The organism is Sulfitobacter sp. 15WGC (assembly GCF_005068605.1).
In the GTDB taxonomy this organism is placed as follows: domain Bacteria; phylum Pseudomonadota; class Alphaproteobacteria; order Rhodobacterales; family Rhodobacteraceae; genus Sulfitobacter; species Sulfitobacter faviae.
Map to the genome: position 1 here is coordinate 148,922 of NZ_SZNL01000003.1, position 100,353 is coordinate 249,274.

The 100,353-nt window shown below is 65.0% G+C and carries 90 protein-coding genes, 5 pseudogenes and 1 riboswitch; of the genes and pseudogenes, 40 read left to right on the top strand and 55 right to left on the bottom strand.

The genetic code is table 11. From position 1 onward, the window contains the following. The 6 genes and pseudogenes from FCK22_RS03710 to FCK22_RS03735 all read left to right on the top strand — a co-directional run. Positions 1-349: pseudogene (locus FCK22_RS03710) on the top strand (GntR family transcriptional regulator); the annotation flags it as partial. Positions 350-445: 96 nt separating this feature from the next. After that, positions 446-2,221, top strand: a complete 1,776-nt coding sequence (xsc, locus tag FCK22_RS03715; protein ID WP_067265651.1) for a sulfoacetaldehyde acetyltransferase — start codon at positions 446-448, stop codon at positions 2,219-2,221. A gap of 3 nt (positions 2,222-2,224) precedes the next feature. After that, the gene (locus FCK22_RS03720) at positions 2,225-3,319 is read left to right on the top strand and encodes an acetate kinase (RefSeq protein ID WP_067265654.1); all 1,095 of its coding nucleotides are present in this window, start codon (positions 2,225-2,227) and stop codon (positions 3,317-3,319) included. Then, a complete protein-coding gene (locus FCK22_RS03725; RefSeq protein ID WP_067265657.1) occupies positions 3,316-6,132 on the top strand; it encodes a molybdopterin oxidoreductase family protein in 2,817 nt (938 codons plus the stop codon). The genes FCK22_RS03720 and FCK22_RS03725 overlap by 4 nt, the downstream gene beginning before the upstream one ends. Before the next feature lie 49 nt (positions 6,133-6,181). Beyond that, entirely contained in the window at positions 6,182-6,940 is a 759-nt protein-coding gene (locus FCK22_RS03730) for a 4Fe-4S dicluster domain-containing protein (protein ID WP_067265660.1), read from the top strand. Continuing rightward, positions 6,940-7,815: a DmsC/YnfH family molybdoenzyme membrane anchor subunit gene (locus FCK22_RS03735; RefSeq protein ID WP_067265663.1), complete on the top strand. Its 876-nt coding sequence runs from the start codon at positions 6,940-6,942 to the stop codon at positions 7,813-7,815. The genes FCK22_RS03730 and FCK22_RS03735 overlap by 1 nt, the downstream gene beginning before the upstream one ends. A gap of 60 nt (positions 7,816-7,875) precedes the next feature. Here FCK22_RS03735 and dapA read toward each other — a convergent pair whose 3' ends face one another. Then, on the bottom strand, positions 7,876-8,751 hold the full coding sequence (dapA, locus tag FCK22_RS03740; RefSeq protein ID WP_067265665.1) for a 4-hydroxy-tetrahydrodipicolinate synthase: 876 nt from the start codon (positions 8,749-8,751) through the stop codon (positions 7,876-7,878). Positions 8,752-8,879: 128 nt separating this feature from the next. On the opposite strand from dapA, the gene FCK22_RS03745 reads away from it, so the two are divergent. Continuing rightward, the gene (locus FCK22_RS03745; RefSeq protein WP_197470924.1) at positions 8,880-10,844 is read left to right on the top strand and encodes a transglycosylase SLT domain-containing protein; all 1,965 of its coding nucleotides are present in this window, start codon (positions 8,880-8,882) and stop codon (positions 10,842-10,844) included. Here FCK22_RS03745 and FCK22_RS03750 read toward each other — a convergent pair. Together FCK22_RS03750 and mnmD are read right to left on the bottom strand one after the other, a co-directional pair. Beyond that, on the bottom strand, positions 10,809-11,687 hold the full coding sequence (locus FCK22_RS03750; protein ID WP_067265666.1) for a DMT family transporter: 879 nt from the start codon (positions 11,685-11,687) through the stop codon (positions 10,809-10,811). The two genes, FCK22_RS03745 and FCK22_RS03750, sit on opposite strands and share 36 nt — an antisense overlap. Then, positions 11,684-12,358, bottom strand: coding sequence for a tRNA (5-methylaminomethyl-2-thiouridine)(34)-methyltransferase MnmD (gene mnmD / locus FCK22_RS03755; protein WP_067265668.1), 675 nt, complete (start codon positions 12,356-12,358; stop codon positions 11,684-11,686). The genes FCK22_RS03750 and mnmD overlap by 4 nt, the downstream gene beginning before the upstream one ends. A gap of 57 nt (positions 12,359-12,415) precedes the next feature. Here mnmD and FCK22_RS03760 point away from each other — a divergent pair, with 57 nt between their 5' ends. Further along, the gene (locus FCK22_RS03760) at positions 12,416-13,453 is read left to right on the top strand and encodes an FAD-binding oxidoreductase (RefSeq protein ID WP_197470925.1); all 1,038 of its coding nucleotides are present in this window, start codon (positions 12,416-12,418) and stop codon (positions 13,451-13,453) included. A 57-nt stretch (positions 13,454-13,510) separates the two neighbouring features. On the opposite strand, the gene FCK22_RS03765 is transcribed toward FCK22_RS03760, so the two are convergent. Together FCK22_RS03765 and FCK22_RS03770 are read right to left on the bottom strand one after the other, a co-directional pair. Next, positions 13,511-14,167: an OmpA family protein gene (locus tag FCK22_RS03765; RefSeq protein WP_067265672.1), complete on the bottom strand. Its 657-nt coding sequence runs from the start codon at positions 14,165-14,167 to the stop codon at positions 13,511-13,513. 98 nt (positions 14,168-14,265) lie between these two features. After that, on the bottom strand, positions 14,266-15,168 hold the full coding sequence (locus FCK22_RS03770) for a bifunctional helix-turn-helix domain-containing protein/methylated-DNA--[protein]-cysteine S-methyltransferase (RefSeq protein ID WP_067265676.1): 903 nt from the start codon (positions 15,166-15,168) through the stop codon (positions 14,266-14,268). A 111-nt stretch (positions 15,169-15,279) separates the two neighbouring features. Here FCK22_RS03770 and nth point away from each other — a divergent pair, with 111 nt between their 5' ends. From nth to FCK22_RS03785, 3 genes are read left to right on the top strand one after another with little or no spacing between them, the layout of a single operon-like run. Next, positions 15,280-15,924 (top strand): endonuclease III, encoded by a 645-nt coding sequence (gene nth / locus FCK22_RS03775; RefSeq protein ID WP_067261161.1) that lies wholly within the window; start codon positions 15,280-15,282, stop codon positions 15,922-15,924. Continuing rightward, a complete protein-coding gene (locus FCK22_RS03780; protein WP_067261159.1) occupies positions 15,921-16,910 on the top strand; it encodes an adenosine kinase in 990 nt (329 codons plus the stop codon). Before nth ends, FCK22_RS03780 begins: the two co-directional genes overlap by 4 nt. Positions 16,911-16,912: 2 nt before the next feature. Further along, entirely contained in the window at positions 16,913-17,506 is a 594-nt protein-coding gene (locus tag FCK22_RS03785) for a GNAT family N-acetyltransferase (protein ID WP_067261154.1), read from the top strand. A 13-nt stretch (positions 17,507-17,519) separates the two neighbouring features. Here the strand turns inward: FCK22_RS03785 and FCK22_RS03790 are convergent, their stop codons facing one another. Together FCK22_RS03790 and FCK22_RS03795 are read right to left on the bottom strand one after the other, a co-directional pair. Beyond that, positions 17,520-18,002 (bottom strand): hypothetical protein, encoded by a 483-nt coding sequence (locus tag FCK22_RS03790; protein ID WP_067261152.1) that lies wholly within the window; start codon positions 18,000-18,002, stop codon positions 17,520-17,522. Continuing rightward, positions 17,999-18,481 carry an RNA pyrophosphohydrolase gene (locus FCK22_RS03795; protein ID WP_067261150.1) on the bottom strand — a complete coding sequence of 161 codons (483 nt, stop codon included), beginning with the start codon at positions 18,479-18,481 and terminating at the stop codon, positions 17,999-18,001. The genes FCK22_RS03790 and FCK22_RS03795 overlap by 4 nt, the downstream gene beginning before the upstream one ends. A gap of 181 nt (positions 18,482-18,662) precedes the next feature. Here FCK22_RS03795 and FCK22_RS03800 point away from each other — a divergent pair, with 181 nt between their 5' ends. The 4 genes from FCK22_RS03800 (at position 18,663) to zapE (ending at position 24,048) form a co-directional block, all read left to right on the top strand. Beyond that, positions 18,663-20,690, top strand: coding sequence for an NADPH-dependent 2,4-dienoyl-CoA reductase (locus FCK22_RS03800; RefSeq protein ID WP_067261149.1), 2,028 nt, complete (start codon positions 18,663-18,665; stop codon positions 20,688-20,690). Positions 20,691-20,766: 76 nt separating this feature from the next. Beyond that, on the top strand, positions 20,767-21,708 hold the full coding sequence (locus tag FCK22_RS03805; protein WP_067261148.1) for a zinc transporter ZntB: 942 nt from the start codon (positions 20,767-20,769) through the stop codon (positions 21,706-21,708). 144 nt (positions 21,709-21,852) lie between these two features. Further along, positions 21,853-22,758, top strand: a complete 906-nt coding sequence (locus FCK22_RS03810; RefSeq protein WP_067261147.1) for a LysR family transcriptional regulator — start codon at positions 21,853-21,855, stop codon at positions 22,756-22,758. A gap of 231 nt (positions 22,759-22,989) precedes the next feature. Further along, on the top strand, positions 22,990-24,048 hold the full coding sequence (gene zapE / locus FCK22_RS03815) for a cell division protein ZapE (RefSeq protein WP_067261145.1): 1,059 nt from the start codon (positions 22,990-22,992) through the stop codon (positions 24,046-24,048). An 18-nt stretch (positions 24,049-24,066) separates the two neighbouring features. Here zapE and FCK22_RS19065 read toward each other — a convergent pair whose 3' ends face one another. The 4 genes from FCK22_RS19065 to FCK22_RS03835 form a co-directional block, all read right to left on the bottom strand. After that, on the bottom strand, positions 24,067-24,252 hold the full coding sequence (locus tag FCK22_RS19065) for a hypothetical protein (RefSeq protein WP_067261144.1): 186 nt from the start codon (positions 24,250-24,252) through the stop codon (positions 24,067-24,069). A gap of 95 nt (positions 24,253-24,347) precedes the next feature. Further along, on the bottom strand, positions 24,348-25,619 hold the full coding sequence (locus FCK22_RS03825; protein ID WP_067261142.1) for a folylpolyglutamate synthase/dihydrofolate synthase family protein: 1,272 nt from the start codon (positions 25,617-25,619) through the stop codon (positions 24,348-24,350). Then, on the bottom strand, positions 25,616-26,575 hold the full coding sequence (accD, locus tag FCK22_RS03830) for an acetyl-CoA carboxylase, carboxyltransferase subunit beta (RefSeq protein WP_136720227.1): 960 nt from the start codon (positions 26,573-26,575) through the stop codon (positions 25,616-25,618). Before accD ends, FCK22_RS03825 begins: the two co-directional genes overlap by 4 nt. A gap of 56 nt (positions 26,576-26,631) precedes the next feature. Then, positions 26,632-27,531, bottom strand: coding sequence for a CPBP family intramembrane glutamic endopeptidase (locus FCK22_RS03835; protein WP_067268047.1), 900 nt, complete (start codon positions 27,529-27,531; stop codon positions 26,632-26,634). Positions 27,532-27,741: 210 nt separating this feature from the next. On the opposite strand from FCK22_RS03835, the gene ilvD reads away from it, so the two are divergent. From ilvD to FCK22_RS03855, 4 genes are all read left to right on the top strand, one after another. After that, complete coding sequence (gene ilvD, locus FCK22_RS03840; protein WP_067268045.1) at positions 27,742-29,508, top strand: dihydroxy-acid dehydratase; 1,767 nt, start codon at positions 27,742-27,744, stop codon at positions 29,506-29,508. Beyond that, positions 29,489-30,088 carry a hypothetical protein gene (locus FCK22_RS03845; RefSeq protein ID WP_067268043.1) on the top strand — a complete coding sequence of 200 codons (600 nt, stop codon included), beginning with the start codon at positions 29,489-29,491 and terminating at the stop codon, positions 30,086-30,088. The genes ilvD and FCK22_RS03845 overlap by 20 nt, the downstream gene beginning before the upstream one ends. Before the next feature lie 118 nt (positions 30,089-30,206). Further along, on the top strand, positions 30,207-30,980 hold the full coding sequence (locus tag FCK22_RS03850) for a DUF6478 family protein (RefSeq protein WP_067268041.1): 774 nt from the start codon (positions 30,207-30,209) through the stop codon (positions 30,978-30,980). 9 nt (positions 30,981-30,989) lie between these two features. Beyond that, on the top strand, positions 30,990-31,364 hold the full coding sequence (locus FCK22_RS03855) for a hypothetical protein (RefSeq protein WP_067268039.1): 375 nt from the start codon (positions 30,990-30,992) through the stop codon (positions 31,362-31,364). A gap of 83 nt (positions 31,365-31,447) precedes the next feature. Here FCK22_RS03855 and FCK22_RS03860 read toward each other — a convergent pair whose 3' ends face one another. The 3 genes from FCK22_RS03860 to gpmI are packed head-to-tail and all read right to left on the bottom strand — an operon-like array spanning position 31,448 to position 35,442. Next, positions 31,448-32,788 (bottom strand): S41 family peptidase, encoded by a 1,341-nt coding sequence (locus FCK22_RS03860; protein WP_067268037.1) that lies wholly within the window; start codon positions 32,786-32,788, stop codon positions 31,448-31,450. Between the two features lie 3 nt (positions 32,789-32,791). Continuing rightward, positions 32,792-33,928 (bottom strand): peptidoglycan DD-metalloendopeptidase family protein, encoded by a 1,137-nt coding sequence (locus FCK22_RS03865; protein ID WP_136720229.1) that lies wholly within the window; start codon positions 33,926-33,928, stop codon positions 32,792-32,794. Continuing rightward, positions 33,925-35,442, bottom strand: a complete 1,518-nt coding sequence (gene gpmI / locus FCK22_RS03870; RefSeq protein WP_067263004.1) for a 2,3-bisphosphoglycerate-independent phosphoglycerate mutase — start codon at positions 35,440-35,442, stop codon at positions 33,925-33,927. Before gpmI ends, FCK22_RS03865 begins: the two co-directional genes overlap by 4 nt. Before the next feature lie 168 nt (positions 35,443-35,610). Here gpmI and FCK22_RS03875 point away from each other — a divergent pair, with 168 nt between their 5' ends. From FCK22_RS03875 to FCK22_RS03890, 4 genes and pseudogenes are all read left to right on the top strand, one after another. Further along, entirely contained in the window at positions 35,611-35,790 is a 180-nt protein-coding gene (locus tag FCK22_RS03875; protein WP_067263007.1) for a zinc-finger domain-containing protein, read from the top strand. Between the two features lie 123 nt (positions 35,791-35,913). Further along, a complete protein-coding gene (gene polA / locus FCK22_RS03880) occupies positions 35,914-38,712 on the top strand; it encodes a DNA polymerase I (protein WP_067263010.1) in 2,799 nt (932 codons plus the stop codon). After that, positions 38,712-38,918: a YdeI/OmpD-associated family protein gene (locus tag FCK22_RS03885; protein ID WP_067263012.1), complete on the top strand. Its 207-nt coding sequence runs from the start codon at positions 38,712-38,714 to the stop codon at positions 38,916-38,918. The genes polA and FCK22_RS03885 overlap by 1 nt, the downstream gene beginning before the upstream one ends. 228 nt (positions 38,919-39,146) lie before the next feature. After that, positions 39,147-39,763 (top strand): annotated as a pseudogene (locus tag FCK22_RS03890) (glutathione S-transferase). Here FCK22_RS03890 and FCK22_RS03895 read toward each other — a convergent pair. Continuing rightward, entirely contained in the window at positions 39,752-40,516 is a 765-nt protein-coding gene (locus FCK22_RS03895) for a TIM barrel protein (RefSeq protein WP_067263014.1), read from the bottom strand. The pseudogene FCK22_RS03890 and the gene FCK22_RS03895 sit on opposite strands and share 12 nt — an antisense overlap. 18 nt (positions 40,517-40,534) lie before the next feature. Further along, positions 40,535-41,110, bottom strand: coding sequence for a DUF1285 domain-containing protein (locus tag FCK22_RS03900; protein WP_067263017.1), 576 nt, complete (start codon positions 41,108-41,110; stop codon positions 40,535-40,537). Between the two features lie 70 nt (positions 41,111-41,180). Between FCK22_RS03900 and FCK22_RS03905 the strand changes: the two genes are divergently transcribed. From FCK22_RS03905 to FCK22_RS03920, 4 genes and pseudogenes are all read left to right on the top strand, one after another. After that, positions 41,181-42,188: a MoxR family ATPase gene (locus FCK22_RS03905; RefSeq protein ID WP_067263018.1), complete on the top strand. Its 1,008-nt coding sequence runs from the start codon at positions 41,181-41,183 to the stop codon at positions 42,186-42,188. Continuing rightward, positions 42,185-43,073, top strand: a pseudogene (locus tag FCK22_RS03910) (DUF58 domain-containing protein). The gene FCK22_RS03905 and the pseudogene FCK22_RS03910 overlap by 4 nt, the downstream one beginning before the upstream one ends. After that, positions 43,070-45,838, top strand: coding sequence for a DUF4159 domain-containing protein (locus FCK22_RS03915; RefSeq protein WP_136720231.1), 2,769 nt, complete (start codon positions 43,070-43,072; stop codon positions 45,836-45,838). The pseudogene FCK22_RS03910 and the gene FCK22_RS03915 overlap by 4 nt, the downstream one beginning before the upstream one ends. Then, positions 45,835-47,876 (top strand): annotated as a pseudogene (locus FCK22_RS03920) (hypothetical protein). The gene FCK22_RS03915 and the pseudogene FCK22_RS03920 overlap by 4 nt, the downstream one beginning before the upstream one ends. Here the strand turns inward: FCK22_RS03920 and FCK22_RS03925 are convergent. The 5 genes from FCK22_RS03925 to FCK22_RS03945 form a co-directional block, all read right to left on the bottom strand. Then, a complete protein-coding gene (locus FCK22_RS03925; RefSeq protein WP_067267822.1) occupies positions 47,873-48,754 on the bottom strand; it encodes a hypothetical protein in 882 nt (293 codons plus the stop codon). The pseudogene FCK22_RS03920 and the gene FCK22_RS03925 sit on opposite strands and share 4 nt — an antisense overlap. Continuing rightward, positions 48,739-49,389, bottom strand: coding sequence for a DUF1007 family protein (locus FCK22_RS03930; protein ID WP_067267823.1), 651 nt, complete (start codon positions 49,387-49,389; stop codon positions 48,739-48,741). The genes FCK22_RS03925 and FCK22_RS03930 overlap by 16 nt, the downstream gene beginning before the upstream one ends. A 91-nt stretch (positions 49,390-49,480) precedes the next feature. Then, a complete protein-coding gene (gene yaaA, locus FCK22_RS03935) occupies positions 49,481-50,260 on the bottom strand; it encodes a peroxide stress protein YaaA (protein ID WP_067267825.1) in 780 nt (259 codons plus the stop codon). Positions 50,261-50,290: 30 nt separating this feature from the next. Further along, positions 50,291-52,336: a DNA helicase RecQ gene (recQ, locus tag FCK22_RS03940; protein WP_067267827.1), complete on the bottom strand. Its 2,046-nt coding sequence runs from the start codon at positions 52,334-52,336 to the stop codon at positions 50,291-50,293. A 109-nt stretch (positions 52,337-52,445) separates the two neighbouring features. Further along, the gene (locus FCK22_RS03945) at positions 52,446-52,733 is read right to left on the bottom strand and encodes a YggT family protein (protein WP_067267829.1); all 288 of its coding nucleotides are present in this window, start codon (positions 52,731-52,733) and stop codon (positions 52,446-52,448) included. A 132-nt stretch (positions 52,734-52,865) separates the two neighbouring features. On the opposite strand from FCK22_RS03945, the gene FCK22_RS03950 reads away from it, so the two are divergent. From FCK22_RS03950 to arfB, 6 genes are all read left to right on the top strand, one after another. Continuing rightward, positions 52,866-53,444 carry an acyl-CoA thioesterase gene (locus tag FCK22_RS03950; RefSeq protein ID WP_067267849.1) on the top strand — a complete coding sequence of 193 codons (579 nt, stop codon included), beginning with the start codon at positions 52,866-52,868 and terminating at the stop codon, positions 53,442-53,444. Between the two features lie 104 nt (positions 53,445-53,548). Further along, positions 53,549-54,922, top strand: coding sequence for an MFS transporter (locus FCK22_RS03955; protein ID WP_067267830.1), 1,374 nt, complete (start codon positions 53,549-53,551; stop codon positions 54,920-54,922). Then, the gene (gene mepA, locus FCK22_RS03960) at positions 54,919-55,863 is read left to right on the top strand and encodes a penicillin-insensitive murein endopeptidase (protein ID WP_067267832.1); all 945 of its coding nucleotides are present in this window, start codon (positions 54,919-54,921) and stop codon (positions 55,861-55,863) included. Before FCK22_RS03955 ends, mepA begins: the two co-directional genes overlap by 4 nt. Then, on the top strand, positions 55,836-56,750 hold the full coding sequence (locus tag FCK22_RS03965; RefSeq protein ID WP_067267834.1) for an esterase-like activity of phytase family protein: 915 nt from the start codon (positions 55,836-55,838) through the stop codon (positions 56,748-56,750). The genes mepA and FCK22_RS03965 overlap by 28 nt, the downstream gene beginning before the upstream one ends. A 63-nt stretch (positions 56,751-56,813) precedes the next feature. Then, a complete protein-coding gene (locus FCK22_RS03970) occupies positions 56,814-57,434 on the top strand; it encodes a queuosine precursor transporter (RefSeq protein WP_067267835.1) in 621 nt (206 codons plus the stop codon). A gap of 331 nt (positions 57,435-57,765) precedes the next feature. Then, positions 57,766-58,188: an alternative ribosome rescue aminoacyl-tRNA hydrolase ArfB gene (gene arfB, locus FCK22_RS03975; protein ID WP_067267837.1), complete on the top strand. Its 423-nt coding sequence runs from the start codon at positions 57,766-57,768 to the stop codon at positions 58,186-58,188. 3 nt (positions 58,189-58,191) lie between these two features. On the opposite strand, the gene cobF is transcribed toward arfB, so the two are convergent. The 7 genes and pseudogenes from cobF to cbiT all read right to left on the bottom strand — a co-directional run bounded on the left by cobF (position 58,192) and on the right by cbiT (position 63,619). Further along, the gene (gene cobF / locus FCK22_RS03980) at positions 58,192-58,941 is read right to left on the bottom strand and encodes a precorrin-6A synthase (deacetylating) (protein ID WP_067267839.1); all 750 of its coding nucleotides are present in this window, start codon (positions 58,939-58,941) and stop codon (positions 58,192-58,194) included. Next, positions 58,938-59,240, bottom strand: a complete 303-nt coding sequence (locus FCK22_RS03985) for a DUF1636 family protein (protein WP_082852156.1) — start codon at positions 59,238-59,240, stop codon at positions 58,938-58,940. Before FCK22_RS03985 ends, cobF begins: the two co-directional genes overlap by 4 nt. Further along, entirely contained in the window at positions 59,237-59,962 is a 726-nt protein-coding gene (cobA, locus tag FCK22_RS03990; RefSeq protein WP_067267842.1) for a uroporphyrinogen-III C-methyltransferase, read from the bottom strand. Before cobA ends, FCK22_RS03985 begins: the two co-directional genes overlap by 4 nt. Next, positions 59,962-61,284 carry a cobyrinate a,c-diamide synthase gene (locus tag FCK22_RS03995; RefSeq protein ID WP_067267844.1) on the bottom strand — a complete coding sequence of 441 codons (1,323 nt, stop codon included), beginning with the start codon at positions 61,282-61,284 and terminating at the stop codon, positions 59,962-59,964. Before FCK22_RS03995 ends, cobA begins: the two co-directional genes overlap by 1 nt. Further along, positions 61,281-62,067 (bottom strand): annotated as a pseudogene (cobM, locus tag FCK22_RS04000) (precorrin-4 C(11)-methyltransferase). Before cobM ends, FCK22_RS03995 begins: the two are co-directional and overlap by 4 nt. A 5-nt stretch (positions 62,068-62,072) precedes the next feature. Beyond that, complete coding sequence (locus FCK22_RS04005; protein WP_067267847.1) at positions 62,073-62,441, bottom strand: cobalamin biosynthesis protein; 369 nt, start codon at positions 62,439-62,441, stop codon at positions 62,073-62,075. Continuing rightward, complete coding sequence (gene cbiT, locus FCK22_RS04010; RefSeq protein WP_067267850.1) at positions 62,438-63,619, bottom strand: precorrin-6Y C5,15-methyltransferase (decarboxylating) subunit CbiT; 1,182 nt, start codon at positions 63,617-63,619, stop codon at positions 62,438-62,440. Before cbiT ends, FCK22_RS04005 begins: the two co-directional genes overlap by 4 nt. Between cbiT and FCK22_RS04015 the strand changes: the two genes are divergently transcribed. Further along, on the top strand, positions 63,618-64,367 hold the full coding sequence (locus FCK22_RS04015; RefSeq protein ID WP_136720244.1) for a cobalt-precorrin-6A reductase: 750 nt from the start codon (positions 63,618-63,620) through the stop codon (positions 64,365-64,367). The genes cbiT and FCK22_RS04015 overlap by 2 nt on opposite strands. On the opposite strand, the gene cobJ is transcribed toward FCK22_RS04015, so the two are convergent. The 10 genes from cobJ to FCK22_RS04065 form a co-directional block, all read right to left on the bottom strand. Beyond that, complete coding sequence (cobJ, locus tag FCK22_RS04020) at positions 64,343-65,077, bottom strand: precorrin-3B C(17)-methyltransferase (protein ID WP_067265684.1); 735 nt, start codon at positions 65,075-65,077, stop codon at positions 64,343-64,345. The two genes, FCK22_RS04015 and cobJ, sit on opposite strands and share 25 nt — an antisense overlap. Then, positions 65,074-65,805 (bottom strand): precorrin-2 C(20)-methyltransferase, encoded by a 732-nt coding sequence (gene cobI / locus FCK22_RS04025; protein ID WP_136720233.1) that lies wholly within the window; start codon positions 65,803-65,805, stop codon positions 65,074-65,076. Before cobI ends, cobJ begins: the two co-directional genes overlap by 4 nt. 2 nt (positions 65,806-65,807) lie before the next feature. Beyond that, the gene (locus FCK22_RS04030; RefSeq protein WP_067265689.1) at positions 65,808-66,437 is read right to left on the bottom strand and encodes a precorrin-8X methylmutase; all 630 of its coding nucleotides are present in this window, start codon (positions 66,435-66,437) and stop codon (positions 65,808-65,810) included. Continuing rightward, complete coding sequence (cobG, locus tag FCK22_RS04035) at positions 66,427-67,575, bottom strand: precorrin-3B synthase (protein ID WP_231886376.1); 1,149 nt, start codon at positions 67,573-67,575, stop codon at positions 66,427-66,429. The genes FCK22_RS04030 and cobG overlap by 11 nt, the downstream gene beginning before the upstream one ends. Continuing rightward, complete coding sequence (cobN, locus tag FCK22_RS04040; RefSeq protein ID WP_067265692.1) at positions 67,572-70,814, bottom strand: cobaltochelatase subunit CobN; 3,243 nt, start codon at positions 70,812-70,814, stop codon at positions 67,572-67,574. The genes cobG and cobN overlap by 4 nt, the downstream gene beginning before the upstream one ends. A gap of 6 nt (positions 70,815-70,820) precedes the next feature. After that, positions 70,821-71,855: a cobalamin biosynthesis protein CobW gene (gene cobW / locus FCK22_RS04045; RefSeq protein ID WP_067265695.1), complete on the bottom strand. Its 1,035-nt coding sequence runs from the start codon at positions 71,853-71,855 to the stop codon at positions 70,821-70,823. After that, positions 71,852-72,226 (bottom strand): DUF1636 domain-containing protein, encoded by a 375-nt coding sequence (locus FCK22_RS04050; RefSeq protein ID WP_067265698.1) that lies wholly within the window; start codon positions 72,224-72,226, stop codon positions 71,852-71,854. Before FCK22_RS04050 ends, cobW begins: the two co-directional genes overlap by 4 nt. Positions 72,227-72,298: 72 nt before the next feature. After that, positions 72,299-72,811 (bottom strand): hypothetical protein, encoded by a 513-nt coding sequence (locus tag FCK22_RS04055; protein ID WP_067265700.1) that lies wholly within the window; start codon positions 72,809-72,811, stop codon positions 72,299-72,301. An 11-nt stretch (positions 72,812-72,822) separates the two neighbouring features. After that, positions 72,823-73,506 carry a CbtA family protein gene (locus FCK22_RS04060; RefSeq protein WP_067265703.1) on the bottom strand — a complete coding sequence of 228 codons (684 nt, stop codon included), beginning with the start codon at positions 73,504-73,506 and terminating at the stop codon, positions 72,823-72,825. Between the two features lie 213 nt (positions 73,507-73,719). Then, positions 73,720-73,890 carry a CbtB-domain containing protein gene (locus FCK22_RS04065; protein ID WP_082849519.1) on the bottom strand — a complete coding sequence of 57 codons (171 nt, stop codon included), beginning with the start codon at positions 73,888-73,890 and terminating at the stop codon, positions 73,720-73,722. Positions 73,891-73,923: 33 nt separating this feature from the next. Beyond that, positions 73,924-74,141, bottom strand: a riboswitch (cobalamin riboswitch). Between the two features lie 165 nt (positions 74,142-74,306). Here FCK22_RS04065 and FCK22_RS04070 point away from each other — a divergent pair. Continuing rightward, complete coding sequence (locus FCK22_RS04070; RefSeq protein ID WP_067265705.1) at positions 74,307-75,317, top strand: PAS domain-containing protein; 1,011 nt, start codon at positions 74,307-74,309, stop codon at positions 75,315-75,317. 3 nt (positions 75,318-75,320) lie between these two features. On the opposite strand, the gene pncB is transcribed toward FCK22_RS04070, so the two are convergent. Beyond that, positions 75,321-76,613, bottom strand: coding sequence for a nicotinate phosphoribosyltransferase (pncB, locus tag FCK22_RS04075; RefSeq protein ID WP_067265706.1), 1,293 nt, complete (start codon positions 76,611-76,613; stop codon positions 75,321-75,323). Between the two features lie 69 nt (positions 76,614-76,682). Continuing rightward, a complete protein-coding gene (gene pncA, locus FCK22_RS04080) occupies positions 76,683-77,279 on the bottom strand; it encodes a bifunctional nicotinamidase/pyrazinamidase (RefSeq protein ID WP_067265708.1) in 597 nt (198 codons plus the stop codon). A 98-nt stretch (positions 77,280-77,377) separates the two neighbouring features. Between pncA and FCK22_RS04085 the strand changes: the two genes are divergently transcribed. Next, positions 77,378-78,277 (top strand): rhodanese-related sulfurtransferase, encoded by a 900-nt coding sequence (locus tag FCK22_RS04085; RefSeq protein ID WP_067265710.1) that lies wholly within the window; start codon positions 77,378-77,380, stop codon positions 78,275-78,277. A gap of 9 nt (positions 78,278-78,286) precedes the next feature. Here FCK22_RS04085 and FCK22_RS04090 read toward each other — a convergent pair whose 3' ends face one another. The 5 genes from FCK22_RS04090 to FCK22_RS04110 all read right to left on the bottom strand — a co-directional run bounded on the left by FCK22_RS04090 (position 78,287) and on the right by FCK22_RS04110 (position 83,620). Next, positions 78,287-79,615 carry an FAD-binding oxidoreductase gene (locus FCK22_RS04090; protein WP_067265714.1) on the bottom strand — a complete coding sequence of 443 codons (1,329 nt, stop codon included), beginning with the start codon at positions 79,613-79,615 and terminating at the stop codon, positions 78,287-78,289. Further along, positions 79,612-80,433 carry an ABC transporter permease subunit gene (locus tag FCK22_RS04095; protein WP_067265716.1) on the bottom strand — a complete coding sequence of 274 codons (822 nt, stop codon included), beginning with the start codon at positions 80,431-80,433 and terminating at the stop codon, positions 79,612-79,614. Before FCK22_RS04095 ends, FCK22_RS04090 begins: the two co-directional genes overlap by 4 nt. Continuing rightward, on the bottom strand, positions 80,430-81,305 hold the full coding sequence (locus FCK22_RS04100; RefSeq protein ID WP_067265718.1) for an ABC transporter permease subunit: 876 nt from the start codon (positions 81,303-81,305) through the stop codon (positions 80,430-80,432). Before FCK22_RS04100 ends, FCK22_RS04095 begins: the two co-directional genes overlap by 4 nt. A gap of 2 nt (positions 81,306-81,307) precedes the next feature. Further along, on the bottom strand, positions 81,308-82,435 hold the full coding sequence (locus tag FCK22_RS04105; protein ID WP_067265722.1) for an ABC transporter ATP-binding protein: 1,128 nt from the start codon (positions 82,433-82,435) through the stop codon (positions 81,308-81,310). Between the two features lie 99 nt (positions 82,436-82,534). Continuing rightward, positions 82,535-83,620: a polyamine ABC transporter substrate-binding protein gene (locus FCK22_RS04110; RefSeq protein ID WP_067265724.1), complete on the bottom strand. Its 1,086-nt coding sequence runs from the start codon at positions 83,618-83,620 to the stop codon at positions 82,535-82,537. A gap of 145 nt (positions 83,621-83,765) precedes the next feature. Here FCK22_RS04110 and FCK22_RS04115 point away from each other — a divergent pair, with 145 nt between their 5' ends. Both FCK22_RS04115 and FCK22_RS04120 read left to right on the top strand, forming a co-directional pair. Continuing rightward, the gene (locus FCK22_RS04115) at positions 83,766-84,467 is read left to right on the top strand and encodes a GntR family transcriptional regulator (RefSeq protein ID WP_082852089.1); all 702 of its coding nucleotides are present in this window, start codon (positions 83,766-83,768) and stop codon (positions 84,465-84,467) included. 75 nt (positions 84,468-84,542) lie between these two features. Further along, positions 84,543-85,937 carry an aspartate aminotransferase family protein gene (locus FCK22_RS04120; RefSeq protein WP_067265727.1) on the top strand — a complete coding sequence of 465 codons (1,395 nt, stop codon included), beginning with the start codon at positions 84,543-84,545 and terminating at the stop codon, positions 85,935-85,937. A 33-nt stretch (positions 85,938-85,970) separates the two neighbouring features. Here the strand turns inward: FCK22_RS04120 and FCK22_RS04125 are convergent, their stop codons facing one another. The 7 genes from FCK22_RS04125 to dapD all read right to left on the bottom strand — a co-directional run bounded on the left by FCK22_RS04125 (position 85,971) and on the right by dapD (position 93,039). Next, the gene (locus FCK22_RS04125) at positions 85,971-87,269 is read right to left on the bottom strand and encodes a lytic murein transglycosylase (RefSeq protein ID WP_136720235.1); all 1,299 of its coding nucleotides are present in this window, start codon (positions 87,267-87,269) and stop codon (positions 85,971-85,973) included. A gap of 101 nt (positions 87,270-87,370) precedes the next feature. Beyond that, on the bottom strand, positions 87,371-89,641 hold the full coding sequence (gene rnr / locus FCK22_RS04130; RefSeq protein ID WP_067261085.1) for a ribonuclease R: 2,271 nt from the start codon (positions 89,639-89,641) through the stop codon (positions 87,371-87,373). Between the two features lie 32 nt (positions 89,642-89,673). Next, complete coding sequence (locus FCK22_RS04135) at positions 89,674-90,243, bottom strand: TIGR04282 family arsenosugar biosynthesis glycosyltransferase (RefSeq protein ID WP_136720237.1); 570 nt, start codon at positions 90,241-90,243, stop codon at positions 89,674-89,676. Continuing rightward, on the bottom strand, positions 90,240-91,385 hold the full coding sequence (gene dapE / locus FCK22_RS04140) for a succinyl-diaminopimelate desuccinylase (RefSeq protein ID WP_067261081.1): 1,146 nt from the start codon (positions 91,383-91,385) through the stop codon (positions 90,240-90,242). Before dapE ends, FCK22_RS04135 begins: the two co-directional genes overlap by 4 nt. A gap of 101 nt (positions 91,386-91,486) precedes the next feature. Continuing rightward, entirely contained in the window at positions 91,487-91,825 is a 339-nt protein-coding gene (locus tag FCK22_RS04145) for a hypothetical protein (RefSeq protein ID WP_067261079.1), read from the bottom strand. 74 nt (positions 91,826-91,899) lie between these two features. Further along, positions 91,900-92,154 carry a GlsB/YeaQ/YmgE family stress response membrane protein gene (locus tag FCK22_RS04150; RefSeq protein WP_067261077.1) on the bottom strand — a complete coding sequence of 85 codons (255 nt, stop codon included), beginning with the start codon at positions 92,152-92,154 and terminating at the stop codon, positions 91,900-91,902. Positions 92,155-92,211: 57 nt separating this feature from the next. Beyond that, positions 92,212-93,039 (bottom strand): 2,3,4,5-tetrahydropyridine-2,6-dicarboxylate N-succinyltransferase, encoded by an 828-nt coding sequence (gene dapD, locus FCK22_RS04155; RefSeq protein WP_067261075.1) that lies wholly within the window; start codon positions 93,037-93,039, stop codon positions 92,212-92,214. 173 nt (positions 93,040-93,212) lie between these two features. On the opposite strand from dapD, the gene FCK22_RS04160 reads away from it, so the two are divergent. After that, positions 93,213-94,076: a TIGR00730 family Rossman fold protein gene (locus FCK22_RS04160; protein WP_067261073.1), complete on the top strand. Its 864-nt coding sequence runs from the start codon at positions 93,213-93,215 to the stop codon at positions 94,074-94,076. A gap of 26 nt (positions 94,077-94,102) precedes the next feature. Here the strand turns inward: FCK22_RS04160 and FCK22_RS04165 are convergent, their stop codons facing one another. The 3 genes from FCK22_RS04165 to FCK22_RS19070 all read right to left on the bottom strand — a co-directional run bounded on the left by FCK22_RS04165 (position 94,103) and on the right by FCK22_RS19070 (position 97,106). Continuing rightward, positions 94,103-95,068: a nitronate monooxygenase gene (locus tag FCK22_RS04165; protein ID WP_067261071.1), complete on the bottom strand. Its 966-nt coding sequence runs from the start codon at positions 95,066-95,068 to the stop codon at positions 94,103-94,105. Between the two features lie 3 nt (positions 95,069-95,071). Then, a complete protein-coding gene (locus tag FCK22_RS04170) occupies positions 95,072-96,673 on the bottom strand; it encodes a GMC family oxidoreductase N-terminal domain-containing protein (RefSeq protein WP_067261069.1) in 1,602 nt (533 codons plus the stop codon). A 223-nt stretch (positions 96,674-96,896) separates the two neighbouring features. After that, a complete protein-coding gene (locus FCK22_RS19070; RefSeq protein ID WP_197470800.1) occupies positions 96,897-97,106 on the bottom strand; it encodes a hypothetical protein in 210 nt (69 codons plus the stop codon). Between FCK22_RS19070 and FCK22_RS04175 the strand changes: the two genes are divergently transcribed. Then, the gene (locus tag FCK22_RS04175; RefSeq protein WP_247738133.1) at positions 97,101-100,154 is read left to right on the top strand and encodes a CHASE domain-containing protein; all 3,054 of its coding nucleotides are present in this window, start codon (positions 97,101-97,103) and stop codon (positions 100,152-100,154) included. The two genes, FCK22_RS19070 and FCK22_RS04175, sit on opposite strands and share 6 nt — an antisense overlap. The last annotated feature ends 199 nt before the right edge of the window (positions 100,155-100,353 follow it).

Here is a 100,353-nt window from a genome sequence, read left to right on the forward strand (position 1 = left end):
TTTTTTGTCGCTTGGCCATTACGACGCCCAGATCCGCCGCATGGGGCTGGCGCTGCACGAACGCCGCCGGGTCATGGACGCGGCGCTAGAGACCCATGGTCTGCGCGTGTCGGGCCGGGGGGCCTATGGCGGATCGTCCTTCTGGATGCGCGCGCCGGAGGGCGTGGACACGGCGGAACTGGCCGAGAACCTGCGCGCGCAGGATGTGCTGCTGGAGCCGGGACATGCCTTTTTCGCCGGGGCCGAGAAGGCCACGAATTACTACCGGCTGGCCTATTCTTCGATCCCCGCCGCGCGGATCGAAGAGGGCGTCGGGCTGATCGCGCAAGAGATTGACCGCCTGCGCTGATCTGGCCTTAGGGCTGGCGCAGTTCTGGCCCTAACCTCGGCCTGCACCTGCCCGTAATTTGCCGATAGCTTTGCCCCATGCCCAAAGGATCGCGCGATGAAAATGACCACCGAAGAAGCCTTCGTCAAAACCCTTCAGATGCATGGGATCGACACGGCCTTTGGCATTATCGGCTCGGCCATGATGCCGATTTCCGACCTCTTCCCCGCCGCCGGGATCACCTTTTATGACGGCGCGCATGAGTGCAATTCGGGCATGATGGCCGATGGCTACACCCGCGCCTCGGGGCGGATGTCGATGATGGTGGCCCAGAACGGGCCGGGCATCACCAATTTCGTGACGCCGGTGAAAACCGCCTACTGGAACCACACGCCGCTTTTGCTGGTGACCCCCCAGGCGGCGAACAAGACCATCGGTCAGGGCGGCTTTCAGGAGGTCGAGCAGATGGCGCTCTTCCGCGACATGGTCGCCTATCAGGAGGAGGTCCGCGACCCCAGCCGCATCGCCGAGACGCTGAACCGCGTGATCCTGCAAGCCAAGCGCCACTCTGCCCCCGCCCAGATCAACATCCCCCGCGATTTCTGGACGCAGGTGATCGACATCGAGTTGCCCGCCATCGTCGAGTTCGAACGCCCCTCGGGCGGGGAGACCGCCATTGCCGAGGCGGCGGAACTGCTTTCGAACGCCAAGTTCCCAGTGATCCTCAACGGCGCGGGCGTGGTGATCGGCGGCGCGATCGACGACGCGCGGCAGTTGGCCGAGCGGCTGGATGCGCCGGTCTGCTGCGGCTACCAGCACAACGACGCCTTCCCCGGTTCGCATCCGCTATCGGTCGGGCCACTGGGCTACAACGGGTCCAAGGCGGCGATGGAATTGATCGCCAAAGCCGATGTGGTGCTGGCGCTTGGCACGCGGCTCAACCCCTTCTCGACCCTGCCGGGCTACGGCATCGACTATTGGCCGCGAGAGGCCAAGATCATTCAGGTCGACATCAACCCCGACCGCATCGGCCTGACCAAACCGGTGAGCGTCGGCATCGTCGGCGACGCGGGCAAGGTGGCGCGCAGCCTCCTCGACCGGCTGAGCGAGAGCGCCGGTGACGCGGGCCGCGAGGAACGCCGCAACCTGATCGCCCAGACCAAGTCGGCATGGGCGCAGGAACTGACCTCGATGGACCACGAAGACGACGACCCCGGCACCACGTGGAACGAGCGCGCCCGCAGCCGCGAGCCGGAAAAGATGTCGCCCCGCATGGCGTGGCGCGCGATCCAGAAGGCGCTGCCGACAGAGGCGATCATCAGTTCCGACATTGGCAACAACTGCGCCATCGGCAACGCCTACCCGACGTTCGAAGCGGGCCGCAAATACCTCGCCCCCGGCCTCTTCGGCCCCTGCGGCTACGGCTTCCCGGCGATCTGCGGCGCCAAGATCGCCTGCCCCGATACGCCCGTCGTGGGTTTTGCCGGGGACGGCGCCTTCGGCATTTCCATGAACGAAATGGTCAGCGTGAACCGCGAGGATTGGCCCGCCGTGACCATGGTGATCTTTCGCAACTACCAATGGGGCGCGGAGAAGCGGAACACCACGCTCTGGTTCGACGACAACTTCGTCGGCACCGAACTGGCGCAGGAGGTAAGTTACGCCGGGATCGCCAATGCCTGCGGGGTCGAGGGGGTGCAGGTCTCGTCGATGGAGGAACTGACCGAGGCCTTGGACCGCGCGATCAAGGCGCAGATGAATGACGGCAAGACCACTTTCATCGAAGTGCTGCTCAACCAGGAACTGGGTGAGCCCTTCCGCCGCGACGCGATGAAGAAACCCGTCTCCGTCGCCGGGATCAGCCGGGATGACATGCGCCCGCAACGGGTCTGAGCCATGGCGCTGGTGCTCGTCGTCAATGCAGGCTCGTCGTCGATCAAGGCGGCGGTCTTTGACGGCGGGCTGTCTGAGACCCTGCGGATTGAAGCGCAGGGCATCAGCCAGTCCGGCGCCCTGCGTGTGGGGAAGGCTCCGGCACGGGCTCTTGCCCTGCCCGATCACCGCACCGCCTTCACCGCCATTCTGGCGGGGCTGCGTGACGCGGGGATCGCGAGCGCCGACCTCAGCGCCGCCGCGCATCGCGTGGTGCACGGCGGCCCGGACTTGGCCGAGACGACGGAAGTCACCCCCGCCGTGCGCGCCGCCATCGCCGCGGCGCAACCGCTGGCCCCGCTGCACAATCCGCATCACCTCAGCGCCATCGACGCCCTTGCCGCACTAATGCCGGAGCTGCCGCAATTCGCCGCTTTCGACACGGGCTTTCACCGCACCAACCCGGACGTGGCGCGCCGCTACGCGCTGCCCGAGAAGTCCGAGACCGCCGCCCTCCGCCGCTACGGCTTCCACGGCATCAGCTACGAGAGCCTCGTGCGGAATTTCACCGCCCAAACCGGCGCCCCCCTGCCCGACCGCCTGCTGGCGCTGCATTTGGGCAATGGCGCGTCGCTCTGCGCGATCCGCGAGGGCCGCTCGGTCGCCACCACCATGGGATTCTCACCCTTGGGCGGGCTGACGATGGGCACCCGCGCGGGAGAGATCGACGCGGGCGCGGTGCTGCATCTGGTGGGCGATCTCGGACTGGAAGCCGCGCAGAGATTGCTGCACCACGAAAGCGGGTTGCTCGGCCTGTCGGGCCAGACCGCCGACATGCGGCAATTGGCGGAAAGCGACAGCGAAAGCGCCCGCTTTGCCCGCAACCACTTTTGCTACTGGATCACCCGTCAGGCCGGGTCGATGATCGCCGCCATGGGCGGGATCGACGGCATCGCCTTCACCGGCGGGATTGGCGAGAACGATTCCGCGGTGAGGGAAAAGGTTCTTGCAAACCTCCGCTGGGCGGGAAATATTCCCTCATGGGTCATCCCCGCCGCCGAAGAGAAACATATCGCGCGCCAAGCGCTTGCCCTGCTGAAAGCCCCCGCCCCCTCATGACGCATTCCCAGCCGCCGCTCGATCTGTCGCCCAAGGTCTCGGACGAGGTCCGCCGCACGACCTGTTACATGTGTGCCTGCCGCTGCGGCATCAACGTGCATATGAAGAAGGGCAAGGTCGCCTATATCGAGGGCAACCGCGACCACCCGGTGAACCGCGGCGTGCTCTGCGCCAAGGGCTCGGCAGGCATCATGCAGCACAATTCCCCGGCGCGGCTGCGCAACCCGATGAAACGCGTGGGCCCCCGCGGCTCGGGCGAATTCGAGGACATCAGCTGGGCCGAGGCGCTTGAGATCGCCACCGGCTGGCTGGAGCCGCTGCGCCGCGAGGCGCCAGAGAAACTCGCCTTCTTCACCGGGCGCGACCAGTCGCAAAGCTTCACCTCCCTCTGGGCGCAGGCCTTCGGCACGCCGAATTACGCCGCCCACGGCGGCTTTTGCTCGGTCAACATGGCGACGGCGGGCATCTACACCATGGGCGGCGCCTTTTGGGAGTTCGGCCAGCCTGATTGGGACCACACCAAGCTCTTCATGCTGTTCGGCGTGGCCGAGGATCACGACAGCAACCCGATCAAGATGGGACTGGGCAAGCTCAAGAAACGCGGCGCGCGGGTGATCGGGGTGAACCCCATCCGCACCGGCTACAACGCCATCGCCGACGATTGGGTCGGCATCACGCCCGGGACCGACGGGCTGTTCATCCTGTCACTGATCCACTGTCTGATGAAGGCCGGGCGCATCGATCTCGACTACCTCGCGCGCTACACCGACGCGCCGGTGCTGCTGAACGGGGACCCGAAGTCGCCCGAGTTTGGCCTGCAACTGCGCGACGCGGACGGCAAAGCGCTCGTGATCGACCGCAAGACCCGCAAGCTCACCCCCTTCGACCAGCCCGGCGTGCGCCCCGACCTATCGGCTACCTACCGCGCGGGCGGGATCACCCACCGCCCGGTGTTCCACCGGATGGCCGAAGAATACCTCGGCGAGGACTACACCCCCGAGGCCGTGGCCGAGCGCTGCGGCATCCCCGCGCCGCGCATCCGCGCCATCGCCGCCGAACTGGCGCGCGTGGCCTTCGACGAGGCCTTCGAGATCGACCAGCCCTGGACCGATTTCCGCGGCGAGCGTCACGAGAAGATGACCGGCCGCCCGGTGTCCTTCCACGCCATGCGCGGCATCTCAGCCCATGCCAACGGCTTCCAGACCTGCCGCGCGCTGCATGTGCTGCAGATCATCCTCGGCACCGTGGAAGTGCCCGGCGGCTTCCGCTTCAAACCGCCCTACCCCAAGCCCGCCACGGCGCATCCCAAACCCCATTGCAAGGCCACGCCCGGCGGGCCGCTCGACGGGCCGCATCTGGGTTTCGTGCAAGGCCCCGACGATCTGGCACTGTGCCCCGATGGCAGCCCCGCGCGGATCGACAAGGCCTTCACATGGGAGAACCCGATGTCGGCCCATGGGCTGATGCATATGGTGATTTCCAACGCCCATGCGGGCGATCCCTACAAGATCGACACGCTGTTTCTTTATATGGCCAATATGTCGTGGAACTCCTCCATGAACCCCGGCGGGGTGATGGAGATGCTGACCGATACGGATGAGAACGGCGACTACGTGATCCCGCGCATCATCTATTCCGACGCTTATTCGTCTGAGATGGTGGCCTATGCCGACCTGATCCTACCCGACACGACTTATCTGGAGCGTCACGATTGCATCTCGCTCCTCGACCGTCCGATCAGCGAGGCCGACGCCGCCGCCGACGCGATCCGCTGGCCTGTGGTGGAACCCAACCGCGACGTGCGTGGCTTCCAATCGGTGCTCTGCGATCTTGGCGCGCGGCTGGACCTGCCCGGTTTCGTGACCGAGGACGGTAGTCAAAAGTACCGCGACTACGCCGATTACATCACCAACCACGAACGCCGCCCCGGCATCGGCCCGCTGGCCGGCTTTCGCGGGGAGGACGGCAACCAGAGCGGCCGCGGCGCCCCGAACCCTGACCAGATCGCGCGCTACATCGAGAACGGCGGCTTCTCGACCCACCACATTCCCGCCGAGGCGCAGTACTACAAGCCGTGGAACGCCGCCTATCAGGACTGGGCCGTGGGCATGGGGATTTACGACGCACCGCAACCCTATCTCTTCTCGCTCTACGTGGAGCCGTTGCGCCGCTTCCAGCTGGCCGCCGAGGGCCACGGCGACCGTCAGCCCCCGGACCACCTGCGCGAGCGCATCAAGCAGTGCATGACGCCGCTACCCCATTGGTACGAAAGCGACCCCGAGGGCACACAGGGCTACGATGTTCACGCCCTCACCCAACGCCCCATGGCGATGTACCATTCATGGGGCAGCCAGAACGCCTGGCTGCGGCAGTTGCACGGGCACAACCCGCTCTACCTGCCCAGCGCGATCATGCGCGCGAAGGGTCTGAAGGACGGCGATTGGGCGCGCGTCACCTCCCCGCATGGGGGGATCACCGTGCCGGTGATGGAGATGGCCGCGCTGAACCCGCATACCGTCTGGACATGGAACGCCATCGGCAAGCGCAAAGGCGCATGGGCGCTGGACCGCGACGCGCCGGAGGCGACGAAGGGCTTCCTGCTGAACCACCTGATCCACGAGCTTCTGCCGCCCAAGGGCGACGGCCTGCGCTGGTCGAACTCCGACCCGATCACCGGACAGGCCGCGTGGTTCGACCTCAAGGTCCATATTGAAAAGACCGCGGCCCCTGCCGAGGCACAACCGGAGATCCCGCCGCAACGCTCGCCTGTTCCGCCCGCGCCGCGCGACATCGCGTGGAAGGTGGGCAAATGACCCCCTTCGCCCCGCGCGCCGTGAGAACGACCCTTCAGGACCGCCAGACATGACCACGCTTCCGCAACAGACCGACCGTAAACTCGGCCTCGTGATCGACCTTGATACCTGCGTCGGCTGTCATGCCTGCGTGATCTCCTGCAAAGGATGGAACACCGAGAACTACGGCGCGCCGCTGTCGGACCAAGACGCCTATGGCGGCGACCCGTCGGGCACCTTCCTCAACCGGGTGCACAGCTACGAGGTCCAGCCCGAGGCGGGCGCGGCGCAACTGGTCCATTTCCCCAAATCCTGCCTGCATTGCGAGGACGCGCCCTGCGTCACCGTTTGCCCCACTGGCGCGAGCTACAAGCGGGTCGAGGACGGCATTGTGCTGGTCAACGAAAGCGATTGCATCGGCTGCGGCCTCTGCGCCTGGGCCTGCCCCTACGGTGCGCGCGAGATGGATCAGGCGGCCGGTGTGATGAAGAAATGCACCCTCTGCGTCGACCGTATCTACAACGAGAACCTGCCGGAAGAAGACCGCCAACCCGCCTGCGTGCGCACCTGCCCCGCGGGCGCACGGCATTTCGGCGATCTGGGCGATCCCGACAGCGCTGTCAGCCAGCTTGTGGCCGAGCGTGGCGGCGTGGACCTGATGCCCGAGCAGGGCACCAAACCGGTCAACAAATACCTGCCGCCGCGCCCGCGCGACACGCTTGGCCCTCCCGAGGGCGAGATCGACGTGCTGGCCCCCTTCCTCGCCCCAGTGGACGAAGGGCCGAAGGGTTTTCTCGGCTGGCTCGACCGCACTTTGGAGAAGCTCTGATGCATCCGGCGCCTTCCGTTATTCTGTTCAGCAGCCTGTCGGGCATGGGATTTGGCCTGCTTGCGTGGCTCGGGATCGGCCTGCCTGCGGTGACCGGCTGGGTGGCTTTCGTCTTCTTCGCGCTGGCCTATCTCTTGGCCGTGGGCGGGCTCATCGCCTCGACCTTCCACCTTGGCCACCCGGAGCGTGCGCTCAAAGCCTTCACCCAATGGCGCAGCTCTTGGCTCAGCCGGGAGGCTTGGGCCTCGGTCGCGGCCTTGCTGACCATGGCCGCCTATGGCGCGGGGCTGGTGTTTTACGACACGCGGCTTTGGCCCTTGGGGGTGATCGGTGCGGCGCTGTCGCTGCTGACGGTGCTGACCACGGCGATGATCTATACCCAGATGAAAACCGTGCCGCGCTGGCATAGCGTGATGACGCCGCTGAATTTCCTGTCGCTCAGCATCGCGGGCGGTGCCCTGCTGGCGGGGCAGGTGACGGCGGCGATGATCCTGCTGGCGCTGGCCGGGGCGGTGCAGATCGCCACATGGTGGCGCGGGGATCGGGCGCTTGCGGCCTCAAACAGCGATATCGCGACGGCGACGCGGCTGGGGCCGCAGGGCAGCGTCCGCGCCTTCGACCCGCCCCATACTGGCAACAACTATCTGCTACGGGAATTCGTCTATCAGATCGGGCGCAAACATGCGCTGAAGCTGCGGGTGATCGCGATTGCGCTGATGGTGCTGCTGCCGCTTCTGCTGTTGCTCTCGCCCGTGTTTCACCACCTTGCCGCCGGTCTTGCGGTGCTCAGCCATGCGGCAGGGGTGCTGACCGCGCGCTGGCTGTTCTTTGCCCAAGCCGAACATGTGGTCGGCTTCTATTACGGCAAACGCTGAACGCAAAAGAGGGGGTGTCTCCACCCCCTCTTCGTATCGACCAACCTGTTTACAGTAGGCTTAGTTCATCAAACCCGCATGGCGCAGGGCCGCATCGACCAGTTCCTTGGTCGGGTCGGTCAGTTCCGTGAGCGGCAGACGCACCTCGTCCGAGCAGAGGTCGAGCCGCGACATGGCGTATTTCACACCCACAAGCCCCGGTTCGGTAAAGATCGCCTTGTGCAGCGGCATCAGACGGTCTTGAAGCTCCAACGCTTTGGCATAATCGCCCTCAAGACAGGCGGCCTGCATCTGCGCCACAAGGCGCGGCGCGACATTGGCGGTGACCGAGATACAGCCAACGCCGCCTTGGGCGTTGAACCCATGCGCCGTGGCGTCTTCGCCGGAGAGTTGGCAGAAATCCGGGCCGCAGGTGATGCGCTGATCGCAGACACGGGCCAGATCGCCGGTGGCGTCCTTGACGCCGACGATGCGCGGCAGTTGGGCCAGTTCGCCCATCGTTTCGGGCATCATATCCACCACCGAACGGCCGGGGATATTGTAGATGATGATCGGCAACTCACAGCAGTCATGCACGGCAGTGAAATGCGCCACCAACCCGCGCTGCGTCGGCTTGTTGTAATAGGGCGTCACCACCAGCAGCGCATCCGCGCCGACCTTTTCGGCGTGACGGGCAAGGCGGATGCTTTCGACCGTGTTGTTCGACCCGGCGCCCGCGATGACCGGAATGCGGCCCGCGACGGCTTTGACCACCTCTTCGACGACGGTCTCATGCTCGGCATGGCTCAGCGTTGGGGATTCGCCGGTGGTGCCGACGGGGACAAGCCCGCTCGACCCTTCGCCGATGTGCCATTCGATAAGTTTCTTGAGCGTATCCAGATCCAGCGCGCCGTTGCGAAACGGCGTGACGAGGGCAGGCAGAGAGCCTTTGAACATGTGCACGCTCCTTAATAAGTGCTGGCCGGTGGAAAACCGGACTGGATGAGGGCTTTTGCGGGCGCTACGGTTTGATAAACGGCGCCCGAGCCATATGTTGCAAGGCTCTAGCCTCGGAGACGTGGGAAATGCAAGCGATGACGCGCCTGATGGCGATCCTCATGAGTGTTTTTATCCTGACCGTGCCTGCGGAGGCGCAGCGGCCACGGCCTTTGGGCTGGGCGATGGATGCGATGCGCAGCGGCAATTGGGACGCCGCCGCGGCGCTGGCTGCCCGTGACGGGCAAGTCGCCGCCGATGTGATCGAATGGCACCGGCTGCGCGCCGGGCGCGGCACCTATGCCGACACGCGCGATTTCCTGAACCGCAGACCCGACTGGCCCGGTGAGGCTTATTTGCGCCGGCAGAGCGAAGCGGCGGTCATCAAACAGGGTGAGAGCGAGATACTGGATTTCTTCTCGGCCATGGCCCCGCAGACCCCGCGCGGCGTGCTGGCCCATGCGGAGGCGCTGATCAACAGCGGCCAGCGCGGTGAGGCCGAGGCGAACCTCGTTCTGGCGTGGCGCACCATGCCGATGAACGCCAGCAGTCAGGCCCTTTTCACCGAGGCGCATGGCAGCCTTCTGGCCCCGCACCACGCGGCCCGGCTGGAAGAGATGCTCTGGCAGCGCGAACATTCCGAAGCGCGGCAGATGTTCGATCTGGTCTCAAGCGCCGATAGGGCGCTGGCGGAAACCCGCATCGCCCTGCAAAAGCTGGAAAGCGACGTGAACGCCAAGATCGACGCGCTCCCCGCCTCCAAATCCGATGCGCCGGGGCTGGCGCATGACCGCTTTGAATGGCGCATCCGCAAGGGGCTGCGCGAAGATGCCAAGGATCTGATGCTGGCGCGCTCGACCTCGGCTGTGGCTCTCGGCCAGCCCCCCAGATGGGCCAACCGTCGCCGGGCCTTGGCGCGGGATGAAATGCGCAATGGCGATGCGCAGAGGGCCTACCGGCTGGCGTCGCAGCATTTTCTGACCGATGGCTCGAATTATGCCGATCTCGAATGGCTCTCGGGCTATATCGCGCTGCGGTTCTTGGACGATCCCACCACCGCTCTGGGCCATTTCCAGAACCACGACAACGCCGTGGAATCCCCCATCAGCCAAGGCCGCGCGGGCTATTGGCAGGGCCGCGCGTTAGAGGCGATGGGCGATGCTGAGGGCGCGGCGAAAGCCTATGCCATGGGGGCGGAATACCAAACCTCCTTCTACGGGCTGCTGGCCGCCGAACGGGGCGGCATCCCCTTTGACGAAAAGCTCGCGGGCCCGGCACCTGATCAGGACTGGCGCACCTCTCCGCTGGCCCGTGCGCCCCTGTTCGAGGCCGGACTGCTGCTGCAAGCCTCGGGCGAGCTGTCCGCCGCCGAGCGGTTCTGGACCCATTTGGCCGAGCAACTCGTCCCCGAAGACATCGCCCTGCTGGGGCAAGCCGCCATCGACGTGGGCCAGCCGCATATCGCGGTGATGATCGGCAAACGCGCCGCGCAGCGGGGGCTGGAGGTGCCCGCCCCCTATTACGCGCTGCACAGTCTGGTGGAGAAAGACCTGCCGATGGCGACCGAGATGACCCTCGCCATCGCGCGGCGTGAAAGCGAGTTTGACCCGAACGTGCAAAGCGGCGTCGGCGCGCGCGGCTTGATGCAGATCATGCCCGCCACGGCGCGGGATGTGGCGCGCGATCTGGGCATCTCAGGCCAGCACACGACGGACCGGCTGACCGCCGACCCCGATTACAACGCGCGGCTTGGCGCGACCTATCTGTCACAAATGGCTGGGCTTTTCGACGGCAATGTCTCCATGATGTCGGCGGCCTATAACGCGGGCCCCAGCCGTCCGCGCCGCTGGATGTCGACCTATGGCGACCCGCGCAAGGGTGAGATCGACATCGTCGATTGGATCGAGATGATCCCCTTTCGAGAAACGCAAAACTACGTCATGCGGGTGACCGAAAGCCTGCCGGTCTATCGCGCCCGTCTGGGCAAAGACCCGCTGCCGATCCCCTTTAGCGCAGAGTTAACCGGGTCGACGTTGAAGGCGTTCGCGCCATAGGGTGAACAGCCCCGCTGCCACGATCATGCCCGCGCCCAGCACCACGCTGGGGCGCAGCACCTCGTTAAAGACCGACAGGCCGATGATCACGGTAAAGATCAACTGCGTATAGGCGAAGGGCTGCACCGCGCTGGCCTCGGCCACCTCGTAGCAGCGGATCAGCAGCCAATGGCCGGTGACCCCGGTGATGCAAAGCGTGCCCATCAACAGCCAGTTGCCCGGCGTCATCGGCTCCCAAAACCAGATGCCGACCGCCGTCATGACCGCCGCGCCGGTGACGCCCGTCCAAAAGAAACTCGTCGCCGTCGTGTCGCGCCGCGCGACATAGCGGGTCAGCAGGCCATAGACCGCGAACATCGCCGCCCCTGCCAGCGGGATCGCGGCGGCAGGATCCACCACCCGAAGACCGGGTTGCAAGATCACCAGCACCCCGACAAAGCCCACACCAATCGCGGCCCACCGCCGCCAGCCGACTTTCTCGCCCAAGATCGGACCAGACAGCGCCGCCACCAAAAGCGGGTAGCAGGTAAAGACCGCATGGCTCTCCACCAAGCCCAAAATGGTGAAGCCCAGCACCATCATGCAAATCTGCGCCGAGAGCAGCACCCCCCGCAGGATTTGCACCGCGGGCTGTGTCGTGGCGGCGGCGCGGCGGATGCCGCCTGCCTTGCGCATTGCCAGCGCGATCACGAAGGCCGCGAAAAACCAATAGCGGATCATCACCACCATTAGCACGTTGTAGTTCTCGGCCAGATGGCGCGACAGCCCGTCTTGGACGGCGAAGACCATCGTCGTGGCGATCATCAGCATGATGCCGAGCGGGATATTGTTGGACTGGCTCATGCGGGCATCCGCGCCCGGGTCATATGGCGTTTGCGACCATAGCCGGGGATGCGGGAAACCTCAAAACCGCCCGCCGCGAGGGCCCGGCGCACGAAGCCCGCGGCGGTATAGGTGGCGGCACTGCCGCCCGGTGCGGTATGGCGTGCCACCTCGGCCATCAGATCATCGCCCCAAAGCTGGGGGTTCTTGGCCGGTGAAAACCCATCAAGGAACCAAGCATCGGCCTGACCCTGCCATGCGGGCAGGGTTTCGCGCGCGTCCCCGATGATAATCTCGGCCCGCAGGCCGGGCAGTTCCAACACGCCACCCGCGCCATCCCACGCCGCCGTCAGCGCATCGCGCCGCCCGTCGAGCGCGGGAAAGGCCGCATGGGCCTGCGCCATATCCTCGGGCCGCATCGGGTAGGCTTCGAAACTGGTGAAATGCAGCGGCCCGTCATGGCCCGCCCGCATCCAAGCATCCCATGCCAGCAACAGGTTCAACCCGGTGCCAAAGCCAAGCTCGGCAATGTGAAAGCCGGGGCGGAACCTCTCAGGCAGGTCATTTCCTGCCAGAAAGACATAGGCCGTCTCAGCCGCGCCATCTTCCAAGCTGAAGTAGGGGTCATCGAACTGGGTCGAAACGGGCACTTGGCCCGCGCGCCACGTGATCTGGGCATTCTGGTCTGGCACGGCACGTCCTGCTAGAGGGGGAAGAAGTCGCGCAGACACTGCGCAAGCTGGCAGGGAATGGCAATGGTGGATGTAACCGTAAGAGGGGCCGGGATTTTTGGCCTGTCGGTGGCTTGGGCCTGCGTCCGGCGCGGGGCGGTGGTGCGCGTGGTCGATCCGTCAGGACCGGCGGCGGGGGCGTCGGGCGGGATCGTGGGCGCGCTGGCGCCGCATGTGCCGGAAAATTGGAACGCCAAGAAAGCCTTTCAGCTTGAGAGCCTACTCAGCGCCGAAGCCTTCTGGGCCGAGGTCGAGGCTGCGGGCGGTCGCGCGCCCGGCTATATCCGCAGCGGGCGCTTGCAGCCGGTGGCGGATGACGCGGCCCTCGCGCTGGCACGGCAACGGCAGGACACGGCAGCCGCGCTTTGGCAAGGCCGCGCCCGGTGGGAGTTGATCCGCGCCGAGAGCGACGATTGGGCCCCGCAGAGCCCCACGGGCTGGCTGATCCGGGACACGCTAAGCGCCCTCGTCCACCCGCGTCACGCCTGCGCGGCACTGGTCGCGGCACTGGCGGCCAAAGGCGCTGAGATCGTGGCCGAGGCCCCCGATATAGGTCTGACCCTCTGGGCCACTGGGGTCGCGGGGCTGGAGGCGCTGAATGCGGGCCATCCGCGTTTGGTTGGCGCGGGCATCAAAGGGCAGGCCGCGCTCTTGCGGCTGGATCGGGGCGGTGCGGCGCAGCTTTTTGCCGATGGGGTCCATGTGATCCCGCATCTGGATGGCACGATAGCCGTGGGCGGCACGACTGAGCGAGAGTACGACAGCCCCGACAACACCGATGCACAACTCGACGCGGTGATCGCCAAGGCCCGCGCGGCGGTGCCCGCGTTGCAAGACGCGCCGGTCGTCGAACGCTGGGCCGGGCTGCGCCCGCGCAGCCGCAGCCGCGCGCCGATGCTGGGGCCGTGGCCCGGCAAGCCGGGGCATTACATCGCCAATGGCGGCTTCAAAATCGGCTTCGGCATGGCCCCGAAAGTGGCAGAGGTCATGGCCGATCTTCTGCTCGAAGGGCGCGATGCCATCCCCAAGGGTTTCAGGGTCGAGGACAACCTCTAGGCCAACAAAAAACCCCGGCCACTGGCCGGGGTTCACTGTCACTGTCTAAGGTGCGGTTTAGCGCGCGTTGGGCAGGATCACGATCTCGACCCGGCGGTTTTGCGCTTTGCCAGCGGCGCTCAGGTTGCTTGCCACAGGCTGGCTTTCGCCACGGCCGAATGTCTGCAAACGCTGCTGCGGCACGCCGTTGGACAGCAGGATGTTACCCACGGCCTGCGCGCGACGCTCGGAAAGCTGCTGGTTATAGGCCGCTTCGCCATCGCTGTCGGTGTGGCCCACGACTTGCAGGGTGGAGTTCTGATAGATGTTCACGTTCTGCGCCAGCGCGGCCAGATCGTCACGCAGGGCGGGCGATACGCTGGTGCTGTCGGTCGCAAAGAGGATGTCTTGCGGCAGTGTCACGATCAGACGGTCGCCGGTGTTGGTGATCACCACGCGGCTGTCCATCGCGGCGCGCAACTCGGCCTCTTGCTTATCGAGCGAATAGCCGACGCCCGCGCCGATCGTGCCGCCGATCAAAGCGCCTTTCAGCGCGCCTTTGCCGTCACCTTCGGAAATCGCACCGGCAAGGGCCCCGACGCCCGCACCGATCAAAGCGCCATTCTTGGTCCGCTGGTTGGGATCGCCATTGCCCGGCTGCATCGGCTGCGTACAGGCACCCAGTGTCATCGCGCCAGCCAGAGCGGCGGCCAAAGTCATCTTCGAAGAAATCATGTCTACTGCCTTCATGTTTGCGGCCCCGTTCGGGCGGGGCATCTTGACGTGAACGCAATATAGGCACGCAAAGTTCCCAAAAACATTACATATAACCGCTATTCGGCAGAAACCCGCCCAGAGGGAGCTGTTTGCGCCTCTGCCCGTGCCGCCTCGAAGGCGAGCATTGCGCGTTTCACCGGCAGCCCCCAGTGGTAGCCGCCCAAGCCCCCGCTTTTGCGCAGCGCCCGGTGACAGGGGATCAGCCAACTCACCGGATTGCGCCCTACTGCCGTGCCCACGGCACGCACGGCGCGGGGGCTGCCGATGCTCTGCGCGATTTCGGAATAGGTGGTCACCTGCCCTGAGGGGATGCTCAGCAGCGCCTCCCAAACCTTGATTTGAAAGGGCGCACCGATGAGGTAGAGCGGCGCCTTCGCCTCGGGGTCTTTCCGCCGCCCAAAGGCCGCGTCGACCCATGCCTGCAACCGCGCGGGGGCCTCCACGAAATCGGCGAGCGGCCAGCGGCTGCAAAGATCCACCATCGCCGCATCCTCCCCCACTTCCGACGACAGCGCGAGCCCGCAGATGCCCTTGTCGGTGCCCATCACCAGTGTCGGGCCAAAGGGGCTGTCGAACCAACCCCAGTAGATCGTCAGCCCCGCGCCCTTGCGGGCAAACTCACCGGGGCTCATCGCCTCCCAGCGCAGGAAAAGGTCATGCAACCGTCCGCTGCCCGACAGCCCCAATTCATGCGCCGCCGCCAGCGTGGTGAAACGGTCGCGCAGCATGACCTTGGCCTGATCCAGCATCAGATACTGCTGGTATCGCTTCGGCGAGACCCCCACCCAGCGCGAGAAAAGCCGCTGGAAATGCGCGGCGGACATGCCCATCTCGCCCGCGATCCAATCGAGTTGCTTTGGGTCTTCGGCCTCGTCGATCAGGGCGATGGCGCGGCGCATCACCTGATAGTGGTACCCCTGATCTTCGGGCGCGGGAGAGAGCTGTGCGATCTGTGTCATGCCACCAGATTAGCCGCGCCCCTGCCCCCGTGCGACCCGTTTCTTGCGCCATCGCCCCCCAAGCCCCGCCCCCGCTTGCCCTGCCGCGCCATTCATCGCATACCCTGAGCCATGGCCCGCCAACTTGATTATCATACCATCCGCGAGATCTTCGCCCGCTTCCAACAGGCAGAGCCTGAGCCCGAGGGCGAGTTGGAGCATGTGAATGTCTATACGCTCGTCGTGGCCGTGGCGCTGAGCGCGCAATCGACCGATGCGGGCGTCAATAAGGCGACGCGCGACCTGTTCAAGATCGCCGACACGCCGCAAAAGATGCTCGATCTGGGGCTTGAAGGGCTGATCGACCATATCAAGACCATCGGCCTCTACCGTCAGAAGGCCAAGAACGTCATCAAGCTAAGCCAAATCCTGGTCGACGATTACGACGGCGAGGTGCCCAATTCCCGCGCCGCGCTGCAATCGCTGCCGGGCGTCGGGCGCAAGACCGCGAATGTGGTGCTCAATATGTGGTGGGGCCAGCCCGCGCAGGCGGTGGACACGCATATCTTCCGCGTCGGCAACCGCACCGGGATCGCACCGGGCAAGACGGTCGACGCGGTCGAGCGCGCCATCGAAGACAACATTCCCGCCGATTTCCAGCGCCATGCCCATCACTGGCTGATCCTGCATGGCCGCTATCACTGTAAAGCCCGCAAACCCCTGTGCCGCACCTGCATCATCCGTGACCTGTGCCAATACGAGGACAAGACAGAATGACCCAATACGAAGTGGTTGGCATCGGCAACGCCGTCGTCGACGTGATCTCCCATGCCGATGACAATTTCCTTGCCGACAACGGTATCGAGAAAGGCATCATGCAGTTGATCGAGCGTGACCGCGCCGAAGACCTCTATGCCGCGATGCAAGACCGGGTGCAGACGCCGGGCGGCTCGGTCGCCAATACCGTCGCAGGCGCGGGCGCGCTGGGCCTCAAGACCGCCTTTATCGGGCGGGTGCGCGATGATGAGTTGGGCCAGTTCTATGCCAAGGCGATGACCGATATCGGGATCGACTTCGTCAACGCCCCCGTGGCGGAGGGCGAGAACCCGACCTCGCGTTGCATGATCTTCGTCACCCCCGATGGGGAGCGGTCGCTGAACACCTACCTCGGCATCTCGACCGGGCTGACCTCGGCCGATGTGCCGCAGGCGGTGACTGAGAAGGCCAAGCTGATGTTCCTCGAAGGCTACCTCTTTGACCATGAGGCCGGCAAAACCGCCTTTCGCGAGGCCGCGCGGGCCGCGACGGCGGGCGGCGGCATGGCGGGCATCGCCATCTCCGACCCCTTCTGCGTGGAGCGTCACCGCGACGACTTCCTCGCGCTGATCGAAAACGATCTGGGCTATGTCATCGGCAATGAGGCCGAGATTCGCGCCCTTTGGGAAACCGACGACACCGAAGCCGCACTGGCCAAAACCGCCGAGATTTGCCCGCTGGTGGTCTGCACCCGCTCGGGCGACGGGGTCACACTGGTCCGGGGCGCAGAACGGGTCGACGTGCCGGTCGAAAAGGTCGTGCCGGTGGATGCCACGGGCGCGGGCGATCAATTCGCGGCGGGCTTCCTCTATGGCCTTGCCACGGGCCGCGATCTTGAGACCTGTGGCCGCATGGGCAACATCTGCGCGGGCGAAGTGATCCGCCACATCGGCCCCCGCCCCCAGACTGACATCATGGCCCTGTTCAAGGCCGAAGGGCTGGTCTGACTATGATCGAGAACGGTTTTCACGATGTCCCGCCCGGCAAACTGGCCGTGGTGGTGACCCATCTTGAGATGGACGCCAAACCCAGCCTGCGGGAGGTGCCCCTGCCCGAGGGTGTCACCTTTCGGAAGGTCACACCGACGCCCGACTGGTTTCGGGACATTTTCCGGCGTGTCGGGATGGATTGGCTCTGGTACGGGCGGCTCAAACTGGATGACGCGGCCCTCTCTGCGCTGCTGCAAGACCCGGCGCGGGACTTTTATACGCTGACCCGCGATGGCAAGGACGAGGCGCTGCTTGAGTTGAACTTCCCCGAAGATGGCAGCTGCGAATTGGCCTATTTCGGGCTGACCTCTGCACTGATCGGCAGCGGCTCGGGGCGGTATCTGATGAACCAAGCGATCACGCTGGCATGGGAAAAGCCGATCACCCGGCTGCACCTGCATACCTGCACCAACGACAGCCCGCAGGCGCTTGGCTTTTATGTGCGGTCAGGCTTCATCCCGGTGCGCCGTCAGGTTGAGATCGATGATGATCCGCGTCTCACAGGGCTGCTGCCCCGCGATGCGGCACCGCAAGTGCCGCTTATCGAGGCATAAGACTGCCGCCGGATCACCGAACCGGCGTGCACTCCGCCCCTTGGAAACAGGCGATCACCTTATCCACCATGGCAGGCTTCGGAGAGCCGAAAAGGTCGCCCCCGCAGGGATTGCTTTCCAACGCATAGGCCCCATCCGGCTTGCGTTCGAGGAAGGCCAGAACATCCCCCTCTTCGGCAGAGCCGCACCAAGGGCCAAAACACTGAACGTTGAGCGTCAAGGGCTGGTCAAAGGGCACGTCAAAGCCCCCTTCGGATAGCGCCTTGCCGCTGATCTGCGCCCGGATCGGCGTCTCTTCGGGCGGATTGATCCCGATGGTGCCGCCCTTTGGCAGGGCGCTGGCGTCAAAGGTCAGACGCCCCTGCACCACGACATAACTTTCCTCGGCCTTGGCCGCGCGTTGATAGGTCGCCTCGACCGAATGGGGCAGACAACTGAGCGCAAGAGCGGGCAGCGGGGCCAAAGTGGCGAGGGCGCAGGCGATGATCCGTGTCATAACTTCTCCTCAAACTCTTCAAGAACCGCCGCATAGACCGCACGTTTGAACGGCACGATATGCGCGACCAGTTGATCTGCGGGCATCCAGCGCCATTCGGAGAATTCAGGCTCAGCCGTCTGGATATTGACCTGATCGTCCTGCCCCAGAAAACGCATGAGGAACCATTTCTGTTCCTGCCCCCGGTAGCGGCCCTTCCAAATGTTGGGCACCAGTTCATGGGGCAGATCATAGGGCAGCCAGCTTGTCGTCTCGGCTTCGACCCGCACCAGATTGCTGGGGATGCCGGTCTCTTCCTCCAACTCACGCAGGGCCGCATCGCGCGCGGCCTCGCCCTTGTCGACCCCGCCTTGGGGCATCTGCCAAGCGTCCTGATCCCGGTCGCGCCGCTGGCCGACAAAGACCTCCCCCTCGGCATTCACCAGCATCACGCCGACGCAAGGGCGGTAGGGCAGTTTGGCAATCTCTTCGGGGGTCATGGGGGCAGGTCTCCTGAATGGCGTTCATTTGGGAGTTAGCACGACCAAGGCGCGGCTCAAAGCGATCACATCGCGGCTATGACGTTTCGCCAGCGACATCGTTGACGCGGCGTTTCGCGTGACTTGCCCTGCCGTTTCCGATGGTGTCACAGTGACCCAGCCCACCCAGAAAGGTAAAGCCATGTCCGACTATCCCCACCTGCTTGCCCCGCTCGACCTTGGTTTCACCACGCTGAAGAACCGGCTGTTGATGGGCTCGATGCACACCGGGTTGGAGGAGACGGGCGATTGGAACCGCGTGGCGGAGTTCTATGCGGCACGGGCGCGGGGCGACGTGGGGCTGATGGTCACGGGCGGCATCGGGCCGAACCGCGAAGGCGCCGTGGCCCATGGCGCGGCGATGATGGTCAGCCAGAAGGACGTGGATAACCACAGCATCATCACCCAGCGGGTGCATGAGGCGGGCGGCAAGATCGCCATGCAGATCCTGCACGCGGGCCGCTATGCCTTCACGCCTGAATGCGTGGCCCCGAGCGCGGTGAAATCCCCGATCTCCATGTTCGCGCCCAAGGCGTTGGACGAGGAAGGCATTGAGAAACAAATCAGCGACATCGCCGCCTGCGCCCTGCGCGCCCGCGAGGCGGGCTACGACGGGGTCGAGATCATGGGCTCCGAGGGCTATTTCCTGAATCAGTTCCTCGTCACCCACACCAACAAGCGCGAAGACCGCTGGGGCGGGTCTTACGAGAACCGGATGCGCCTGCCGCTGGAAGTCGTGCGCCGCGTGCGCGAGACGGTGGGCGAGGATTTCATCCTGATCTACCGGCTGTCGATGATCGACCTCGTGCCCAACGGCTCGACCTTCGAAGAAGTCGTGCAACTGGCCCAAGAGGTCGAGAAGGCGGGCGCCAATATCATCAACACCGGCATCGGCTGGCACGAGGCGCGCATCCCCACGATCGCCACCTCGGTGCCGCGCGCGGCCTTTGCATGGGTCACGAAAAAGCTGATGGGCAAGGTGGGCATCCCGCTCATCACATCGAACCGGATCAACACGCCGCAAGTGGCCGAAGAAGTGCTGGCCGAAGGCTGCGCCGACATGGTCAGCCTCGCCCGTCCGATGCTGGCCGATGCCGATTTCCTCGCCAAGGCGAAGGCCGGTCAGGCCGACCAGATCGCCCCCTGTATCGCCTGCAACCAAGCCTGCCTCGACCATACCTTCGGCGGCAAGATCTCCACCTGCCTCGTGAACCCGCGGGCGTGTTACGAGACGGAGTTGCGGATCGAACCCGCCGCAAGCCCGAAATCCATCGCCGTTGTCGGCGCCGGGCCTGCCGGGCTCTCGGCAGCGATCACGGCGGCGGAGCGGGGCCACAAGGTCACCCTCATGGACCGCGCCTCCGAGATCGGCGGGCAACTCAACCTCGCCAAACAAGTCGCGGGGAAGGAGGAGTTCTGGGGCCTCGTCGACTGGTACCGCACCATGCTCGAGGTCCACGGCGTGACCGTGCAGCTTGAGACCGAAGCCACGAGCGAGGCGCTCTCAGGCTTCGACGAGGTCGTCATCGCCACCGGCGTCGTGCCGCGCGACCCGGAGATTCCCGGCCAGAACCGCGGCAACGTGGTCAGCTACATCGACGTGCTGAACGGCACCGCGAAGGTCGGCCAGCGGGTCGCGGTGATCGGTGCGGGCGGGATCGGCTTCGACGTGTCGGAACATCTGGTCCACGACGGCGAGAGCAGCACGATGAACCTGCCTGAATGGATGCGCGAATGGGGCGTTACCGATCCGGGCGCGCACCGCAGCGGCCTCGCCCCCGAAGGGCCGCAACCCCCGGCGCCGGCGCGGCAGATCACCATGCTGCAACGCAAGACCAGCAAGCCCGGCAAGGGTTTGGGCAAGACCACGGGCTGGATTCACCGCGCCTCGCTCACCATGCGCAACGTCAAGATGATCGCCGGCGTGAACTACGAACAGATCGACGACGCGGGCCTGCATATCTCCTTTGGCGAAGCGCGCGAGAACCCCACGGTGATCGAGGCCGACACCATCGTGCTCTGCGCCGGGCAATTGTCCGAGCGCAGTCTCGCTGACGCACTGGAGGCGCGGGGGCAGACCTGCCATGTGATCGGCGGCGCGGATGTGGCGGCGGAACTGGACGCAAAACGCGCCATCAACCAAGGCACACGGCTGGCCGCAGGGCTGTAAGCGAGGGGCGGGCGCTTGGCCCCCTTGCGCCCCGCCCTAGATCGCCGCAGGATTGCCAAAACGATCCAAGGTCTCCATGCCCCTCTGCGTCTTCGACATCTATGAGGACGGCACCGCGCAGGTGCCCTCCGACGACAACCTCACCGGGCCGGGGCGCTACCGCTGGTGGCACTACGACATGGCCGATCCGGCGCTGGCGCCGTGGCTGGCCAAACACCTGCCCGAGATCCCGGCGGGCGCATTGCTACAGCCCGAAACCCGCCCGCGCTGTGATGAATATGACGACGGTCTGATCCTGAACCTGCGCGGCATCAACCTAAACGAAGGGCAACAGGCCGACCAAATGGTCTCCGTCCGGATGTGGGTGACGGATGCGGTGGTGATCACCGTGCGGATGCGCCGGGTCTTTGCCATAGATGAGCTGCGCGCGCTGGCTGCCGAGAACAACGCGCCACCCCGGCCTTCGGCCTTTGTCGAGGCGCTGGTCTCTCGGCTGACCGCCCGGGTGCAGGTCGAAGTGGCGCGGCTGGCGGATCGGACGGCCTTCTATGAGGCCGACCTCGAAGACCACAGCACACCGCCGCCGAAGGAACTGCCGGTGACCCGCCGCAGCGCGATCCGGCTGGAACGCTACCTCGCCCCGCAACGCCACGCGCTGGAGCGGCTGGCCACGCTGGACCTGCCGCTGGTGCCGGACGTCGACGCGATGAAGCTGCGCGAACTGGCCAACCGCACCGCCATCGTGGTCGAGGAATTGGACGCGCTACAGGAACGCATCGTCACGGTGCAGGACGAACACGACAACCAGGTCGCGCAGCGACAGGCGCGGCACAGCTACATGCTCTCCATCGCCGCCGCGGTCTTTTTGCCGCTGGGATTCCTGACGGGGCTCTTCGGCGTCAACGTGGGCGGGATGCCCGGGGTGGACGATCCGCAGGCCTTCGCGATCCTTTGCCTCGCCATGGTCGGCCTCGCCGCCATCATGCTGGCCGTGCTGAAATGGCTGCGCTGGCTGTGACAGGCGGGGAAACGGATTGTTCTGCCGTTTCCATGCCATGAACGATCCCCGCAAAGACCACGGGACTGTCTTGCCTCCGCCCCGATCCTGCCCGAATTGGCGCCCATACCTGACCGCAACAAGATCAATGCGAAGGGACAGGCAATGGACCGCCTTACGGAAATGGAAGCGTTTGCCACTGTGGTGGATCAAGGCGGCTTTACAGATGCTGCCAAGAAGATGGGGATCTCGAAATCCGCCGTTTCAAAGCATGTCTCCTCGCTTGAGGCGCGCTTGGGCGCACGATTGCTGAACCGCACCACCCGCCGCGTCTCGCCCACCGAGATTGGCCTTGCTTACTACGACCGCGCCCGCCGGGTGCTGAACGACGCGGGCGAGGCCGATGCCTTGGTCACTTCGATGCAATCCGCGCCCTCGGGGCTGCTGCGGATTTCGGTCGCGACGGATTTCGGCGTCAATCATTTGTCCCCCGCCCTGTCGGAGTTCTTGCAGGACTTCCCCGATATCACCGTGAACATGGTGCTGAACAACCGCTACGTTGAGTTGATCTCGGAAGGCTTCGACATGGCCGTGCGGATCGGGGAGCTGGAAGACAGCACCCTGCGCGCCCGCAAATTGACCGAGACCACCAAACGCATGATCGCCAGCCCGAAGTATTTCGAGCAATACGGGCGGCCGGAAAAGATCGACGATCTGAACAATCACAAGCTGCTGCATTACTCGAACCAGTCGTCGGGCAACGTGTGGAAACTGACCGCGCCCTCGGGCGAGAAGCGGCAGGTGCGCACCGCCGGTTGGCTGTCGGTCAATGACGGGCAGAGCCTTTTGAACGCCGCGATTTCGGGGCTGGGCATCGCCTACCTGCCGAGCTTCCTCTACGCCGAGGCGATGGAGAAAGGTCTGGTCGAGGACGCGATCCCCGATTTGCCGCTGGAGACGCAGGGCATCTACGCCGTCTATCCGCCGGGCCGTTTCACGCAGCCCAAGGTGCGGGCGTTTATCGACTTTCTGGTGCATGAATTTGCCGAGAAGGGGCCGGCGGACTGGTAACAGCCGCGATTGCCACTTGGCCCGGAATCAAGCCGTAGGCGCCGGGCCATCGCCTGCCCGCCCGGACGGGTAGGCGATTGGGCGAGGCTGGGTACGACCTTGCGAACGCACACAATGGTTGAGCCATAAAGTGGCAACGCCATACCGCCTGATCGCCGACCCGCGGGCAGGCGATGGCCCTCTCACAAGACCACCTTTCCTCTCCCCCACCAGCACGCTATCTCTCTCGCCATGAGCAACATGCGCGAAACCTACGCCCGGCTTGTCGCCGAGGGCAAACTACAGGCCGACCCGGCCCAAGAAACCGTCATGGCCGAGTTCGACCGCATCCGCGATGCGCTGGCCAACCCGCCGAAGAAAAGCTTTTTCCGCAAAGCCCCAGAGCCCCCCAAGGGCCTGTACCTATGGGGCGGCGTCGGGCGCGGCAAATCCATGCTGATGGACATGTTCGTGGCGCATCTGCCAGACGTGCCTGCGCGGCGCGTGCATTTCCACGCCTTCATGCAGGAAATCCACAACGCCATGCATGAGGTCCGCAAGACCGGCGTGGATGACGCTATCGCGCCCGTGGCCCGCGACGTGGCGGAAAGCGTCCGCCTGCTGGCCTTCGACGAAATGCAGATCACCGACATCACCGACGCGATGATCGTGGGCCGCCTGTTCGAGGCGCTCTTCGCCGCGGGCGTCGTGGTGGTCACCACCTCGAACCGCCTGCCCGATGACCTCTACAAAAACGGCATCAACCGCGAGGTTTTCGTGCCCTTCATTGACCTCATCAAAGAGCGGATGGTGGTGCATGAATTGGCCAGCCCGACCGACTACCGCCAAGACCGGCTGGCAGGGTCGCAAGTCTATTTCACACCCGTCAACGCCGAAAGCCGCGCCGCGATGGACGCGGTCTGGGACGATCTTGCAGGGGCCGAGGGCGAACCGCTAACCCTACACGTCAAGGGCCGCGAAGTGACCATACCGCAATATCACAACGGCATGGCCCGCGCCGGTTTTCACGCGCTCTGCGGCCAGCCCTTGGGCGCGGCGGATTACCTCGCGCTGGCGCAGGCGGTGCGGGTACTGCTGCTAGACAACATCCCCACCCTTGGCCGGTCGAATTTTAACGAGGCGAAGCGTTTCGTCACCCTGATCGACGCGCTTTATGAGGCGAAGGTGCGGCTGATCTGCTCCGCCGCCGCCGCGCCGGAAATGCTCTACCTCGAAGGTGAAGGCACCTTTGAATTTGAGCGTACAGCCTCCCGCCTGCGGGAGATGCAGGGGGAAGACTGGGGACGCTGACCGCCCCCGGCCAACCGATCAGGAATCACTGACCGGCTGCATATGCAGGTCATTGCCCTGCAGGAAAGGGTGGTAGGGCCGTTCGACCTCATAAAGCCACCACAGGCCACCCGCGATAATTGCGAGACCTACGGCCATGAAGATAAATTGAAATTTCCGTGCATTATCCTGATCGTGACGCGCGGACCGGCTGAAACTGCGCATGGGGACACCTCGGTCAAATTCGAAAGGGGAGACTTCCGTGACTAAGATATACCAAATCTGCACCTCGCAGCAGCGGCACACCCAAATATGGTTAATTAGACGTTTTCACGCAACACGCTACCGGCAAGGTAGAGCGAGCCGCAGATCAGCACACGCGCATGGGGTTCGCGGGCGATGATCGCCTTGAGCGCCTCGGTGACGGTCTCGGCCTCTGCGGTCTCGAACCCCACATCGCGCGCCACCTTCGCCGTCGTCTCGGCAGGCAGGGTCGCCGCCTCGCCGGGGATCGACACGGCGGTAAGGCTTGCCGCCTCTGCCGCCAGCGGGCGCAGGTATCCGGCAATGTCCTTGGTGTTCAACATGCCGCAAATCAGATGCGTCGGGCGTTTCGGCAGGGCCGCCAGCGTGGCCGCCAATGCCGCCCCCGCAGCCGGGTTATGGCCGCCGTCGAGCCACAACTCGCCCTCGGGCGCCATATCGGCAAGCGGCCCGTCTGACAGCCGTTGCATCCGCGCGGGCCACTGCGCCTGCGTCACGGCAGCCTCACAGGCCTCTGCATCGACGCCAAGTTGGCGCAGCGCGGCCAGCGCGGCCCCGGCGTTCATGATCTGGTGGTCGCCGGGCAGATTGGGGCGCGGCAGATCAAGCAGGCCGCGCTCATCCTGATAGACCATGCGCCCGGCTTCGGGCGCGACATGCCACTGCTGACCATAGGCCAAGAGCGGTGCGCCAAGTTTCGCAGCGCGGTCTTCGATCACTTCAAGCGCGGGGTCTTCCTGCTTGCCGACCACGCAAGGGACAAGCCGCTTGATGATACCCGCCTTTTCCCCTGCGATCTCGGCCAGTGTTTCGCCCAGATATTGCTGATGATCGACCGAGACCGGGCTGATCACGGTCAAGGCGGGATCGACCACATTCGTCGCGTCGAGCCGTCCTCCGAGGCCGACTTCGAGCAGGGTATAATCGGCAGGCACCCGCGAAAAGGCGAGGATCGCGGCGCAGGTCGTGATCTCGAAATAGGTGATCTCTTCGCCGCCATTGGCGGCATGGCATTCGTCCAGCACGGCGGCGAGGTCCGGCTCCGAGATCAATTCCCCCGCGACCCGGATGCGCTCATGAAACCGCGCCAAATGCGGCGAGGTATAGGCGTGCACCGTCTTTCCCGCTGCCTCCAGCCCGGCGCGGATCATCGCTTGGGTCGAGCCTTTGCCATTGGTGCCCGCAATATGGATCACCGCCGGCAGGTCGTTCTGCGGATTGCCCAAGGCATCGAGCAGCCGCCACATCCGGTCGAGCGTCAGGTCGATGATCTTGGGGTGCAGCGCCATCATCCGTTCAAGGATGACGTCGGATGAAGGCGTGCTCATTTCTTCTCTGGCGTGTCGGCGGGCAGATCTGCTGCGGCCTGAACGGCGGCGGCGGCCTCGGCCACCTCAAGCTCTTCGGGGGCGGGCAAGTCGCCGCGCACGGCAGGGGGCAGGCCCATCAGCATGCGGGTGATGGTGATCAACTCATCACGCATCTCGGTCCGCTTGGTCACCCGGTCGAGCATCCCGTGGTCGAGCAGGTATTCCGCGCGCTGGAAGCCCTCGGGCAGTTTTTCGCGGATGGTCTGTTCGATCACGCGCGGCCCGGCAAAACAGATCAGCGCATTCGGCTCGGCGATCTGCACATCGCCCAGCATCGCGTAGGACGCGGTGACGCCCCCGGTGGTGGGATGGGTCAGCACGACGATGTAAGGAAGCCCCGCCTCTTTCAGCATCTGCACGGCGACGGTGGTGCGCGGCATCTGCATCAGGCTCAGGATGCCCTCCTGCATCCGCGCGCCACCGGCGGCGGAGAACAGCACCAGCGGGCGCTTCAGCTTCACGGCTTCCTCGGCGGCGGCAATGATTGCATTGCCGACATACATGCCCATCGACCCACCCATGAAGGAAAAGTCCTGCGCGCAGGCGACGATCGGCGTGCGACCAATATCGCCGGTCACGACCAGCATCGCCTCATGCTCACCGGTCTGCTTTTGCGCGGCCTTCATCCGGTCGGGATAGCGCTTCTGGTCTTTGAAATGCAGCGGGTCGGGTGTGGGCGCCGGGACCTTCACCTCGGTAAAGATGCCACCGTCGAACAGCGCTTTGAAGCGCGCGCGGGGGCTGATGTGCATGTGATGGCCGCAGTTCGTGCAGACGTTCAGATTGTCCGCCAACTCACGGTGAAACAGCATGGTGCCGCATTCGTTGCACTTGGTCCACAGATTGTCCGGCGTCTCGCGGCGCGAGAAGATCGAGTTGATTCGCGGGCGGACGTAGTTCGTGATCCAGTTCATTGGCAGGCCTCTGCTGTGGTTCCGTCCCAGATAATCCCCGCATGGGGAAATTGCAATCAGCGGCGTATCGCCAGCCGCGCCGCCAGCCATGAGACCAGCATCAAGGCGAAGTCCACCGGCAACCATGAGCGCAACGCCGCCGCGTCATCCATCGAAAAGGGCGTGAGATAAAGCGCCAGCCCCGAAAGATCATCCGGCAAAGAGACAATGAGAATGGCCGAGACATTGTTCCACAGATGCACCGCGATGGCGGGCCCAAGCGAGCCGGAGCGCGCGGTGAGGTCCGCCATCAGGATGCCGAAAACCCCGGCCCAAAGCGCCACCATCAGCGCGTTCTCCCCCGCCTCGGCAGGCAGGTAATGGCCCGCTGCGAACAGTACCGACGGCAGCACCATCCAGATCAGCGGCGCGTTGAACCGCGCCGCGAGTTGCTGCTGCACATAGCCGCGAAAGACGATCTCTTCGGCGCTGACCTGCACCAACACGGCCAGCAACGACAGCGGCAAAAGCAGCAACCAGCGGCCCAAGGGCAGGTTCGGCGTCAACTCACCGCCCATGTCCCAAGGCGGCAGGACCGCCAATGCGACGCCCAGCAGCAACATCGCCCCCGAAACCGCGCGAAAACCGGGCCAGAGCCGCCCCGGCAGGCCAAAAAGGCTCCCCGCGCTGCGCCGGTGCACGATCCGCACGGTCACGGCGACGGCCATCGCCATGGTGCCAAAGCTGAACAGCAGCAGATACATCGCCTGCGGCGTGGCCCCTTTCAGAAGATCGCCATGCAGCGACGGGGCCGCCGATCCCGCCAGCCCATAGACCGTCTGAAAGTAAAGCTCGTTCAGCGCGACATAGGCCACCACGGCCACGAACAGCCCCAGAAAAAACCGCCACAGTGCCGAGGTCTTGCGCGCGGGCGCGACAAAGGCCGCGTGGGCGCTGTAATCGGGCCGCCAGTTCATCAGCGGCGCCGTTCAAATCGGGGGTGGTGCTTGCAGAGCATATGCCGGGCCTTCACGCTTGCGGGCGGGCCGAACCGACCGCGCCAGAAGGTCAGAACCTATGCCCTAACACGCTGCAATACAACAGTTCCCCCGCCTCATACGCGCCAAAGCCTTGCAGCATAGCCGCCGCCCGACTATTCCATTCAAGACGTTTCAAGGAGCCCACCGATGTCCACCACGCCCCGCTTCGACAAATCCCGGCTGCCCAGCCGCCATGTGACCGAAGGCCCCGCCCGCGCGCCGCACCGGTCCTACTACTATGCCATGGGCATGACCGAAGAAGAGATTCACCAGCCGCTGGTGGGCGTCGCCACCTGCTGGAACGAAGCCGCCCCCTGCAACATCGCGCTGAACCGTCAGGCGCAGGCGGTGAAGGTTGGCGTGCATTCCGAACAGGGCACCCCGCGCGAGTTCACCACCATCACCGTCACCGACGGCATCGCCATGGGGCACGAGGGCATGCGCTCCTCGCTGGCCTCGCGCGAGGCGATTGCCGACACGGTGGAACTGACCATGCGCGGCCACTGCTATGACGCGATCGTCGGGCTGGCGGGCTGTGACAAGTCGCTGCCTGGGATGATGATGGCGATGCTGCGGCTGAACGTGCCGTCGGTCTTCCTCTACGGCGGGTCGATCCTGCCGGGCAAAGCCCCTGCGGGCGCCGATGTGCCGGAAGATTTCGCCACCCGCGACCTGACCGTGCAGGACATGTTCGAGGCCGTGGGCCGCTTCCAGAACGGCTCCATGTCCCAGGCTGCCCTCGACGTGCTCGAACGCGTCGCCTGCCCCTCTGCCGGGGCCTGCGGTGGCCAGTTCACCGCCAACACCATGGCCTGCGTCTCCGAAGCCATCGGCCTAGCGCTGCCGAACTCCTCCGGCATGCCCGCGCCCTACGAGAGCCGCGACGCCTATGCCGAGGCCTCGGGTGCGGCGGTGATGAACCTGATTGAGAAGAACATCCGCGCGCGCGACATCTGCACCCGCGAAGCCTTTGAGAACGCCGCGCGCATCGTGGCCTGTACCGGCGGGTCCACCAACGCGGGCCTGCACCTGCCGGCCATGGCCCATGAGGCGGGGATCGAATTCTACCTCGAAGACGTCTGCGAGATCTTCCGCGACACGCCTTACTTCGTCGATATGAAGCCGGGCGGTCAGTACGTCGCCAAGGACCTCTACGACGCCGGCGGCGTGCCGGTGGTGATGAAGGAGCTGCGCAAGGCGGGCCTCTTGCACACCGACTGTCTGACCGCCACGGGCCGTTCTATCGGCGAAGAACTGGACCGCATCGACCGCGAGGCCGACGGCAAGGTGATCCACTCGGTCGCCACCCCGATCAGCAAGACCGGCGGCGTCGTGGGCCTGAAAGGCAACCTCGCCCCCGAAGGCGCCATCGTGAAGATCGCGGGCATGGCCGAGGAAGACATCGTCTTCACCGGACCGGCGCTGGTGTTCGAATGCGAGCAGGACGCCTTCGAGGCGGTGCAAAACCGCGCCTACAAGGAAGGCGACGTCTTCGTAATCCGCAACGAAGGCCCTGCAGGCGGCCCCGGGATGCGCGAAATGCTGGCGACCACAGCGGCGCTTTCGGGTCAGGGCATGGGCAAGAAGGTGGCGCTGATCACCGACGGACGCTTCTCTGGCGCGACGCGCGGTTTCTGCGTTGGCCACGTCGGCCCCGAAGCGGCACATGGCGGCCCGATCGCGCTGCTGAAGAACGGCGACATGATCACCCTCGACGCGGTCAAGGGCAGCATCACCGTGGACCTCTCGGACGAGGAACTGGCCGAGCGCCGCAAGGCATGGGCTGGCCCGCGTGCCACCAACTACGAAAGCGGCGCGCTGTGGAAATACGCGAAACTCGTCGGCCCCACCTACCTTGGCGCGGTAACACATCCCGGCGCCAAGGCGGAGACCCATGATTACATGGACCTCTAAAAGCCCGCTTGCGGCGCTTGCGATGCTCACCCTGTCCGCCTGCGAAGGCGGTCAGGGTTTTTCCTTTGGCGGCAGACCCGCCACACCTGAGAAACCGCTGCTGCAAACAGCTTTGGCCGGGGGCGCGGTGCAGGTGGTGCCGCCGCAGGGCTATTGCATCGACCCCAAAAGCCTCAAACGTCGCTTTGCGCTGATGGCGCGTTGCGATGCGCTTGGCCTGCCTGATGCGGTCAGCGCCGCGCCGCGCGGCATTCTCACCCTCGCGCTGATCGAAGCCGAGGCCGACGCGCCCCTGCCGACCCCGCAACAGGTTGCCGAAGCGGCGGGGCTAAGCCAGTTGCAAGAGGCCGGTCGCATCGAAGGGGCATCAATCTTTGTGGCTCAAGGGCCGGTGCCCGCCGAGGGCATGTCCCCCCGCCATTGGCGCGGCACAGCGCGGATCGGCGGCCATGTCGCCAGCGTCACCCTCTATGGCGCGCCGCAAAGCCGCGCCATTTCCGAAGAGGGCCGCGCGCTGGTGGCAGAGCTGATCCAGCAAAGCCGCAGCAAAAGCGCAACGCCCACCGCCCCCGGCAGTTGACCGGCCTTTGTTTCCAAATCGGCAACACTGCCCGGGGCCGGAAACAATCACGGGGGCTATTCGTTTGAACGAAATCCCCGCCTTGCATAGACTGCGAGCAAACGAGAGGCGCAGGTCCATGGTCAACTTCCGCAGCGGTTATCTTGAGGGCAAGCTCTTTGCCCGCGCGCTGCAACGCTGGGCGGTTGCGGCCCGCAAAGCGGCCACGGCTGACCTTGCCACCCTGCGCCGCCAACGCAGCCGCGCCCGGCTGCTGCGCGCCGAACTGAACCGGCTGATCCACCGCGCCGAAGACCGCCTTGCCCTGCCTGCCATCGGGGCCAGCGGCTTCCCGAAACCACATAACGCCGATTGGGCATGGCGGCCCGAGTTGTGGCGCGGCCCGCTTGCCACGCCGGGGCTGTCCTCGGTCGCGACCAAATCCAAACTGGGCGAAGAGGTGACCCTGTTCCACGATTGCGCGCAGTCGGAACTGACCCTGCGCCAACTGCGCAACCTGCGCGAGGCCGATCTGGCCCCCTTTGGCCTGCAACTCGACGTGTTCAAATTCGACGGGTCATTCCTGTCGCTGGTGGTCGATCTGCCGACCGAGGCGATCACCGGATTGAAACGCCGCCACCTGATCCGCATGGATACGATTGTGGAATTGGAGCACCCGCTGGAGATCTTTGCCCGGCTCAACATCCGCCACGGGCCGAACACCGAACAGATCGTCCGCGAACTGCCCGCCGGTCAGGAAAGCATCAGCGTCGAATTCGATCTGGCCTATAGCAAGCTCAACGAGAAGCGGATCGAGGCGGCATGGGTCGACCTGATCTTTGAAGGGCCGGAGATGAACCAAGTCGTGCTGCGCGACCTCACTTTTTCCCGCTCCCCCCGCGCCCAGATCTAGGACCCCGTGATGAGCCGATATGACCTGACCAAAACCGTGCTGCGCCAAGGCGTCTGGCAGGGCCTGCTGACCGCCAAAGAGGGGGCAGACACGCCGCAGATCAGCGTGACCCATGAAGGCAAGGAGGTGACAGATATCACGTTAAAGGCCGAAGGGTCCGATGGGCGCTGGCATCTTTCCTTCCCGGTCCCGGCAGAGGCGATTGCCGATGGGGTCCAGACCCTCGTCATTACCGAAATGGCCAGCGGAGCGCATTTGGGTCATGTGACCCTGATCGCGGATGAAGCGCTCGGCGATGACATACGGGCCGAGATGGACCTGCTGCGCGCCGAACTCGACATGCTGAAACGCGCCTTTCGGCGGCATTGCCGCGAGACGGAATAAGCGAAACGCCCTCCCGCAGGCACCGCACCCAACAAAAAGCCCCGCTGTCTCCAGCGGGGCTTTGTGCATCTATGTGAAAGAGATCACTCGTTCGGACCCAGAGCCGACAGACCTTTGAGGATGTCGATGGCATAGGCCAGCTGGTAATCCTCTTCGCGCAGCTCTGCCGCTTTGCGGGCCTTTTCGCGGTCGTCTTCGATCTGCTTGATCTGATCGTCGGTCAGGCTGTCGTTGTTCAACCGGCCCCGCAGATCGGCTTCGGAGCGGAGGGGGCGTGCCGACAATGCGTCGTCATCTTCCTCAGTCTCTGGCGTGACCGGAGGCTGGGCCACGACGATATCGGGCGATACGCCAAGCGCTTGGATCGACCGGCCCGAGGGCGTGTAGTAGCGCGCCGTGGTCAGGCGCATGGCCCCGTCCCCGCGCAACGGCATCACGGTCTGGACCGAGCCTTTGCCAAAGCTCTTGGTGCCGATGACGATGGCGCGGCGGTGGTCTTGCAAAGCGCCCGCGACAATCTCGGAAGCCGAGGCCGAACCGCCGTTGATCAGCACGACAATCGGCTTGCCCATCGCCAGATCACCCGGCGTGGCGTTCACCCGGTCACCGTCTTCGATATCCCGACCCCGGGTACTGACGATCTCGCCTTCCTCAAGAAAGGCATCCGAGACGGCAATTGCCTGATTAAGCAGGCCACCGGGGTTGTTGCGCATGTCGATGACGATGCCGTTGAGATTCTCAATGCCGCCCGCCTCTTCGATCTGCTGCTCCAACCCTTCCTTCATCTTCGGATAGGTCTGCTCGTTAAAGGTGGTCAGGCGCAGCACGGCGGTATCGCCCACGGTGCGGGCCCGCACGGCGGTCAATTGGATCGTGTCACGCACGATGGAGACGTCAAAAGGCTCAGGCTCCCCTTCCCGCACCACGGTGATCAGGATCTCGGACCCGACCGGCCCGCGCATCATCTCAACCGCATCGTCGAGGCCAAGACCCAGCAGGCTTTCGCCATCGACATGGGTGATGAAATCCCCCGCTTCGATCCCGGCCTCAGCAGCCGGCGTGCCGTCGATGGGGGAGACGACTTTGACAAAACCCTCTTCTTGGGTGACCTCAATGCCAAGGCCGCCAAACTCCCCACGCGTCTGTTCGCGCATCTTCTCGGCGTCTTTCGGCGAGAGGTAGGACGAATGCGGATCAAGCGAGGTGAGCATGCCGTTGATGGCCGCTTCAATCAGGTCGCCGGGATCGACATCTTCGACATATTGGGCGCGGATGCGTTCGAAAATATCACCGAAAAGATCGAGTTGTTCGTAAACATTGGTCGTCTTCTCGGCCTCTTGCGCCAGCAGCGGCCCGGCGATCTGGGTGGTGGCGACCACCCCCGCCACCGTGCCTGCAACGGCTGCCATCACGAATTTCTTCATCTGCTATCCATCCTTGTCGGTGCGGAACCAGTCTGCCGGATCCTGAGGTGTGTTGTCTTGCCTGACTTCTATATAGAGCGTTTCCGTCCGGTCAGTGCCAGTGGCTTCACCATTTGGTGACATCTGAGAAGTTGTGCCGCTTTCCGGCCCGCCCATCAACCCGATGGGGGTGCCACCGGCAATCACCTGCCCGGCTTGGCCGTAAACCACATCCAGCCCCGCCAACACGAAAAGCGTGTCGACCTGCGGCTCAAGGATCACGACATTGCCCAGATCAAGCAGCGGCCCAACATAGCGGATCGTCGCCGCCGAGGGGCTGGTGACGATGGCACGCGGGCGGGTGGCAAGGATCATACCGGGCCGCGTCACGCCCGCCGAATCCGTCTCTCCGGCCTTGCGGATCACCAGCCCCTGTGCGGGCAAGGGCAGATCGCCCACCTGCCCGTCGAGGTTCACCGGCGCAGGCTCAACCGCGCCGGTGGTGATCTCGGACAGGCCGCTGGCAAAGCCGTCCAGCGTCTCGGTCGAGGCGATAAGGATCGCAGTGCGCACCGGATCTTCGGTAAAACGCATCGGCAGATCGGTGCGGGCGGCCATGGCCTGATTGAGCGCGGTGCGCGCGGCCTGAAGCTCGGTCAGCCCGTCTTGCAGGCGCTGCGCTGCGTCGGTTTGGAGCGCACGCAGGGTCTTGATGTCCTCATAGTCCTGCCGCAGCGCATCGGCGCGGGCGTTCAGCGCAGGCGTCAATTCAGCCAGCAACATGCCCGCGCGGGCGGTGCCCATCGGGCCATCGGGGTGCAGCAGCACCACGGGCGACGGGTCACCGCCGATGCTTTGCAAGACGCCCAAGAACTGCGCCACCTCACCCTCGCGCGCCTGTAGCTTGCGGCTGAGCTGCGCCTCGTTGATCGCCGCCTGCCGCAGCCCGGCCCGCATCGCCGCCAGACCTGCCTCAAACGCCTGAATCGTCTCGGTCAGCGCCTTGACCCGGTCGCGCGCGCCATCGGCTTGGTCCAGCCGCGCCGATGCCGCCTCCAAGGCGGTCGCGGCTGCGCGTGCCTCCGCGGCGGCCTCATCGGCCTGTGCCTGTGCCATCAGGGGCAGACAGGCAAAAAGGACAGCCGCGGCAAGATGTTTCATGAAAGCAGGCTTTTCCCGGTCATTTCTTCGGGCTGCGGCAGGCCCATCAAATCAAGCACCGTGGGTGCCAGATCGGCCAACCGCCCATTGCGCAGCGCCGCCCCTTCGGGCGCGCCCACCGCCACCACCGGCACGGGGTTGAGCGTATGGGCCGTATGCGCCCCGCCGGTCTCGGGGTCGATCATCATCTCGCAATTGCCGTGATCCGCGGTGACGATCATCGCGCCGCCTGCGGCCTCCAGCGCCTTGAGCACCCGGCCCAGCCCCGCATCCACCGCTTCACAAGCCGCGATCGCCGCCTCCAGATCGCCGGTATGGCCGACCATATCGGGGTTGGCGTAGTTCACCACGATCAGATCATAGCCCGCCTCGATCGCCTGTACGAATTGATCCGTCACCTCGGCAGAGGACATTTCCGGTTGCATGTCATAGGTCGCCACATTAGGCGATTTGGGCATGTTGCGGTCCTCCCCCGTGGCCGGAGTCTCAACCCCGCCATTGAGGAAAAAGGTCACATGGGGATATTTCTCGGTCTCGGCCAGCCGGAACTGCCGCAGCCCCTGCTGCGCCACCCAATCGCCCAGCGTGTTCTTGATGTCCGGCTTGGGGTACATCGTGGTCATATAGGCGGCGTGGTCTTTGGAGTATTCCGCCATGCCCATCTGCGCCGCCCAATCGGGGCGCGGGCCGGTGTCATAGGCGTCAAAGCCCGGATCGCCCAAAGCCGCCATAATCTCCCGCGCGCGGTCAGCGCGGAAGTTGAGGCAGAAGAACCCGTCGCCAGAAGCCGCCCCCGCGTAGCCCTCGATCACGCTGGCGGTGATGAATTCATCCGTCTCGCCCCGCCCATAGGCCGCCTCAACCGCCGCGCGGGGATCGGGGAACCTCTCCCCTTCGCCATGCAGGATCGCCGCCGAAGCCTTGCCGACCCGGTCCCAACGGTTGTCGCGGTCCATCGCGAAATAGCGCCCCGTCACGGTGACAACCTTCACGGCCTCGGGCAGCGCCGCCTTCAGCGTCTCGAAATAGCCAAGGGCTGAGGACGGCGCCACGTCGCGCCCATCGGTCACCGCATGGATCACCACCGGCAGCCCTGCCGCATCCAGCGCGCAGGCGGCGGCGATCATATGGCTGAGATGCCCATGCACCCCCCCGTCCGAGACGACGCCCATCAAGTGCGCGGTGCCGCCGGTTTCCTTGAGCTTGGCGATGAAATCTTGCAGGCGCTCATTCTTGGCAAAGCTGCCCTCTTCGATGGCCAGATCGATCTGCCCCAGATCCATCGCCACCACCCGGCCCGCGCCGATATTGGTGTGGCCGACCTCGGAATTGCCCATCTGCCCGCGCGGCAGCCCCACATCGGGGCCATGGGTGATCAACTGCGCCTGCGGCCCCGCCTGCATGATCCGGTCGAAATTTGGCGTCTTGGCCAGCAGGGGCGCGTTGCCTTCCCGCACCTCGCTCAAGCCCCAACCGTCAAGGATGCACAATACGACAGGTTTGGGGGCGCTCATCAGACTGTTGCTCCGGATTGGTGGCTGTTCAGCGCCTTTTACCCCTTGTGGGCTGGCACTTGAACCACTTTGTGCACAAGCCCCCCATTCCCGCGCAGAGCCCTTGCCCCGCGCGGCTGCTTTGGTCATAACGAGTGGCAACTTTCGCCTGAGCCGAGGACCAACTCCATGACCCTGCAAGCGCCCGAAACCCGCATCGTGAACACTTGGCGCGTGGCCTGCGACGGCAGCGAAGGCGCGCTTGGCCACCCGCGCGTCTGGCTGCAAATCCCCCAGGATCGCGGCTGGGTCGAATGCGGCTATTGCGACTGCAAATTCGTCCATGCGGATTTCGAAGGCAAAGTCTGAGCCTTCCCGGCCCCCATCTGAACATCTGAACCGACGGCACGAACCTGCCCGCGCGGCGCATTGGCGTCTGGCCGTGGGCCATGCTTCGTGGCAAAAGGGTCGCCAACCCAGCGGAGCATTCCTATGACATTCGGCAAAGGCCACCACCTGCATCTGATCGACGGCTCTGCCTTCATCTTTCGCGCCTATCACGCCCTGCCGCCGCTGACGCGCAAATCCGACGGCTTGCCGATTGGCGCCGTGGCGGGCTTCTGCAACATGCTGCACCGCTATGTAGAGGGTAACACCGGCCCCAACGCGCCCACCCATGTTGCCGTGATCTTTGACAAGGGCAGCCATACTTTCCGCAACGACATGTACGATCAGTACAAGGCCAACCGCGATGCGATGCCCGAAGACCTGCGCCCGCAGATCCCGCTGACCCGCACCGCGACCGAAGCCTTCAACATCGCCTGCAAAGAGCTTGAGGGATATGAGGCCGATGACATCATCGCCACCCTCGCCGTACAGGCCCGCGCCGCCGGGGGGCGTTGCACCATCATCAGCTCCGACAAGGATCTGATGCAGCTTGTAGGCGACGGGGTGGAAATGCTCGACGCGATGAAGAACAAGACCATCGACCGCGATGGGGTGTTCGAGAAGTTCGGCGTCTATCCCGAACGCGTGGTCGACGTGCAAGCGCTGGCGGGCGATTCGGTCGACAACGTCCCCGGCGCGCCCGGCATCGGGATCAAGACGGCGGCGCTTTTGATCAATGAATATGGCGATCTGGATGCGCTGCTTGAGCGCGCGGGCGAGATCAAACAGCCCAAGCGCCGCCAGACCCTGATCGACCACGCCGAGCAAATCCGCCTGAGCCGCAATCTTGTCCTGCTGGATGAGAACACGCCGCTCGACTTCACCATCGACGATCTCGAAGTGCGCGACCCCGATGCGGACCGCCTGCTGGGGTTCTTGTCCGAGATGGAGTTCCGCACCCTGTCGAAACGCGTGGCCGAGGTGCTGGGCCGCGAGGCCCCGGCCATCCCCGAAGCGCCCGCCCCCGCCGTGGCCGATGCGCCGCAGGTGGCCGACGTGGCCTTTGACCACAGCAAGTACGAACAGGTCGGCGACGCCGAAGCGCTGCGCGTCTGGCTCAACCGAATTTACGAGCGGGGCTATGTCGCGGTGGACACCGAGACCACCGGCCTCAATGAGATGACCGCGGAACTGGTCGGCGTTTCGCTGGCCGTGGAGCCCGGGCAGGCCTGCTACATCCCGCTGACCCACAAAGCCAGCCGCGACGATGACCTCTTCGGCGGAGAGGGGCTGGCCCCCGGTCAGATGCCGGTCGAAGAGGCGCTGCAACTGCTGACCCCGATGCTTGAGGATCCCGCGATCCTCAAGATCGGGCAGAACATGAAATACGACAGCAAGATTTTCGCCCAACTGGGCATCGCAGTCGCGCCCATCGACGACACCATGCTGATGTCCTATGCGATGCACGCGGGCCTGCATGGCCACGGCATGGATACGCTGTCTGAGCGCTACCTCGGTCACACACCGATGCCGATCAAACCGCTTTTGGGCAGCGGCAAATCCGCCGTGACCTTCGACAAGGTGCCGCTGGCCGATGCCGTACCCTATGCCGCTGAGGATGCCGATGTCACCCTGCGCCTCTGGCAGCTTTTCAAGCCACAGCTGCACCGCGCCGAGGTGACCAAGGTCTACGAAACGCTGGAGCGCCCGCTGGTGCCGGTCTTGGCGCAGATGGAGCGGTCAGGCATCGAGGTCGACCGCGATACGCTCAGCCGCATGTCCAACGCCTTCGCCCAGAAAATGGCCGGGCTGGAGGCGGATATTCACGCGTTGGCGGGCGAGAGCTTCAACGTCGGCTCCCCCGCCCAGCTTGGCGAAATCCTCTTTGGCAAAATGGGGCTGCCGGGCGGCAAGAAGGGCAAGACCGGGAAATACTCTACCGGCGCGGATGTGCTGGAAGACTTGGCGACCGAACATGACCTCGCCCGCCGGGTGCTGGACTGGCGGCAGCTGTCCAAGCTGAAATCGACCTATACCGACGCGCTGCAAGACCATGTGAACGCCGAGACGGGCCGCGTGCACACCTGCTATTCCATCGCCGGGGCGGCGACGGGACGGCTCGCGTCGACAGACCCCAACCTGCAAAACATCCCGATCCGTTCCGAAGAAGGCCGCCGCATCCGCGAGGCTTTCGTCGCCCCCGAGGGCAAGGTGCTGGTGGCGTTGGACTACAGCCAGATCGAGCTGCGGATTCTGGCGCATATCGCCCAGATCGACGCGCTCAAGGAAGCCTTCCACCGTGGCGATGACATCCACGCCATGACGGCGTCCGAGATGTTCGACGTGCCGATGGATCAGATGACCCCTGAGATCCGCCGCAACGCCAAGGCGATCAACTTCGGCGTGATCTACGGCATCTCGGGCTTCGGCCTTGCGCGCAACCTGCGCATTCCGCGGGCCGAGGCGCAGGGTTTCATCGACCGCTATTTCGAGCGTTTCCCCGGCATCCGGACCTATATGGACGACACCAAAGCCTTTGCGAAAGAGCATGGCTATGTGCAGACGCTCTTTGGCCGCAAGATCAACACGCCCAACATCGGCGCCAAGGGGCCGCAGGCCGGTTTCGCCGCCCGCGCCGCGATCAACGCGCCGATCCAAGGCACCGCCGCCGACGTGATCCGCCGCGCCATGGTGCGGATGCCCGAGGCGATCGCCGATCTGCCTGCGACCATGCTGTTGCAGGTGCACGATGAACTGCTGTTCGAGGTCGAAAAGGGTGCCGAAGATGCGCTGATCGCCGCCGCGCGCGAGGTGATGGAGAATGCCAACGATCCGGTGGTGAAGCTCGACGTGAAGCTGATCGTCGACGCCGGTGTGGGTGCCAATTGGGCGGAGGCGCATTGATGGAAGACGCGGCCCTTCCCGCAGACCTCGCCCAAGCGCTGGAAGAGACCGGCGCGCAGGCCGGTTGGGACAGCTACAGCGACGCGCTGCGCGCCGATGCGCTGGCGTGGATCGACGCGGCGCGGACCACGACGGCGCGGTCAAAGCGGGTGGATGACGTGGCGCGCTTTGCCGGCAAGGGGCTGCCGCCGACGCCGTTTCAGTAGGGTGGAGGGCCATCGCCTGCCCGCGGGTTGGCGATCCAAGCTCAGTTCCTGCCACTTTATCTCTCAGCCATGATGTGGGGCCTCAAGGTTACGCCCAGCCTCACCAAATCGCCTACCCGGTGGGGCGGGCAGGCGATGGCCCGGCGCCTGCGGCTTGATTCCGGGCCGCCTCCATTCTCGGGCGATGGCCCTTTGTACACGCGTCCCCCATGCGCTAGATCATGCAGCATGACCCCGATCCTCTACTCCTTCCGCCGCTGCCCCTATGCCATGCGCGCCCGCCTCGCCATTGCTGCCGCGCAAACCCCTGTCCACCTGCGCGAAGTCGTCCTGCGCGACAAACCGCAAGCCTTCCTCGACGCCTCGCCCACCGCCACGTGCCCTGCCTCGTCACCGAAACCGGCCCCATCGACGAAAGCCTCGACATCATGAAATGGGCGCTGGCCCAGAACGATCCCGAAGGCTGGCGCGACATGCCGTCCGAAGGCCACGACTGGATCGCCCGCGCCGACGGCCCGTTCAAAGACGCGCTGGACCGCACCAAATACGCCACCCGCTACCCCGAGGCGGACCCCGAAGAGCAACGCGCCAAGGCGGCAACCTTCCTCCATGACCTCGACGCGCAACTGGGGGACTGGATCTTTGACCGCCCCACGCTGGCGGATTACGCGATCCTGCCCTTCGTTCGGCAGTTCGCCTTTATCGACCGCGCTTGGTTCGACGCGCAGAACTGGCCCGCGCTGCGCGGCTGGCTCGACCGCTTCCTCGCCTCGCCCCGCTTTGAAAGCGTGATGGACAAATACCCCCAATGGCAGCCCGAAGATACGCCGGTGTCATTCCCCTAAGGCGGACACCCACCCCAAGGACTGCTCCGTCGGGCCGCCCGAAAAATACTCCCCGCTGACAAAACCGTCATAGCCTGCCCGCAGCGCGGCAAAGAGCCCGTCGAAGTCGACATCACCGCTGCCCGGCGCCCCGCGCTCTGGCGCGTCGCCTAGCTGCACATGGTGGATAAGGAAGCGATATTCCTCGAAAACCGCCACGGCATCGCCATGGATCATCTGCGCGTGAAAACTGTCGAATTGCAGTGCTACATTTGGCGCATCTACCGCCGCCAGCAGCTCCGCCGCCTGGGCGTAGTCGTTCAAGAAATACCCCGGTTTGGCCTGCGGGCAGAGCGGTTCGATCATCAAGGTGACCCCCGGCGGCGTCTCTGCCGCGGCATGGCGCAGGTTCGCCACGAAAGCCTTTGCCGCCGCTGGCCCCTCGGCCTCCCCGGCCATGACATGCACCATTCTGGGTCGCAGCGCCTCCACATAGCGCCAGACCCGGCGCATATCATGGGCGAAACGCGCCTCCCCTCCCGGCAGGGCGGCGAAACCGGGCGGACCGCCCGTGTAATTCGGCGGCGGCGCGTTGATCAGGGCGAGCGCTAATCCATTGCGCAGCAAGGCGCGCTGCGTCTCTTTTGCGGGCATGTCATAGGGGAACAAAACCTCGACCGCGCCAAACCCCGCCTCCGCCGCCGCGTCGAACCGGTCCAGATAGGGCAGTTCGGACCAAAGCAGCGATAGGTTGGCGGCGGCGGTGATCGGCATTCGGGTCTTTCGGTGAACTTACGGCAGGTCTTCCGAAGGGATGATGCCAAAGAATTCCCCACCCGACCAGACACCAAACCAGCCATCGCGGTGCTGGCCCAGATCGACCAAGCGGTAAAAGCTCTTGCGGTCGATCAGCGCCTCAAGATTGCGGCGCACCAGCACATAGGGCGCAGGTTCGCCCGTCTCTTCATCGCGGACCACGCGGATCGGATGGGCCGGCCCTGCCTCGGCCACATCGCCCAGATTGGTCAAAAACCGCAACTGCTGCGCCTCGCCTGCGCCCTCGGCCTCGAAATCCACGGCGACGAATGGGGCATCTTCGACGGTAATGCCGACCTTTTCCACCGGGGTTTTCAGGAAATAATCATCCCCCTCGCGCCAGAGAATCGATGCGAACAATTTGACCATTTCGATCCGGCCAATGGGTGTGCCTTGATAGAACCACGTCCCATCGCGTTTGATCTGCATGTCCAGATCGCCGCAAAATTCCGGGTTCCACTTCTCAAGCGGCGGGGTTCCGCGCGCTTTTGCGGCCTTGGCGGCTTCGATCAAACTGTCTGCCGTGGGTGTCACGGTATTTTGTCCGCTCATTGGTTTTGCCATTCCCTTTGGTCGCGATACACTTACACCTGAAAGATATAACTCCGGGGAAAGAAATGTCATGGCCGAAGCGGATGATCTGATCGCGCAAATCGAAGCGCTGACCGAAAAGCTCGCCGCGGCGAAACAGTCGATCACCGGGCGTTTCGTCGGGCAAGAGCAGGTCGTCGACCTTGCGCTGACGGCGCTGCTCTGTGGTGGGCACGGCCTGCTGATCGGGCTGCCGGGCTTAGGCAAGACCCGGCTGGTTGAGACATTGAGCACGGTCATGGGCCTGCACGGCAACCGCGTGCAATTCACCCCCGATCTGATGCCCGCCGATATTCTGGGCTCCGAAGTGCTCGACACCGCGCCTGATGGCAGCCGGGCCTTTCGCTTTGTCGAAGGGCCGATTTTTTGTCAGCTCTTGATGGCCGATGAGATCAACCGCGCCAGCCCGCGCACGCAATCCGCCCTGTTACAGGCGATGCAAGAGAAAACCGTGACCGTCGCGGGGCAAGACCGCCCGCTTGGCCAGCCCTTCCATGTGCTCGCCACGCAAAACCCGATCGAGCAAGAAGGCACCTACCCCTTGCCCGAAGCGCAGCTTGACCGTTTCCTCGTGCAGATCGACGTGGCCTACCCCGACCGCGCGACAGAGCGGGACATTCTGCTGGCCACCACCGGTGTCGAAGAGGGCACTGTGCGGCCGGTCTTCACCACCGAAGATCTGCTCTCTGCCCAAAACCTGCTGCGCCGGATGCCCGTGGGCGACAGCGTGGTGGAACTGATCCTCGATCTTGTCCGCGCCTTCCGCCCCGATGAGCCTGAGGCCACCCAGCCCGTGCGCGACAGCGTCGCTTGGGGCCCCGGCCCCCGTGCCGCGCAGGCGCTGATGCTGACCGTGCGCGCCCGTGCGCTGCTGGAGGGGCGGTTGGCCCCCTCCGCCGAAGATGTGCTCGCCATGGCCCGCCCAGTGCTGAGCCACCGGATGGCGCTGAACTTTGCCGCCCGCGCGAGGGGCGAAAGCCTGCAAAGCCTGATCGACGCCACCGCCGGTCAATTGATCGGGAAAAAGGCCGCCGCGTGACCCATAGCCCCCTGTCCCTCAGAGCCAGCGCCGAGGGCGAAGCGGCCCGGCTGCCCGCCCTGCTGGCGCGGGCCGAGCATTTGGCCGGTGCCGTTCTGCCCGGTGCCCATGGCCGCCGCCGCGCGGGGACGGGGGATGATTTCTGGCAATACCGCCCGGCACAGATCGGCGACAGCCGCCGCATGGTCGACCACCGCCGCTCGGCGCGCGGCGATCAGGAGTTCGTGCGCGAGCGCGAGTGGCAGATCGCGCAGTCCGTCATGCTCTGGGTCGATCAGGGGGCCTCGATGCGCTTTGCCTCGGACAAGGCGCTGCCTGACAAGGCCGACCGCGCCCGCCTTTTGGGCCTTGCGCTGGCAATCCTGCTGCTGCGCGGGGGGGGAGCGTGTGGGCCTGACCGGCACCGCCCTGCCCCCACGGCGCGGCAATCCGCAGGTGCTGCGACTGGCCGAATTGCTCTGCCAAGACGATGGCCAAGACTACGCCCCGCCCGAACATCGCGGCATGATCCCCCATGCGCGGGCGGTCTTCATCTCGGACTTCATGGGCGATCTCGACCCGGTGCAGACCGCCCTGACCAAGGCCGCCGATCGCGGCGTGCGTGGCGTGCTCTATCACCTGCTCGACCCGGCGGAGGAGGCTTTCCCCTTTGCGGGCCGTACCATCTTCGAAAGCGTCGGCGGCAGTCTGCGACATGAGACGCTCAAGGCGAACGATCTGCGTGATCGCTACCTCGACCGGCTGGCGGCGCGCAAAGGCGCCTTGCAGCAACTCTGTGCCCGGACCGGCTGGCGCTATGGGCTGCACCACACCAACGCCACGGCGCAGTCGGCGCTGCTCTGGCTCTATGGCGCGCTGGACGCGCGGCAGGGGAGTGCGGCATGAGCGTCTTTGGCGGCATCGGTTTCACCGCGCCTTGGCTGCTGCTGGCCCTGCTGGCGCTACCGATCCTTTGGCTAATCCTGCGGGCCGTGCCGCCCGCGCCGGTTCGCCGCCGTTTTCCCGGGGTGGCGCTGCTTCTGGGGTTGGCGGATGACGACAGCACCAGCGACCGCACCCCGTGGTGGCTGCTTTTGCTGCGGATGCTGGCCGTGGCCGCGATCATCATCGGCCTTGCCGGGCCGGTGCTGAACCCGCAGGCCGAGGCGGAAGAGGGCAGCGGCCCCTTGCTGATTCTGCTCGACGGCTCATGGGCCGGGGCCAGCGGCTGGGACCGACAGATGGCCGCCGTTGACGCGCAACTCACCCGCGCCGGGCGGGCCGAGCGGACGGTGGGTATCCTCAGCCTCACCGACCCGCAGGTGCCGACCTTCCAATCCGCCGACGCGTGGCGCAGCCGTCTGGCCGGGTTCACCCCCGCGCCGTGGCAACCGGCCCCGGCAGAGCTGACCCGCGCGACCGAGATCATGGCGGCCCTGCCCGCCTTCGACACCCTGTGGTTCAGCGACGGGTTGGACTATCCGGGCCGCGATGAGTTGCTTGCCGCGCTGCAATCCAAAGGCGCGGTCGAGGTGCACCAATCCGCGGGCAATGTCATCGGCATCGCGCCCGCAGTCTACCAAGACGGCGCGATCGACCTGACCCTGCGCCGCGCCGCGCCCGGACCGGAACGGGCGGCGGTGGTGCAAGCCCATGGCCGCGATCCGGCGGGCAACGCCCGCGTGCTCGCCACCGCCAATGCGACGTTCGAAGCGGGCGCGACCGAGGCCCGCACCTCCCTTTCGCTGCCGGCCGAAATGCGCGCGCGGCTCACCTCTTTCGACATTGCGGGCCAACGCTCCGCCGGGGCGCGCAGCTTGGTCGATGACGGGCTGCGCCGCCGCGAAGTCGCGCTGATCCGGGGGCGCGGGGCGCAGGAGGGGCTGCAACTGCTCTCGCCGTTGCATTACATCGAACAGGCGCTGGCCCCGAGCGCCGATCTGATTGACGGCACCCTGACCGAGGTGCTGCCCGCCAACCCCGATGTGATCGTGCTGGCGGATGTGGCCACCCTTGCCCCTGCTGAGGCCGAGCCGCTGCAAGAGTGGATCGACGCGGGCGGCATGCTCATCCGTTTCGCCGGGCCGCGCGTGGCGGCGAGCGATGTCAGCCGCATCGACGAAGACCCGCTAATGCCCGTGCGCCTGCGCGCCGGGGGCCGCAGTGTCGGCGGCGCGATGTCTTGGGGGGAGCCCAAGGCGCTGGCCCCCTTCCGCAACGGGTCGCCTTTCTTCGGGCTGACGGTGCCCGATGACGTGACCGTTTCGGCCCAAGTCGTGGCGCAACCCGACCCGACGTTGGCTGACCGCGTGATCGCCGCGCTCAGCGATGGCACCCCGCTGGTCACGCGCAAAGCCGTGGGTCAGGGGCAGATCGTGCTGTTCCACGTCACCGCCACGGCGGAATGGTCCACCCTGCCGCTTTCGGGTCTTTTCGTGCAGATGATGGAACGACTGGCCGTGTCATCGGGTGCCAGCGCCCCCGAGGCCGAGAGCCTTGAGGGCACCACCTGGACCCCGATGCGGGTGATGGACGGTTTCGGCAGCCTGTCGGACGCGGGCAACCTGCCGGGCGTTGCGGGGCCTGACCTGATCTCGGCCCCCGCAGGCCCCGCCCTGCCGCCCGGCATCTACGGCGCCGAAGACCGGCGGCTTGCGCGCAATGTGCTCACCGCCGAGACTGCCCTCACCCCCGCCACATGGCCCGCCGATGTGCCGCTGCGCGGCCTTGCCCTGCCGCCGGAACAGCCACTCGCCGGGGCGCTTCTGAGCCTCGCCATCCTCTTGCTCGTGGCCGATGTGCTGGCTTCCCTCGCCCTTTCGGGGCTGCTGCTGCGCCGCTCCACCGGCAGCTTGGCGCTGGCTTTGGGGCTGGCCATCGCCCCGCAAATGGGCGACGCGCAAGAGAATGACCCCGAAAGCTTTGCCATACGCTCGGCCTCGGAGGTGACGCTGGCCCATGTGCTGACCGGCAACAGCGACGTTGACGAAATCGCCCGCGCCGGGCTGATCGGCCTGTCGGACACGCTCTATTTCCGCACCACGGTGGAGCCTGACCTGCCCACCGGCGTTGATCTTGAGCAGGACGAACTGGCCTTCTTTCCGATCCTCTATTGGCCGGTGACCCCCGACCAACCACAGCCCTCGTCCGAGGCTTATGGCAAGCTGAACGACTACCTCCGCTCGGGCGGGCTGATCCTGTTCGATACGCGGGACGCGGATATCGCCAGCTACGGTGCCGCCAGCCCGAATGGGCGCAAGCTGCAGGAACTGGCCGCGCCGCTCGACATTCCGCCGCTTGAGCCGCTGCCCGGCGACCATGTGCTGACGCGCACCTTCTATCTGCTGCAAGATTACCCCGGACGCTACAGCAGCCGCGATGTCTGGGTCGAGGCCGCGCCGCCCGATGCCGAACGGATCGAGGGGATGCCCTTTCGCAACCTCAATGACGGGGTGACGCCGGTGGTGATCGGGGGCAACGACTGGGCCGCCGCTTGGGCCGTGCGCCGCGATGGCGCGCCGCTTTTGCCCATCGGGCGCGGCTTTGCCGGAGAGCGGCAGCGCGAACTGGCCTACCGCTTTGGCGTGAACCTTGTCATGCATGTGCTGACCGGCAACTACAAATCCGATCAGGTCCATGTGCCTGCGCTGCTGGATAGGTTGGGCCAATGACCGGAACCGTGCTTTTCGACCCGCTGATCCCATTGCCGCTGCTGATTGGCCTTGCGGTGCTGGCCGCGCTCGGCCTGCTACTGGCGCTGTGGCGCGGCCTGTCGGGCTGGGCCCTGCGGGGCTTGGCGGCGGCGGTGGTTCTGGCCGCGCTCGCCGGGCCATCCTACCAGACCGAAGACCGCGCGCCGCTGTCGGACATCGTGCTGCTCTTGGAAGACGAAAGCGCCAGCCAGCGGCTCTCCGACCGCGCCGCACAGACCGACGCGGCGGCAGAGGCGCTCTCTGCCCGCATCGCCGCCCGCCCCAACACCGAGCTGCGTCGGATCACCGTGCCGGATGGGGCCGAGGATGCCGGCACCCGGCTGATGACCACGCTGGCCGATGCGCTGGCCGAAGAGCCACGCGCGCGGATCGCGGGCATTCTGGCGCTTAGCGATGGCCGGGTGCATGATGCGGACCTGCCGCTCGACCTGCCCGCGCCGCTGCATCTGCTGCAAACCGGCCGGGCCGAGGATTGGGACCGCCGCCTGACCGTGCGCAACGCCCCGGCCTTTGCCATCATCGGAGAGCCGGTGACCCTGACGCTGCGCATCGACGATCTGGGAGCCGCGCCCGAGGGCGGCGGGCTGACCCAGCTTGATATCTCTGTCGATGGGGAAGAACCACAAAGCTTCAACGTGCCGATTGGCCAAGACCTCGAACTGCCCGTGGCCCTGCCCCACGGCGGGCGCAACGTGATCCGCTTCTCCCTGCCCGAAGCCGAGGGGGAGTTGACCGACCGCAACAATGCCGCGCTGATCCAGATGAACGGCGTGCGCGACCGGCTCAGCGTGCTCTTGGTCTCAGGCGAGCCGCATCCCGGCGGGCGCACGTGGCGCAACTTGCTGAAGTCCGACAGCGCGGTCGATCTGGTGCATTTCACCATTCTGCGCCCGCCCGACAAACAGGATGGGGTGCCGGTGAACGAGCTGTCGCTTATCGCTTTTCCGACGCGCGAGTTGTTCATGGAAAAGATCGACGACTTTGATCTCATCATCTTTGACCGCTACCAACGGCGCGGCATCCTGCCTGCGCTCTACCTCGACAATGTGGCGCAATATGTGCGCAAGGGCGGGGCGGTGCTGGTCGCGGCAGGGCCGGATTTCGCCAGTGCCGACAGTCTCTACCGGTCGCCGCTCGGCACGGTGCTGCCCGCCACCCCCACCGCGCGGGTGTTGGAGGAAGCCTTCCCCCCGGTCGTCACCGACATCGGCCAGCGCCATCCCGTCACCGCCGACCTGCCCGGCAAGGGCGACTGGGGCCGCTGGCTACGCCAGATCGACGTGACGACTGACAGCGGTGACGTGGTCATGACCGGCGCGGACGACCGCCCGCTTCTGGTGCTGGACCGGGTGGATGAGGGGCGCGTGGCGCTGCTCGCCTCTGACCACGCTTGGCTGTGGAACCGCGGCTATGAGGGCGGCGGCCCGCAGTTGGAATTGCTGCGCCGTCTGGCCCATTGGATGATGAAGGAACCCGAGCTTGAGGAAGAGGCGCTGATGGCCTCTGCCCAAGGCCGGACCATGCGCATCACCCGACGCACCTTGGACGAGACCGTGCCCCCCGTCACGATCACCGCCCCCGATGGCAGCACGACCGAACTGCCCCTCGCCCCCGCCGGGCCGGGCCGGTTCGAGGCGGAATATACCGGCGAAGAGATCGGCCTCTACCGGCTGGAGAACGGCGAGGAAGTGACCGTCATCGGCCTCGGCCCCGCCGCCCCGCGCGAGTTTGTCGAGACCATCGCCAGCGATGCGGCCCTGCGCCCGGCAATCGACAGCCTGCGCGGTGGGGTGGCACGGGTGGAGGATGGGCTCCCCCGTCTGCGCGACGTGCGCCTTGGCCGCCCCGCCGCCGGGCGCGGCTGGCTGGGGCTGACCCCGCGCGCGCTTACGAGACGCGCGATGTGCGGCAAACGCCGCTGCTGCCGGGGTGGCTGGTGCTCTTGCTCTCGGCGCTCTTCATCACCGCCGCATGGCTGCGCGAGGGCCGCCGCTAAAGCGCCCGCAGCAGCAAACCGCCCGCCAGTGTCACCACCACCAAGCCCGCCGTCAGCTCGGCCACCGCCGCGGCTTGGGCCAGCCTCGGCGATCCGGCCAGCCCGCCCAAGACCCCGGCGCGCAGCCCCGTTGCGGCCAAGCCGGTGGCGATGGTGATCAAGCCGGTGCCGAGCGCCATGGCAAAGGCCCCCAAGATGCCGACCCCGCCGATCCCCATATGCCAAGTGATCACCAGCACGAAAAGCGCGCCGGTGCAGGGCCGGATGGCGATCCCACCGATCAAGAGCAGCGCGTCGCGCAGCCTGCCCGCGCGCTGAACCTGCGCCAGACTGGGCCCATGGGCATGGCCGCAATGGCTGCATACTTCACCGGAATGCGCCGATCTGTCCTGCCGCGCATGGCGCAGCCCGCGCCAGATCAGCCAAAGCCCGATAAGGGCAATCGCGCCATAGCTCGCCGGGGCCATGATGTCTTCGGTCACGCCGACCAGCGCCTCCCGCCCAAGACCCAAGAGGAGGATCCCCGCATAGACCAGAACCACGGCGGTCACCGCTTGGCCCAAGGACGCCGCGAGCGCGATCAGCGAGAGCCGCAGCACCGGCACCGCCCGCGCCAACCCATAGCCGCCGATCACGATCTTGCCGTGCCCCGGCCCCGCCGCATGGACGACGCCATAGGCAAAAGACGCCAAAAGCACCGTCCAGAACGCCGCCGTATCGCCGCCCCGCGTGGCGCGCAGCCCGCTGGCGATGCTGTTTTGAAACCCGCGCTGCTGCCCTGCGGCCCAATGGGCAAGGGCGTTGAACCCGCCCGACCACCACAGCGCCGCCAGCGCCAGAAGGGTCGCCAATGCCGCCAGCGCTATGATGCGTCGCATGTGATCACCACTTCATTGGCCAAGGCTTCGCCGATCTCCGGGAGGCCCACATCGCTTGGGTCGGTATTGGCGTCCAACGCGCTCAAGTCCTGCTGAAGGGCGCGCAGATCGGCATTCATATCCGGCATCTTGACCCGCGCACGGCAGGTGTCACTGCCTTGGATGGTCACTTTCTGGGTCACCTCATAGGCGGTGTAATAGGTCGGATCATAGGGTTTGATGACCAACCCATCCGCCGCCGGTGCCGGGTCTTCGACCGCGCGCAGATGGCTGGTGATGATCCGGCCTTCGGCAAAGCGGGTTTCCACGTCCTGCGGCCCCGAGAGCGCGACCTCTTCGCCCCCCTCCAGCAAGACCGTATCGCCGTTGAACCCTTCGATCCACTGCATGTCGAACCCGTTGAGAGAGGCGACTTCCGCCTCCGTCAACACGCCGTCGTAATCGGGGTCGAGGCCGCGATCCTCGGTCACCAGGAGAGAGTAGAATTCGTCATAGGCCCATGTGATCCGCAGATGGGTCAACCGTCCCTCGGCATCGACGATCACTTCGAACCCGGTATCGACGAAGATATGCGGATGCGCGCCAAGCGGCGTGGCGCAGGCGATGACAGCGGCGGTGACGAGCGGGTACTTCATGGCGCTAGGTCTACGCCCCTTCGCCAAGCGCGGCAATCGCCCGGCGGGCGGCGCACGGCGGGAAGGCGCGCATCGCCGCCCCGCCCGCGGATCAGTTCGACGGGTAGGGCCGGACAAAGACTGGACGCTCGGGCGTCGAGGCATCGGGCTGATAGGCATAGCCGCCGCTGTCGAAATCCTGCAAGCCTTCTGGGTCGCTCACCCGGTGCTGCACGATGTAGCGGGCCATGGCACCGCGCGCCTTCTTGGCGAAGAAGCTGACAATCTTCGGCCCCTTGCCATCGCCCTTATCTTCCATGAATTGCGGGGTGATCACCCGCAGTTTCAGCGCCTTGAGGTCCACCGCGCCAAAGTATTCCTGACTGGCGCAATTCACCAGAACATCGCTGCCGGTCGCCTCACCCTGTGCATTCAGCGCTTTGGATAGACTGTCGCGCCAGTAGTCATAGAGGGTGCCGCCACGGCGTGTTTTCAGCTTGCTGCCCATCTCCAGCCGGTAGGCTTGGATCGCGTCGAGCGGGCGCAGCACGCCGTAAAGGCCCGACAGGATGCGCAGGTGATCTTGGGCATAGGTCATCTCATCGGCATCAAGGCTCGTGGCCTCCAGCCCCTGATAGGTGTCGCCGGCAAAGGCCAGCGCGGCGGGGCGGGTGACCTCGGCTGTGGGCTCAGCCTCGAACGCCTGAAAGCGGTCGCGGTTGAGCCGCGCCAGATCGTCGCTCAGCCCCATCAGGCTTTTAAGATCGCCCAAGCTGAGATTGCGCGCAGTCGTCGCCAACCGGACGGCGTCTTCCTGAAAATCAGGCTGGGTGACGGCGACATCGCGCGCGGCCCAATCAAGGCGTTTGGCGGGGGAAATAACGACGAGCATGGCAGTCTCCTTGGGGCGTTTCGGGGTGATCTAGCCCGCGTCGCGCAGAACGTCCAGAAAGGCGGGGCCAAAGCGTTCGGCGCGTTTGTCGCCGAGCAATCGTTCGATGGCCGAAGGGTCGGCGCTGCGCAGTTGCGCCACCTTTGCCAGCATCGCGGCAGAACAGCTTAGCGGCTTTTCGGTGCCCTGCGCGCCGCGCGCGAGGTCGGCCTGCACCTGCAAGAGTTGGTCATAGACATTGCCCGCCTCGCGCCCCGCCAGCTTGCGCCGCGCCTTGTGCATCGGCTGCGCCTCGCCGTTGATGACTTCGAGGAAGGCTGCACCGTAATTTTCCAGCTTCTTGGCACCCACCCCGCCGATCCGCGCCATGGCGTCGAGGTCTTGCGGACGCGCCTCGGCCATTTCGATCAATGTCCGGTCGGTGAAGATGATATAGGCGGGCACGCGGGCCGCCTCGGCCAGCGCGCGACGCTTGGCCTTGAGCGCCGAGAGCAGCGGCGCATCCTCGTCGCTGACCATGGCCTTGACCGCGGGCCGCCGGTTCGCGCCCGCCGCCTTGATCGTATCGCGGCGCAGGTTGATGCTGGCCTCGCCGCGCAGGATCGGCAGGGCGGCGTCGGTCATGCGCAGCGCGCCGTGACGCTCGGCATCCGGGCGCACGAGGTCATGGCCCATCATCTGCCGGAACACCGCCTGCCATTCGTTGCGGCTGTATTCCCCGCCCACGCCGTAGGTCGGCAGCGATTGGTGGCCGCGCTGGCGGACCTTCTCGGTCTCATTACCCAAGAGGATGTCGATGAGATGGCCCGCGCCGAACCATTCGTCGGTGCGCAACATGGCCGAGAGCGCCTTGCGCACCGCCGTGGTGCCGTCGAAAACCTCCGCCGGATTGTCGCACAGATCGCAGCGCCCGCAGGTGACCTCGGTCTCATCGAAATAGCCCAGCAGGGTCTTGCGGCGGCATTCCAGCGCTTCGGCCAGACCCAAAAGCGCGTTGAGCCGCCCGTGGTCGGCGGCGCGGCGTTCGGGCGGGGCCAGCCCCTCGTCGATCTGGGCGCGGCGCAGACGGATGTCGTCAGGGCCGAAAAGCGTCAGCGTCTCGGCGGGCGCGCCGTCGCGTCCGGCGCGGCCGATCTCCTGGTAATAGGCCTCGATCGACTTGGGCAGATCGGCATGGGCGACCCAGCGAATGTCGGGCTTGTCGACCCCCATGCCAAAGGCCACGGTGGCGCAGACAATGAGCCCGTCCTCTTGCTGAAAGCGGCGCTCGGCGATGCGGCGGTCCTCAGCCTCCATGCCGCCGTGGTAATGCAGCGCCTCCTGCCCCTGATCGCGCAGCGCCTTGGCCAGCCCCTCGGTCTTGGCGCGGGTGCCGCAATAGACGATGCCCGACTGGCCGCGCCGCGCCCCGGCGAAGGCGAGGATCTGGTCGCGCGGCTTGTTCTTGGCGGCAAAGGCGAGGTGGATATTGGGCCGGTCGAAACCACGCAGGAAAGCGCGCGGCGGGGTGCCGTCAAACAGCTTCTCAACGATCTCGGCCTGAGTCTCGGCATCCGCCGTGGCGGTGAAGGCCGCCAGCGGCACGTCGAGCGTGCGGCGCAGCTCACCGATGCGGAGGTAATCGGGGCGGAAGTCATGGCCCCATTGGCTGACGCAATGCGCCTCGTCCACGGCGATGAGGTTCACGCCAACCCGGCGCAGCATCCCCATGGCGGAGCCTGCCGCCAGCCGTTCCGGCGCCATGTAGAGCAGTTTGAGCGTGCCAGCTTCCAACGCCTCCCAAACCGCATCGGTCTCTTCGGGCGTGTTGCCTGAGGTGAGCGCCCCTGCCGCAACGCCTGCTTCTTGCAGGCTGCGGACCTGATCGCGCATCAGGGCAATCAGCGGCGAGATGACCACCGTCACCCCCTCGCGCATCAGGGCAGGCAATTGGAAACACAGGGATTTGCCGCCGCCTGTGGGCATGATGGCCAGCACGTTCTCGCCCTCGGTCACGGCCTCAACAATCTCTTGCTGGCCGGGGCGGAACCCGTCGAAACCGAATACATCACGAAGAAGCGTGGCAGCGCCTGTCATGGAGAACCTGTAAGATTGTCTGCTCTTTTTATGCAGACTCCCACACTAACAAAGCGTGAACAAGGCCAGATGCCCGCGACATCGGCGCGCGGGCGGGCCGAGCCACGCGTCAGTAGAAGGCCGCTGCGTTGTTGGTCAGCACGATCCGCGCCATGGCGACGGCGATCAGCACGATCAGGGGGGCGAGGTCCAGGCCACCCATCGGCGGGATCACATTGCGCACGCGGCTATAGACCGGCTCAAGAATGCGGTTCAGCCCGTCCCAGATCTGCGCCACCAGCGGCTGGCGCAGGTTCAGCACCTGAAAGTTGATCAACCAAGACATGATGACATGGGCGATGACGATGAACCAAACGATGTTCAAAAGCAGCATCAGGATCTGGAACAGCGACGTCATGGAATATCCCCTTGGTTTGACGCAAGACAGTTAAGCGCCCCGCCCTCAAAGGGCAAGAGTGCCGCGACGTATATGCTTGACCGCGCAGCGCTTCCGCCGCAGATCCGCGGCGTCACGACAAAGGAAAGCCCCATGTTCCCGATCATCCGCATGGCCAAAGACGTCATCGTCGCCGCGCGGCAGGCGCCGCTGGACAATCTGACCGACACCCATGTCAGCCACCACATCTGCTGGCCGCATGACCTCGATATCTGGATGGAGTTGAACAACGGGCGGGCGCTGTCGCTCTATGATCTGGGCCGCACCGCCATGGCGCAGCGGGCCGGGCTGATCACGCTGCTGCGGCAGAACAAATGGGCGATCACCATCGCGGGATCCAGCACGCGGTTCCGCCGCCGCATCCGCATGTTCGAGAAGTTCGAGATGCGCAGCCGGACCCTGTGTTGGGACGACAAGTTCATCTACCTTGAGCAATCCATGTGGAAGAAGAACGGCGAATGCGCGAGCCATGTGCTCTACCGTTCCGCCGTGACCGATCGTAACGGGCTGATCCCGCCGGAAAAGGTCTTGCAAGCGATGGGACGGCAGCAAGCTTCGCCTGAGGTGCCGGGCTGGGTGGCCGAATGGATCCGCGCCGATGCGCACCGCCCCTGGCCGCCAATGCAGGACGCGGCCCCGACCCCCGATGCGGCAGGGCCGCTTTCGGCCTGAGCCGACCGCCCTCCTCTGCCTCGCCCCCTGCCCTTACTGACGCTTGCGCCTTGCGCCCTGCCCTGCTCTAACTTGAAAAAGGGCAGGCCGCGAAGGGGCGCAACATGGCACAGACAGGCGGGCGCAAGCGCATCTGGGGATGGTATTTCTTTGACTGGGCCAGCCAGCCTTACAACACCCTGCTTTTGACTTTCATCTTCGGCCCCTATTTTGCCCAGACCGCGACCAATGCGCTGGTCGAAGGCGGGATGGAGCTTGGCGCCGCGAAAGCCCAAGCGCAGGCATACTGGGGCTATGGTCTGGCATTGGCGGGCGTCGCGATTGCGGTGCTGGCGCCGATCTTGGGCGCTGTGGCGGATTCCTCGGGGCGGCGGATGCCTTGGATCCGGCTCTTCTCGGCCATGTATGTGGTCGGCGCGGGCGCGCTGTGGTGGACGGCCCCGGCGGATTTCTCTCTGCTTTGGGCGCTGTTCTTTTTCGGCATCGGCTTGGTCGGGATGGAGTTCGCGACGATCTTTACCAATGCCTACCTGCCCGAGCTGCACCCCGACGCGGATGAGCGGGGGCGCATTTCCGGCGATGGCTGGGCCTTTGGCTATGCGGGCGGGGTGCTGGCGCTGATCGCGATGATCGCCCTGTTTCAAAGCGGCGCGAATGGGCGCACCATGGCGGGGCTGACGCCGCTTTTCGGGCTCGACCCGGCGACAAAGGCCGACACCCGCATCGTCGGGCCGCTGACGGCCATCTGGTACGCGGTCTTTATGACCCCCTTCTTTCTTTATGTGCGCGACAGGCCGAAACCCGGGGCCGTGCAGTATCGCGTGGGCGCGGGTCTTGCGGATTTGGCGCGCACCCTGCGGGGGCTGCCGAAGCATCCGTCTCTGCTGGCCTATCTCGGCTCGTCGATGTTCTACCGCGACGCGCTGAACGGGATGTATACCTTTGGCGGGGTCTATGCGCTTGGGGTGCTGGATTGGTCGATCCAAGAGATCGGCATCTTCGGCATCCTCGCGGCCATCTCGGGCGCGGTGTTCTGCGTGTTGGGCGGGCGGATCGACCGGCGCATCGGGCCGATGCCGGTGATCGTGGCCTGCTGCGTCATCCTCATCGCCACCGCCTGCCTGATCATCTCGCTGGGGCCGAATTCGGTCATGGGCGTTTCTTTGCCCGAAGGCTCCGCCCTGCCCGATATTCTGTTCTACGTCGCCGGGGCCTCTATCGGGGCGGCGGGTGGGGCGCTCCAGGCGTCATCGCGTAACATGCTGACCCGGCAGGGAAACCCCGATCGGATGACCGAGGCGTTTGGCCTCTACGCCCTCTCGGGCAAAGCCACCTCCTTTCTCGCACCGGCGCTGATTGCCCTGACCAGCGACCTCACCGGCAGCCAACGGCTTGGCATCACCCCTGTCGTAGGGCTTTTCATCGTCGGTGTGATCCTGTTAGCCTGGGTCAAACCCAAGGGAGATTTCGCCACATGACGCTGCTTCGCACCCTCACCTCCGTGGCGCTGGCCTTTGCGCTTGCCTCTTGCGGGGGCGGCCGGACCGAGACCGACATCAGCGGTGAGAAGGTCGCCCTGCCGACCATCGGCTCTTCGGGCGGCGCATTGAGCACGGTCGAGGCCAAGCGGCTTTTCGGGGCCAAGAGCTTTGCCTCCGCGCAATCTCCGGCGGCTTTCGGCAGCTATTCCAAAGGCTGCCTTGCCGGGGCCGAGCAATTGCCCGAGACGGGTCCGACATGGCAAGCCATGCGCCTGTCGCGCAACCGCAACTGGGCCCACCCCGAGATGATCGACATGGTTAAAAAGCTCAGCCGGAAGGCCGCGCAGCAGCCCGGTTGGGAAGGCGTCTATGTCGGCGATATGAGCCAGCCGCGCGGCGGGCCGATGCTGACCGGTCACGCCAGCCACCAGATCGGGCTTGATGCCGACATCTGGATGCTGCCGCCCAAATCCCTGAACCTCAGCCGGGCGCAGCGCGAGAATATCTCCTCGATCTCCATGCGCCGGGCGAGCGGGGCCTATGTGAATTCCTCTTGGACCCCTGCGCATCACGAGGTGATCAAGGCTGCGGCCCAAGACCCCCGCACCGCGCGTATCTTCGTCTTCCCCGGCGCCAAGGTGCAGATGTGCGCCGATGAGAAAGGCGACCGCAGCTATCTGCGCAAAATCCGGCCTTGGTACGGGCATCACTATCACTTCCACATCCGCATCAGCTGCCCCAAAGGCGCGCGCGGCTGTGTGGATCAGGCCCCGCCCCCGCCCGGTGACGGCTGCGCCGATGCGCGCCAGTGGCAGGCCAACATCCTGAACCCACCGAAACCGGATCCGAACGCGCCCAAAGTAAAACCCAAGCCCAAGCGCGATATCCTGCTTGCGGACCTGCCTGCCCAATGCAACGCCGTTCTGAACGCAAACTGATCCGCGCCTGCCTCCCGTTCTTTCTGCTCATCGCCTGCGTGGCCCCCGCCGCGCAGACAGGGCCGGTGGTGCAGGTGGACAGCGTGCTGACATGGCGCCATCCGGCGCCGTGGTTCGGCGGCTTTTCCGGGGTCGAGGTGAATGCCGATGGCACCCGCCTCACGGCGGTGTCGGACCGGGGCCGCGTGGTGCAAGCGCGCATGCTGCGCGAGGCGGGCCGTTTGGTCGCGCTTGAGATTGTGGAGGATGCTCCGCTCAAAGATGCCGACGGCAAGCCCCTGCGCGACAAGATGCGCGATGCCGAAGCGCTGGCGCTTGACGGCAGCGGGCAACTCTACGTCTCATTCGAGCACGACCACCATGTCGCGCGGCTGTCGCCCGAGAGCGGCGTCACCACCCCGCTGCCCAGACATGACGACTTCGCCAAGTTCGAGCCAAACGCGGGGATGGAGACTTTGGCCGCCCACCCCGATGGGCGGCTCTTTGCGACCCCCGAAGGCGGCGGCCCGGCCTCGGGTGATTTCCCGCTCTATGCCTTTGACGGCAGCAGTTGGACGATCACCGCAGAGATCCCGCGCCGGGGGCCGTTCCTGCCGGTGGATGCCGATTTTGCCGAGGACGGCACGCTTTACCTGCTGGAGCGGACGATCACGCCGCTGGGGTTTCGCAGCCGCATCCGCAGCTTTAACCTCACCGCGCCTGCGCTTGGCGAAGAGACACTGCTGACCTCCGGCCCCGGTCAATATGACAACCTCGAAGCGCTCAGCGCGTGGCAGGATGCGGCGGGGCAAACCCGGTTGACCCTGCTGTCGGACGACAACTTCTTCGTCATGCAGCGCAATGAGGTGGTCGAGCTGATCCTTGCCAAACCGGGTTCCGAGGGCTAAAGCCGTCCGGTCTGCGATCCCCGCAGGCCAAGTCGCCGCACCCTTGCACAAAACGGTTCACATATGACACGCACCTATCTTCCCGGCATTCTTGCCATGGCCGCCATCGTCGTGGCCTCGAATATCCTTGTTCAGTTTCTCTTTGGCCAATGGCTGACCTGGGGGGCTTTCACCTATCCGCTGGCCTTCCTCGTCACCGATGTGATGAACCGTCTCTACGGCGCCTCTGCCGCGCGCCGGGTCGTGTTGGTGGGCTTTGTCGTGGGCCTGATCTGCTCGCTCATTGGCACGCAGATCATGGGCGAGTTCGGCCCGCTGGTGACGATCCGCATCGCCGTGGCTTCGGGCACCGCCTTCCTCGTGGCGCAGCTGTTGGACGTGACGATCTTTAACCGTTTCCGCGATGGCGCATGGTGGCGCGCGCCCTTGGTCAGCACCTTGATCAGCAGCGCGATCGACACGGCGCTGTTTTTCTCCATCGCCTTTTCGGCCAGCCTGTCGTTCATCCACCCCGCCACCGATGTGGCTTGGGCCGCCGAGACGCTGCCGCTTTTGGGCACGGGCCCGCGCGCGCCGCTTTGGGTCTCGCTCGCCGTGGCGGATTGGTCGGTCAAACTGGCCATCGCGCTGCTCGCGCTGATCCCCTTCCGGCTGCTGACCGCACGGCTGACCGCCCGCGCATGATACCGGCGCAGGGGGCCACCCCCTGCCGCCGCGCCCCTTAAAAAAAAACGCTTTGCGAATTTCAAAACCTGTGCAACGCTCAGGGTGAGTTCAACAAATGTAAAGGAGGTGATCCAGTGTCAAGAAAGGTATTGGAGCGAGGTGTCGGAACAGCCAGCGGGGTTTCCTGCTAGGGCAGCCCCTGGCAATGCAACCACCTGGTGGACGTCGGTCTAACCGATCCCCCTCCTGAAACCATTCGATTGGGCCGCTCCGCAAGGGGCGGCCCATTTCGCATTCCCCCTTCACCCTCACCGCGCGGGCTGGCATGTTGCGGGGGCAAGGAGAGCCCATGCTGCACATCAACGATGACATCGCCATTCAGGATTGGGAGCTGACGGAAAGCTTCATGCGTGCCTCCGGCCCCGGCGGGCAGAATGTGAACAAGGTCTCCTCGGCGGTGGAATTGCGGTTCGAAGCTGCCACCTCGCCCTCCCTGCCGCAACCGGTCAAGAACCGGCTGCGCCGTCTGGCCGGGCGGCGCTGGACCACCGAAGGCGCATTGGTGCTGCAATGTGACGAGACCCGCAGTCAGGCCCGCAACCGCGAATTGGTGCGCGAGCGTCTGGCCGAGTTGATCCGCCGCGCCCTCACCCCGCCGAAACGCCGCATCGCCACCCGCCCGACGCTGGGGTCGAAAAAGCGCCGCCTCAAGGCCAAGAAGGTGCGCGGCGAGGTCAAAGCGATGCGCGGCAAGGTCGATCCCGACGGTTAAGAATCAGCCGCGCCGGAGCAGGTAGATGTCCATGATCCAACCATGCGCCGCGCGGGCGGCGGCACGGGTGGCGATGATGTCTTCGGCAACCTCGGCCAACGGGCCATGGCGGATGATCTCTTCGGCCATGCCGACATAGGCGCCCCACCAGATCGTCACGCCTTCCGCGTCCAACGCCTGAAAGGCGCCATCGCCATCGAGCATGATCACCAGCGTATCGACCCCTTCGGGCCAACCGTGATCGCGCAACTGCCGCCCGGTGGTCACCATGAAGGGCGCACCGATCTCATTCAGCGGGATCGCATGAGCCGCCGTCAGCCCTTGCAATGAGGTGATGCCGGGGATCACGGTGATGCGGGGCGCAGGTTCCAGCCGCGCGGCGATGCGCAGGGTGCTGTCATATAGCGACGGGTCGCCCCAGACCAGCAGCGCCACCCGCCGGGCGGTCGGATGCTGGGCCATCGCCCCGCGCCATGCCTCGGCAATCGCATCATGCCAGTGGTCGACGCGCGCCCGGTAATCTTCGATCGCCGGGTCACGCACGGGCAGATCGAAGCCGACGATCTGCACCGCTTCATTGGTCAACACCTCGTCGCAGATGCTCCGCCGCAGCCCCGCCAGATCATCCTTGCCCGCGCCCTTTTGCGGGATCAAGATCAGGTCTTGCGCGTTCATCGCCCGGATCGCTTGCAGGGTCAGATGCTCAGGGTTGCCGGTGCCGATGCCGATCAAAGTCAGTTCCAGATCAGTCATCCCGGTATCCTCGCGATTGCCTTTAAACGCAGCCCGCCAAGCACCCGCGCATCGGCGAATTTTCCGTCGGCAGAGGCGGCATAGAGCGTCACGAAACGGCGCAAATCATCCATGTCGGCTTCGGTGATTTCGCCGAACAGATAGGCCACCTTGCCCGGCGCGCGAAAGGCGACGGTCTGCGCCCGCGTGCAGCCTGACATACAGTCGATGCCTTCGACCTCCACCTCGGACAGGCCTGCGCGGACCACGTCCAGAAAGCCGCCATCGGCGGTGCAAGAGGTGCAGACGAACGCTTTCACGTCTCGAACTCGGCCAATGGTCCGTAAAAGATCAGCGCCGGCGTGGTGCTGCTGGTGCTTTCCAGATGGCGCGCCAGCGTTTCAATCGTGAAGCGCTGCACTTTCTCCGCCGGGGTCGAGACCGCCTCGGCCAGCAGCGCGGGCGTGTGGCCTGGCAGCCCGTGTTCGATCAATCGTGCGGCAAGGCCCGCAAAGGTGCGTTTGCCCATATAGACCACGGTGGTCGCCATCGGATCGGCCAAAGCGGCCATGTTCACGTCGCGCGGCAACCCTCCGGTCACATCCGCGCCGGTGATGAATTGCACGCGCCGCGCGGTCATGCGGCGGGTCAGCGGGATGCCTGCGGTGGCGGCGGCGGCAGAGGCGGCGGTCACGCCCGGCACGATCTCGAAAGGGATATCCGCCGTGCGCAGGGCGATGATCTCTTCCTCCAGCCGTCCGAACATGCCGCTGTCGCCGGATTTCAACCGCACGACCTTCAGCCCGGCTTGCGCATGATCGACCAGCACGCGGCTCACATGGTCTTGCTTGGGCGAGGCGCGCCCGGCCCGTTTGCCGACGCCGATCAGGTCCGCATCGGGCCGCGCGTGCTCCAAAATTGGGCCCGCGCTTAGGTCATCGAACAGCACCACATCCGCCGCCTGCAACCGCGCCACGGCCTTGACGGTCAAGAGCTCCGGGTCGCCGGGGCCGGAGGAGACGAAGGAAACGAATCCCCCCATCACAGCGCCGCGATCATGTGAAAGAAGGTGCCCGTGGCACGCCCACCCCCCGCGAAATCGCGGACCGAGCCGGTCTCGGGCACTTCAAGGTCATTGGCATCGGTGATCCGGGCCAGCGGGGCGTCCGGCTCGGCAAGGATCGTGGCATAGTGGAACTCATGTCCGCGCAATTCGGCCCGTGCGGAATGGCCGGGGATCGGCGCGTTGAGGTCGGCCTGACGGTAGCCCAGATGCATCTTGCGTTTGGCGAAAGAGGTCTCGAGCCCCAAAAGCCCCGCCATCTCGTGCCGGGCGCCCTCTTTGTCGATGAGGCCCGCGCCCATCGCCATATAGCCCCCGCATTCGCCATGCACGGGGCGGGTCTCGGCAAAGGCGCGCAGCCCGTCGCGGAATTGCGCGGCGGCAGCGAGCTTGCCGGCGTGAAGTTCCGGGTAGCCGCCCGGCAGCCAGCAGCAATCGGCGCTGTCGTCCGGCGCTTCATCGGCGAGCGGGGAGAAGGGCAGAACCTCTGCCCCCGCCGCGCGCCACCCGGCCAAAAGATGCGGATAGACAAAGGCGAAAGCGTTGTCCTGCGCCAGCGCGATGCGCTGCCCGGGCGGGGTGATCTGCGCCGGAGCGGGCGGGTTCTGCAACGTGCCCCGCGCGGCGGCCCGCAGGGCGGGGACATCGACATGGGCCGCGACGAATGCCGCCGCCTGCCCCAGCAGATCGGGCAGGTTTTCCTGCTCTCCGGCCTGCACCAGCCCGAGGTGACGCTCGGGCATTTCGATCTCCACCCGGCGCGGCAGCGCGCCGAAGACTTTGATCCCGACAGCCCCCATCCCCGCGCGCACCAGCGTCTCATGCCGGGGGGAGGCGACGCGGTTCAACACCACGCCCGCCAGTTCCACATCGGGCCGCATCTCGCGAAAGCCGAGCGCCGTGGCCGCCACCGATTGCGCCGCCCCCGATACGTCGAGCACCAGCACCACCGGCCAGCCCATCAGCGCCGCGACATCGGCGCTGGCGCCATTGCCACAGGCCCCCGGTTTGGCCACCCCGTCAAACAGTCCCATCGACCCCTCGCCAAGGATCAACTCGGCCCCATCGGCATTGCCGACCAGCCCTTCGATCCGCGCGCGGTCCATCGACCAACTGTCGAGGTTGAAAGACGCCCGGCCCGAGGCGGCCGTGTGAAAGGCCGGATCGATGTAATCAGGGCCGCTTTTGAACGGCTGCACCGCGACACCTTCGGCGCGCAGCGCGGCCAGCAGCCCCAGCATCAAGGTTGTCTTGCCGGTGCCGGAGGCCGGGGCGGAGATCAGCAGGCCGGGCGGGATCATGAGGAAGTCTCCGGAAAGCGCGGCTCGGCCCCGACAGGGCGGAAGCGGCGGTCATAATCGGCGGCGTAAAGGCGGCTCTCGCCGAAATCCTCGGCCCCGATGGCATGGCCCACGAGGATCAGCGCGGTACGGGCCATTTCCTCGCCCACTTCAGTGCGCAGGGTGGCAAGCGTCGCCTTGACGATGCGCTGATCGGGCCAGCTTGCACGCCAGACCACGGCGACGGGGCAATCGGCACCGTAATGCGGGGTCAGTTCTTCGACGACTTTATCAAAACACATGCACCGACAGGTGGATGGCCAGCGTCGCTCCAGTGCGGGCGAAATTGGCCAGGGTCTCGCCTTCGGGCATCGCCGTGGCGCGGCCCGAGGTGCGGGTCAGGATCACCGATTGCGCCACGCCCGGCAGGGTCAGCTCGGCCCCCAGTTCCGCCGCGGCGGCTGCAAAGGATGGCACCCCCGGCGTCACGTCATAGGCGATGCCCATCTCGCGCAGGCGGCGCAATTGTTCGCCCATCGCCGACCAGACCGACAGGTCGCCCGAATGCAGCCGCGCCACGTCATGTCCTGCGGCATCGGCGGCGGCGATCTCTTCCATGATATCGTCCAGCGACAGCCGCGCGGTGTTGACGATCCGCGCCCCCTCGGGGCAGTGGCTCAGCAACGCCTCGGGCACAAGCGACCCGGCGTAGAGGCAGACCCGGCAGGCCGCGATCAGGTCGCGCCCGCGCAGGGTGATGAGATCCGCCGCCCCCGGCCCGGCCCCGATGAAATGTACAGTCACGGTATCTATCCTTTCCTCTCGGCAATCGCCGCGGTGGCCATGGCATCGCCCGAAACGACGCGTTCGGCAACCAATACCGCCCCCGGCCCGGCGGCGGCCAATGCGGCGGCCTCGGACAGGGAGCCGGTGCCGAAACGGTCTTCGATCCGAGCCGATTGCGTGGGAGTTATCATGCGGGCCAAGTCTTCGGTGGTGATGCCAAGCCCCGGCACGCCCAACTCTTGCGCGAATTCGCGGAACACGGTGGCGCGGGCCTTGGCGGCTTCGGTCACCAGCGCGTCGATCTTGGTGCCATCGGGGTTGGCCCGCGCCAGCGCGTCGCGCAGCGAGGCGACGCTTGCCGCGCCCCGAAATCCGATCCCGGCCATCCTCATAAAGTCACGCTCCATTGTACCACGGGCCGCAGCGGCTGCCAGCCGCGCATTGTGCCAAGCGGGGCGGCCTGCGCCAGTTCGATCCGCAAAAGACTGCCCCCATGCGCAGCGTGAAGCTGCGCCAAAAGCGCCTCGGTTTCCAGCGTCACACCGTTGGCGACCAGCCGCGTGCCCGCTGGTAGCGCAGGCAGGAGGGCATCGTAAAGCGCCGCGTTCCCGCCGCCGCCGACAAAGACCACATCCGGCAAAGGCTGCCCCGCCCAGACTTTTGGCGCGCGGCCATGAATTGTTTGCATACGCGCGTTCAGGCCGAAATCTTCGATATTGCGGGTGATATTCTCGACCCGCGCGGCGTGCTGCTCAAAGGCGATGGCGCGCCCACCGGCGAGGCAGAACTCGACCGAGACCGAGCCGCTCCCCGCGCCGATGTCCCACAGCAACTCGCCGGGCCGAGGGGCGAGGGCCGACAGCGTCAGCGCCCGCACCGGCGCCTTGGTGATTTGGCCGTCGCTGGCAAAATGGTCATCCGGCAGGCCGGGGGTGCGCGGCAGGCCGATGCCCTTGGGCAGCGCGACCCCGACCGCCACCGGCGCTTGCACATCCGTCAGATCGAAGCCATCCGCCTGCACCTCCCGCACCCGCGCATCGGGGCCGCCCAGCCGTTCGGCCACATACAGCGTGGCCGTGCCCCCGCCTTGTGTGCAAAGAAACTCCGCCAACGCCGCAGGGGCCTCCCCATCGCGCAGCAGGCAGATCATCCGCCCCTTGGGACGCAGGGCACCGCGCAGCTGCGCCAGCGGTGCGGCGTGAAGCCCGTGGCAGGTAACCTCCTCCAACCGCCAGCCAAGCGCATTGGCCACCAGCGAGAAGGTCGAGGGCGCGGGCAGGCTGTGCCATTCGTCGGGCTGCAACGCGCCGACAATGCTGCCGCCCGCGCCGAACCAGAAGGGATCGCCCGACACCAGCATCGCCACGCGCTTGCCACGCTCGGCCAACACCGGCTCGACCGAGAAAGGCACCGGCCAAGCGCGCCCGCGCGCACCTGCGCCTCCCCGCTCCAGATGACGCGGCCCGCCAAAGATCACCTCGGCCTCTGCCAGCGCCGCGCGGCTTGCCGCGGGCAAGGCATCCGCGCTATCGTCGGGCATTCCGATGATGCTGAGCCAAGGATCACCCATCATGCGCGTCCTTCTTTTGGGTGGCACCACCGAAGCCAGCGCCTTGGCCCGCGCCTTGGCCAAAGCCGGGATCGACGCGGTGTTTTCCTATGCCGGACGCACAGACAGCCCCGTGGCCCAGCCCCTGCCCACCCGCGTCGGCGGCTTCGGGGGCGTGGCGGGGCTGGTGGCCTATCTTGAGACCGAGGCGATCACCCATGTCGTCGACGCCACCCATCCTTTCGCCGCAGGGATGAGCAACAATGCCTTCGTTGCCTGCGCCCGGCAGGACCTGCCGCTGGTGCGGTTCGAGCGCCCCGCTTGGGAGCCGCAGGAGGGGGACGACTGGACCTTCGTGCCCGACCTCACCGCGCTGCCCGCCGCCCTGCCCGACAGCCCGGCGCGGGTGTTTCTGGCCATCGGCAAGCAGCAACTGGCGCTTTTCGCCGCGAAACCGCAGCACCGCTACCTCCTGCGCCTCGTCGATCCGCCACGCGACCCGCTGCCGCTGCCGCGGGCGACGGTCGTGCTGGCGCGCGGGCCTTTTGACGTGGCGGGGGATACCGCGCTGATGCAGACCCATGCGATCACCCATGTCGTCGCCAAGAACGCCGGAGGCGCTGGCGCGCGGGCCAAGCTGGATGCCGCCCGCAGCCTTGGCCTGCCGGTGATCTTGGCCGAGCGGCCGAAACTGCCGGGCGAAGTGGCCGCCAATGATGTGACCGAAGTGATGCATTGGCTACATCATACCGCGCTGCGCGGCGTATAGACATAGCGCCCGACCCGCCGCGTCGCGGAATTGCCGACGATCACCACGGTGCGCATATCCGCCATTTCAGGCGTCGCCTCGCCCAGTGTGACGGTGTTGAACGCCTCTTCCGGCGTGGTCACGGCGCGGGCGAAGGTAATCAGCCGGTCCGGCCCGCATTCGGCACGCAAAATCTCCAACGCCTCGGTGAATTGATGCGGGCGGGATTTGCTGCGGGGGTTGTAGAAGGCCATCGCGAAATCCGCCCGCGCGGCCATCCGCAAACGGTGCTCCACCATCGCCCAGGGCTTGAGGTTGTCGCTGAGGTTGATCGCGCAGAAATCATGGCCCAAGGGCGCCCCAAGCCGCGCCGCCGCCGCCAGCATCGCCGTGATGCCGGGCAACACGCGGATGTCGACGCTTTCAAACGCCCCATCCCGCTCCACCGCTTCGAACACGGCCGAGGCCATGGCAAAGACGCCCGGATCGCCCGAAGACACCACCACCACCCGCGCGCCCGCCTGCGCCAGTTGCAGCGCATGGGTCGCGCGGTCCAACTCCACCCGGTTGTCGCTGGGGTGGAGGGTCAGCCCTTCGCGCGGGGCGACGCGGGCGACGTAAGGGATATAGCCGATAACGTCTGTGGCCTGCGCCAGCGCCTCGGTCACCTCGGGTGTGACAAGCGCGTCATCACCAGGGCCGAGGCCCGCGATATGAAGGATGCCGCTCATGTCTCCGCCTCCGGTCTGCGGCCTTGGCCATGGACCAAGATGATCGCGAAATAGGGGCAGTCGTCATCCGCCACGTCAGAAAGCCGCGCCACCCGCTGGTCGGGCATGGTGCCGCGTTCGACCAGCCAAGCGTCCTCCAACTTGCCCGCCGCCGCCAACGCGCGGCGCACGCTGGGCAGGTTGCGACCCGTCTTCATCACCACCAGCGCATCGGCGCGCTTCATGTGATCGGTCAACTCGGCCTCGGGCAGCGTGCCCATCAAGACGGTTACCACGTCGTCGCCCCAAGTGAAGGGCGTATCGAGCGCGTTCCAGCAGCCCACCATGCCGGGGATCGCGGGCAGCACCTCAACCTCGGCGCGGCCCTGAAGCCGGGTGTGCAGATGCATGAAGGAGCCGTAGAAGAAAGGATCACCCTCGCAGAGCACGATGACCTCGTGATCGCGTGCCAAGGCTTCTAGCCGGTCGGCCCATTCCTCGTAAAAGGCGACCATTTGGGCGCGATACTCGGGCGAATCAAAGCGCAACTCAGTGGTGACGGGATATTCCATCGCATATTCCACCACGTCGTCGCGCAGCATCCCCTCGACGATCCGGCGCGCTTGGCCCGCGCGGCCTTTCTTGCGGAAATAGGCCAGATGCCGCGCGCAGCGAATGGCACGGTCGGATTTCACACTCATCAGTTCGGGGTCGCCGGGGCCAAGGCCCGCGCAGATAACCTTGCCCATCTTCATTCCACCCTGCTGGCCAATGCGTTCACCGCCGCCACGGTGATCGCCGAGCCGCCCAAACGCCCCTGCACGATCATCGAGGGCACCGGCAGGTCCTGCATCAAAGCCTCTTTCGATTCCGCCGCGCCGATGAAGCCCACCGGGCAGCCGATGATCGCCGCCGGGCGCGGGCAATCGGGGTCTTCGAGCATGTTGAGCAGGTGAAACAGCGCCGTGGGCGCATTGCCGATGGCCACCACGGCGCCTTGCAGATGGGGCCGCCACAGTTCCAGCGCGGCAGCAGAGCGGGTGTTGCTCATCTTCGCGGCCAGTGCTGGCACCGAAGGGTCGCGCAGGGTGCAGATCACCTCATTCTCGCGCGGCAGGCGTTTGCGGGTGATACCTTCGCTGACCATATAGGCGTCGCAAAGGATCGGCGCGCCGTCCTCCAGTGCCGCCCGCGCGGCCACGGCCATGCCTTCGGAAAAGCGGATGTGCTCCTCCAGCCCGACCATGCCCGCGGCGTGGATCATGCGCACGGCGACGATCTCTTCCTCCGGGGTGAAACGCGCTAGCGCCGCTTCGGCGCGGATGGTGGCAAAGGACTGGCGGTAAATCTCGGCACCGTCGGTGATATAGCTATGGGGCATCGGCGGACTTTCTAAGGTGAGAGGCGATGGCGGCGGGGGTCAGCCCGCGCAGATCAGGGATGGCATCGGCGCGGCCATCGTGGATGAGGTCATAGCGCTCTGGCGCGGTGGCGGTCAGGGTGAGGTCGGTAGCGCGCGGCGCGGCGCAACCCTTGGCGCAGCCGGAGACATGCAGGCGTTGCCCCTTCGGCACCACGGCGGCAAGGCGACTGGCCAGCCCGCGCGTCTCACCCCGGCCCTGTGCACAGCCCGGCGCGCCGATACAGGCAACGACGCGCAACAGCGGGTCATCGGCGGCGGTGATGAGACCGGCCAGATCAGGCAGGCGCGGGGCACCTTCGATCAGCACCCGCCGCCACGGGGTCAGGCGCAGCGGACCAAGCTCCGCGAGCGCGGCAAGCGTCTCGGCCTCCATCTGCCCGAAAGCACAGGCGACAAGCGCCCCGGATGGGTAGAGGCCGGGGGCGGGTGTGCCCTGCCCCGCCTGACGCGGGCAGTCAAAACCGGCGGGAAGCGGCGCCCCCGTGGCCGTGGCGCGCGCGGCGCGGGTCACCCCCTGCGCGCGCACCCATTCGGCCAGCGCGATGGCTTCGGTCACCGCAGTCGCACGGGTCACGGGTTTGCCCCGCATAGCCCCTTCAATGCAGAGCAGCAGTTGCCCCTGCGCCGAGCGCTCGAACCGGATGTCGGCGGGATCGGCCTGCAACACCGGCTGCGGCCCTGCGTCGACCGCATAGCCGAATTTGGCGGAGACATCCGGCAGCGCATGGGCCTGCGCGGCGGCAGAGAGGGCTTGGCAAAGGAAATCCGTATCATCGCCCGCCTGCCAAAAGGGGCTGACCATGATGTTGCGCCGCCGCTCCGTCCGCTCATCCACGTCGATCAGCGCCAGCGCGCGCAGCGCGTCGATCAGCCCTTCGTGCCGCGCGGGATCGACGCCGCGCAGTTGCAGATTGCCCCGGTTCGACAGGTCGAGCATGCCATTGCCATAGCGCGTGGCCAGCCCCGCCACGCCGCGGGCTTGGGCCGGGGTCAAGCGCCCCTGCGGCACCCGAAGACGCACCACCAGCCCATCGCCCGAGAGCATCGGACGCAGCGCACCGGGGCACCAGCCCTTGATCGCCGGGGCCGCGCTCACGTCACCCCGTCCAATGTGGCCGAGATCGAGTTGCGGCGGGTCAGCCAGAGGCCGGACTCGCGCAGCGCCGCGAAACGGTCGCGCATGGCTTGCAAGGCCGCGGGGTTCTCGGCCTCCATAAAGGCGACCAGATCATCGCGCCCGAGCGTGGCGTCGAAGTAGAGGTCAAAGAGATGCGCAGGCACCTCGCGTGTCAGATGCGCAAAGGCGGCAAGGTTGTCGAGTGTCGCCGCCACCTCTGCCGCGCCGCGGAAACCGTGGCGCATCATGCCGCTGGCCCAGCCGGGATTGGCCGCACGGGCGCGGACGACGCGGGCGATCTCCTCGGGCATGGAGCGTGCGCGGGGGCTGCCTGCGCGGGTGTGGTCAAGGTGGTACATCGCCGGTTTCTGCGCGCCGAGATGCGCCATCGCGGCGGCAAAGCCGCCTTCGTGGCTGGCATAGTCCGAGGCGAGCAGGATATCGCTTTCGGCCAAGTCCTGCACATGAGCAAAGCCATCGGCGCGCTGCAACTGCGCCTCCAGCGCGGCGCGGTCCTGATGCGCCTCGCCTTGGGCGTTGATCGCCCATTCCGACCCCGCGAGCCACGCCTCGCCCGCCGCGGCGCGACCGGCGTCGGAATAGTCTTGCAAGGCCGCTTCCATATTCACGCCGTAAAGGCCCGGCTTGGGGCCAAAGACACGGGGGGTGCGGGTGAGATAGGGGTTCATATCCGGCGCTTCTTCGCGTTCGGCCAATGCCGCCGCCCCGGCTTCGAAAAGCTGCGCGAGGCCGGGAAAGACATCGCGGAACAGGCCCGAGATGCGCAGGGTCACGTCGATGCGCGGACGGTCCAGCAGGGTCAACGGGATTACCTCAAAGCCCGAAACCCGCTCACTGCCCTCGTCCCATTTCGGCGCGATCCCGGCGAGATGCATCGCCATGGCGACCTCTTCGCCCGCCGTGCGCATGGTGGCCGAGCCCCAAAGGTCGATCACCAGCCCGCGCGGCCAGTCGCCATTGTCTTGCAGATGCCGCCTGAGCAGTTCCTCGGCCAGTTTCACCCCCTGCGCATGGGCGGCCCGGCTGGGCACCCCGCGCGGATCGACGGCATAGAGGTTGCGCCCCGTCGGCAGCACATCGGACCGCCCGCGATAGGGCGAGCCGGAAGGCCCGGAGGTGACGCGCCGCCCCGAAAGCGCGGTCAGCAGCCCGTCCCATTCGCCCGCCCCCGCGCCGAAGACGTGCAGGCCATCGCCGTATTGGCTTTCCTTGATGTCGCAAACGAAGGCGTCGATCCGGGTCAGGGCCTCGGCCGAGGAACTGGCGGCATCGAGGCCGAGGTCATCTTCCACCCCCGCCGCCTGCGCCTCCGCCCGGATCGTATCGACCAGCCGGTCGCGGCGCGCGGGGTCGAGCCCGTCGGCGGTGGAATATTCGTCCAACAGCCGTTCCAGCCGCAACAGCCCATCGGGTGTTTCACTGTCTTTCAGCGGGGGCGGCAGATGGCCGAGCGTCACCGCCCCGATGCGCCGCTTGGCCTGTGCCGCCTCCCCCGGATCGTTGACGATAAAGGGGTAGATCACCGGCAGATCGCCGGTCAGCGCCTCGGGCCAGCAATCGCCCGAGAGGGCAACCGCCTTGCCCGGCAGCCACTCCAGCGTGCCATGCGCGCCGATATGCACCAGCGCGTGATGGCCCTGATCCCGCAGCCAGAGGTAGAAGGCCACATAGGAATGCCGCGGCGTGCGGGCGAGGTCGTGATAGCTGTCTTCGCGGTCTTGCAGATCGCCCCGCTCGGGTTGCAGCGCGACTAGTGCGTTGCCGCAGGTTTGCGCGGCGAAGTGAAAGGCACCGTCCTGCACCAGCGGATCATCCGCCGCCGCGCCCCACGCGTCGCGAAGGTCATCGCGCAGCGCCTGCGGCAGAGCGGCTAGCGCCGCCTCATAGTCGGCAAGGGGCCAAGTGATGCGCTGCTCGGTCAGGCTCCGGCCAAAGCCGATCTGCGGCGTGACGCCATAGCCCTCACCCGCCAGCCGCATCAGCATGTCTTCGACGCTGGCCAGCGCATCAAGGCCGACCGCATGGGCCAGTTGATCGTCCCGCCCCGGATAGGTCGAGAGCACCAGTGCCAGCTTGCGCGTGGCCGCCGGGGTCTGCGCCAGCCGATGCCAGCCCAGCACACGGGCGACGACAGCCTCGATCCGCGCCTCTTCGGCGCGGTGGGCAAAGCGGGAATATTGCAGATCGGGGTCGCGCTTTCCGGGGCTCTTGAAGCTGACGACGCCGCCGAAGATGCGGCCATCGACCTCGGGCAAGACCACATGCATCGCCAGATCGGCGGGGGAAAGGCCGCGCTCGCTCTCGTCCCAATCGCGCCGCCGGGCGGTAGAGAGGGCCACTTGAAACACCGGGCAGCCCGGCGCGTCGAGCGGGGAGGTGCCATCATCCCCGCGCCCCGAAAAGGCGGTGGCGTTGACGATGGCCACGGGTTTCATCGCCGCCAAGGCATCGTCCAGAAAGCGCCGCGCGGGATCGGATTTGAGCGAGGGTACGAAAAGCCCGATGGCGTTCAGCCCCGCCGCCCGCAGCGCCCGGATCAGCGCATCGACGGGCGCGGTATCGGCGGCCAGAAGATAGCTGCGGTAAAAGGTAACCGCGACAGTCTGCCCCGCCGCGTCGGCGAGGGGGAGCACCCCTTGATCGGGGTCGTAATAGCCGCAATCAGGCACCGTTTTCGTGCCCATGACCGGCCCGGCGTAAAAGCCCGCCGCCAGCGCCATCTGCGCCAGCGCGGCCTGCGCCGCCACCGGCCCGCCCGCATCACAAAGATGCGCAAGACGGCGCAGCGTGGAAACCGGCAAAGTCGAATGCGCGTCGAGCCCCGGATCCTCGCGCCCATCGGCGGGCAAGACGGCCAGCGCGATGTTTTTCCGGCGGGCGAAGTCTTGGACCTGCATGATGCCGTAGGGCCAGTAATTCTCCCCCCCGATGAGGCGGATCAGAATGCCTTTGGCCCCGGTCAGCGTCTGTTCGATATAGTTGTCGACCGAGGCCGGGTGCCGCAGCGCCACGAGGTTGCACAGACGCAGCGAGGGCAGCTTGCCCTCCTTGCCGCCGCCGCGATGCCAGCCTGCCGCGAAAGCGCCGAGGTCACTGTCGGAAAACGACAGCATCACCAGATCGGCGGGGGTTTGCCCCGGATCATAGGGGGTGTCGGTATCCTCCAACCCGTGGCTTTCGCGAAAGACGACATGCATGGGCGGTCAGGCTCCCAAAATCTCGCGGATTTTGGCAAGGTCGATGTCGTCATGCTCGGCGATCACCACCAGATGCCCGGCGCGCGTGTCGCTGCCCCAAGGGCGGTCGAACTGCTGACGCACCCGCGCGCCCACGGCCTGCACCAACAGGCGCATCGGCTTGCCCTCGACCGCGACATAGCCCTTCACGCGCAGGATGTTCTGCTCACGCGCGAGCCGCTCGATCGAGGCCACCAACGCATCGACATCCGACACCTCCGGCATCGGGATCACCACGGTTTCGAAATCGTCATGCTCGTGATCGTCGTGGCCGTCATGATGCGAGGGGCGCGCGGCGAGGTCGTCTTCGGCGGCGGCGTTGAGGCCGAGCACCACCTTGGGGTCGATCACGCCTTCGGTCATCTCAAGGATCGGAATCTCACGCGGGCTTTCCTCTTCAATCACCTTGCGGGCCTTGGCGAGGCCATCGGGACCGGCCAGATCGGCCTTGGACATCAGCACGATATCGGCGCAGGAGATCTGATCTTCGAACACTTCGGAGAGCGGCGTTTCGTGGTCGAGGCTGTCGTCGGCCAGACGCTGCGCGTCCACGGCGGCGACATCGGCGGCGAAAGTGCCAGCGGCCACGGCTTCTGCATCGGCCAGCGCGATGACGCCATCGACGGTGATCTTGGACCGGATCGCGGGCCAGTCGAAGGCTTTGAGCAGCGGTTTCGGCAGGGCCAGTCCAGAGGTTTCGATCAGGATGTGATCGGGGCGCGTGGGCAGGGCCATCAACGCTTCGATGGTGGGGATGAAATCATCCGCCACGGTGCAGCAAATGCAGCCATTGGCCAGCTCGACGATATTCTCCGCCGGGCAGTCGTCGATGGCGCAGGATTTCAGGATGTCGCCATCCACCCCCACGGTCCCGAACTCATTAACCAAAACGGCAAGGCGACGCCCGCCTGCATTGGTCATCAGGTGGCGGATCAACGTGGTCTTGCCCGCGCCGAGAAAGCCGGTGATGACGGTAACGGGGATTTTGGCGAGATCGCTCATGCTGTAGGCTCCTGCGGCAGGGTCAAAGGGGGGATACGCGCAAGGCTTTGCTTGCGAAAGATGACCGGGCGTTCGCGCCATGGCACCAGCCCGTCTTGGGTGGCGGCATAGGCGGCGGCTCCGGCAAGGATGTCGGCGGCGTCTTCCTTGGTCAAGCGGCCATAGACATAGGACCATTTGCCCGGCGCAGACAGCGCCACGGCGGCCCCCTGCGAACAGGCGGAAAGACATTGCACCGGCACGATGGTCACGCCCTCGGGCGCGCCTGCGGCGTCGAGGGCGGCATGAAGCTGCGCGCCGGGGCGCGGGGCGTCTTCCTCCAGCACCTCACCGGCGCGGCAGGTCATGCAGACATGTAGGGTTGCGCTCATTGATCTTGTCCCATCGGGTTATGCGTGCCGGGTATGCGCTTCGGCCCGCCATGAAAAGGGGAGGCGGTGCGATTATTCAACCGTCAGCACCTCGCGGGCCGTAATCGGCGCACCGTTCACCGCCAAGGGGCGGTGGTCATTGGCGTTGAGCGTGACCTCCACCGTGACCTCGCCTTTGGGCAGATTTGGCAGATGCAGCCATGGGCCATAAAGCCGCCCGATCTTGGCACCGTTGACATAGACATGGGCATGGCCCTCGCCCGGTTGATTTGCGCCGCTGGCGTTCTGCGGGGCAAAGGCGAAGCCTTCGGTCTCAACAAAAAGGTTGTGGCCCGACATCGGGTCGGGGGTCACGCGGATGGCAAGGCTGGGGGCCTCTTCGGCGGCCAGCGCGATGGGCTGGCCATGCATCCGCGCGTGATCCGCACCGCCGTGATCCATGGCCGCATGCCCGCCGCCGCCATGGGCGGCAGGGTCGCCGTGGTCATGGCCGTCGAAGGTCACCCCGTTGCTTGCGGCGATGGCAAAACCGATGCCACCGCCAAAGACCAATCCAATGGCGAATAGCGCCAGTGATCTGTCCATTTCGACCTCCCTCAGGCGCTCTGCGCGCCTTCACGTTGCCAAAAGAACCCAGCGAAACTGCCCAGCAACACCCATGCGGCCAAACCGATGCCAAGCGCACGCGCGGCGAAAAGCGCGCCGATCTCGGTCGGCACCGGGCCGCTAAAGCTCTCGGGCTCGGGCGCGCCGATGATATGGGGGGCCATCAGCAGGACCGCCGCCCCGATCCACGCACCCCACCCCTTGCCAAAGGCCAGCAGCCAAAGCGCCACCAGCGCTGCCGCTGCGGTGGCGAACCACCAGATTTGCCGCGCGGTGATGTCCGCTGCGGCCACACCGGGCACTTCGGGCGCAAGGCTGAACCCCGGCGCGAGGTGGAAGGCCACGAAACCGGCGACACCCCAAAGGATGCCCCAGCGGCCATCGATCACCGCGCCGCGCTCTTCGCCAAGGCTCATCGCGGCCAGAAGGATCAGCGCATAGGCAGTATAGGTGAGCATGGTGAAGATCAGGCTCAGCCCATCGCGGACGGCATCGAAACCGGGCAAATCGGGATGCGCGCTGACGGGGTCGGCCCCGAAATGCACCAGCGCGCCGGTCTCATAAAGCTCGGCATGAAGCAGCACGGGCTGCACGAAATAGAGTTGCAGCAAGCCGGTCAACAGGCCGGCAGAGGCCCCGGCAAACAGGGCGGAAGTCAGAAAACGTGAAAACATCGCAATGATCCTTGGATGCGAAATAACACCCGGCGCCGCGCGAAACGCGGGCCGAGCCATCAGCCAGCCTCAAGATGCGCCAAAGCACTGCCCACACGGTAAAGGGCGGAGGCAGGTAAAACGGCAAGAGGCGGGCATGGAAAGAAAGCCAGAATCACAGACTGCCGGACTGCGGCATGGCAGCCCGGACCCCTGTGATACCGAACGCGGCGCTTAGTGGCAGGGAAAGCCTGTCGCGTGGCGCACGTCATGGGCGGCATCATGCAGTGCTGCGGCCTGCACATGGCCGGTCAGCGCCATCAGAGCCACACCCAATACGGCGGCAAACAGCGCCGGTACGAGTTTGCTGCGCGTGGCACCGGCGGTCTTAATCATCGTCGTCATCTTCAATCTCCTTACCGTCACACCCGACGGCATCTAGCGTTTCATTTGCCTGGCAGGTCTCCTGGCTCGCGGGTCGTGGCCTTTGCCCGCCTTCCCCGTCCGAAAGGACAAGTGGCACGAGGGGCATTGGCTTACCGCTTACAGTCGCGGGGGCGGCTTCGGCTTCAGGGTCGGGCGACCCCTTACTGAATTCCCTTTTCGGTCCCACACTCAAAGGCGCTTTTCGGGACACCAAGCGCCCTCAATTACGCATTTTCGGCCCTTCCTGACAAGCCGCATTTATCGAACCTCGCGAAACCTTAAGGCGCATACAGCATTTAGTAGATAAATATGCCCCAACCCCCAGTATGCGGGTTGACCCAAAAGCCACGTGCAGGGCACATTGACGGCCAGTTTCGATCAAGGGGCGGGAATTCATGAACGACAACACGGTCTCCGTCGCTCGGCAGACCCTGACCGAAGACGTTCTAGGCAAGGTCGTGCGCTATGCCCGCCTGCCGCTGTGCATCACCGACCCGACCCTGCCGGACAATCCCATCGTCTATGTGAATGACGCTTTTACCGATCTCACCGGCTATGGCTTGGATGAGATCGTGGGCCAGAACTGCCGCTTCCTGCAAGGCCCGGAAACCACGCGCGAAAGCGTCGATGCGGTGCGCGAAATCCTACTGGCGCGCCGGGTCGATACGGTTGAGATCGTAAACTACCGCAAGGATGGCAGCCGCTTCCTGAACGCCCTGCAACTGGGGCCGATCAATGACGAAGATGGCAATCTGATCTACTTCTTCGGCTCGCAACTCGACGTTTCCGAACGCCGCCGGGTGGAACGTGAGCACCGGCAATTGGCCGATGACGAATTGCTGCACCGGCTGCGCAATATCGTCAACGTCATGACCGCCGTGGTGCGACTGACCGCCCGTGAGGAGCCGACCCCCGCGGCCTTTGCCGACAAGGTGATCGAGCGGCTTGCCGCCTTGGGCGCGGCGCATTTCGACACGATTGGCCGCAGCGACCAGCATGAGGTGGATTTCGAGACGCTGATGGGGCCGATCATGCGGGCCTATACCTCGGCCACCGAGGATCAGATCAACCTCACCGGGGCGAATCCGCTGATCTCGCACCGCCTCGTTTCCCCCCTGACGCTGGCCTTGCACGAGCTGGCGACGAATGCGGTGAAACACGGCTCGCTCAGTTCCGATACCGGGCGGGTATCGCTGGATATCACCATCCTTCAGGAGCCTGCGCGCCTGCGGTTTGTTTGGCGCGAAACCGGCGGGCCAGAGGTCATCAAATCTCCGCGCAACAGCGGCTCGCGGATCATCCAGTCCTTGACCCGCGCGGTCGGTGGCACCCTGCACTACGATTGGCAGCCCGAAGGGTTGATTGCCACGGCGGAGTTCCCCGTGGCCGCCCTTGGCGAAGGCTGACCGTCAGACGATCACCTGCTGTGCGGCCTGCTCTCCGACCCCGAAAACACGCTTGTAACGCGCGATTTCATCCGCCGGACCCATCGCCTTGTTCGGGTTGTCCGAGAGTTTGACCGTGGGCCGCCCATTGGCGCTGACCGCTTTGCAGACCAAACTAAAGGGCGCCAGCGCATCATTCGGCACCAGCCCGCGGAAGTCATTGGTCAGCAACGTCCCCCAACCGAAAGAGACCTTGGCCTTGCCCGCAAACTGCGCGTGCAACTCCTTGATCTTGTCCACATCCAGCCCATCGCTGAAGATCACCCGCTTGGTCGTCGGATCCTCGCCACGGGCGCGCCACCAGTCGATGGCCGTCTGCGCCGCCGTGGCCGGATCGCCGCTGTCGACGCGGATGCCGGTCCAACCCGCCAGCCAATCCGGCGCGTGATCGAGAAACCCCTTGGTGCCGTAAGTATCGGGCAGGATGATCCGCAGATTGCCCTCATGCTCATCATGCCAATCCGACAGCACGTCATAGGGCGCGCGGGCAAGGGCGGCGTCATCCTCGGCCAAAGCGGCATAGACCATGGGCAATTCATGAGCATTGGTGCCAATGGCCTCAAGTTCGCGCATCATGGCGATGCGACAGTTGGAGGTGCCGGTAAAGGCATCGCCCAGCCCCTCATGCATCGCCTGCACGCACCAATCCTGCCAAAGGTAGGAATGCCGCCGCCGGGTGCCAAAATCCGCGATTGAAAGGTTGTCGACCTCGCGCAGCGCTTCGATCTTTTCCCAAACGCGGGTCATGGCGCGGGCGTAAAGCACCTGAAGCTCGAACTTGCCCATCGGGTCGAGCGCGGCGCGGCTGCGCAGCTCCATCAACACCGCCAGCGCGGGAATCTCCCAAAGCATGACCTCATGCCACTTGCCCTCGAAGGTCAGCTCATATTGATCGCCCTTCCGTTCCAGATGATAGGGCGGCAGGCGCATGCCCTCGAACCACTCCATGAAATCGGGGCGGAACATCTGGCGCTTGCCGTAGAAGGTATTGCCGCGCAGCCATGTGCTCTCCCCCCGGCTGAGGCTGAGCGAGCGGATGTGATCGAGTTGCTCGCGCAACTCCCCCTCGTCGATCAGCTTGGCCAGCGGGATATGGGTGGAGCGGTTGATCAGGCTAAAGGTGACCTGCGTGTCCGGCTTGTTGCGGAACACCGACTGGCACATCAGGAGCTTATAGAAATCCGTGTCGATCAGCGACCGCACAATGGGGTCGATCTTCCACTTGTGGTTATAGACGCGGGTGGCGATGTCGACCATGGGAGGTTCCTTATTGCGTGCCCCTTCATGCCAAGGGGGCGGACAGATGGGCAAGGGGAAAGCGGCGGATCAGGCCAGCGTCACCCCCGCCGCGCGCATGCCTTCGCGGGCCTTGGCAAGCGATCCGTCCAGATCAATCGCCCGGCAGAGATCTTCGCGCACGTCGACCTTGAACCCCAGCTTCGCCGCGTCCACAGCCGAGAAGTTCACGCAGAAATCTAGCGCCAGCCCCACCATGGTCAGCCGCTCGATCCCGCGTGTGCGCAGGTAGCCTTCGAGCCCCGTGGGCGTGCGGTGGTCATTCTCGAAAAACGCCGAATAGCTGTCGATGTCGGGGTTATAGCCCTTGCGGATGATCAGATCGGCGCGGTCGGTTTGCAACTCGGGGTGGAACTGCGCGCCAATGCTGCCTTGGATGCAGTGATCGGGCCAAAGCACCTGCGGGCCGTAGGGCATGGTGATGACCTCATAAGGCCCGTTGTCCTTATGCGATGAGGCAAAAGACGAATGCGCCGCCGGATGCCAGTCCTGCGTCAGGATCACGGCGTCAAACTCGGGCGTCAGCGCGTTGATGCCGCGCAGAATCTCATCGCCCTGCGGCACTTCCAGCGCGCCGCCGGGGCAGAAATCATTTTGAACGTCGATCACGATCAGGGCATGGGTCATGGGCATTCTCCTTACCGAAAGGGGTAGGGCTGCGGATGGGGTAGGTCAATGGCACGCGCCGGATTGAGCTTTGCCGCCGAAGCGCTTATTTGACGCTCATGTATACCATCGCCGCCCTATATCACTTCACCCGCTTCGACGATCCCGCCGCGCTCAAACCCGCGCTCTTGGCGCTTTGCGAGGCGCAATCAGTCATGGGCACGCTGCTGCTGGCCCCCGAAGGGGTGAACGGCACCATCGCCGGGCCGCGCGCCGGGATCGACGCGGTGATCGCCCATCTGCGCGCCCTGCCCGGCTGCGCGGATCTGGAGTGGAAAGAGGCCACTAGTGACAAGCCGCCCTTCGGCAAGATGAAGGTGCGCATCAAGCGCGAGATCGTGACGATGGGCCAGCCCGATGTCGATCCCCGCGCCAAGGTGGGCCATTACGTCGACCCGAAGGACTGGAACGAATTAATCCGCTCCCCCGATGTGGCGGTGATCGACACGCGCAACAGCTACGAAGTGGCGATTGGCTCCTTCGAAGGCGCGGTCGACCCCGAGACCGAGAGTTTCGGTGAATTCCCCGCGTGGTGGGAGGCGAACAAAGACCGCTTCCACAATAAGAAGATCGCGATGTTCTGCACCGGCGGCATCCGTTGCGAGAAATCGACCAACTATCTGATCGGTCAGGGCGTCGAGGATGTCTTCCACCTCAAAGGCGGCATCCTGAAATACCTCGAAGAGGTGCCCGAACAGGAAAGCACATGGGAAGGCGACTGTTTCGTCTTCGACAACCGCGTCAGCGTCGGCCATGGGCTGCGCGAGGGGCCGCATATGCTTTGCCATGGCTGCCGCCGCCCGATCCTGCCTGAGGACACGCAGCACCCCGCCTATGAGGCCGGAGTGTCCTGTCATCAATGCGTGGATGAGACCTCGGCAGAGGATAAGGAACGGTTCCGCGAACGCCAGCGCCAGATCACGCTGGCCAAGGAACGCGCGGCCCGGGAAGAGGGCTGACCGCCCGCCTCAGCGATCCGATAGCGCGAAACCCGCATAGGCAAAGGGCATGACCGCCCGGCGAAAACGACCCAGTTCGAACCGCGCAAGCGGGGCGCGCATGGGGGCGGGATAGGGCCGCTCGGGCGTTTTGCCGCGCACCAGATCAGCCAAGAGCGCGCCGGAATAGCTGGCCATCGCCACGCCATTGCCGTGGTAGCACAGCCCCGCGAACACCCCCGGCTGATCCGGCACCTGCCCCACGAAAGGCATGCGATTGCGCGCGATACAGACCATGCCCGACCAGCCATGCGGCGTTTCGACATGACGCCACGCGGGGAACATCGCCTCGAAATCCGCCCGGGCCCGGGCCAGCGCGCGCCGCTCGGAATTGGGGTTGGACATCAGCCCGCCGCGCACGCCGAACAACATACGATTGTCGGGCATCAGCCGGAAGTAATGCAGCAGATGGCGGCTGTCATAGCAGGCCTGTTGGCTGGTCCAGCCCTGGGCGGAAAGCTCTGCCTCAGTCATCGGGCGGGTCACGATCACGCTGGATTGCGTCGGCATGTAGCGCGCGGCCAGCCATGGCGGCAGGTCTTCGGAGGAATAGCCATTGGTGGCGATGATCACCCGCTCTGCGCAGATGCGGCCCTGCGGCGTCGTGACCTCGAACGCGCCCTTGCGCCCTGTCACCCCGGTGGCCGGGCTGTTGTGACAGATCGCGGCCCCCGCCTCTTCTGCGGCCTGCGCGAGGGCGGTCACATATTTGCGGGGGTTGAGGCCAAAGCCAATCGGCACGGTGATCGCGCCCTCGAAGCCTGCGTTCAGCCCCTCGGCGGCCAGATCGGCCTTTTCGGTCAGCCGCGCCGTGACGCCGTAATTCTCCGCGTAGTAATCGAGCCTCCCGCGCATCTCTTCGAAATCGCGCGGGCGGTGGGCCAGCTGGGTTTCCCCTTGGGAATGCCGGTCGACATTGATGCCACGGGCGGCGATGAAATCCTCCACCTGTCGGATCGCCGCCACCTCGGCCTGCCGCCAGCCAAGCCGCTCTGTCCGCCCGAATTTCCGGTCGAGCGCCGCGTCATCCAGCATCCCGCCGCCCAAGCAGCAAAAGCCCCCGTTGCGGCCCGAGGCGCCAAAGCCCACGCGTTCGGCCTCCAGCACCGTGGCCCCGACCCCGGCCTGCGCCAGATGCAGCGCGGCGTTAAGGCCGGTGAAACCGCCACCGATGATCACCACATCGGCCTGCGCCGCGCCTTGCAGCGCCGGCCGCTCCGGCGCGCCATGGGTCTGGTCCCACCAGCAGCCCGCACGCGGCGCTTCGGAATAGGCGAAATCCGCGTAGATACGCTTCATGCGGCGGGCCGTTCCGCCGCGCGCGCCTCCTCCTGCGCGCGCAGGCTTGAGCGTTTGCTGACCAGCGATGCGGTGATGACCCCCACGGTCACGATGGCGATCATGATCGTCGACAGCGCGTTGATCTCAGGCGAAACCCCCAAACGCACGGCGCTGAAGATCTTGATCGGCAGCGTCGTCGCCGAGGGCCCCGCGGTGAAGGAGGCGATGACCAGATCATCAAGGCTGAGCGTGAAGGCCAGAAGCCAGCCCGAAATCACCGCAGGCGCGATGATCGGCAGGGTCACGAGGCGGAAGGCCTCCCAAGGGGACGAACCGAGGTCGAGCGCGGCCTCTTCCAACGAACGGTCGAAGGACACCAGCCGCGAGGAGACGACGACCGAGACATAGCACATCGAAAAGGTCGTATGCGCCAGCACGATGGTCAGCACGCCCCGGTCCAGCCCGATGCCGATGAAGAGCAAGAGGAGCGACAGACCGGTGATCACCTCGGGCATCACCAGCGGCGCGTAGATCATGCCGGAGAACAACGTCCGCCCCATGAACCGCCCGCCGCGCACCAGCACATAGGCCGCCATCGTGCCCAACACCGTGGCAATGGACGACGAGATCACCGCGACCTTCAGCGTGACCCATGCTGCGTTCAGGAAGGCTTCGTTTTGCAACAGCTCGCCGTACCAGCGGGTCGAGAATCCGGCCCAGACCGTCACCAGTTTCGAGGCGTTGAAACTGTAGATCACCAGAATGATCATCGGCAGGTAGAGAAAGGCGAAGCCCAAGGTGAGCGAGGTCACGTTGAACCATGTCATCCGCTTCATTGTTCAGCCTCCGCCTGTTTCTGCTGGTTGCGCTGGAAGAGGATGATCGGAATGATCAGGATCAGCAGCAGGATCACCGCCACCGCGCTCGCCACCGGCCAGTCGCGGTTGTTGAAGAACTCCTCCCACAGCACCTTGCCGATCATCAGCGTGCCCGACCCGCCCAAGAGCGAGGGGATCACGAATTCACCCAAAGCGGGGATGAAGACAAGGAAGCTGCCCGCCACGATGCCGTTGCGAGACAACGGGATCGTCACCAGCCAGAAGGCTTGCAAACGCGAGCAGCCCAAATCCTCCGCCGCCTCGTTCAGGGATTCATCCAAGCGGTCCAGCGCGGCGTAGATCGGCAGGATCATGAACGGCAGGTAGGTATAGACGATGCCGATATAGACTGCCGTATTGGTATTAAGGATCTGTAAAGGCTCTGCCGTTAGACCCAACCCCATCAAGAGTTGGTTCAGCAGCCCTTCGTTGCTGAGAATGCCCATCCACGCATAGACGCGGATCAGGAAGGAGGTCCAGAACGGCAGGATCACCAACATCATCAAAGTGGCGCGCCACTCTTCGGGGGCGCGGGCCATGCCATAGGCGATGGGATAGCCGACCAAGAGCGTCAGCGCGGTCGATACAACGGCGATGCGCAGGGAGCTAAGGTAGGCTTTCCAATAAAGATCGTCGGAGGCGAGGAAGGTAAAATTCTCGAAATCCAACTGGGCGATCAGGGCGCTGATGCCGTCCTTGATCGTCGGCGTATAGGGCGGGATCGCCAGCGCCGTATCGGAGAGGGAGATTTTGAAAACGATCAGGAAAGGCACCAGAAATAGCGCCAGCAGCCAGAGGTACGGGACCGCGATCAGGGCGAAACGACGCATGTTCATTGCGCCAACAAAACGCCTGCGGTGGCGCTCCATGAAATCCAGACCGGGTCTTCCCATGTGATGTCACGGCGTGCGATGCGGCGAGTGTTGGCCGTCTGCGCCTTGATCACCTGCCCGCCGGGCAGTTCGACGTGATAGGTAGAGAGGTTCCCCAAATAGGCGATGTCGAGCACTTTGCCCTGTAGCGCATTAGGCGCATCCTCAGGCCTCTCGGTCGAAATGCGGATTTTCTCGGGCCGGATCGCCAGATGGGCCTGCTGCCCTTCGCTGAACGGCGCGGCAGAGGTGGCGGTCAGCGGCGGCTGCCCCTCGATCCAGTTCAGATGGTATTGATCTTGGCCAATGGCCTTGGTGCTGGCTTCGATGATATTCACGTCACCGATGAAGTCAGCGACATAGACGGAATTCGGCGCTTCATAGATCTCGGCGGGGGTGGCCACTTGAATCACGCGCCCCTCGTCCATCACCGCCACGCGGGAGGCGACGGTCATCGCCTCTTCTTGGTCGTGGGTCACGATGACAAAGGTGGTGCCGGTGGATTCTTGAATGTCCATCAGCTCGAACTGGGTGTCTTGCCGCAGCTTCTTATCAAGCGCGCCCAAGGGCTCATCGAGCAGCAACAGTTTGGGCGCTTTGGCCAGTGAGCGCGCCAGCGCCACACGCTGCCGTTGGCCGCCGGAAATCTGATGCGGTTTCCGGCGGGCGAATTTCTCTAGCCGGGTGAGCTTCAGCATCTCGGCCACGCGGGCGGCGATGGCGTCCTTCTCCATCTTGTCGCGGCGCAGGCCGAAGGCGATGTTGTCCCAGATGCTCAGATGCGGAAACAGCGCGTAGGATTGGAACATCATGTTCACCGCGCGTTTGTTCGGGGGCACCGGGGCGATGTCCTGCCCCGCCAATTCGATGCGCCCGGTGGTCGGGCTTTCGAAACCCGCCAACATGCGCATCATCGTCGTCTTGCCACAGCCCGAAGGCCCAAGCAGGGCAAAGAATTCCTGCGCGTAGATATCCAAAGACAGATCGTCGATGGCGACGAATTCACCAAATTTCTTGGTCACATTCTCAAAGCGAATGAGCGGCTTTTCGTCGGGGTTGTTCCAGGGGGCGAAGACGGTTGGGCTCACGGTTGAGAGATCCTTTGATCGGGCTTTGCTCAGGCTTTGATCGGGTCGCGGGGCAAGAAAAAGGGGCGCGACCAGACTGGCCGCACCCCCTGTCTCAGATCAGGTACCGGACTTGATCTTGGTCCAGAGCCGGGTCACCACGCGCTGCACTTTCGGCGGGTAAGGTGTGGTGGTGAACAGGTTGTTCAGCGCCGCTTCAGAGGGGTAGATCGCCGGGTCGCCGATCACATCCTCGACCAGATGCTCTTGCGAGGCTTTGTTGCCGTTGGCGTAGTACACATAGTTCGACGCGGCGGCCATATTCTCGGCGTCCATGATGAAATTCAGGAACTTATGCGCGCCCTCGGGGTTCGGCGCGTCAACCGGGATGGCCATCTGGTCAAACCACATCTGCGCGCCTTCGGAGGGGGCATTATAGGCGATTTCAACACCGTTGTCGGCTTCATCCGCGCGGTCACGGGCCTGCAGGATATCACCGGACCAACCCACCGCGACGCAGACGTCACCGTTGGCCAAAGCGTTGATATATTCCGAAGAGTGGAACTTCTGAATATAGGGGCGGACGGGCATGAAGACCTCTTCGGCCTTGGCGATCACATCGGGGTCATGGCTGTTTGGGTCTTCGCCGATGTAGTTCAGCGCGGCGGGGATCATCTCTGCCGGGGCATCAAGAAAATGCACGCCGCAGTCGGCCAGTTTTTCCATATTGGCCGGGTCGAAAACCAAGTCCCAAGAGTCAATCGGGGCGTCTTCGCCTAGGATCTCTTTCACCTTGCCAACGTTCACGCCGATGCCGGTGGTGCCCCACATATAGTTGATGGAATGGGCGTTATCGGGATCATATTGTTCGGTCCGCGAGGAAACCACGTCCCACATGTTTTCGAGATTGGGCAGTTTGGACGTGTCCAGCGGCTGGAATGCACCGGCCGTGATCTGGCGCTGCAGGAAGGTGCCCGAGGGGACGACCACGTCATAGCCCGAGCCACCGGCAAGCATTTTGGTCTCCAGCACCTCGTTGCTGTCGAACACGTCATAGACCAATTCGATGCCGGTCTCTTCTTCGAATTTATCCAGCAAGGATTCGTCGATATAGTCGGACCAGTTGTAGACCCGGACCGTTTCTGCAGTGGCGGCACCTGCCATCAAGGTGGCAACGGCGACGCTGCTTAGTAGCACATGTTTCATTTCATACTCCCGTTAGACAGGTCGGGTTGATCCCCACCTTTCGTCAATTTGATCAAGTTTTGCCTCTTCGGGCAAGATGGTTTATGCTTTCATGCAGAATGAAATGCTGCAAGACACGGCGAAACAAGACGGAAAGACCGCTCCCATGGGTTCAGAAAAAACCGATCCGAGATTGCTTCCCGCCGCCGATGCGGCGGCCAAGACACCGATCCATCAGCATGTTTACGAACGCCTGCGCAAAATGATTCTCTTCGGCGATCTGGCCCCCGGACAGGGGGTCACGATCCAAGGTCTGACCGCCGCTTTGGATGCGGGCATGACGCCGGTGCGCGAGGCCATCCGCCGCCTGATCTCGGAAGGGGCGCTGACCCATTTGGGCAACCGCCGGGTCACCGTGCCGGAACTGACCCATGCGGGGCTGGAAGAGCTGGGATTCATGCGGGAAACGCTAGAGCCGGAACTGACCAAACGCGCTGCAAACCGCATGACGGATGAGCGTTTGAACGCATTGAAAGCCTGTGACAACGCGCTGAACCATGCCATCGACCGGGGCGATGTCGGCGGCTATTTGATGCAGAACTACAGCTTTCACCGAATGATTTACGACCTTGCCGAAGCGCCGATCATGGCCGCGACGGTGGACCGTCTGTGGCTGCGTTTCGGCCCCTCGCTTCGGGTGGTTTGCGGGCGATACGGCACCAGCAATCTGCCCGATAAACACGCAGAGCTTTTGGCAGCCTTTGCCGAGGGCAACGCCGCTTTGGCGGGTGAGGTCATGGCGGGCGATGTTGCCCAAGGAATGACCCAAATTCGCGCAGCCCTTGATGGTCTGCCCGTTCCGCGTTGATTCGATTGACATGCTATAATTTGATCATATTCTGCGGCGAAGCTCATTTTTCATGCAAATAGAAGGTGCACACCCATGCCGCCCATCACGAATCACCTCCCCACCGCAGATCTTCAGGCGCTGGATGCGGCGCATCACATGCATCCTTTCACCACCAATGATGAATTGGGCGACAAGGGCGCGCGCATCATCACAAGGGCCAAGGGCATCTACCTGACCGACAGCGAGGGGAATGAGATTCTCGACGCGATGGCCGGGCTGTGGTGCGTGAACCTTGGCTATGGCCGCGAAGAGATGGGCAATGTCGCCGCGCGGCAGATGAACGAACTGCCCTATTACAACACCTTCTTCCAAACGACCCATGTGCCCGCGATCGCGCTGGCCAAGGAACTGGCCGATCTGGCCCCCGGTGATCTGAACCACGTCTTCTTTGCCGGGTCGGGGTCAGAGGCGAATGACACCAACCTGCGCATGGTCCGCACCTATTGGGCGCAAAAGGGCAAACCTGAAAAGAGCCATATCATCAGCCGCAAGAACGCCTATCACGGCTCCTCCGTCGGCTCGGCCAGTCTGGGCGGCATGACCTATATGCATGAGCAAGGCGGGCTGCCGATCCCCGGCATCCACCACATCGGCCAGCCTGATTGGTATGCCGAAGGCGGGGATATGTCGCCCGAAGACTTCGGCCTGAAACGCGCGCAGGAGTTGGAAGCGAAGATTGTCGAGCTGGGCGCGGACAAGGTCGCAGCCTTCATCGCCGAACCGGTTCAAGGCGCGGGCGGGGTCGTCGTGCCGCCCAGCACCTATTGGCCCGAGATTCAGCGCATTTGCGACAAACACGACATTCTGCTGATCGCTGACGAGGTGATCTGCGGCTTTGGTCGGACGGGCAATTGGTTCGGCTCGCAGACCATGGGCATCAAGCCGCATATCATGACCATCGCCAAGGGGCTGAGCTCGGGCTACGCGCCCATCGGCGGGTCGATCGTTTGCGACGAGGTGGCTGAGGTCATCAACGCCTGCGAGTTCAACCACGGCTACACCTACTCCGGCCACCCGGTCTGCGCCGCCGTGGCGCTGGAAAACCTGCGGATCATGCAGGAAGAGAACATTGTCGGTCATGTGCAAAACGTCGCCGCCCCCGCGCTGAAAGAGGCGTTGGACAAGCTGGGAGAGCATCCGCTGGTGGGCGGGGTGAACGTATCGGGCCTGATGGCCTCCCTCCCGCTGACGCCGCATAAGGAAAGCCGTGCAAAATTCGACGATAGCGGCACCGCCGGGTACATTTGCCGCGAACATTGCTTTGCCAACAATCTGGTGATGCGCCATGTCGGCGACCGGATGATCATCTCTCCGCCGCTGATTATCACCCCGGAAGAGATCAAGATCTTCGCCGAACGGGCGACCAAGGCGCTGGATGCGACCTATGCTGACCTGAAAGACAAGGACATGCTCAAAGCCGCGTCCTAAAACATCGGGCTGCCCCCAATCGGGGGCGGCCCCTCACTCGGCGCGCAGTCGGGCCAGCAGCCGGGGGGAGGCATAGCCATCGGGCGCGATCCCCTCAGACTTTTGATAGCTGCGCACGGCATTGACGGTCAGCGGCCCGATCTTGGCGTCGATCTTTTGCGTATCAAAGCCCGCTTCGGTCAGCAGGGTTTGCAATTCGATCCGCTCATCAAAACTCAGTGCACGGTCTTCGCGCGGCCAGTCCTGCTGTATCTCGCCCGCGCCGCCGATACGGTCGGCCAGATGGCCCACACCGATGACATAGGCATCCGCGGTGTTATAGCGCTCGATCACCGCGAAATTGGGGAAGATCATAAAGGCCGCCCCCGCGGCGCCCGCGGGCAGCAAGATCGACGCGGGCCCATGATCCGCCACCGCCCCGCCCTCCAGCGCGGTGACGCCAAGATCGGCCCATTCCGCCGGGGTCTTGGTCACCGCGCGGTCGGCCAGCAGATAGTCGAACCCCTCGGGCAGAGCCACTTCGACACCCCAAGGCTGCCCTTCGGTCCAGCCAAAATGCTTGAGATAGGCGGCGGTAGAGGCCAGCGCATCGCTGGGGTCATCGCCCCAGATGTCGCGCCGCCCGTCGCCATCCCAATCGACCGCATGGGCGTGGAAGGACGAGGGCATGAACTGCGTATGCCCCATCGCGCCCGCCCAAGAGCCGCGCAATTGATCGGCATCGGTATCGCCCGCCTGAAGGATGCGCAGGGCGTCGAAGAGCTCGCCTTCGAAAAATTCCGCCCGCCGCGCGTCATAGGCAAGGGTGGCCAGTGAATCCAACACCCGATCCCCGCCCCGGAAGCTGCCATAGGCGCTCTCAAGCCCCCAGATCGCGGTGACGATCTCTTTCTCGACACCGTATTCCGCTTCGATCTCTTCCAGCGTGCGCTGCCATTGGGCCAGCGCCTTCTGCCCATTCTGCACCCGCAAATCCGAGGTGGCGGTGTCGAGGTAATCCCAAATCGTTTTGGTGAATTCCGATTGATTGCGGTCGCGGCGGATCACCTCCGGATCATAGCTGACCGTATCCAATGCCCGGTCAAAGACATCCGGGTCGATGCCCTGTTGCAGGGCGCGCGGGCGGAAGTCTTTCACCCAAGCGCGCAGCCCGGCATCGCCACCGCCGGCCTCTGCCGCGGGTTCCTGCGCTACTGGCGCCACGGCGGCCAGCACGGCCTGCGGCGCGCGCGGCGCGGGGCGCAGGGATTCAGTCGGGCCAGACCCGAAGGCCGGAGCCCCCATGCCAGCGGTCGCCAGAATGCCTGAAATCATCGCGTAGTGCCGGATCATAATCGCCTCACCTCATAGAGTTACGGCAAATCCTATGCCCGCCCCGCCCCGGTGGAAAGGGAGGGGGGCGGCCATCCGCGAAGCTCCGCCGGTTTGCCGTCTCAGCGGCGGGTGCGGGTCACTTTGCGTTTGATCTTGTCCTTCTTGCGCTTGGCCTTCACGGCCTTGCCGCGCGGCTTGCTACGGCCCGCCGGGCTGCGGCGGCCCCCACCCCCGCCCTGTTTGACCTTTTGGTCTTCGATCTCAAGCAACTCCAGCGCGATGCCCCCGGTCACGGGGACCGCCTCGGCCAACCGCACGGTGACACGCTGGCCAAGGCCGATTGTCATGCCGGTGTCCGCGCCCATCAGCGTCTGCGCCTCCGCGTCGTGGTGGAAATACTCCCGCCCGAGCGAGCGCATCGGCACCAGACCATCCGCGCCCGTCTCGTCCAACTTCACAAAGGCACCAAAACGCGCGATGCCGCTGATCCGACCGGTGAACTCGTTGCCCACGCGCTCCGACAAGAAGGCCGCGAGGTAACGGTCGGTCGTGTCACGCTCGGCCACCATCGAACGGCGCTCAGTGTCGGAGATATGCGCGCCGGTCTGCTCCAGCCCCTCGATTTCCTCGGGCGTCAGCCCGTCCTTGCCCCAGCCATGCGCCGTGATCAGCGCGCGGTGCACGATGAGATCGGCATAGCGGCGGATGGGCGAGGTGAAATGCGCGTAGGAGCGCAGGGCAAGGCCGAAGTGCCCGATATGGGCGGGGCCATAATAGGCCTGCGTCATCGAGCGCAGAGTGCTGAGATTGATCAGCTCTGCGTCATTGGTGCCCGCCGCCTGATCCAGCAGCCGGTTGAGATGCGCGGTTTGCAGCACCTGCCCCTTGGCCAGCGTGAAACCCGCCGCCTGTGCGGTTTCACGCAGGGACTCGAGCTTCTCCGGCGAGGGTTCCTCGTGGATGCGGAACAGCAGCGGGGTTTTCTTTTTGATCAGCGTCTCGGCGGCGGCGACATTGGCCAAGACCATGAACTCTTCGATCAGCCGATGCGCGTCGAGCCGCTCGCGGAAGTTTACCGACTTCACCTTGCCATCCTCGCCCAATTCGATGCGGCGTTCGGGCAGGTCCAACTCCAGCGGTTGGCGCTCGGCCCGGGCGGTCTTCAGCGCGTCATAGGCGGCGTAGAGCGGCTTCAATACCGGCTCCAACAGCGGCCCGGTGCGGTCGTTCGGGTTGCCGTCGATGGCGTCCTGCACTTCCTCGTAATGCAGCGAGGCGGGGGAGCGCATGAGGCCACGGTGGAACGTATGGCCGATTTTGTTGCCCTTGGCATCCAGCACCATGCGCACAGCGATACAGGCGCGCGGCACGCCCTCGTGCAGCGAGCAGAGGTCACCCGAGAGCCGGTCCGGCAGCATCGGCACCACGCGGTCGGGGAAATAGGTGGAGTTGCCGCGCTTGCGCGCCTCGCGGTCCAGCGGCGAGCCGGGGGTGACATAGGCGGCGACATCCGCGATGGCGACCCAGAGCACATGGCCGCCTTCGTTCTTCGGGTCCTCGTCGGCATGGGCATAGCAGGCGTCATCGTGGTCGCGCGCATCGGACGGGTCGATGGTGATGAGCGGCAGGTCGCGCAGGTCTTCGCGGCCCTTCAGCCCCTGCGGCTTGGCGGCATCAGCCTGTGCGATCACATCGTCGGGGAAGTCGTCAGGGATGCCATGCTGGTGGATCGCGATGAGCGAGACGGCGCGCGGCTCGGACGGATCGCCCAGCCGCTCGACGATGCGTGCGCGGGGCGATCCCATACGCGCCTTCGGTCCGGCCTGCTCGGCCTCGACCAGTTCACCGTCTTTCGCGCCATGGGTATGGTCGGCACCGACGCGCCATTCCCGATCCGTGCCCTTGTCGATCGGGACGATCCGCCCGCCTTCGGCCGCTTTGCGGAAGATGCCCAGCACCTTGCGCGGGTTGGAGCCGATGCGGCGAATGAGCCGCGCTTCATAGTGGTGATCTTCACCCTTTACCAGCGTCAGCCGGGCCAGAATGCGGTCACCTTCGCCAAGCGCCGGGTCACTCTCGCGCGGGATCAGCAGCACGATGGGTTCTTTCCCCTCGCCATGCCACTCCATCGGCTTGGCAAAAAGATCGCCATCGCTGTCCGGCCCCGTGACCAGCAAGACCGAGACCGGCGGCAGGCGGTCGGGATCCTGATAGCTGCGCTTGCGCTTTTCCAGATGGCCCTCGGCCTCCAGCTCTTTCAGCACGCGCTTCAGGTCGATCCGCGCCGCGCCTTTGATGCCAAAGGCTTTGGCGATGTCCCGCTTGGCGGTCAGCGTGGGGTTCTGTTCGATCCAGTCGAGGATCTCGGATTTGCTGGGTATCTTGCTCATACCTCAGCAGGTAGCACGCAGCCCCCCTGTCGTCATGGCAAATCGTGAATTTCGTCCACGTCGCGCAGGGTGGCGACCTCGGCAATGCGGTAGCCCGGCAGGGTCGCGCGGCTGTCGGACAGCGCATGGGGGCCAGACCAGCGCACCCCGTCAAACAGGCTGGGCGGCGCGCGGCGGGGATGTTTTAGCCCCACGAGCCAATAGCCGCCATCGGGCGCCGGGCCAAACACCGCGTCATGGTTGCCAAGCGCATCGAATGCCCGCGCCAGTTCCTCGCGGTTGATGCCCGGAATATCCGCCCCGATCACACAGGCCGGCCCCGGCGCCCGGCGCAGCATCCGCGCCATACGGTCACCGAGGTTGCCGCGCCCTTGCGGCCAGCGCGGCAGATGCGCGGGCCAGACACGGCTTTGCAGCCCTTCCACATCCGGGGCCACGGCCAGCACCACCTGCCAACGAGGGTCTTCGATCCGGCGCAACAGGCGGCGCGTTTGGTGGCGAAACCACCAAGCCGCGCCGACCATGCCGATGTCGCGGCCCAGACGGGTTTTCACCCGACCGGGGCGCGGCTCTTTCACCATGACAATGAGCGTTGGTTTCACGTGAAATAATTCCGCAGCACGCGCCCGTAGATGGATTTGAGCTGTTCAATATGTTCGACCCGCACATGCTCATCGACTTGGTGCATGGACTGCCCCACCAGACCGAACTCCACCACCGGGCAATGCGCCTTGACGAAACGCGCGTCCGAGGTGCCGCCGGTGGTGGAAAGCTCGGGCTTCACGCCCGTCTCAGCCTCAACAGCGCCCGCGACCAGATCGGACAGGGCGCCCGGCGGGGTGATGAAACTCTCGCCGGAGATCTTGATCACTACATCCACTTGCAGGCCGAATTCCTCGGCGATCTTATCCGCCTCGCCCCGCAGCCAGTCGCTGAGGCTCGCGCCCGAATGGTGGTCGTTGAACCGGATGTTGACCGCGCCGCGGCATTGCGCCGGGATCACATTGGTTGCCTTGTTGCCAGTATCCACGGTGACCACGGCCAGCGTCGAAGGGTCGAAGTGATCGCTGCCCTGATCCAACTCATGGCTGGCCAGACGATCCATCAGCCGCACCATCGCGGGCAGCGGGTTGTTGGCGCGGTGCGGATAGGCCGCATGGCCCTGTTTGCCAGTCACCTTGAAATGCGCGTTCATCGAGCCGCGCCGCCCGATCTTGATCATATCGCCCATGGTCTCGGGGCAAGTCGGCTCCCCCACAAGGCAGACATCCATCCGCTCGCCGTTCTCCGTCATGTAGTCCAAGAGCGCCGTGGTCCCGTCGAGGGCATCGCCCTCTTCATCCCCGGTGATCGCCAGCACGATGGAGCCATCGGGCGGCGTGTCCTTCACGAAATCCACCGCCGCTGCGACGAAAGCCGCCACGCCCGATTTCATATCCGTAGTGCCGCGGCCATACATGATGCCGTCCTTGATCTCGGCCCCGAAGGGGGGCATCGACCAATCCGCCTCATCCCCGATGGGCACGACATCGGTATGGCCGTTAAAGCCGAAGGACTTGGTGTTGCCCTTGTTGCCCCAGCGGGCAAAGAGGTTGAAGATCCCGCCCCGGTCGACGCGCGTACAGTCGAAACCCGCCGCGCCCAACACCTCTTCGAGCACTTCCAGCGCCCCATCGTTCGCGGGGGTGACAGAGGCGCAGCGCACCAGTTTCGCGGTAAGATCAACAGGGTCGAGACCGGACATATCGGCTCCTTTTCAGGGGTTATCGCTTGTCCGGTAACTTGTGTGGGCAAATCGCGCCAATGCCAAGGGGGCGCATTGCAATTCCCCGTGTGGGGCGAGGGTCAGTCGTAAAAGGGGGTCATCTGCGCGACGATGACCGAGTTTTCTTCCAAAGCGCGCTGCATCAGGGCGCGCTCCTCGGCGTCGATCTCCTGACCTTCGGCCTCGCGCTCTTCCAGCGTGCCATAGCCGGTCACGTCAAGCGGGTTGGTATCGGCCTGTTTGAGGATCGCCACCGTCTCGCGCACGGCTTCGGCCTCATCAATGCCGGAGGCGAAACACATCAGCGCAGCACCCGTGGCCTTGTCGGGCAGACCGTCACCGTCTTTGCGGCCAATCTGAACCAAAAGGGTAAAGACCTGCTGGCGCGAAGGTTTCTTGGTTTTCTTGGGTTCAGACATGATAAGGGCCGCCGATTGCTTTCGGCAGCCCTAACCTTTTCACTTGGATTTGGAAAGGGGCCGCGCCCCTGCCCTTAAGTCTTGCCGCGGACCATCCGTGTGACCCAGATCAGCAGGCAGGCACCGATGACGCCCACCACCAACTGACCGAACCAACCGCCCAGCGTGCTGCCAACGATCAGCATCAAGAGCCAGTTCGCGACCAAGGCACCCAGAATGCCGAGGATGATGTTCATGATCAGACCCATGTCCGATTTCATGATCTTTTCCGCGATCCAGCCCGCAAGGCCGCCCACGATGATTGCGGCAAACCAACCGATACCCGTCATGTCGTCAATCTCCTTTAAATTCAGGTCTCAACGCCATGACGGGGTATTTGGTTCCGTTCAGTCGCGCAGCAGCTCGTTGATCGAGGTTTTGGAGCGGGTCTTGGCGTCCACCCGTTTCACGATCACGGCGCAGTAGAGGTTCACGTTGTTCTTCGACGGCATGGTGCCCGCCACGACGACCGAACCTGCGGGCACTTCGCCATACATGATCTCACCGGTCTCGCGGTCGACGATCTTGGTCGACTGGCCGATGAAGACGCCCATGCCCAGCACCGAGCCTTCGCGCACGATGCAGCCTTCGACGACTTCCGACCGTGCGCCGATGAAGCAATTGTCTTCGATGATGGTCGGCCCCGCCTGCATCGGCTCCAACACGCCGCCGATGCCGACGCCGCCGGAAAGGTGCACGTTCTTACCGATCTGCGCGCAGGAGCCGACGGTGGCCCATGTGTCGACCATGGTGCCAGAATCGACATAGGCGCCGATGTTCACGAAAGACGGCATCAGCACCACGCCCGGCGCGATATAGGCCGAGCGGCGCACGACGCAGTTCGGCACGGCGCGGAAGCCCGCCTCTTTCCACTCGGCATCGCCCCAGCCTTTGAACTTGCTGTCGACCTTGTCCCACCAGCCAGCGCCCTGCGGGCCGCCTTCTTGATGTTCCATGTCCTTGATGCGGAAGCCCAGCAGCACGGCCTTCTTGGCCCACTGATTGACGTGCCACTGACCGTCGTCCTGCTTTTCCGCCACGCGCAGCTTGCCGCTGTCGAGCGCGTTCAGCGTCTCTTCGATGGCGTCGCGCACTTCGCCAGTGGTGGCGGATGTAATCTGATCGCGGGTATCCCAAGCGGCTTCGATGGCGGTTTCAAGTTGGGCGTTGGACATGGGGCAAGTCTCCGAATGATGAAAAGGCCTTTTGAGGGCTATAGCCTTGCACTGCCTAGGGTGCAATTGCCGGGCGATGAGGGGCGTGGTCATTCGCCGAACAACAGGGCATCTTGACCTAAGCGGCCATCGTGCCACCTGAGCCAAGCCCCAGACCAAGGAAAGACCCGAGGATGACCGACGAACACCGCCACCCCCTGCGCCGCGCCAATGTGGACCGCGCCAAAGCCCAAGACGCCCCCGACACGCCGCAAACCCGCGCGCCTGCCTATCGTCTGGCCTTTACCGACGATGACTTCATGTGCCGCGATGAGCTGCGCCCGGTGCGCCTGCAACTGGAGCTTCTCAAGCCCGAGCTGCTGCTGGACGCCCATGGCATCCAATCCACCATCGTGCTCTTTGGCGGCGCGCGCATTCCCGAACCGGCCGAAAAACACACCGCTCGGACCAAGACGCTGGCCGATCTGTCGCGTTTTTATGACGAGACGCGCACCTTTGCCCGGCTGATGACCGAAAAGTCGATGGAAAGCGGCGGCACCGAGAATGTCATCGTGACCGGCGGCGGGCCGGGTGTGATGGAGGCGGGCAACCGCGGCGCGCTGGACGCGGGCGGCCATTCCATCGGGCTCAACATCGTGCTGCCGTTCGAGCAGGCGCCCAACGAATATGTCACGCCCGAGCTATGCTTCAACTTCCACTACTTCGCGATCCGCAAGATGCATTTCCTGATGCGTGCCCGCGCGATCTGCGTCTTCCCCGGTGGTTTCGGCACGATGGACGAACTCTTTGAGGCGCTGACGCTGATCCAAACGGGCCGCATGAACCGGGTGCCCTTCTTGCTGTTTGGCCGTGAGTTCTGGGAAAAGATCATCAACTGGGACGCGCTGGCCGATGCGGGCACGATCTCAGCCGAAGACCTCGAGCTGTTCCGCTTTGTCGAAAGCGCGGATGAAGCGATGGAGGTGATCGAGAATTGGGAGACCGCCCCCGCCCGCGAACATGTGCCGGGCCGCGAAGAGGTCGAAGATCACAGCTAAGCCGCCTTGGCCCGACCCCAGACCCGTTACCGGGTGAAGGTCTGGCCCAAGGCCGTTTCGGCCCCTTGGACGATATCGCGCAGGATATCGGCGGCGGGGCTGACCGCACAGATCAGCCCCGCCACCTCTCCGACAAAAGCGTTGGCGGTGCGGGCATCCCCCGCGGCCACCGCCGCCTGCCAGCGCGGCAGCTCCTGCGCCAGCGCGGCGCGCAGCCCGTCGGGGTCGTCATGCCAGCGGTCGGTGAAATCGTTGCGCAAAACACGGCCCGTGTAGCGTTTGGGCCAATCATAGCCGCGCATGATGTCGGTCACGGTGCTGCGCAGCGTGTCGTCGCCGCTGGCCTTGAGCGCGGCCTCTCGCATCGCGGGATGCACCAGCGCCTCTTCCGAGGCCCAGAAGCGCGAGCCGACGACCACACCGTCGGCCCCCAACATCAGTGCCGCCGCCAACCCGCGCCCATCCGCGACGCCGCCTGCGGCGCAAAGCAGCACCTCGGGCGCATGGCGGGCGATGTGATCCGCGACTTCGGGCACGAGGGTAAAGGTCGCGCGTTTCTCGCCGTGGCCGCCAGCCTCGGCCCCTTGGGCGACGATGATCTCGGCCCCCAGATCAATCGCATGGGCGGCATCGCGCAGGGTTTGCACCTGACAGATCAACGGCACCTTTGTCGCGCGGATCGCGGGGAGGAACTCTGCCGGGTCGCCGAAGGAAAGAAAGATCGCCGCCGGATCACGGTCGAGCGCTTGTTCCAGCGCCTGCGGATGCTCTCGCAGCTTCCAAGTGATGAAACCGCAGCCGACCGATTGGTTGCCCGCCACATCCATCTGCTCGGCGATCCAATCGCCGGCGTCATAGGCCCCGCCGATCATCCCCAAACCGCCCGCGCCTGAAACCGCCGCCGCCAACCGCCCGCCTGCGGCAAAGGCCATCGGCGCTTGGATAACCGGGTGGTCGATCCCCAGCCGTTTGGTTAGCCGCGTGGTCAGCATCGCCTACCGCCCCGCCAGAATGGCATCGGCAGCCTTTTCGGCGATCATCACCGTCGGCGAAGCCGTGTTGCCCGAGACGATCTTGGGCATGATCGACGCATCCACGACACGCAGACCGCCTAAGCCATGCACCCGCAGATCGCTATCGACCACCGCCATCGGATCGCTGCCCATCTTGCAGGTGCCGACGGGGTGGAAAATCGTCGTGGCGATGTCGCGCGCCTTGTCGAGCAGGTCTTCGTCGCTCTGCACGGCGGGGCCGGGCAGGATTTCCTCGGGCGCATAGGGGTGCAGCGCCTTGGCCGTCATGATGTGACGCGCCTGTTTCATCGCCGTGACCGCCACGCGTTTGTCATTCTCGGCAGAAAGGTAGTTCAGCCGGATATCGGGCTGCACCGCGCTGTCGCGGCTGGTGAGATGGCAACTGCCGATGCTTTCGGGCCGCAGGTTACAGACCGAGACGGTGATCGCCGGGAACGGGTGCAGCGGATCACCCAGCTTGTCGGTCGACAGGGGTTGCACGTGATACTCCAGATCCGGCGTCTCAAGCGCGGGGTCGGACTTGGTGAACATGCCGAACTGGCTGGGCGCCATCGCCAAGGGACCGCTGCGGCGCAGGAGGTATTCCAACCCCATCCGGCCCTTGCCCAAGATCGAATGGGTCATCGTGTTGAGCGTTTTGGTGTTCTGTACCTTGTAGACAGTGCGGATTTGCAAATGGTCCTGAAGGTTCTCCCCAACGCCGGGTAGATCGTGCAGCGTGTTGATCCCCATGCCGCTCAAAAGGTCACCCTGCCCGATCCCCGACAGCTCAAGGATCTTGGGCGAATTGATCGCCCCTGCCGAAAGCAACACTTCGCCCTCGGCCTCGGCGCGCATCGCGCGGCCCTTATGGGTGAAACGCACGCCGGTCGCGCGCTTGCCGTCCAAGACCAGCCCATCGGTATGGGCATGGGTGATCACCCGCAGGTTGGGGCGTTTCATCGCCGGGCGCAGGAAACCGCGCGCCGTGTTCCAACGCACCCCGCCCTTCTGGTTCACCTCGAAAAAGCCCGAACCTTCGTTGTTGCCATCGTTGAAATCGGCCCGCGGCTCGATCCCGAACTCCCGCGCGCCGTCTTGCACGGCCTCCAGAATGTCCCACCGCAGGCGCTGCTTGCTGACCTTCCACTCGCCCCCCGCGCGGTGCATCGCGCTGCCGCCCGCATGGTGATCCTCGGATTTCAGGAAATAGGGCAGCACGTCGTCCCAGCTCCACCCGGCATTGCCCAGTTGCCGCCAATGGTCATAGTCCGCCGCCTGCCCGCGCATGTAAATCATGCCGTTCACCGAAGAGCAGCCGCCCAGCACCTTGCCCCGCGGATAGGCCAAAGAGCGCCCGTTCAACCCCGCCTCGGGCGCGGTTTTCATCATCCAATCCGTGCGCGGGTTGCCGATACAGTAAAGATATCCCACCGGCACCTTCACCCAGTGATAGTTGTCATCCCCCCCGGCTTCGAGCAGCAGAACCCGATTGGCCGGATCGGCGCTGAGACGGTTGGCCAAGACACAGCCCGCGGTGCCCGCACCGACATAGCGGCCCTCTAGCTGCGTCTCGTCGTTCATGGCGCTCTCTCCCGATATTCTGCCCCGCCTCCCCGGCCCGTTATTGGTAGAGCGCGCGGTGACGGGTCACAATCCCTGCCGTAAATCGCCCGGCCTCCCGCGGCTTTTGCCGCAAAGCCACAATCACCGCGCTTTGCATGCGCGGCGAATCCGTTTGTTGATTTTTTCGACCCATGAGTGAATATGACCGGATTGGACATACCCCTCCCGCGATGCGCGACGCTCATTCCGGGGAAAGATTTTGCCGCCAATTGGTGGCCAGAAACAAAGGCTTGAACTGGTGCGGCGACCCGAATTCATACTCTTTCTCGGATGTCTCGCCATCACCTTTGGGGTGTTCCTCTACAGCAGTCGCAGCAATGATGCCGCCGCCGACCGGGCCTTTGATCGCATCGCCGAGGAAAGCCTGAAAAGCCTTGATGCGCGAATGCATACCTATTTGCAAAGCCTCAATGGCATTGCCGCCTTCATGAACGCCTCGGACGAGGTGACAGCCAGCGATTTCGCGCATTATGTCGATACGCTGGAGATCGACAGCTTCCTGCCCGGCATCAACGGCATCGGTTTTGTTGCCCCCGTCGCCAGAGGCACCGAAGAGGCGTTCATCGAAAAGGTCACCGCCCTGGGGATCGAGGATTTCCGCATTCACCCCGACACCGGCAATGCCGAGAAGATGGTGATCCAGTATATCTACCCCCAAGGGCCGAATGCAGAGGCCGTGGGCCTTGATATCAGCTTTAACGAAGACCGCCGCCGGGCCGCCCTGCGCGCCCGTGAGACGCGAGAGCCGAAGCTGACGCCGCGCATCCTGCTGGTGCAGGACAAGACCCGCCAGCCCGGCTTCCTGCTGTTGCGCCCGGTCTTTGCCGCCGACAACAGCCCGGCGCAGGAGACCGCCGGTTTCATCGGTTGGGTCTATGCGCCTTTTGTGGGGGCGAACCTGCTGTCCGGGCTGACCCCGGCTCAGGGAGAGTCCTATGACATCCAAGTCTACGATGGGCTGACCACGGCCCCCGAAAACCGGATTTTCGACAGCACGCCCGAAGGTATCGCCACCGGCCACCACAGCATCACCCAGACCATCGAACGCTTTGGCCGCCCTTGGACCGTTGTCCATGTCAGCACCGCCAGCTTTGACCGCGCCACCCATAGCGCGGTGCCGGAAATCCTGCTGGTCTCTGGCATCCTGCTGGCGATCCTGTTCTTCGTGGCCTTCCGCAGCCTGCGCCAGCGCAGCGCCGCGCTGAGCGAGCTTGCCGTGCTGCGCGAACGCCAGATCGACGCCCATGAAGAGGAAAACCGCGCCGTTATTGAGAACGCGGTAACGCCCATCTTCTTGCTCGACAGCAATGACCGGGTGCTCTTTGCCAACCAAGCGGCGCTGGTCTGCTTTGGCTATGGGCATGAGGCGCTCAAGGGGATGGAGTTCGGCGAACTCGTCACCGATCTGGTTGAGGATCACGACCACGAACAGGTCAACGCGGCGGGCAAGACCTGCTTTGGCCAAGACCTCAAGCTTGATCTGCAACGCAACAATTGGACCACCCACACCGGCGAACGGCGGGTGACTGCAATCGTGCGTGACCTGACCTCGGAACTGGCGGTGCAGGATGAGCTGGCGCGGAACAAGGCGCTCTATGACCTCGCCCTCGAAGGCGCGCAGATCGGGGTTTTCGACATCGACCTGCGCACCGGCAAATCCGAGGTGTCCGACACGTGGCGGCGCATTCTGGGGATGGCGGATTTCGAGCGGCTGCCCGACCCGCAGGGGGAATTCCTCAAACGTGTTCACCCCGATGACCTGCCCCTGCTGACCCAGACTGATCAGGCCTGCATCTCGGGGCAGCAACAACGTTCCGTCACCGAATACCGGCTGAAGATCGGCACCGGTGAGTGGCGCTGGATGCGCTCTGACGCGGTGGTGACCGAACGCGATGAAAACGGCACCGCCCTGCGGATGGTCGGCACCCAGACCGATGTGACCGACATCGTCCACGCCCGCAACGCCCTTGAAACCAGCGAGCGGCGGTTTCGCCAAGTGCTGGCCGCGGCCCCGGTGGGCATGGCGATCTTGGGCGAAGGCGGCGTATTCAACAGCGTCAACAGCGCGCTTTGCACCCTTTGCGGCTATAGCGAAGAAGAGCTTTTGTCGAACACCAAACTGGGCGATCTGATGCCCGAGGGCGATCTGCAAAAGCTCTACGGTGAGGTGCGCGGGCTGGTCGATTCCCGCAGTTCGCAGACCTATCAGGCCGAATACCGCATCACCCACAAGCTGGGCTATGAACGCTGGGGCCTGTTCAACGTCTCTTGGACCTATGACAAGAACGCCCGCGGCTATGTCTTTATCGTTCAGATCAACGACATCACCGACCAAAAGAAGCTGGAACAGATCAAGAGCGAGTTCGTCTCGACCGTCAGCCATGAGCTGCGTACGCCGCTGACCTCGATCAAAGGCGCTTTGGGGCTGATCGACACCACGGACAACAGCCGCTTCCTCCCCGCGCATATCCGGCTGATCGACATCGCCCGCAGCAATGCCGACCGCCTGTCGCATATCGTGAACGACATTCTCGACCTTGAGAAGATCTCATCGGGCGAAGTGCAGTTCGACTTCCATGATGTCGATCTGAACAAGGTGATCACCGACTCGGTCAACGAAATGTCGCCCTTTGCGATCACCCATAGCAACACCTTGGGCCTGCAACTGCCCGACAAGCCGCTGACGGTTCGGGTGGATGAAAGCCGCACCCGGCAGGTGCTGGCCAATCTGATTTCGAACGCCTGCAAATACTCCGATGCCGAGAGCGAGGTGCAAATCCGCGCCGAGCGGCTGGGGGACCGGGCCATCGTCTTTATCCAGAACACCGGCCCCGGCGTGCCGGAAAACTTCCGCCCGCGCATCTTTCAGGCTTTCTCGCAGGCTGATGGCTCCGACACCCGCGCCAAGGGCGGCACCGGGCTGGGGCTCAACATCACGCGGCAGATCATCAAGCGCCAAGGCGGCACCATCGGGTTCGAAAGCATCCCCAACGGCGTCACCGTCTTTTGGTTCACCTGCCCCATCGCCGAGGCGCAGACCGCGCAAACGCCCGCCAGCCCCGACGTGGAAGTGGAGGAGCGGGACACCAAGTTGCGCGTGCTGCATATCGAAGACGACATCGACTTCGCCGAGGTGATCCGCACCGGGTTGGACAGCGTGGCAGAGGTGACCAATGTCACCAACCTCGCCCAAGCGCGACAGTTGATCGGCCAGGATGAACTCGACGTCGTGATCCTTGATTGGTCCCTGCCCGACGGCGATGCACGCTCTTTGCTGGAAGATATCACCCGCCTGCATCCCGCGGCCAAGATCATCAGCCTTTCCGCGGACAACAACCGCGAACCCGACCCCCGCGTGGGGATCAACCTTGTCAAATCACGGAGCGGGATCAGCTCGGTGGTCAACTCAATTACGGGGACAACCGCCCGGGCCTCTTAACCGGCGCATTATAAACCGTGGCATTTCAGCGGAGTGACGCTAAAGTGCGACATGCCATATTATTGCCAATATGCTCTGGCATTTTGATTAAATTACAATGCACAAGTCATGCTATAGTTTTAAGCATGTCCGCTTCGGGGCGAGGAATTCCAAGTGTCGTCAAAGCCATTTACCAAGCGTACCGCCGCCACATTTTTTC

What these genes read in the sequence shown, in the direction of transcription:
- recQ (WP_067267827.1), bottom strand. Translation starts at nt 52,336, where the DNA reads ATGACAGGCGCTGCCACGCTTCTTCGTGATGTATTCGGTTTCGACGGG.
- FCK22_RS03930 (WP_067267823.1), bottom strand. Translation starts at nt 49,389, where the DNA reads ATGAAGTACCCGCTCGTCACCGCCGCTGTCATCGCCTGCGCCACGCCG.
- FCK22_RS03925 (WP_067267822.1), bottom strand. Translation starts at nt 48,754, where the DNA reads ATGCGACGCATCATAGCGCTGGCGGCATTGGCGACCCTTCTGGCGCTG.
- FCK22_RS03885 (WP_067263012.1), top strand. Translation starts at nt 38,712, where the DNA reads ATGGAAGACGCGGCCCTTCCCGCAGACCTCGCCCAAGCGCTGGAAGAG.
- polA (WP_067263010.1), top strand. Translation starts at nt 35,914, where the DNA reads ATGACATTCGGCAAAGGCCACCACCTGCATCTGATCGACGGCTCTGCC.
- FCK22_RS03745 (WP_197470924.1), top strand. Translation starts at nt 8,880, where the DNA reads ATGCAAGCGATGACGCGCCTGATGGCGATCCTCATGAGTGTTTTTATC.
- gpmI (WP_067263004.1), bottom strand. Translation starts at nt 35,442, where the DNA reads ATGAGCGCCCCCAAACCTGTCGTATTGTGCATCCTTGACGGTTGGGGC.
- xsc (WP_067265651.1), top strand. Translation starts at nt 446, where the DNA reads ATGAAAATGACCACCGAAGAAGCCTTCGTCAAAACCCTTCAGATGCAT.
- cobA (WP_067267842.1), bottom strand. Translation starts at nt 59,962, where the DNA reads ATGGGGGGATTCGTTTCCTTCGTCTCCTCCGGCCCCGGCGACCCGGAG.
- FCK22_RS04120 (WP_067265727.1), top strand. Translation starts at nt 84,543, where the DNA reads ATGCCGCCCATCACGAATCACCTCCCCACCGCAGATCTTCAGGCGCTG.
- FCK22_RS03720 (WP_067265654.1), top strand. Translation starts at nt 2,225, where the DNA reads ATGGCGCTGGTGCTCGTCGTCAATGCAGGCTCGTCGTCGATCAAGGCG.
- cobI (WP_136720233.1), bottom strand. Translation starts at nt 65,805, where the DNA reads ATGGGCAAGGTTATCTGCGCGGGCCTTGGCCCCGGCGACCCCGAACTG.
- FCK22_RS04150 (WP_067261077.1), bottom strand. Translation starts at nt 92,154, where the DNA reads ATGACGGGTATCGGTTGGTTTGCCGCAATCATCGTGGGCGGCCTTGCG.
- accD (WP_136720227.1), bottom strand. Translation starts at nt 26,575, where the DNA reads ATGAACTGGATCACGAACTACGTCCGCCCGCGAATCAACTCGATCTTC.
- FCK22_RS03965 (WP_067267834.1), top strand. Translation starts at nt 55,836, where the DNA reads ATGCAACGCCGTTCTGAACGCAAACTGATCCGCGCCTGCCTCCCGTTC.
- FCK22_RS03790 (WP_067261152.1), bottom strand. Translation starts at nt 18,002, where the DNA reads ATGACACGGATCATCGCCTGCGCCCTCGCCACTTTGGCCCCGCTGCCC.
- FCK22_RS03730 (WP_067265660.1), top strand. Translation starts at nt 6,182, where the DNA reads ATGACCACGCTTCCGCAACAGACCGACCGTAAACTCGGCCTCGTGATC.
- FCK22_RS03945 (WP_067267829.1), bottom strand. Translation starts at nt 52,733, where the DNA reads ATGACGTCGCTGTTCCAGATCCTGATGCTGCTTTTGAACATCGTTTGG.
- FCK22_RS04065 (WP_082849519.1), bottom strand. Translation starts at nt 73,890, where the DNA reads ATGACGACGATGATTAAGACCGCCGGTGCCACGCGCAGCAAACTCGTA.
- FCK22_RS03760 (WP_197470925.1), top strand. Translation starts at nt 12,416, where the DNA reads ATGGCAATGGTGGATGTAACCGTAAGAGGGGCCGGGATTTTTGGCCTG.
- dapE (WP_067261081.1), bottom strand. Translation starts at nt 91,385, where the DNA reads ATGTCCGGTCTCGACCCTGTTGATCTTACCGCGAAACTGGTGCGCTGC.
- FCK22_RS03800 (WP_067261149.1), top strand. Translation starts at nt 18,663, where the DNA reads ATGTCCGACTATCCCCACCTGCTTGCCCCGCTCGACCTTGGTTTCACC.
- cobF (WP_067267839.1), bottom strand. Translation starts at nt 58,941, where the DNA reads ATGACTGATCTGGAACTGACTTTGATCGGCATCGGCACCGGCAACCCT.
- FCK22_RS03970 (WP_067267835.1), top strand. Translation starts at nt 56,814, where the DNA reads ATGACACGCACCTATCTTCCCGGCATTCTTGCCATGGCCGCCATCGTC.
- cobJ (WP_067265684.1), bottom strand. Translation starts at nt 65,077, where the DNA reads ATGAGCGGCATCCTTCATATCGCGGGCCTCGGCCCTGGTGATGACGCG.
- FCK22_RS03855 (WP_067268039.1), top strand. Translation starts at nt 30,990, where the DNA reads ATGAGCCGATATGACCTGACCAAAACCGTGCTGCGCCAAGGCGTCTGG.
- FCK22_RS03995 (WP_067267844.1), bottom strand. Translation starts at nt 61,284, where the DNA reads ATGATCCCGCCCGGCCTGCTGATCTCCGCCCCGGCCTCCGGCACCGGC.
- FCK22_RS03950 (WP_067267849.1), top strand. Translation starts at nt 52,866, where the DNA reads ATGTTCCCGATCATCCGCATGGCCAAAGACGTCATCGTCGCCGCGCGG.
- FCK22_RS03725 (WP_067265657.1), top strand. Translation starts at nt 3,316, where the DNA reads ATGACGCATTCCCAGCCGCCGCTCGATCTGTCGCCCAAGGTCTCGGAC.
- rnr (WP_067261085.1), bottom strand. Translation starts at nt 89,641, where the DNA reads ATGAGCAAGATACCCAGCAAATCCGAGATCCTCGACTGGATCGAACAG.
- dapA (WP_067265665.1), bottom strand. Translation starts at nt 8,751, where the DNA reads ATGTTCAAAGGCTCTCTGCCTGCCCTCGTCACGCCGTTTCGCAACGGC.
- FCK22_RS04050 (WP_067265698.1), bottom strand. Translation starts at nt 72,226, where the DNA reads ATGAGCGCAACCCTACATGTCTGCATGACCTGCCGCGCCGGTGAGGTG.
- FCK22_RS04085 (WP_067265710.1), top strand. Translation starts at nt 77,378, where the DNA reads ATGTATACCATCGCCGCCCTATATCACTTCACCCGCTTCGACGATCCC.
- ilvD (WP_067268045.1), top strand. Translation starts at nt 27,742, where the DNA reads ATGTCCACCACGCCCCGCTTCGACAAATCCCGGCTGCCCAGCCGCCAT.
- FCK22_RS03770 (WP_067265676.1), bottom strand. Translation starts at nt 15,168, where the DNA reads ATGACACAGATCGCACAGCTCTCTCCCGCGCCCGAAGATCAGGGGTAC.
- FCK22_RS03835 (WP_067268047.1), bottom strand. Translation starts at nt 27,531, where the DNA reads ATGAACTGGCGGCCCGATTACAGCGCCCACGCGGCCTTTGTCGCGCCC.
- FCK22_RS03780 (WP_067261159.1), top strand. Translation starts at nt 15,921, where the DNA reads ATGACCCAATACGAAGTGGTTGGCATCGGCAACGCCGTCGTCGACGTG.
- arfB (WP_067267837.1), top strand. Translation starts at nt 57,766, where the DNA reads ATGCTGCACATCAACGATGACATCGCCATTCAGGATTGGGAGCTGACG.
- FCK22_RS04055 (WP_067265700.1), bottom strand. Translation starts at nt 72,811, where the DNA reads ATGGACAGATCACTGGCGCTATTCGCCATTGGATTGGTCTTTGGCGGT.
- nth (WP_067261161.1), top strand. Translation starts at nt 15,280, where the DNA reads ATGGCCCGCCAACTTGATTATCATACCATCCGCGAGATCTTCGCCCGC.
- mepA (WP_067267832.1), top strand. Translation starts at nt 54,919, where the DNA reads ATGACGCTGCTTCGCACCCTCACCTCCGTGGCGCTGGCCTTTGCGCTT.
- FCK22_RS04095 (WP_067265716.1), bottom strand. Translation starts at nt 80,433, where the DNA reads ATGAAGCGGATGACATGGTTCAACGTGACCTCGCTCACCTTGGGCTTC.
- FCK22_RS03895 (WP_067263014.1), bottom strand. Translation starts at nt 40,516, where the DNA reads ATGCCGATCACCGCCGCCGCCAACCTATCGCTGCTTTGGTCCGAACTG.
- FCK22_RS04115 (WP_082852089.1), top strand. Translation starts at nt 83,766, where the DNA reads ATGGGTTCAGAAAAAACCGATCCGAGATTGCTTCCCGCCGCCGATGCG.
- FCK22_RS03765 (WP_067265672.1), bottom strand. Translation starts at nt 14,167, where the DNA reads ATGATTTCTTCGAAGATGACTTTGGCCGCCGCTCTGGCTGGCGCGATG.
- FCK22_RS04170 (WP_067261069.1), bottom strand. Translation starts at nt 96,673, where the DNA reads ATGAACGACGAGACGCAGCTAGAGGGCCGCTATGTCGGTGCGGGCACC.
- dapD (WP_067261075.1), bottom strand. Translation starts at nt 93,039, where the DNA reads ATGTCCAACGCCCAACTTGAAACCGCCATCGAAGCCGCTTGGGATACC.
- FCK22_RS03865 (WP_136720229.1), bottom strand. Translation starts at nt 33,928, where the DNA reads ATGAAACATCTTGCCGCGGCTGTCCTTTTTGCCTGTCTGCCCCTGATG.
- FCK22_RS03750 (WP_067265666.1), bottom strand. Translation starts at nt 11,687, where the DNA reads ATGAGCCAGTCCAACAATATCCCGCTCGGCATCATGCTGATGATCGCC.
- FCK22_RS03905 (WP_067263018.1), top strand. Translation starts at nt 41,181, where the DNA reads ATGGCCGAAGCGGATGATCTGATCGCGCAAATCGAAGCGCTGACCGAA.
- FCK22_RS04070 (WP_067265705.1), top strand. Translation starts at nt 74,307, where the DNA reads ATGAACGACAACACGGTCTCCGTCGCTCGGCAGACCCTGACCGAAGAC.
- FCK22_RS03955 (WP_067267830.1), top strand. Translation starts at nt 53,549, where the DNA reads ATGGCACAGACAGGCGGGCGCAAGCGCATCTGGGGATGGTATTTCTTT.
- pncA (WP_067265708.1), bottom strand. Translation starts at nt 77,279, where the DNA reads ATGACCCATGCCCTGATCGTGATCGACGTTCAAAATGATTTCTGCCCC.
- pncB (WP_067265706.1), bottom strand. Translation starts at nt 76,613, where the DNA reads ATGGTCGACATCGCCACCCGCGTCTATAACCACAAGTGGAAGATCGAC.
- FCK22_RS03785 (WP_067261154.1), top strand. Translation starts at nt 16,913, where the DNA reads ATGATCGAGAACGGTTTTCACGATGTCCCGCCCGGCAAACTGGCCGTG.
- FCK22_RS04145 (WP_067261079.1), bottom strand. Translation starts at nt 91,825, where the DNA reads ATGTCTGAACCCAAGAAAACCAAGAAACCTTCGCGCCAGCAGGTCTTT.
- FCK22_RS03860 (WP_067268037.1), bottom strand. Translation starts at nt 32,788, where the DNA reads ATGAAGAAATTCGTGATGGCAGCCGTTGCAGGCACGGTGGCGGGGGTG.
- FCK22_RS04110 (WP_067265724.1), bottom strand. Translation starts at nt 83,620, where the DNA reads ATGAAACATGTGCTACTAAGCAGCGTCGCCGTTGCCACCTTGATGGCA.
- FCK22_RS03825 (WP_067261142.1), bottom strand. Translation starts at nt 25,619, where the DNA reads ATGAGCACGCCTTCATCCGACGTCATCCTTGAACGGATGATGGCGCTG.
- FCK22_RS04030 (WP_067265689.1), bottom strand. Translation starts at nt 66,437, where the DNA reads ATGCCCCATAGCTATATCACCGACGGTGCCGAGATTTACCGCCAGTCC.
- FCK22_RS04060 (WP_067265703.1), bottom strand. Translation starts at nt 73,506, where the DNA reads ATGTTTTCACGTTTTCTGACTTCCGCCCTGTTTGCCGGGGCCTCTGCC.
- FCK22_RS03900 (WP_067263017.1), bottom strand. Translation starts at nt 41,110, where the DNA reads ATGAGCGGACAAAATACCGTGACACCCACGGCAGACAGTTTGATCGAA.
- zapE (WP_067261145.1), top strand. Translation starts at nt 22,990, where the DNA reads ATGAGCAACATGCGCGAAACCTACGCCCGGCTTGTCGCCGAGGGCAAA.
- FCK22_RS04160 (WP_067261073.1), top strand. Translation starts at nt 93,213, where the DNA reads ATGACCGACGAACACCGCCACCCCCTGCGCCGCGCCAATGTGGACCGC.
- FCK22_RS03805 (WP_067261148.1), top strand. Translation starts at nt 20,767, where the DNA reads ATGCCCCTCTGCGTCTTCGACATCTATGAGGACGGCACCGCGCAGGTG.
- FCK22_RS04005 (WP_067267847.1), bottom strand. Translation starts at nt 62,441, where the DNA reads ATGAGGATGGCCGGGATCGGATTTCGGGGCGCGGCAAGCGTCGCCTCG.
- FCK22_RS19065 (WP_067261144.1), bottom strand. Translation starts at nt 24,252, where the DNA reads ATGCGCAGTTTCAGCCGGTCCGCGCGTCACGATCAGGATAATGCACGG.
- cobN (WP_067265692.1), bottom strand. Translation starts at nt 70,814, where the DNA reads ATGCATGTCGTCTTTCGCGAAAGCCACGGGTTGGAGGATACCGACACC.
- FCK22_RS04090 (WP_067265714.1), bottom strand. Translation starts at nt 79,615, where the DNA reads ATGAAGCGTATCTACGCGGATTTCGCCTATTCCGAAGCGCCGCGTGCG.
- FCK22_RS03915 (WP_136720231.1), top strand. Translation starts at nt 43,070, where the DNA reads ATGAGCGTCTTTGGCGGCATCGGTTTCACCGCGCCTTGGCTGCTGCTG.
- FCK22_RS04165 (WP_067261071.1), bottom strand. Translation starts at nt 95,068, where the DNA reads ATGCTGACCACGCGGCTAACCAAACGGCTGGGGATCGACCACCCGGTT.
- FCK22_RS03810 (WP_067261147.1), top strand. Translation starts at nt 21,853, where the DNA reads ATGGACCGCCTTACGGAAATGGAAGCGTTTGCCACTGTGGTGGATCAA.
- cbiT (WP_067267850.1), bottom strand. Translation starts at nt 63,619, where the DNA reads ATGGGTGATCCTTGGCTCAGCATCATCGGAATGCCCGACGATAGCGCG.
- FCK22_RS03850 (WP_067268041.1), top strand. Translation starts at nt 30,207, where the DNA reads ATGGTCAACTTCCGCAGCGGTTATCTTGAGGGCAAGCTCTTTGCCCGC.
- FCK22_RS03875 (WP_067263007.1), top strand. Translation starts at nt 35,611, where the DNA reads ATGACCCTGCAAGCGCCCGAAACCCGCATCGTGAACACTTGGCGCGTG.
- FCK22_RS03845 (WP_067268043.1), top strand. Translation starts at nt 29,489, where the DNA reads ATGATTACATGGACCTCTAAAAGCCCGCTTGCGGCGCTTGCGATGCTC.
- FCK22_RS04175 (WP_247738133.1), top strand. Translation starts at nt 97,101, where the DNA reads ATGCATACCTATTTGCAAAGCCTCAATGGCATTGCCGCCTTCATGAAC.
- FCK22_RS03795 (WP_067261150.1), bottom strand. Translation starts at nt 18,481, where the DNA reads ATGACCCCCGAAGAGATTGCCAAACTGCCCTACCGCCCTTGCGTCGGC.
- FCK22_RS03735 (WP_067265663.1), top strand. Translation starts at nt 6,940, where the DNA reads ATGCATCCGGCGCCTTCCGTTATTCTGTTCAGCAGCCTGTCGGGCATG.
- yaaA (WP_067267825.1), bottom strand. Translation starts at nt 50,260, where the DNA reads ATGCTCGTCGTTATTTCCCCCGCCAAACGCCTTGATTGGGCCGCGCGC.
- cobW (WP_067265695.1), bottom strand. Translation starts at nt 71,855, where the DNA reads ATGAGCGATCTCGCCAAAATCCCCGTTACCGTCATCACCGGCTTTCTC.
- FCK22_RS04100 (WP_067265718.1), bottom strand. Translation starts at nt 81,305, where the DNA reads ATGCGTCGTTTCGCCCTGATCGCGGTCCCGTACCTCTGGCTGCTGGCG.
- FCK22_RS19070 (WP_197470800.1), bottom strand. Translation starts at nt 97,106, where the DNA reads ATGCATTCGCGCATCAAGGCTTTTCAGGCTTTCCTCGGCGATGCGATC.
- FCK22_RS04125 (WP_136720235.1), bottom strand. Translation starts at nt 87,269, where the DNA reads ATGATCCGGCACTACGCGATGATTTCAGGCATTCTGGCGACCGCTGGC.